We start from the raw sequence: 113,607 nt of genomic DNA, 5'->3' as shown, positions 1-113,607 counted from the left end.
CTGGACATCACGGCCGTCGGGACGGAGTTCGACGCCGCCGACCTCGTGACGCTGCCCCGGCCGACCCGCAGAGTGCAGGAGGGCACGGTCGACGGCGAGGTGCTGACCGTCGACCGGTTCGGGAACGTGCAACTCTCCGTGACCGCCGAGGACCTGCGCCGGATCGGCGCCGTCACGGGCGTTCCCCTGAGCTTCATCCTCGGGCGCCGGAGTATCACCGTGCCGTTCCGCGAGACGTTCGGCGCCGTGCCTCCCGGCGAACTGGTCGCCTTCGTCGACTCGGCCGGCTGCCTCGCGCTCGCCGTGAACGCCGGAAACGCGGCGCAACGCCTCGGCCTGCCACCGGGAGCGCACGTCCGCGTCGGGACGGCGCTCACCTCGACGCACTGAACCCCAAGGAAACGTCAAGTCCGCAGGTCCGGATGCGGCATGATCTCCCCATGGGTTTTTCGCGTTCCGACTGGCGCCTGATCGTCATCACCCTGGTGGCATCCGTGGCGGCCGGTGTCACGCACTACGGCAAGATCGGCGGCACCGTCGTTCCGTTCGTCGTCGCGGCGATCGCACTCGCCCTCCTGGCGAGCCTGGTCGGGCGCAGCGTCGAGAACCTCGCCGACCGGCTCGGCGCCGGGGCCACCGGCGTCGTCCAGAGCGCGCTGGGCAACCTCCCCGAGTTGTTCGTCGTACTCTTCGCGCTGCAGAAGAAGCTGTACGACGTGGCCACGGCCACCATCGTCGGCAGCATCCTCGCCAACGTCCTGCTCGTCCTCGGCCTGGCGTTCCTGCTCGGCGGCATCAAGCACGGGCCGCAGAAGTTCGGCGGTGACGCCGCCCGGACCCTGTCGGTGCTGCTGGTCCTGTCGGTCGCGGCGCTGCTGGTGCCCTCCCTCACCGCGGCGCTCGGCTCCCATGCGACGAAGGCGGCCCTGCACGAGCGCAATCTCTCGGTCGTGGTGTCGATCCTGCTGCTCTGCCTGTTCGCCGCGTCGCTGCCCAGCTCGATCAAACGGCAGCAGGCCGAGGGAGGACACGGCACGGCCGGGGAGCCGGCGAAGGCCGCCGCCCTGAGCTCCGGCGCGGAGGGCACCGTCGCCACGGACTCCGGCGAACGCCCCGCCGAGCCCACCGCGAAGACCGGAACGGACGCGGAGAAGGCCGGAGCGGGCGCGGCGAAGGGTGCGGAGTCCGCGCACGGGCCCCGTTGGCCGCTGGCCGTCGCCCTCGCCATGCTGGCGATCACCGGGGTCGGCGCGGCGCTGGTGTCGGACTGGTTCGTGGCCGCGCTCGAACCCGCGATGGACTCCCTGGGCATCTCCCAGGCGTTCGCCGGCCTCGTCATCGTGGCGATCGCCGGGAACGCCGTCGAGAACGTCGTCGGCATCCAGCTCGCTCTCAAGAACCAGTCCGACTTCGCGCTGTCGGTCATCCTGCAGAGCCCGCTGCAGATCGCCCTGGTCGTCGCGCCCGCCCTCGTCCTGCTCTCCCCGCTGGTCGGAGCGTCCTTCACCCTCGTCCTGTCACCGCTCCTCATCGCGGTGCTCATCATGGCCGTGGTGATCACCGTGCTCGTCGTTCTCGACGGCGAGTCGAACTGGCTCGAGGGCGCGACCCTGATCGTGCTGTACGGAATCATCGCCACGGCGTTCTGGTGGGGATGACCCCGCAGGATGCGGGTGATCGGGACAGGCTCAATTACTGTGACGATGTGGGTACCGAAATCGACCCGAGCGTCGCGGAGATCGAGCAGGCCGCATTCCAGCTCCGCAGGCTCTGGGCCAAGCCGCAGCTCCTACGGCGGCTGCGCGAGAACTGCGAACACGGACGGGGCATCCAGCTGTCCAACCTGATGGTCATCTACGCGGTCGCCAAGCAGGGCGACGACCGCGGTGACGTCACCGTCGGCGCCGTCGCCGAACGCCTCGAGATCGACCCATCGACCGCCAGCCGGCTCGTCGGCCACGCCATCGACGCCGGCTTCGTGTCCCGCCAGGCGTCACCGGTCGACGCCCGGCGCGCCCACCTGCAGCTGACCGACGCCGGGCGCCGCATCCAGGACAAGGCCGACGAGTTCCGCCGGCACTTCATCGGCCGGCTCGTCGCCGACTGGACCCCGGCCGAACGCGCCGAGTTCGCCCGCCTCCTCCGGCGGTTCAGCGAGGCGGCGGCCGGCGCGTCCATCGACGAGGCCGAGGCCGGCCGGCTCTTGGAGGCGGCGGCGCCGGCCACCGACCATGCCCGGGAGACCTCCCCGGAGGTCACCCGGCACTGCGAGAGCGGCCCGGAACTCGCCGGGCCCTGACCTAGGGGCCGACCGGCGGGCACCCCCTAGGCGCGCAGGACGGCCAGCCGCTCCCGGTAATCCTCCTCGTCGATCTCGCCGCGCGCGTACCGCTCGGCGAGCACGGACTCCGCGCTCGTCGGTGCCTTCGCGCTGCGGCGCCACAGCAGGTAGCCGCCTCCGCCGATGACGAGCAGCCAGAACAGACCGAACGCGAGAGGGATCACCGGCCACCAGCCGGGGCCGTCCGCGTGCTGCCACGGACCGTGGTGCCAGGGACCGGGCTGCCAGGGACCGTGCGTGGGGAGGTTCGTCGTTTCCATGCCCCGATCGTGCGCCCGGGCCACCCGCCGGGTCGTCATACGACGGGAGGCTTCGGGCGTACGCCCGGTGGCGCAGACGGAACCGGGCCGGAATCCCGGCTGGCCACCAGGGAAGGGCGCGCGGCGCACCACGCGCGGCCAGGAGAGCGCCGGCCCGGCACTCGTACCGCCCTGAAACCGTACCCGGAGCGATCAGCTCCCTCGTTCCCGGCCCTGGAGCGGTGAGCGCCCCGGTTCGAAGCGGGGAGCTCCCTCGTTCGCGGGCCCGAAGCGGTGAGCGCCCTCATTCGGAGCGGCGAGCGCCCTCATTCCCCGGCCGGACGGGTGGAACGCCTCCCTTCGCCGTGACTGTACGTGACGGCCTCGGCCCTCAGCGCTCCGAAGGTGGTCGCTCATGGGAGCGCTCCGCCAGCCCTCCGTGGCAGAATGTCGCCCGCCGCCGATACCGGGGAGGAAACCGGTGCCCGTGTCCGAGCCCCGCCGCGCCTTTCCTCGCCTCGTCTCCGCGCTCCTGGCCGGTGCCGCGGTCGCGGTGCTGTCCGTCCCGGCCGCCCAGTCCGCCGTGCCGAACCGGCCGCTCCGTCCACCCGCCCGCGCGGCGACCGCCGACCTGTACCGCGGCCAGCAGTGGACCCTGGGCGCCCTGCACCTCTCCCGCGCCTGGAGGTACTCCCGCGGCGACGGCGTGACGGTCGCCGTGCTCGACACCGGCGTCGACGGGCACCAGCCGGACCTCACCGGGCGCGTGGTCGACGGCCCCGACTTCACCGGCCACGCGCGCAGGCCGGGCAACCGGTACTGGGGGCGGCACGGCACCGAGATGGCCAGCCTGATCGCCGGCCACGGTCACGGCGCCAGCGGCAACGCGGGCATCATGGGAGTCGCGCCGGAGGCGAAGGTCCTGTCCATCAGGGTCACCTGGGAGCTGGGCGACCCGATGCGGAACGACCACGCGCAGGTGGCGCGCTCCCGTGACGCCATCGCCCGTGGCATCCGGTACGCCACCGACCACGGCGCGCAGGTCATCAACATGTCCCTCGGCGGCGGCAAGCTGTTCTATAACGGCAACCCCCTGGAGGAGTCGGCGATCAAGTACGCCCTGGACAAGGGCGTCGTCCTCGTCGCGTCCTCCGGCAACGACGGCGCCACCGGGAACCGCCGCAACTATCCGGCCGCATATCCCGGCGTGATCGCCGTGGGCGCGGTCGACCGCGCGTTCAGGCCGGCCAAGTTCACGAACCGCCACACGTACGTCTCGGTCGCGGCGCCGGGCGTCGAGATCGTCAGCGCCGACGTGGCGGGCCACGGCTACGTCCTGGGCACGGGCACCAGTTCGTCGGCCGCGCTCGTCGCCGGCGTCAGCGCCCTCGTCAAGGCCCGCTATCCGCGCCTCTCGGCGGCCGAGGTCAAGCAGGCGCTCGAACAGGGCACGACCCACCGCCCGCCCGACGGCCGGAGCACCGCGGTCGGCACCGGCGTGGCCGACGCCCTGGGCGCGCTGCGCGCGGCGGCGCGCATCAACAAGGCCGAACACGGCGGCGCGAGCGTCAAGCAGCCGCAGTCCTCCTCCACCGCGCCGGACGCCACCGGGTCCCGGCCGGGAGGCGGCCCCGACCTCATGCTCGTCGCCGTCCTCAGCGGCGGCGGAACACTCCTCGTGCTCAGCCTGATCCTGGGCTGGCGGCAACGCCGCCGGCGGCTCGCCCTGGCCGACGCGGATGACGAGGACCTCGCCGCGCCGGTCGCCGCCTCACCGGCGGCCGGCGACGATCCCCGGCGGCCGCGCCCGCCCCGGCGTACCCCCCGGCAGAGCGGACCGCCGGGCCCGTCCCCCTGGGAGCCCCGGCCCTCCGGGACACCGTCCCCCTTCGAGCCCAGGCCCTCCGGAACGCCCTCCCCTTTCGAACCGCGACCGTCCGGAACGCCCTCCCCCTTCGAACCCCGGCCGTCCGGAACGCCTTCCTCCTTCGAGCCCGGACCACCCGGGGCCGCGTCGTTCGGGGAGCCCCGCTCGCGCCGTCCGTCGTCGTCCTGGGCCCCCCGGACGGCCGAGACGCCGTCGTCCTGGGACCCCCGCTCGCGCGAACCGTCGTCATCCGAGGAGCCGCTGCCACCGGGCCTCGCGCCGGAACCGCCGTTCTCCGGTACGGGCGCCCCCGCGACGGGCACACCGGCGGCGCCCCCGCGCACCGAGCCCTTCTCCGCCACGGGCGTGCCCCCGGGGGCGGCCGGCGGTCCCCCCTCCGGCCCGTCGTCCTTCACGCCACCCGCTGAGCCGGGGCCACCCGCGCAGCCGGCACCCACCCGGCCATCGCCCGCGCAGCCGCCACCCGCGCAGCCGTACGGCGCCTCGGACGAGCCGTCCCCCGCCGCACCCGTACACCCGCCGTCCGGGCCGGAGCGGCAGCCGCTCTGGACACCGCCCGGAGAGCGCGGTGACGAGGTCGCGCCGGGCGGCCGGTCCCCGGAGGTGCCGGACGCCCTGAGCGCGGATCCGCTCGGCGACGCGCCGATCGACTCGTCCGCCGACGTCGGCACGCCGCTCGCGGACGAGAGCTGGGAGAGCATCCGCCGCGGTTTCGACCGGCTGAAGGAGGACACCCGCACCTCGGGGTCGTCCCTGTTCGGAGGCTGGTCGACCTCGTTGGGTCTGTCGGAGGACAGTGCGGACCCGCCGCCCGCCGAGCCCGGGGGCGGCTCCCCGACCTGACCCTGGGGCTGGCCCCACCACCGTGAGGCCTGCGAACCCCATGGGCGGCCATGGGCGTTCCGGATAGCGTGCTGGGCAGTCCGACGGGGAGGGAGTACGTTCGTGCGCAAAGTGGGTCTGGTCCTGCCCCTGCTCGCCCTTCTCGGCCTCTCCGGGTGCGGCTTCGGCGTGCACTTCGGCGACTACAAGAACGAACTCACCTCCGACACCACCGTGAACGGTCCGGTGAAGGTCGTGGACATCCACGCGGACGACGGCCGGTTGACCATCCGGCCGGGTGGCCCCGAGGTGCGGATCCACCGGGTCGTCCACTATCAGGACCGCACGCCGCATCCCGGTCAGCGGCTCGACTCCGCCGGGCGCCTGACGTTCACCCGGGACTGCTCCCGGTGCAGCGTCGACTACGAGCTCACGGTTCCCGCCTCCGTCACCGTCCGGGCCCGCGCCGACAGCGGCCGGATCGACGTCACCGGCGTCGCGGCCGCCGACGCGAGCAGTGACTCGGGTTCGGTCACGGTCCGCTCGGTCAAGGGCGCGGTTCAGGTCCACAGCGACTCGGGCCGTGTCACCGTGGACGGCGTCGGCGGCCCTCTCGTCCTCACGACCGACTCGGGGTCGATTCACGCCACCCGGCTGGCCGCGGCGGCCGTACGGGCGCGTTCGGACTCCGGGCGCGTCGAGCTGGCCTTCGCCGCCGCCCCCACCGAGGTGAACGCGACGACCGGCTCGTCCTCACTGCGCGTGATGGTCCCCGGCGGCCCGTACAACGTGGACGCCGACACCGACACCGGCGGTAAGCACGTCGCCGGGGTTCCGCACGACCCGAGGTCCCCGCGGAGGCTCTACCTGCGCACCGACTCGGGCCGCCTCACCGCCGAGCGCACGACTCCCTGAGCGCGACCGCCCGAGCGCGGCTCCCCGAGCGCGGCTCCCCGGGCGTGACTGCCCGAGCGCGCTCACGGCGTGCGGCTCAGGTGGGCACGTCCATCCGCTGGACGCCGATCACCTTGAGGAACTGCAGGTTCCGGTAGGACGGGGAACCCGGCTCGGCGGTGAAGATCACCAGCTGCTGGTCGGCGTCCGGGACGGTGAGGATGTCGAAGTCCAGCTCGATCGGGCCCACCTGGGGATGCTCGAAGACCTGCCGGGAATGGTGCTCGATGCGGAGCTCCTGGGAGTTCCAGAGGCGGGCGAACTCCGCGCTGCCGGCCAGGAGTTCGGCGATGAGCGACCGCAGCTCGGCGTTGTCCGGATAGTGGGTGGTGGCGACCCGCAGGTAACTGACGGCGGTGGTCACCAGGCGCCGGTGGTCGGTGATCCCGTAGGTGGCGCGGTCCCGGTCGGGGTGCAGGAAGAGGCGGCGCAGGATGTTGCGGTCGCCTCCCCGCAGCGCCGAGAAGTCCTCGAACAGGGCGGCGGCGAGCGGGTTCCACGCGAGCACCCGGCAGGTGTCGTCCACCACCAGCGCGGGTGCGTCGGTGAGGCGGTCCAGCAGGGTGGCGGTGGCGGGGGCGACCTCCCGCGACGGCAACCGGCCCGGTTGCTCCTCCCGTTCGCCGGCCAGCGAGAAGAGGTGGGCCCGCTCCTGGTCGGACAGCCGCAGCGCACGGGCGATGCCCCGGAGCACCTGGGCCGACGGATGCCGCCCCCGGGCCTGCTCCAGGCGGCTGTAGTGGTCCGTGGAGATGTGCGCGAGCTGCGCGACCTCCTCCCGCCGCAGCCCCGGCGTGCGGCGCCGCGGCCCACGCGGCAGCCCCACGTCCTCCGGCCGGATCTGCTCTCGCCTGCTCCGGAGGAAGGCCGCCAGCGCGTGCTTGTCCATGGCCCTACGGTACGGCCCTCGCCGCGGTCCGCTCGGTGTTCAGCCACGGACCGATGGTCCCTGGCTGCGCCGGCGCCGGCGGCCGACGCTGGTCGCCGTGGCCGCCGACCGGCGGCCGCCGTCTACCACGAGGGACATGACCATGCGGATCTTTCTGACGGGCGCGAGCGGTTATCTCGGCGGTGTGCTCACCGAGCACTTCATCGCGGTGGGCCATCACGTGAGCGCGCTGGCCCGGTCACAGGCGGCGCGGGACCGTGTGACGGGCCTGGGCGCCGAGGCGGTTTCGGGCGACCTCGCGGACACGGCGGCCCTCCGCCTCGCCGCCGAGCGGGCGGACGCCGTCGTCCACGCGGCGGCGGACCTCGCCGACTTCGCGGCCATGAGCGAGCTGGAGGGGCCCGCGCTGGCGGCGATGCTCGACGGGCTGCGGCCGGGGAGCCCGTTCATCTACACCAGCACCGGCATGGTCTATCGGGACACCCAGGGGGTGACGGTCGACGAGGACACCCCGGTGGACCCCGAAAGCGCCCCGCAGCCGTTCAAGGTGCTGGGCGAGCGGCAGGTACTGGCCGCCGAGGGGCCGGCGGTGACGGTGATCCGGGCCGGGCTGATCTACGGGCGGAACGGGTCCGGGCTGCTCCAGGGCCTGATCGCGGGCGGCCGGGCGCAGGGGGTCGTGACGTACATCGGCGACGGCGCCAACGAGTGGAGCTCGGTACACGTCGACGACCTCGCCCGGCTGTACGTCGCCGCCCTGGCCCAGGCCGAGCGGCGTCTGATCGTCAACGCCGCGGCCCGGGAGCGCACCCCGATGCGGCGGATCGTCGAGGCGGTGGCCGACGTCGCCGGCGCCCGCCCGGTGTCGATCACCCTCGAACAGGCGCAGCAGACCTTCGGGCCCTTCGCCGGACTGCTGACCCGGTCGTCGCCGATGGACCCGTCGCGCGCCGAACGAGTCCTCGGCTGGAAGCCGGTCGAACCCGGCATCCTCGACGAGCTGCGCACCGGGTCCTACGCGGCCGCCCGCTCCGCCTGAGCCCGGCCCGCCCCTTCCCGACATAGGTGCCACATGTGTCACAACCCTTCCGAAAACAGGGTCGGAGGGTGAACCATAGGTTTCCATGCGGGGAAGAAAGATTCCGGCGGCGTCCTACGCCGACCGCGCGATGGCGCAGGTGGCCTCATGGCCGGGCGTACGCCGAGGGCGCGCCGCCTGTGGCCTGGGCACGGCGCTGAAGGTCGACGGCCGCCAGCTCGCCCATGTACACGCCGACGGCTGTGCGGAGTTGCGGTTGACCTGGCCGGTCATCGGGCGTCTCCGCCGCCCCCTCCTGGAGTCGGGGCGTGTGCAGCTGGCCCCCGGCGGCGACTGGATCCGCGTACGGCTCGACAGCGACGGCGACGTCGACCTGTTCGCCTCCCTGGCCAGCGTGGCCATCAAGGCGAACACCTCCGGAGAACGGCGGAGGGACCGCGCGGCGGCCTGCATGACGCTGGCCCGCGCGGAGGTCGACGGCGCCGTGCTGGCCGGCCGCCCGGCCGCCGTCCCGGACGACCTCCGCGAGCCCCGCCTCCGCCGCGCGCGGTGACAGCTCGACTCCGGAGACCGCCCAGTCGATCACGCAGCTGATCCGCGCCGTCGTCCGCGACCAGGGCGTCACCGCCGTGGTCGCCACTCACGACCCCCTCCTGGTCCGCCACACCGATCGCGTCATCGAACTCCACGATGGCGCCGTACGCTGACCGCCCGCCGCGTCGACCCCTGAGCTTGACGTCGCCATCGACGGCACAGAGGGCGCGAACCGTACGGAGCGTCGCTGACGCGCATCGACAAGGGCGCGGGCGACTTCGCCACGGCCGCGGACGTCGAGGCGGAGAAGGCCATCCTCGACGTCATTCGCACCGCTCGGCCCGACGACGCCGTGCTGGGTGAGGAGATCCGACGCAACGGGTCCGGACGACGCGGCGCGCGTGTGGCTGGTCGATCCGCTGTGCGGCACGCTGAACTACGCCGCGCGGAACATGCTGGTCGCGGGGAACGTCGCGCTGTGCGTGGGCTCCGACGTCACGGCCGCGGCCGCCGCCGACCCGCTCGCCGGCGAGGTGTTCTGGACGGACGGCGCTCACGCGTTCGTCCGCCGCGACGACACCGACGAGCCGCTCCAGCCCTCGCCCGACTCGCGGCTGGTGGACGTCAACCTCGATCAGCCGTTCCCGAACGCACCGCACTTCCGCGCCGTCCGGCTGCTCGCCGAGGCGGGCTTCGCCGAGCGATTCCGCCCCCGCGTCGTCTCCACCACCCTGGCGGTGGCCTGGGTGGCCGCCGGGCGGCGGGCCGCCTATGTCACCGACGGCCATCTGCGGGACAGCGTGCATTTCGCCGCCGGAATCGCGTTGTGCCAGGCGGCCGGCTGCGTCGTGACCGGCATTCACGGTCAGCCACCGCACACCGGCCCGGGCGGACTCCTCGTGGCGGCCGACCAGAAGACCCACGCGACACTGCTGGACCTCATCCGGGAGCAGTTCCCACCCGATCGGTAGCCCGCGCCTCCCTCGGCTGCGGCAGCCGCCCTTTCGCGTCAGCCGATCTGCTCGGCCAGGGCGACGATGATGCCGGCGGGGCCGCGGAGGTAGCAGAGCCGGAAGATGTTCTCGTACTGTGCCACCTCGCCGAGGAGTTCGGCGCCGTGGGGGCGCAGGCGGGCGATGGTGTCGTCGATGTCGTCGACGGCGAACATGACGCGATGCAGGCCCAGCGTGTTGGGCGGCGGGTTCTCCGGCTCGGCGCCGATCGCGGCGGGAGCGTGGTATTTCGTCAGCTCCACTTTTCCGTGGCCGTCCGGAATCCGCATCATGGCGATCTCGCTCCGAATACCGTCGAGTCCGACGGTCTGGTCCGCCCAGATGCCCTCGATCTGCGCCTTGTTCTCCAGCTCCATGCCGAGCTCGGTGAAGAACGCGACGGCCGCGTCCAGGTCGTCGACGACGATGGCGACGTTGTCCATCCGCTGAATGGTCATGGTCCCGAGCATAGAGAGCGGTGCGCCGCCGGTCCGGTGTGGTGGAATGTCGGGCAGCCATTGAAGATCGTTCGGGGAGAGACGTTGGCGGGGGAGCTGAGCCTGGAGGCCGGGCTACTGCTGGCCCGGCGGTACCGGCTGGAGGCGCCCATCGGGGCGGGCGCCATGGGTCAGGTGTGGCGCGGGGTCGACCTCGGACTGAACCGGCCGATCGCGATCAAGATCCTCCCGCCGCAGGTGGCGCAGGACGAGAACGCGGTCGCGCGGTTCCGCCGGGAGGCCGAATCCGCCGCCGGTCTGCAGCACCCGGGCATCTGCGCGGTCTTCGACATCGACACCCACGGTGCCGTGACGTTCCTCGTGATGGAGTTCCTCCAGGGATCGGACCTCGCCGGAGTTCTCGCGGCACACCCCGGTGGGCTGCCGATCGACCAGGTGGTGGGACTGGCGGAGCAGATCACCGATGCGCTCGCGGTGGCGCACGCACGCGGTGTCGTCCACCGGGACATCAAACCGGCGAACCTGTTCCTGCAGCAGGACGGCCGGGTGAAGATCTGTGACTTCGGCATCGCCCGGCTGGCCGACCGTACGACGCTGACGGCCACGGGCGGGCTGCTCGGCACGCCTCGTTACATGGCCCCGGAGGAGTGGCGCGGCGTGCCGGCCGACCACCGCGCCGACCTCTATGCCCTCGGCGGAGTGCTGTACGAGTTGTTCACGGGGAGGCCCGCGTTCCACACGGACGACCCCGGACTCGCCTCGATCATGTACAAGCACCTCAACGAGGCGCCTCTGCCGTTGCGTTCCCACCGCCCGGACATCCCCGTTCACCTCGAACGCCTGGTCCTGGACCTGCTGGCCAAGTCGCCCGACCGGAGGCCGATCGGCGCCGCCGCCGTACGGGACTTCCTGCGCCGGTCCGGGAGGACCGCCGTTCCTCCCGCCGGCCCGCCGCCGTACCTGCGCGGGCGGCCCTCTCCCCCTGATGACGTCCTGGAAGCGACGACGGTCGCCCCGCACACCTCCATCACGGCGCCGAAGAGCCGGAAGCGCGTTGTGGCGGCCGTCGGTGGCGTGCTGGGAGCGGTACTGGCCGGAGCCGGGGTCGTCGCGGTGACGAACGGCTTCGGTGACGACGACGCGAAGGCGAAGACGCCGGCCACGGCGCATCCGTCCTCCACCGGACTTCGGACACTCCAGCCGGTCGACGGCACGGTGCCCGGTCAGGCGAGGCCCGGTGCGCAGTACCCGATCGGTCGGATGGCCACCGTGCCCGTCAGCCAGGGGACGCGTACGGATGCGGTGGGGGTGACCGTGACCTCGATCGTCAAGGGTTCCACGGCCGATCTGGCCGGCCTGGCGCTGTCGCGTTCGGAGAAGGGCAAGACCCCGTACTACGCCCATTTCACGCTGACCAACCTCGGGCCCGACGACCCCTACATGGACTTCGCCCCCGCTCAGAAGATGGTGGGGATCGACTCCGCGGGCAACTCCGTCAGCAGCACGCTCATGTCGGGGGATCCGCAGGCCTACCCCGGCCAGTGTCGCCCGGCCGCCATCAAGGACGGCGGGTTCCGCCATGGCGCCCGTTACGAGACCTGCACGGTCATCCTGAGTTCCGGATCCCGGGACATCACCGGAGTGCAGTGGTGGGAGAAACCCTACGACCTTGGCACCGACCAGGGCGTTTCCTGGAAGCGATGAAGGACGGATCGTGCGGAACACCGTGGGACAGCGACCCGGGCAGGTACTCTCCGGGCGGTACCGCCTCGACGCGGCGATCGGCGGCCTCGGCGCCGGAGCCGATGAGGCATGGCGCGGCTTCGACCTCCGGCTGAACCGGGTCGTCACCGTCAAGGTCTTCGCCGAACCCGCCGTCACCGACCAGGCAGGCGTCGCCGCGTTCCGTTCTCAGGCCGAGAAGGCGGCGGCGGTACGGCACCCCGCAGTCGAGGCGGTGCTGGACATCGGGACCGCCGAGACCCCGGTGTTCCTCGTGACCGAGCACCTCGACGGGCAGAACCTGAAGACCGTCCTGGCCGCGCAGGGCGGCGGACTGCCCATCGGCCAGGTCACCCGGGTGGCCGAGCAGGCCCTCGACGCCCTGACGGCCGCACACGCCCAGAGCGTCGTTCACGGTGCCCTCACCTCCGCCGATCTGGTCCTCCTTGACAGCGGGGACGTGAAGCTCTGCAACCTGGGCATCGGCGTGCCCCGGACGGACACCTCCGATGCCCGTACGGATCTGCACGCCCTCGGTCGTGTCCTCCACGAACTGCTGACGGGCGTACCACCGGCGGAGTCGTCACCCGTACCGCCGGCGTCCCGCCGCTCCGACGTACCGCCGTACCTCGACCGTCTGGTGCTGGATCTGCTGGCGGAGGACCCTGCCGCACGACCGCAGAGCGCGGCCGCCGCCCTCGCGGTCCTCCGCGAGTCGATGGAATCCGCCCTGCATCCCACGGCCCACTGGCGATCGGCGGATTCCGCCGGGCCGGACTCGACCGTCAACGACAGTGTGCCGACCGGCGCCGCGAAGAAGAGCGACCGTGGGCGTCTCCTGGCGGAGATCGCCGGAGCCGTCGTGCTGGTGGCGGCCGCGGCGGCCGGTGGGTACCTCGTGCACGGCGGCACGGCGGCCAAGACGCCGTCGCGCCCGGCGGCCGTCACGTCGACCCCGGGCACCGCGGCTCCGGCACCGCCCGGTGCCGGCCCGAAGTCGCCACCGCTCGTCCCCGGCTGGCAGGTCGTGGTCGCTCCCGACTTCGGCGTGGTGTACGACGTCCCGCCGGGCTGGAAGGTCGAGGATCCCGGCACCGGTGTGGGCCTCACCGACGCCAGCGGGAATGTCGCCGTCGGCTCGAACGGCGTCGCCGACATCAGCCGCGACGGCCCCCACTACACCAGCTGCACGATCGTCCAGTCGGGGCTGCTCGGTGGCGAGGGCATCACCTCGGCCGCGTCGGGTCAGCTGGAGTCCCTCCAGGTGACCGCCGCCCACAACGCGCTCCAGTGGGCGAACTTCGGTTACCAACTCCGCGGTGTGCTCCCCAGAACGGTGGCAGCGAGCCCGGAGCACCCCACGATCGGCGGCCTCCGGGCCGTACTGCAGAAGGTCGTCGTTACGACTAAGGGCGGCAGGGGAACGGCGTGCGAACCGAACGGGGGAACGCTGTACGCCGCCACATTCGCCTCCCGGCAGGGCGCCCCGGTCACCTTCTACGTCTTCTCCAACAGCACCGGCCCGGGGGCCGTGAACGACAAGACGCTGCGGCAGATCATCGACACGATTCGTCCGCTGGCATAAGAGGGCGCATCACGCGCGATCGAGAAGTTGATCGCGCGCCAGTACGGGTGGGCGCCACCTGCACCAAGGATGAGAACACCTGCCAGTCGCCCGTGCTCAAGCAGTCGACGCTGCGGGTCGTACGGTCCGACGCCCAGCGCTGCGCGGGCTTCGCCCAACCGGGCGGCACCGACTTCTGCCTGGAGAAGGTGTCCAGGATCCCGGCCGGCGGCGACTCCGGCGGCCCGGTGATGAGCGTCGGCGCCCACGGCAAGGAGACGCTGCTCGGCGTCTTCTACGGCTCCGACCGGGAGAAGATGGCCGGCGCGGCGGAGATCGCCCAGCAGCTCGCCTGGATCCACAAGGTCACGAAGTGGTAGGGCAGCGCACGACAGTGGGGCCTCACTCACGCGAGGCCCCCACGACGGGTCAGACGGTGAGGACGAGCTTGCCCTGGAGGTGACCGCCGTCGAGCAGCCGGTGCGCGTCGGCGACGCGCTCGAACGGGAACGTCTCCTGTATGTGTACCCGGAGCCTGCCCTGTTCGACGAGCTCGACGAGACCTCGCAGGGCGACCGGATCGGGGTCGACCGCGATGCCGCTGAAGCGCATGCCGGCCGCCTCGTACTTGGCGGCGAGTACCGGATCCGACTCGGCGACCGCCGTGACCAGGTGCCCGCCCGGGCGGAGCACGTCGAGTGACCGCTCGACCGTGTCGCCACCGATCGTGTCGAGCACGACGTCGACGTCGCGGACCGCCTCGGTGAAGTCGACCGCCGTATAGTCGATCACCTCGTCGGCGCCGAGCCCTTCGACGAACTCCCGCTTGCCTCCGCCGGCGGTCGCGATCACGTACGCGCCGAGCGCCTTCGCGATCTGGATCGCGACGTGACCGACCCCGCCACCACCGCCGTGGACCAGGACACGGTCGCCCTCGGTCACGCCCGCGAGGTCGACGAGGCCCTGCCACGCCGTCAGCCCGACGACCGGCAGCGCCGACGCCTCGACGTGTGAGAGCGACGCCGGCTTGCGCGTCAGGTGCAACGCCGGCGCCGCCACGACCTCGGCGTACGCGCTCGCCGCCCGCGGGAACAGCGGCATCCCGAACACCTTGTCACCAGGCCTGAACCGCCACGTCGCCGCCTCCTCGACCACGCCGCTGAGGTCCCAGCCGAGGATGAACGGCGGCCGGCCGATCATCGGGAACTCGCCGGCGCGCAGGCGCGCCTCCAGCGGGTTCAGCCCGATCGCCTTGACGCGGACCAGAACCTCGGTCGGGAGAGGCCGAGGCTCGGGGGCGTCCACGATGGTGAGCACCTCGGGACCGCCGGGCGACTGCTGGGTGATGACTCGCATGACTCTCCTACGCTGCGAACGGGTGGAGAGAACTCAGGCTAGGTATCCGATAGGAACCAGCAGGTACCTTTGGCGCCATGAGCGGCTTCGGTCCCGGTGATCCCTTTCTCGCCGACTGCCCGGCGCGTCTGACGGTCGAGCTCCTCGCCGACAAGTGGACGGTGGTCGTGCTCGCCGGACTCAGCAAGGGCCCGGTGCGCCATGGCGAGCTGATCGAGCTGATCGGCGGCATCTCCCGCAAAGTGCTCACCCAGACCCTCCGACGTCTTGAGGCGCACGGACTCATCCGCCGCCACGCCTACGCCGAGGCGCCGCCCCGCGTCGAGTACGAGCTCACCCCGCTCGGGGCCACGCTGACCGACCCGATCCGCGTGCTGACCGAGTGGGCGAGGGCGAACGGCGACGCGGTGCTCGACGCGCTCGACGCCGACTCCGAGCCGGTGGTAATCGCCCCGGCCCGGCCCCGCGACGCTTGAAATGACAGCGGACTCTGCCACGATGTGGCCTGCCCGAAGGAGCGCGGGGACGACGCGGAGGAACGGTTGCCTGGGCTGATGGAGCTGACCTATAGCACGGTCGGCGGCATCGTCGGGGCGACGGCGACCGGTTATCTGACCCGGCAGCATGAGCGGCGGCAGCTACGCGCCGGCGTCATGCAGCGGCTGCAGACGATCGCGGCGATAACCGCCGGGGTCCGTGACATCGAGATCGGGTGGGCTCCGGTCAGGCGGGCGGCCGGCGGACGATCGCACCTGACGAGCGGGCTCGGCCTGAGGGCGACTCTCGAGGGCGGCGCCGATGCCGAGGACGCGCTTCATGAGGCCTTCGCCGGGTACGAAGTGGCCGCGCTGGCAGCCGGCGTCCCGCGCCGGGTCATGGACTTCGCCGCCGGTTCCCACGAACGCGCCTTCGAATGTGAAGTGATCAGAATCATCGACCGCCGCGTCGGTGGCGTCCTGGGAGAGTCGGTCGACGTGCTGATGCGGGCCGCCGAGGAGTATCAGCGAGCGGCAACCGGACTCCTGCTCCACGCCCTGTGGCGGCCCTGGCGTGCACGGTTGCGCCTCCGCGCCCGAATCCGTGTGCTCCGCACCGAGGTGGCGGCACTCCACGACCTCCAGGAGGCGGCCAGGACACGCCTGGTCGAGACCGAGACCATCACGCTGCTCTTCGCTCGTCTCGACCCGGAGCAGCGCCGCTGGGAGACCTGGAAGATCCCTCCAGCGGCAGGGACTGCGGCGCCGTACGCCTCGGGCACGGAACCCTACGCCCAGGCACCACCCACCGCGGACGATTAGCCCGGGCTCCTCAGCGCCTTCGATCCTCTGAGCGTGTCAGCGGCAGGCTGATCAGCCACCTGCGGGGCGAGCGAAGCGAGCCTGCGGGTGACCTGCTACCGCGTCTGTTGCGGCGTTCGTCGGTGCGACCTCGTAGGCTCGCGGCCACGTTGTCGAAGGGATCGCCGTGGAAGACCCGACGGGTATCGCAGCGCTGACCAAGATCCTGCCTTCAGATCTCGGTGCGGACGAGGGAATCGATTGGTCGGCAGCAGAGGTGCGATGGGGCACACGGTTCCCACGTGACTACATGGCCTTCATGTCCATCTATGGCGCCGGCTCGTTCGAGGCCGCCGACGGGCGGGGCGGCGGCGTCATCCTCATGCCGTTGCCCAAGGAGAGCATCTACCTGGACGATGAGACCTTCGAGGAGGAGACGCAGAACGCCCGTGGCGCCTGGGCGATGCTGGGAGGTCAGGAAGGTCTCGACATCGACCCGGACCACATCCTCGCCTGGGGCGTCACCTCAGGCCCCGACATCCTGTGCTGGCTGACCACTGATCCCGACCCTGACCAGTGGCCGGTCCTGGTCTGGGGCCGACACACCGACGAAGACTTCACGCTCTTCCCCTGCGGCATGGTCGAATTCCTCCGCAGGCTGCTCCTCGATGAGTACGACCCCTACCCCCTCAGCATCGACCTCCGGGACGTTTCGCTGCGCTACCTGCACAGGCTTGAAAGACAGAAGCGGTGAGCCGCGTGGTGGGGATCAGCAAGCCTGAGCACTGCGCGCCGACCAGCGGGTGAGTTGAAGGGGGCTAAGTACACCCTCTGGGGTGGACTTGACCGGCTGGGTGACGGCTGCTCCGAACCATAGCCTCGTCCGCGTGAACGCACTCACGGGCGAGCGAAACGCCCAAGCCACGGCGGCGCGCACCGGCGCCTCCCCCGTGGCGGCGACATCCGCATGCCTGGGCGGCTCTCGGCCGTCCAGGCGCTTTCACGACCGCGGTGACCCGCGTTATCGGCTCGATGCCGCCGCACCGATCAGCCGAGTACGCACGCCATGCGCCCGACTTAAAGGCCTACCGACCGTAATAACGAAATAATCCGTCAACGCGCAGGATGTGAAGAATGCAGGAATTCGGCGTAAGCTCTCGGCCGCCCGCTGGGGCGACATCGGCACCGTCGCGAATATTTGATGTCGACGCCTTGCGGGGATTTGCCCTATTGGGAATCCTGGTCGTTAATATCACGTACTTCGCCTCAGGGTACCCGATACATGGCGCTCTGGATCCCGCTTACGCCTCGGGCGAAGACAAGGCCGTACGCTGGTTAATAACCTTCGCGTTCGAGATGAAGTTCTATCTGATCTTCTCTTTTCTCTTCGGATACAGCTTCACGCTCCAGATGGATTCGGCGGCCCGTCAGGGAGCGGCCTTCACGCCGCGCATCCTGCGGCGTCTGGCGGGACTCCTGACGCTGGGCTTCGTCCATGCCGTGCTGCTCTTCTACGGCGACATCCTCTCCTGCTACGCGGTGCTCGGGCTGATCCTGTTCGCCCTGCGGGGCATCAAGCCCCGAACCGCCCTGATCGTGGCCGGCACGCTCGTCGGGGTGGTGGCGATCGCACTCCTGCTCGCCGGCAGCGTGGCTGCGAGCGATCCCGTCGCCGCACTCGCGGAGGGCCATCGGACCACGACCGCCATGCGCGACAGCCCCGCGAGCTTCATCACCAGCAATATCCATATCCTGCCCCTCATGGCGGCGACGCTGGTGGTGCAGGGTCTCAGCTCCTTCGCCGCGTTCCTTGTCGGTTTCGCTGCGGGCAAGCGTCAAGTGCTGGCCCGCATCAAGGAACACGAGCGCAGTCTGCGGCGCATCCAGTGGGTGGGCTTTCCGATCGGACTGGCGGGAGCGTTCTACCTGGCCAGCGACGGCGGCGTTGTCAGCGATCTCGCCCCGGTCGCAGTGACGATGCTGACCGGCCCTTTCCTGGCAGCCGCGTACATGGCAACAGCGTTGCGCTTCTTCCGGACAGCGCCCGGCAGCCGCGTCATGGCCGCCCTAGCGCCTGCAGGGCGGATGGCACTCACCAACTACCTGAGCCAATCCCTGATCTGCGCCGTCCTGTTCACAGCGTACGGATTCCGCCTGGCCGGCCATGTCTCACCGCTGGGCACCCTCCTGTTGGCTGCGGCCATCTTCGGCGCACAATTGTGGCTGAGCAGGAGATGGCTCACCGGCCACATTTACGGTCCTGTCGAGTGGCTCCTACGTGCGGTCACCCTGGCAAGGCTCCCGGCCATGAGAGCCGGTTCCGAATCCGGGGACTCGGGTGACCGTACGACCCGACGCTGATGGCGCTCGCGACGCTCACCTACAGGAACGAGAGCCTCCGGCCGGGATCGAACCGGCGACCTGCCGCTTACAAGGAATACGGACGCCCTGCTCACGGGGCATTCGCTTAGGTCGACGGTGTCCAACGTGTGGTCGTGGGTGCCTGTGGTCGCTGTCATTGCTGTCAGCGTTGCTGTCATCGGTACCGGCTGGGATCGCTACAGCGGTTCGGTGAATCCGCGCTCGCTAGTCGCTACACAACGGTCGGGCTGCGGCGCTCGATGAGGACGACGTCACGCCACCGGCCGTGGTGTTGCCCGATGCGCTCGCGGGTGCCGATGACCCGGAAGCCGGCCTTGGCGTGCAGGGCGAGGCTCACGATGTTCTCGGGGAAGACCCCGGACTGTACGGTCCAGATCCCGGCGGCGTCGGTGGAGGCGAGTAGGGCGGCGAGCAGCGTCCGGCCGATTCCCCTGCCTTGGGCGTCGGGGTGGACGTAGACAGAGTGCTCGACGACTCCGGCGTAGGCGCAGCGGTCCGAGATCGGTACAACGGCGATCCAGCCCAAGACCCGGCCCTCGTCGTCGACGGCGACCAGGCGGTGTTCAGGCAGTCTGGTGGCGTCGAAGGCTTCCCAGGTTGGCGCGGTGGTCTCGAACGTGGCGTCTCCACTGTCGATGCCGCGCTGGTAGATCTCCAGGACTTCGGCCGCGTGCTCGGGCCGCATGGCCGTGATCCGGACCGGGGCGCTCACGCGGATACCTCGGTCGGCAGATCGGCCAGCAGACCGCGGATACGGCGTTCGATCTCATCCCGGATCAGACGCACGGCGTCGACCTCCTTGCCGGTGGGGTCATCAAGCTGCCGGTACCCGGTGTCTTAGCCGAGGACCGGCAGCTCTTGTTTCGACACATCTACGTTGACAGTCGTCTAAATCAGATGCCAACCCCGCTAGCTCCCGAGGCTGGGAATGTCGGACGCTTGCCCCGCCTGTCAGCAGCAGCCGGGCTTGGCGTCGGACGTCGCCGCCACGGTGACGCCGTCGGGCCCCTCCGGGACACCGCAGGCGCAGGCGGCGGCGTCGGGAAGACCGGTCTGGCTTTTGCCGAGGGTGTCGGCGTCGGCCTTGACCACGTAGACCTCCCAGGGCTCCTGGCCAGGGCCGTGGACCCAGACCTTGTCCTGGAGGGCATAACAGCAGGAGGTGTCGTTCTCCTCGAAGGTGGCCAGGCCGGCCTCTTTCAGCCGCTCGGTGGCGGCGGTGACCTGGGTGGTGTCTTCGACCTCGACGCCGAGGTGGTCCATGTGGGTCGGCTCGCCGGCCTCGCCTTCAATCAGGACGAGCTTGAGCGGGGGTTCGGTGATGGCGAAGTTGGCGTAGCCGGGGCGGCGCTTGGCCGGTTCGGCCCCGAAGAGCTTGGAGTAGAAGGCGATGGAGCCTTCCAGGTCGGCGACGCGCAGGGCGAGCTGGACGCGGGACATGGGTTCCTCCTTGGGTGTGGCCGGACTGGTCAGATGCGGTAGCCGAAGCTTGTGGCGATGGCGGTGGTGCGGGCGCGGTCCAAACGGGCGTCGCTGCGGCAGGCGGCGTCGCAGACCTGGCCGGTGCTCTCGGTGAAGGTCACTACCCCGCGTGGCGTACGGGTCCGCCTGGCGAGCCGGATGAGGGTGGGGCTTCGGCGGCGCATCTCAGCCTCCTGATTAGATGAGCATCTAAGCAAAGCGTTGGCGTCAGCTTGCATCCTTGCCTAGATAGATGTCAAATTAGAGGTATGTCGAAGCAAGAGTTGCCGCTGATCAACGCTGCTGCGGTGGACCCTGGGGCGTGCTGCGCGCCGCTGCTGTGTGAGCCGCTGGGCGCTGCGGAGGCCGGGGAACTGGCGCCGTTGTTCAAGGCGATCGGTGACCCTGTCCGGTTGCGGTTGTTGTCGCTGATCGCCTGTCATGAGGGCGGTGAGGCGTGCGTGTGCGACCTGACCTCGGCCTTCGATCTGAGCGCGCCGACGATCTCTCATCACCTAAAGGTGCTCAAGCAGGCCGGGCTGATCGACTCCGAACGCCGGGGCACCCGGGTCTACTACTGGATCAACCCCGGCGTGCTGGCTCGGCTGTCGGCGATCCTCGGTTCCCGCCAGGGCGCGGGAATGGTGTCGGCGTGACGGCGACCGAACAGCAGGCCGCGTCCGAGACCGAGACGGCGGTGGTCGGGCGGTTGTCGGTGCTGGACCGGTTCTTGCCGGTCTGGATCGGCGTGGCCATGGTCGTCGGACTGCTCGCCGGCCGTGCGATCCCTAGCCTGGGCAGCGGCCTGGACGCGGTGAAGGCCGACGGAATCTCACTGCCGATTGCGGCCGGCCTGCTCGTGATGATGTACCCGGTGCTGGCGAAGGTCCGTTATGACCGCTTGGACACCGTCACCCGTGATCGACGGCTGTTGATCCCCTCGCTGCTGGTGAACTGGGTGATCGGTCCTGCGCTGATGTTCGCACTGGCCTGGCTGTTCCTGCCGGACCTGCCCGCGTACCGGACCGGATTGATCATCGTAGGCCTGGCGCGCTGCATCGCGATGGTCATCATCTGGAACGACCTGGCCTGCGGGGACCGGGAAGCCGCCGCCGTCCTCGTCGCGCTCAACTCCGTCTTCCAGGTCATCGCGTTCGCCGCCCTGGGCTGGTTCTACTTGCACGTCCTGCCCGGCTGGCTCGGCCTGCATCAAACACACCTGAACGCCTCGACCTGGGACATCGCCCGCTCCGTGCTGGTGTTCCTCGGTATACCGCTGCTCGCCGGCTACGCAAGCCGCCGCCTGGGCGAACGAACCCGCGGCCGTACCTGGTACGAGACCCGCTTCCTGCCCAAGATCGGGCCGGTCGCCCTGTACGGGCTGCTGTTCACGATCGTGATCCTGTTCGCCCTCCAGGGCGACGCGATCACCTCCAAGCCACTCGACGTGGCCTGGATCGCGCTCCCGCTGCTGGCCTACTTCGCCCTCATGTGGGCCGGATCGTTCGCGCTGGGCCGCCTAGTCGGCCTGGGGTATGAGCGCACCGCTACCCTCGCCTTCACCGCAGCGGGCAACAACTTTGAACTCGCCATCGCGGTGGCCATCGCCACATTCGGCGTCACCTCCGGCCAGGCCCTCGCCGGCGTGGTCGGTCCGCTGATCGAGGTGCCGGTCTTGGTCGGCCTCGTCTACCTGTCCCTGGCGCTTCGCCGCCGCATATCCCAGCGATCGAGGAGCCGCGTTGCCTGAGACCCCCGAGGTGCTGTTCGTCTGTGTCCACAACGCCGGACGCTCGCAGATGGCCGCCGCCCTGCTCGACCACCACGCCGCCGGAAGGGTCCGTGTCCGCTCGGCCGGATCGGCCCCGGCCAGTGAGATCAACCCGGCCGTCGTCGCGGTGATGGACGAACTCGGTCTCGACCTGTCCAAAGAGTTTCCCAAGCCGCTGACCGGTGAAGCGGTCAAGGGCGCCGACGTGGTCATCACCATGGGCTGCGGGGACGTCTGCCCGGTCTTCCCCGGCAAGCGCTACCTGGACTGGGAACTGCCCGACCCCGCCGGCAAGCCTGTCGAGCAGGTCCGCCCCATTCGCGACGAGATCGACCGGCGGGTCCGCGAACTGTTCGCCGAGCTCGTCCCTGCCCACTGACACGCTGGCGCCGCCCGCCGGCCTGCTCGGTCAGGACGGCGGGCAGCAGGCCCGCAGATAGCCCTGCAACTCCTCCAGGACCGCGCCGATACCGGCCGCGTCCGCCTGGCAGGGATACCGACACCCCTGCCCGCACCGTATCCACCGAGGTAGACGGTGTCGCGCGTGCGGCCAGGGGTGCCGTTGGTTGCTGTCGTTCCTGCCAGCGCTGCTGTTACCCGCGCTGGCCGCCGGCGGATTTACAGAGGGTCGGCGATCTCGGCGCCTCTTTCCCGCTGACCTGGGCGAACGTCGCGCCGCCGAATCCGTTGATGCAAGACCATCCCGCACATATCCCGCGCGGCGGCTCGAACGCGTGACGTGCGAGCGGGGCGGCCCGCCAATCGCCGTAGGCGACCTGGAGGGCGAACGAAGTGAGTTGGCCGGCGGCCCTGCGCCTTCCCAGACTGTCCCGTATCTCTACCTGTGGCGGCGGTGGTCCATCCAGTCCGTGCCCGGTCCTCGGATGGCGCGTGAGAAGGCGCGGTATGCATGGATGTCGCGGCGGGTCTCACGGATCGGCCGCCATATGCGCCCTGCGCTCCTGGGTCTCCTCCCTCGGCGGCGGCCTCGCAGGTCCGAAACCGCGGCGACTACCAGAAGCAACACGACGATTCCCACAAGCGCTAACACGTACGGAAGCATGATCGCAGCCTCCTCCCCCGCCGCGTCGGTGTCCACGATGCGCGATGCGATGCGTGGCGCTAGTCCTGAGCCGCCCGATCGGCACGGCCGCAGGGACCGGTGTCCGCGCCGCCGCCCTGATCCATAAGAGCATCTGCGCCGTCTGATCCGTAGCAAGATCGATGGTGTCAAGGACGATCCATAGCCGTCTACTGACCTGCTGCCGAACTCGTTGTGTTGTCCAGCGCCGTCCACGGTTATCCGGGACCATCGTTAGCACTGCTGTTAGCAAGCTTCAGCTAGCAGCTGGGGGTCGCGAGACCCCGCTTCAGGCTCGCTCAGCCAGCTTGGCGGTCATCCGGTACCTCTCCGTCTGGAATCATCGACGGCTCCCTTGTCGATGCGGCACCTCATGTCGGAATGTTCGGTAGCGCACGTTATGACCGGTGCCGTACGGCAATTTAGCTGTTAAGGATTCGCCCCGGCGAGCGCCAACGATAGCTATTCACCCATCATAGACGAGCGAGGCTAAAGTGGCATCTAGCTCGGCATGTCCCGGTAGTTCGTGGGTTCTAGGGAACGGCGTTCTAGCGAAATGTTTCCCAATTCCTGGCAACGATGACTTCATTCGACTCAATATGAAGCGCGCCCAGCAGAGCCTGCCCTACTTCATCGCGCGAGAGATGGGAAGGCGGTTCTACGGAGGCGACCCTGAGCCGGTCAACCCCCTCTTTTCGTTCACCGGCAGCACGTAGCAATCCTTCAAGGACCAACGTGCCCTCGGCGTCCCGCCGCACATCGTCCGGGACATCGTCGGCCACAGCGACATCGAGGTGACCATGACGATCTACGCACACGCGGCGCTCAGTGAGAAGCGCAAGGCGCTCGGGCGGCTGAGGGATGCCCTCGGCTGAGGCCGTTGCCGTCAGCGTTGCCGTCAAAGAGACCCCGGGCGATCTTCGCTCGGGGTCTTTCGCTGGTCAGGGGTGGAGCCTCCGGCCGGGATCGAACCGGCGACCTGCCGCTTACAAGGGATACGGACGCCCCTGCTCGCACCGCATCCGCCGAGGTAGACGGAGTCCAGCGTACGGCTGTGGATGCCAGCGGTGGCTGTCGTTGCTGTCCCCACTGCTGTCACGAACGCCGGGCACCGGTGCCTCAAGCGACCTTCACGGAGTGCGGGCCGACGCTGATGGTGATGTCGACATGTCCGCCCAGGGCCGTGGCGTAGGCGCGGAGCGTCTCGAGTTCCATGGCTTCGATCTTGCCGTTCTCGATCTGCGAGATGCGGGACTGAGACACGCCGAGGGCCCGCGCCAACTCCACCTGAGTCTTGCCCACGGCCTTGCGCAGCTCCTTGAGATGGTGACCGGCCACATACGCGTCCAACTCGGCACGCGCCCTGGCCTGACGCTCGGGATCCGCCAGCTCAGGATGCCGTCGATGGGCCTCAGCCTTGACGTCCCGCCAGTTGCGTCCGGCGCTCATCGGCCGTCCTCCTCATCCTTATCTGCCCGATAATCGGCATATCTGGCCTCGGCGAGCGGAATCGCGTCCTCGTACCAGCGGGACCATCGGCCGGTCTTGTCACCCGCGACTAGGAAGATCGCTGCGCGATCCGGGTCGAAGACGAACAACATGCGTATCTCCGACCGACCACGAGAGCCCGGTCGCAGCTCCTTCAAGTTGCGCAGCTTGCTGTGCTCCAGCGTGTCGACGAGCGGCCGGCCAAGGGTCGGCCCGACAGCGGCAAGCCGGTCGATGGCCTGCTCGATCAACGCCGCCGAGTCCGGCTCAGACTCGCAGAGCTTCAGGAACCACGTCTCGACAGGCTCTAAGAGGATGACTTCCCATGTCACCCCACCAATATAACCTGAGCCTCATTTTTTCGGCTAGGGCAGGCCTGTCACGTCACACGACCGTCCGCTCGCAACTCTCATCGTTGCTGTCGGGGCAACCTTGGCCGATCAGCCTCTCAACGGCTCTCACCTGGGGGAACGAGAGCCTCCGGCCGGATTCGAACCGGCGACCTGCCGCTTACAAGGCGGACGCTCTGCCAGCTGAGCTACGGAGGCGCGCTGCTTTCGCAGCCTCACCACGATAGCGCGTATACGCCGCGAGTCAGACCCCGTTCCCGGCGCGTTCCGCCCGTCGCCGCCTCAGCCGTACGGCGCCGTAGTCCGAGTTAGTGAATCGTGGTTCAATAACGACGTGGCACGGCCGAGGAAGTTCACCGACGAGCGTCTGCTGACCGCCGCCGGGGTGGTGATCAGCCGGCTCGGGCCTGGGTTCACGCTGGCGGACGTCGCCCGCGAGGCGGGGGTCGCCGTCGGGACGGTGGCGCAGCGGTTCGGGTCCAAGCACGGGCTGCTGGCGGCGATGACCAGGGCGGCGGTGCGGAGCACCCGGGAGGGCATGCGCACGGCGGCGGAGGCCGACGGTGACCCGGTGGTCGCCGTGATCGAGCTGCTGGTCGGCGCGTTCGCGCCGCTGGACGATCCCGGCCGGGCGGCCAACAACCTGGCGCAACTGGCCGTCGACCTGGCCGACGAGGAGCTGCGCGGGCTGCTGGCGGAGCTGCACGCCGCCCTGGAGGACGGCCTGGTGCCCCTCCTGGAGCGGGCGGTGCGGGAGGGGCGGCTGCCCGGGGCGCCGGCGGCGAGGGTCGCCGCGCGAGTCCTGGCCGCGGTCGCGGACGGCACGGCGCTGCACTGGTCCGCGCGGCCGGCGGGCGGCCTGTGCGACCGGCTGCGCACCGACCTCGGCGCGGTGCTCACCGGCTGGAGCCACGGTTCCGACGTGACGATCGAGGGAAGCGAGGGCATGTGACCGGTCCGTTGAAGGAGCACGTCGCGCTGGTCACCGGGGGCACCCGGGGCGCCGGTCGCGGCATGGCGATCGAGCTGGGCGCGGCCGGGGCGACGGTGTACGTCACCGGCCGTACGACGCGGGAGTCCCGCAGCCCGCTGGGCCGTACCGAGACGATCGAGGAGACCGCCGAGCTGGTCACGGAGGCGGGCGGCCGGGGCGTTCCGGTGCGCTGCGACCACATGGTCCCCGCCGACGTACGGGCGCTGGTCCGGCGGATCGAGGAGGAGCAGGACGGCCGCCTGGATGTGCTCGTCGACGACACGTGGGGCGGCGATCAGTGGATCGAGTGGAAGCCGCTCTGGGAGCACGACCTGGACAACGGCCTGCGGGCGCTGCGCAACGGCCTGGAGACCCACCTGATCACGCTGCACACGGTCCTGCCCCTGCTCGTACGGCGGGGGCGCGGGCTGGTCGTCGAGGTCACCGACGGGGACGACATGTTCAACGACCGCTATCGGGGGTCGATGTTCTTCGACATGGTGAAGGTGGCGATCACGCGGCTCGGCAAGGTGCTGCACGACGAGCTGGCCCCGCACGGGGTGACGTCGGTGTCGCTGACGCCCGGGTTCCTGCGGTCGGAGGAGGTGCTGGAGCACTTCGGCGTCATCGAGGAGAACTGGCGGGACGGGATCGCCAAGGACAAGTGGTTCGCGATCTCGGAGACGCCGCGGTACATCGGGCGGGCGGTCGCCGCGCTGGCCGCCGATCCGGAGGTGGCCCGCTGGTCCGGTAGGGCACTGTCCGCGGGGGTGCTGGCGAAGCACTACGGGTTCACCGACCTCGACGGCTCACAGCCGGAGGCGAGCCGTTTCTTCGAGGAGGTCTACTTCGGCGACCGGAAGGACGCCCCGGTCGAGGATTACCGCTGACTTACGCCGAGGTTCTTCGTCGCCAGGGGCGCGAAGGACCTCGGCGCCCAGGTCAGGAGCGGCGGCGGGAGATCTCGTACATGGCGATGCCCGCGGCGACGCCGGCGTTCAGGGACTCGGCGTTCGGGCCCATGGGGATGTTGACCAGCAGGTCGCAGGTCTCGGCGACCAACCGCGACAGGCCCTTGCCCTCCGAGCCGACGACGAGCACGAGCGGGCCGCTCGCGGCCTCCAGGTCGCCGACGCCGACCGCGCCCCGCGCGTCGAGGCCCGCGACGAACAGGCCGGCGTTCTGGTACGACTTCAGCGTCCGTACGAGGTTGGTGGCGCGGGCGACCGGGACCGCGGCGAGGGTACCGGCGGAGGTCTTCCACGCCCCGGCGGTCACGCCCGCCGCGCGCCGCTCGGGGACGAGCACGCCGTTCGCGCCGAACGCGGCGGCCGACCGGACGATCGCCCCCAGGTTACGCGGGTCGGTCACGCCGTCGAGGGCGACGATGAGCTGCGGGGTGCCGCGCTGCAGCAGGTCGTCGGGGTGTGCGTAGCGGTACTCGGGGACCTGCAGGACGATGCCCTGGTGGACGGCGCGGTCGGTCATCCGGTCGAGCTCGGCCTTGCCGGCCTCGAGCAGCGGCACTCCGGCGTCCGTGGCGAGCTTGATGGACTCGCGGACACGGTCGTCGGACGCGCCGCTCATGACGTAGAGGGCGCTCGCCGGGATGCCCGCGCGCAGCGCCTCGACGACCGGGTTACGGCCGGTGACCAGCTCCGGTCCGTCGGGCGCGGATCGCCGGCCGGTGCGCTCGGCGGGTGCGGACGACGAGGGCGTACGGCGCGCGCCGACGGTGGCGGTGCCGGTCCGGGTGGCCGACTTGGCGGCGCGGGCGGCCTGCCGGTTGCCGTACCAGTGCCGGTCCTCGGCCTTCGGGGTGTGACTCGGCCCCTTCTTGCGACGCTTCGCCATGGTTGCCCTCCGCTGGTGCACAGGGCGCTGTCCCGCCCTCAAGAACGGGCGATCTTTCGCCCCCACCAGACTCTACGCGGAACCGGGACCCGGCCTGTCCCGCAGGAGCCGCTCGATGCGCTCCAGCCGGTGTTCGATGGCGCTGAGGCGCCGTTCGATCGCCGTCTCCGGCGGCCGCTCTGCCACAGGTCCCTCCCGCGCAGGGGGCTGCGCCTCCAATGGCGGCGTCTCCGGCGCGGGCTCCCCGGGACCGCGCAGGAAGGTCATGACGTCGCGGCGCAGGTCGGCGGTGTCGACGTCGCATCGCCGGAGGATCTGGGCGCCGGTGCCCTCGGTCTCCCTGATGAGGCCGAGGAGGACGTGCTCGCTGCGGATGTAGTCGTGCCCGGACTGCAGGGCCTCGCGCAGCGACAGTTCGAGCACCTTCTTGGCGCGGGCGGTGAACGGCTTGTCGCTGCCGGGCGGCGCCGTTCCCCGGCCGACGAACTCCTCGACGTCGCCGCGGGCGGTGTCGAGGGTGAGGCCGGCCGCGTCGAGGGCGCGTGCCGCGCCGTCGGTGTCGCCGCGCAGCAGGCCGAGGAGCAGATGCTCGGTGCCGATGTGCCCGTGTTCGAGGGCACGGGCCTCTTCCTGGGCGTGGACGACGACTCGTCGGGCGGTGTCGGCGAACCGCTCCAACACGTGCACCACCTCGGCAGGGGAGGTACGGCCCGGCCGGGGCGGCCGGTGGGTCCCGATCTCCCCGAACCGTACGTCCCCACCGGAAGGGCACGGTTAACCGGTCGGTCGTCGCCGGCGCCCGATTCGATGGTCCCGTCAGGAGCGCTTGAGCTCCCAGCGGGGACCGCGCGGGGTGTCCTCGATGAGGATGCCGGCGGCGGTCAGGCCGTCGCGGATGGCGTCCGCCGCGGCGTAGTCCTTGCGGGCGCGGGCCGCCTGGCGCTGCTCCAGGGCCACCGACACGAGAGCGTCGACGACGTCGCGGAGGTCGCCGGCCGCGCCCTCCCACTGCTCCGACAGCGGGTCGAGGCCGAGGACGCCCAGCATGGCGCGGACCTCGCCGAGGGTGCGGGTCACGGTGTCCTTGTCGCCCGTGGCGAGCGCGGTGTTGCCCTCGCGGACCGCCTCGTGCACGACGGCCAGCGCCTGCGGCACGCCGAGGTCGTCGTTCATCGCGTCGGCGAACGGGGCCGGCAGCGTGCCGGGCTCGACCCGCCCGGCCAGCTCGACGGCGCGCGTCACGAACCCCTCGACGCGCTGGTACGCCACCGCGGCCTCGCGCAGGGCCTCGTCGGAGTAGTCGATGATCGACCGGTAGTGCGCGGCGGCGAGGTAGTAGCGGACCTCGACCGGCCGGGCGCGGTCCAGCAGGTCGGTCAGCAGCACGACGTTGCCGACGGACTTGCTCATCTTCTCGCCGTTCACCGTGAGCAGGCCGTTGTGCAGCCAGTAGCGGGCGAACCCGTCACCGGCCGCGGCCGACTGGGCGAGCTCGTTCTCATGGTGGGGGAAGATCAGGTCGACGCCGCCGCCGTGGATGTCGAACGTCGGGCCGAGGTACTTGGTCGACATCGCCGAGCACTCCAGGTGCCAGCCGGGACGGCCGGAGCCCCAGGGCGTCTCCCAGCTCGGCTCGCCCGGCTTGGCGCCCTTCCACAGCGCGAAGTCGCGCGGGTCGCGCTTGGCCGCCTCGTTGGGCGTGTCCCCGGCCGGGCGCATGTTGTCGAGCCGCTGGTTGGACAGCGCGCCGTAGTGCTCGGCCCAGGACGCCACGTCGAAGTAGACGTCGCCCTCGACGGTGTACGCGTGGCCGGCCTCGATGAGGCGGCGCATCAGCACGATCATCTCGGGGACGTGTCCCGTCGCCCGGGGCTCGATCGTCGGGGGCAGGCAGCCGAGCGCGTCGTAGCCGCGGCCGAACACGCGCTGGTTGGCCTCGGCGACCGCGAACCACGGCACGCCGGTCTCCGCCGACACCCGGATGATCTTGTCGTCGATGTCGGTGATGTTCCGGACGAACGTCACGTCGTACCCGGAGGCGAGCAGCCAGCGGTACACAAGGTCGTAGATGACGCCGGAGCGCATGTGCCCGATGTGCGGAGCGGCCTGCGGGGTGGCACCACAGACGTAGATCCCCGCCCGGCCCGCCTGCAGCGGGACGAAGTCGCGGATGCCACGGGTACCGGTGTCGTAAAGGCGCAGGCTCACGGGTAAGAGGCTATTCGATGCCGGTCCGCCCGCGTGACTGAAACCGCGTCCCTCACCCATTGACCGACCCCACCGTTCGCCCGGTGGTCCCGTCCGTCCGCGCGCCGTCGTGCGCGGCGCGCAACCGCCGCGTCAGCTCGCCGAACGCCACGGCGTTCGGGACCTCGGCGGCGATCGCCGTCAGCCCGGCCGGCCGGTCGGCGCGGTCGACGTGGACCATGCCGCTCTCGATCTCGACCCGGTCGACGTTCTCCCAGGGAACGTACTCGCCGTCTTTGGCGATGCCCTGCCGGGTGACGCTGAACGGCCCGAGACGCACCTTGCCGCCGGTTCCGACCCGGGACAGGTACTCCGGCAGCACCCGCCCGGTCACCTCGCGGGAGACCGTCTCGACCAGTTCGCGGGCCCCGGGGACGCCCCCGTCGAGCAGGGCCTCCGCCTCGGCCCCCGCCCGGCCGGACAGGGTCAGGCGCCAGGTGACCGCGCCGGTCGCGGCCGCCCGTACGCCGGAGACGCGCAGTTCCGTGACGGCGTCCCAGGGGAACGGCGTCACCGCGCGCCAGGAGGACAGCACGACGCCGTTCTCGAACAGGTGGACGGTCGTGGCACCCTGCCCCGGCAGGACGTCCCGCACGAGGACGCGAGCGGCCGCACCGAGGTACGCGACGGTGAGCGACAGGGACAGCCCGGACGCCCAGCCGAGGCCGTCGAGCAGGAACGCGATGGTGAAGGGCAGCAGCACGAGGCCCGGCAGGCCCAGCAGCACGAGCCACGCGCGGGACCGCCGGTCGGCGGACCGGGGCCGGTGGACGGCCTGGAACGCGCCGAGCCGTTCGTCCTCGGCGGCCCGGCGGACACGAGACGGGAGATCGGCCGCGGTCACTTCTTCCATCACAAATACGGGGGAAACCGGCATACGACCGCCCGCATACCCACGAGCCGCCCCCTTGAAGCCGGGACGCCGGATCCGGCCACCGATCTTCCCCGCCCGCACGCGGCGCGCCCCCGGCCCGCGCGCCGAGCCGGGCGACACGCGGCGCGCGGTGAGAGCAGGAGCACGTTGATCCGGTCAAGATAAGGGAACCCCTCCGACACGATGGTTGGCATCCCTGCTATGAGTGACTCCCCCGCTCCGTACTCGACGGCGCAGCGGCGGCTGCTGACGGCCGCCGGCGGCCTCGGCGTCGCGGCGCTGGCCGGCGCGACGTTCGTGCTGTCCTACGACGACCTGCGCACGCTCGCCCTCCAGGGCGGCGCGGCCCGGCACCGAGCCTTCCTTTATCCCGGCATGGTCGACGGCCTGATCGTCGTGGTGATCCTTTCGATCCTGACCGCCCGCCGGTCCGCCTGGTGGGCGCGCGCCGTCCGCTGGCTGCTGCTCCTGGCGCTGATCGCCGGCGCCGGCGCGGCCGGGGTCGAACGCGCGCTCCACGGCTACGGCCGCCTCTCCCACGCGTGGCTGTCCGGAGGAGTCGCGGCGGCTCCCTGGGTGATCCTCGTCATCGCCGTCCGGCTGTGGCTATCCATGATCAAGCAGCTCGTACGGACCCGGCGGCGCGACGCCGCGGCACCGGCGGTCCCGGACTCCCCGGACTCCCCCGAGTCGCCGTCCGGCGCGCCGGACGGCGACCGGGCGTTCATCCCCGGTCTCGGCGACGAGGCGTACGCCGAGACCCGGCCGCTCCCGCGCCCGGCCCCGCCCCGCGCGCTCGCGCCCGCGACCGAGCCCGCGATCGAGCCCGTGATCGAGCCCGTGATCGAACCCGGGCCCGACGCCGTACGGGACCGGCCGCACGAGGACACCGCCATACCGGTACGAGACCGGCCGCACGAGGACGACACGTCCGTACGGGATCGGCCGCGCGAGGACGACGACGCGCCCGTCGGGGACGAGCCGGCGGGCGAGACCGCCCTGGACCGGACCCGTGAGGACCGGATCGCCCTCCCCGGCCCGGCCACTCCCCTCCTGGAGGATCCCGAACCGGCGCTCCCTCCCGAACTGGAGCGACAGGCGGATCGCGCGTGGCAGCCCGGCCCCGCCCTGCCCCCGGGCACGGAGCCCGAAGCCGGGCAGGACACTGGAGAGAGCTTCGAGCCCGCCGAACCCACGGAGCCGGACAGCGGCCCCGTACCGGAGACCGACGCGGAGGTGACGGCGCCCGTGCAGAACACGCCCGTGGATCCGGAAGAGGAGGAGCCCCCGCCCCGCTGGGTGGCCCGGCCCTCGCTGCCCACCGACGTACGGCTGGTCGGCCCGCCCCGGACCGGGCGGCTCGGCGACACGCAGCCGGACGGGATCAGTCTCCGCGACACCGATCCGGACGGCATTCCCATGCCCCGCGTGGCGGACGAGACGCCCGCCGGTGAGGATGACGTGACGTCGACGCCGCCGTCGAGCACGTTCCGCAGCTCACCCACCCCGCCCCGCGACTGAGCCGTCCCGGGACCGCGCCCGCGACCGCCCGCCCCTGCTCAGACGGGGCGGGATCTTGCGGGTTCTTCCGGACGCCCGGGCGGGCCTGGGAAGGTAGTGATTCATGGAAACGTGGGTCGACGTGCCCGAGGGCAGCGGATTCGGGGTGGAGAACCTGCCGTACGGCGTGTTCTCCCGGCGCGGCGGGCCGCCGCGGGTGGGGGTCGCCATCGGCGACCGGGTGCTGGACCTGGCCGGGCTCGCGGAGGCGGGCCTGCTCACCGACCGGGGGTGGTTCGCCGCCGGGACGCTGAACTCCTTCATGTCCGCCGGGCGCCCCGTTTGGCAGGCGACCCGGGAGCGCCTCACCGCGCTGCTGACCGGCCCGGAGCACCGCGGCCGGGTCGAACCGCACCTGGTCCCGCTGAGCGACGCCGACCTGCGCCTGCCGTTCGACGTCGCGGACTACGTCGACTTCTACTCCTCACGCGACCACGCGACCAACGTCGGCCGGATCTTCCGGCCGAACGCCGAACCCCTTCCCCCGAACTGGCTGCACCTGCCGATCGGGTACCACGGCCGGGCCGGGACCGTCGTGCCGTCCGGGACGCCGGTCGTACGGCCCTGCGGGCAGCGCCGGAGCGAGGACGGGCCGGTGTTCGGGCCGTCGCTGAAGCTGGACATCGAGGCGGAGGTCGGCTTCGTCGTGGGCGTTCCCTCGGCGCTCGGCCAGCCGGTGCCGACGGCCGGCTTCCGGGACCACGTGTTCGGCTTCGTGCTGGTGAACGACTGGAGCGCCCGGGACATCCAGGCGTGGGAGTACCAGCCGCTCGGGCCGTTCCTCGGCAAGTCGTTCGCGACGTCGATCTCCCCCTGGGTGGTGCCCCTGGCGGCCCTCGAGAGCGCTCGTACGGCCCCGCCGCCCCAGGACCCGGAGCCGTTGCCGTACCTGCGGTGCGACGAGCCCTGGGGGCTCGACCTGACGCTGCGGATCGAGCTGAACGGGCACGTGGTGAGCCACCCGCCGTTCGCGACGATGTACTGGACCGCGCCGCAGCAACTCGCGCACGCGACCGTGAACGGCGCGGCGCTGCGCACCGGCGACCTGATGGCCTCGGGGACGGTGTCCGGGCCGGAGCGGGACCAGCGCGGCTGCCTCATCGAGCTCACCCGGGACGGCCGGGAGCCGCTGGAGCTGCCGGACGGGCGGCGACGGGCGTACCTGGAGGACGGCGATACCGTACGGATCCAGGCGACCGCGAGCGGGCCCGGCGGCGCGCCGATCGGGTTCGGCGAGGTGACGGGGACGGTCCTGCCCGCCTCCCGCTGACCTGCCCCGGATGTCCGGCCGCCCAGCGGCCGGCGACGACCGCCGGGCGTTGGTGGTGATCGCGCTAGACGAGGACGAGGGCCGTGGCGATGGCGGCCAGGCCCTCTCCGCGGCCCGTGAGACCCAGCCCGTCCGTCGTGGTGCCGGCCACGCCGACCGGGACGCCGCCGAGCGCCTCGCTCAGCGTCTTCTCCGCCTCCGCGCGGCGCCTGCCGATCCGCGGGCGTACGCCGATGACCTGGATCGAGACGTTGCCGATCGCGAAGCCGGCCGCCGTGATGCGGCGCTCCACCTCCCGCAGGAGATCGACGCCGGAGGCACCCGCCCAGCGCGGGTCGGAGGTGCCGAAGACGGCGCCCAGATCGCCGAGACCGGCGGCCGACAGCAGCGCGTCGCACGCCGCGTGCGCCGCCACGTCGCCGTCGGAGTGTCCCGCGAGACCGTCGCCCTCACCGGGCCAGTCGAGGCCCGCCACCCGGAGCGGACGGCCGGACGCGAACGGGTGGACGTCGACTCCGACGCCCACCCGTGGAAACCGAGTCGCCAAGACGCTAGTTGGCCAGGACCTCGTCGAGGAGGGCCTCGGCCTTGTCCTCGTTGGTCTTCTCGGCCAGCGCCAGCTCGCTGACCAGTATCTGCCGCGCCTTGGCCAGCATCCGCTTCTCGCCGGCCGACAGCCCGCGCTCCTTGTCACGCCGCCACAGGTCCCGGACGACCTCGGCGACCTTGTTGACGTCGCCGGACGCGAGCTTCTCGAGGTTCGCCTTGTAACGCCTCGACCAGTTCGTGGGCTCTTCGGTGTAGGGTGCGCGGAGCACCTCGAACACCTTCTCGAGCCCCTCCTGGCCCACGACGTCACGAACACCGACCAGCTCGGCGTTCTCCGCGGGAACGCGAACGGTGAGATCGCCCTTATCGACCTTCAGGACCAGGTAGGTCTTGTCCTGACCTTTGATGGCACGAGTCTCGATGGCTTCGATCCGAGCAGCCCCATGGTGGGGGTAGACGACAGTGTCGCCGACCTTGAAAGTCATGTGACAAGTACCCCTTCCGCTATGGATAAGGGTAGCACGCTGCAGGGACCTGCTGAACCGACCATCTGGACATATACGCAGGTCAGCGCGGTAATTAGGGTATTGACAAAGCGCCAATTCGGTGCAACACCGGCCCATGACGATTGGTTTGGGCCACACCGCTCACACGGCGCCGGAAGCGGCTCATACTGGAGATGGACGAGCCGACACGGGCCCGTGATCCCGCTGTGGACGGGGCGCGGGACCGGGGTGGGGCCGGCAGCGGTCCGAGAAGGTAGGTGTGGCGTGGGGCTTCACGGCGACCCTGACGACTACGGGCTTCCCAAGGTCGACATCGTCGTCCCGGACGACGCGCGGGAACTCGACCGCGACGTGCTCGCGTACCGCCGCGAGCTGCGCCAGAAACGCCGCCGCGAGCGGTGGCGACGGCTCGCCCGTCCTTTCACCCGCTACGGCATCGCCGCGCCCTTCATCGCCAGCGCCGTTCTCGTCGCCCTCATCAGCGGAGTGCTGATGACCGTCGTCTCGCCGCGGCCCACCACCCGCGCCGTCCAGGTCCCGCCCACCGGCGTCGTACGCCACCGGCCGGGGGACCCCGGCGGCGCCCTGCCGACCGGAACCCTCATCGTGAACGGCCGGGGGATGCCCATCGACACGCTGGTCAACGTCGCCGGCGTCGTCCTGATCGTGCCGCGCGACTGCCGCTGCGACGCCACCGTCACGCACGTCGCCCAGCAGGCCGTCAGCCAGGGGGTCCAGACCTGGGTGATCGCGGACGGGCGCACGGGCAAGGACGCGGACGACGTCCGCCGGCTCGCCGACACGGTCCCGCGCGGCGACGCCATCCCCGCCGAGGATCCCGGCCGGGTGCTGTCGACCACCTTCCGCGCGGCGGGTCTCACGGCCGTGCTCGTCGGGCCGGATAAGATCGTCCGCGACATCGTCCGCGGCGTTCTGCCGGACCGGAACCTGACCCCGGCCCTGCAGGCGCTGCACACCCCGGGCTGAGCGTTCCGAGCCCGGCAGGACGTCCGCACGGCCCGCCGGGCGAGGTCGTTCGGAGAACACCGGCCCGGCCCCGCCTTCCCGGGGAAGCACGGAACCCGCCCCCCGTCAAGGGCGGTGCGGACACCCTCGCTACCCTTCAGACCGGGCGTTCCGTACGCCTCGGCAAGACCCAAGCCCTGCCCAAGGAGAGAACGACGCCGTGAGCCGCAACCGTCGCCGGGCCGCCGCCATGGCCATCGCCGGTGCCTTCGCCGTCGCGCCGCTGGTGTCCGCCTGCGGTGCCGGCCAGCATCCGCAGTCGGTGCTGCCGACCCGCCTGACCGAAGGCGTCAACGCCTCCGTGGGCCACATCGACGTACGCAACGCCTTCCTGCTCGGCCCCGATCCCGGCCAGCGACTTCCCAAGGGCGCGAACGCGCCGTTCTACGCCTCCATCGTCGAGAAGGGCTCCGCCCCGGACCGGCTCGTCGGCATCGAGGCGACGGGCCTGGCAGCTTCGGCGCAGATCGCGGGCGGCGGCATCGACCTGCCGCCGAACCAGCTGATCTCGCTCAACCCGCTGTCCGCCGGCCGGCCGACCGGCGTCCCGACGCCCGGCACCTCGCCGAGCGGCACGCCGGCCCCCGCCGCCTCGCCGAACGCGAGCGGCACCCCGAGCAAGGGCACCGCGAAGAAGGGCACGCCCGCCAAGTCGGGCAAGCCGGGAGCGCCCAGCGGCGCGGCCACCCCTCAGGGCACCCCGAGCGGCCCCGCGTCGAGCCCGGCCGGCACCACGGGGGCCGCGACCCCGCCGGTGTTCCTCAGCGGGCTCCAGACCCCGCTGAGCGGTGGCGAGAACGTCCGGCTGACCCTGCACTTCCAGCAGGCCGGCGCGCTGACCATCAGCGTCCCCGTCCTGCCGCGCGCCGACTACTACGGGACCTACCCGCCGGCGCCGAGCGGGACCACGGCGACCACGCCGAGCCCGGCCACCACCGGCTCGCCCGCGACCCCGGCCGCGAGCCCCACGCCGGGCGCGACCGGCAGCCCCAGCGCGGGCGCGGTGAAGCCCACCAAGCACCCCAAGGGCAAGAAGTCCTCCGCGAAGCCCGGCGCCTGAGCGTCACGGCATCCGGCCCCTGAGGGCCACGGAGCGCGCACGAGAGAGCCCGCCGACCTTCCGTATCGGGGTCGGCGGGCTCTGGCGTTCCCGGTGCCCCTCGCGGCGGGGCAGGCGTACCGCGGCCTCCTCGGTACCGCGGCTTACTCGCTACCGCGGCCTACCCGGTACCGCGGTCTCCTCGGTGCCGGGGCCTACTCGTCGGGCTCGAACTTGTAGCCGAGCCCGCGCACGGTGATGATGAAACGCGGCGTCGAGGGGGCCGGCTCGATCTTGGCCCGCAGGCGCTTGATGTGCACGTCGAGCGTCTTGGTGTCCCCGACGTAGTCGGCGCCCCACACGCGGTCGATCAGCTGCATCCGGGTCAGCACCCGCCCGGCGTTGCGCAACAGCACCTCGAGCAGCTCGAACTCCTTCAGCGGCAGCGGCACCTCGTTGCCGGAGACGGTCACGACGTGCCGCTCGACGTCCATGCGGACCGGTCCGGCCTCCAGGGTCGCGGGCGCGAGCTCCTCGCCGTCGCCGCGGCGCCGGAGCACCGCGCGGATGCGGGCGACGAGCTCCCGGGAGGAGAACGGCTTGGTGACGTAGTCGTCGGCGCCGAGTTCGAGGCCGACGACCTTGTCGACCTCGCTGTCCTTGGCCGTGAGCATGATCACCGGGACGTTCGACTTGGTGCGCAGCTCCCGGCACACCTCGGTGCCGGGCAGGCCGGGCAGCATGAGGTCGAGCAGGACGAGGTCGGCGCCGGAACGGTCGAAGGACTCCAGGGCGTCCGGCCCGGTCGCCGCGACGGCGACTTCGAAACCCTCTTTGCGCAACATGTACGACAGCGCGTCGCTGAACGACTCCTCGTCTTCCACGACGAGCACTCGGGTCACTGGGGGGCCTCCCGTACGGTGTCTTGCTCAGGTGTTTCCTTCGCGGATGCGGAGGTGGAAAGCAGCGGAAGGCGGATGGTGAAGGTCGAGCCGGATCCCTCCTTGCTCCAGACGTTCACATCGCCCCGGTGCCGGGTCGTGACGTGCTTGACGATCGCGAGCCCCAGACCGGTGCCGCCGGTCTGCCGGGACCGCGCGGGATCGACGCGGTAGAACCGCTCGAAGATGCGCTCGAGGTCGGCCTCGGGGATCCCGATGCCCTGGTCGGTCACGCTGACCTCGACGTGCTTCTCGTCGGCCAGCCGGGTGCAGACGACGACCCGCGTGCGTTCGGGACTGTAGGCGATGGCGTTGTCGATGAGGTTGCGGACGGCGGTGATCAGCAACTCCTCGTCGCCGTACACCCGCAGGTCGTCGCGGCCGCCGATGGCCAGGGTGATCTCCTTCGGCTCCGCCTTGAGGCGGCACCGGTCGACGGCCTCGTGGATGACGTCGTCGAGGGCCACCGTCCGGGGCCGCTCGACGACCTCACCGCCCTGGAGCCGGGTCAGCGTGATCAGGTCCTGGATGACGTTCGTCAGGCGCGCGGACTCGTGCTGCATGCGCCCGGCGAAGCGGCGTACGGCCTCGGGGTCGTCGGCGGCCTCCTCGACCGTCTCCGACAGCAGGGACAGCGCGCCGACGGGGGTCTTGAGCTCGTGGCTGACGTTCGCCACGAAGTCGCGGCGGACGGCCTCGACGCGGCGGAACTCGGTCAGGTCCTCGGCAAGGACGAGCACGAGACCGTGCGAGCCCATGGGCGCGACCCGGACCGAGAACCAGCGGCCCTCCCGGCGGCCGTGGACGACCTCGATCTCCTCTTCGCGGATCTCCCCGTCGCGGCGCACGAGCCGCGCCATCGCGATGAGCTCGTCGACGAGCAGCCGGTCACCGCTGACCAGGCCGAAGGCCCGGGCGGCCGAGCTGGCGCGCAGCACGCGGTCCTCACCGTCGATGACGACCGCCGAGGACGGGAGGACGCTCAGCACGGACGCCACGCCGCTGGGCAGCCCCGACACCGGCGACGGGGTATCGGCGGGGCGCTGGGCGCGCTCGCTGGCGCGTACGGCAAGCCCTGCCACCAGACCGGTGAGGAGCCCGACGCCACTCGCCAGGCCGGCGACAACCTCCACATTCACATCTTGGATCGTAGGCGGGAGTCCGCCTAGGTCCACGCGCGGACCCGGGCGGCCGCAAGGACGTTCGTCAAAAGTTAACCTGCAACTCCGCGACCGTTCATGCCGTCCGACGATGCTGCCGACTGGATATCCACGCCTCTTTTAAGGATCTTTATGCGAGACGCCTACCACGAGGAGCTCGACGGGCTCTCCGACAAGCTCGTGGAGATGACGCGACTGGTGCGGTCGGCCATGACCCGCGCCTCCACGGCTCTGCTGGACGCCGACCTGCGCCTCGCCGAAGAGGTCATCAGCTGCGACGAGCAGGTCAACAAGATCAACACGGAGATCGAGGAGACGGTCTTCGACCTGATGGCGCGGCAGCAGCCGGTCGCCCGCGACCTGCGGATGCTGATCGCCGCGCTCCGGATGAGCGGCGACATCGAGCGCATGGGCGACCTCGCCGTCCACCTTGCCAAGACCGCCCGTCGGCGGCACCCCGAGTCGGCGATCCCGCCGGAGCTGCAGGCGACGGTCCTGGAGATGGGCCAGATCGCCGAGCGCATGATCGCCAAGGCGGGCAGCGTCATCGCCTCGCACGACGTCGAGATGGGCCTTGAGCTCGACGGCGACGACGACCAGATGGACCGGCTGCACCGGAAGCTGTTCGACGCGCTGCTGTCGCCGAAGTGGCGGCACGGCGTCGAGCCGGCCGTGGACATCTCCCTGGCCGGCCGCTACTTCGAGCGGTTCGCCGACCACGCCGTGCACGTCGCGGAGAACGTCGTCTACCTGGTCACCGGCGAGCACGCCGCGGACATCGCCGAGTAATCCCCCGCCCACGACGAACGGATCCCGGCAGCGACCGCTGCCGGGATCTTCTGTCTGACGGGGAACGACTACTTCTTACCCTGGTTCGCGACGGCCGCGATGGACTTCTCGGCGGCCTCGGGGTCGAGGTACTCGCCGCCCTTCTTCAGCGGCTCGAAGTCCTCGTCCAGCTCGTAGCGGAGCGGGATGCCGGTGGGGATGTTGAGGCCCGCGATGTCCTCGTCGGAGATGCCGTCGAGGTGCTTGACCAGCGCGCGCAGGGAGTTGCCGTGCGCGGCGATCAGGACCGTGCGGCCGGCCGCGAGGTCGGGGACGATCGCGTCGTACCAGTACGGCAGAAGGCGGTCGACGACGTCGGCGAGGCACTCGGTGCGCGGGATGAGCTCCGAGGGCAGCAGGGCGTACCGCGGGTCGTTGATCTGGGAGAGCGGGTCGTCGTCGGCGATCGGCGGCGGCGGCGTGTCGTACGACCGGCGCCAGGTCATGAACTGCTCGTCGCCGTACTCCTCGCGCGTCTGCGCCTTGTTCTTGCCCTGGAGGGCGCCGTAGTGCCGCTCGTTGAGCCGCCAGGACCGGCGTACGGGGATCCAGAGCTGCTCGGCCGCGTCGAGCGCGATGTTGGCCGTGCGGATCGCCCGCTTGAGCACCGAGGTGTGCACGACGTCGAGCTTGAGGTCGGCGTCGAGGAGCAGCTCACCGCCGGTGACCGCCTCCTCTTCCCCCTTCTCGGAAAGATCGACGTCCACCCAGCCCGTGAACAGGCCCTCGGCGTTCCAGACGCTCTCGCCATGCCGGAGAAGTACCAATGTCGCCATGGCAGATGAGCCTAGTGCCTCCCCTGGACCTCAGGGTTTGCGGGCGACCCCTGCGAGGAAGTAGCTCTGCGGGTAACGCTCGGTGATCAGCTTGGACTCGACGTTGTCGGGGCGCCACGCCGAGACGTTGACCAGCCCGGGTTCGACCAGTTCCAGGTCGCCGAAGAGGCCGCGGATCCGCTCGGTGGAGCGGGTGATGATCGGGGTGGAGGAGCGCCGGTAGATCTCGGTGACGGGCTCGACGGCCTCCGGGAGCGCGTCCCCGCAGACGTGGCTCAGCACGAGGTACCCGCCGGACGGAAGGGCGTCCCGGAACCGCGCCACGACCTTCTCGGGGTCGTCGGCGTCCTGGAGGAAGTGCACGATCGCCACGAGCAGGATCGCGACGGGCCGGTCGAAGTCGAGGCGCTCGCGGACCTCGGGGTCATCGAGGATCTCCTCGGGGCGGCGCAGATCGGCCTGGACGATGTGGACGTTCTGGGAGCCGGCGAGGATCGCGCGGCCGTGGGCGAGCACGACCGGGTCGTTGTCGACGTAGACGACGGAGGCGTCGGGGGCGATCGTGTGCGCGACCTCGTGGACGTTGTTCTGGGTGGGCAGGCCGGTGCCGATGTCGAGGAACTGCCGGATGCCCGCCTCGGCGAGGTACCGCACGGCCCGGCCGAGGAAGGCGCGGTTCTGGCGGGCGGCGAGGCGGATCTGGGGGGCGATGCCGAGGACCATCTCGGCGGCGGCGCGGTCGGGCGCCAGGTTGTCCTTGCCGCCGAGGAAGTAGTCGTACATCCGAGCCGCGTTGGGCGTGCTCAGATCGACACTCTTAGGGGCCTCGTCCCGATCCGTCACTCCGCGCCCCCTCCGGGCTGGACTGCTGCGACCAGAGGTAGTTTAGCTACTTAAAGCCACCAATGATGCGCAATATGAATATCGCCGCTAAACCCGGTTTCGGGCGGAGTGCCGGGTCCGCCGGTCAGGACGGGCCGAGGGAGGAGCCGGAGGCGGTCTGACCCGCCGCGCCGCCCTCGGCGGCGTCGGGCAGGATCCGGGCGAACGGCCGGAGGTTCGCGACGCTCTCCCCGCGGCTCACGCGCCACTCCCATTCGCGCCTGATCGACGCGGCGAACCCGAGTTCCAACGCGCGGTCGAAATTGTCGTCAGAGTACGTGAGCACACAGCCGAGAATGCGGTCGATCTCCTCCGGCGTCACCGCCGAGAGCGGCAGCCGCCCGACGAGGTACACGTCCCCGATCGGGTCGAGGGTGAAGGCGACGCCGTACATGCCGCCGTTCTTGCGCAGCAGCCAGCGGTAGAACTCCTCGTGGTTCTCGTCCGGCTGCCGGCAGAAGAACGCCTCGACATGCAGGCTGTGGTCGCCGGCGATCAGCCAGGTCATCGTGGCCAGCTTGTGGCGTCCGGGCAGCTTGACGAGGTAAGCGCCGGGCCGCGGCCGGTCGTACTCCAGCCCCTGCTCGTCGAGGATCTCCTTCAGCGTCTCATCGGCGCTCATGTGCCCTCCGCCCTCTCGTTGGTCAGGCCGAGACGGCCATGGTGCGGGCCTCGACGGCCTCGGCGTACACCTCCAGGAGGCGGTCGGCCGTCTCGTCCCAGCCGAACGCCCTGGCGTGGCGTACGGCGGCGTCCGACATCGCGCGCAGCCGCCCCGGCGTGCCGAGCAGGCCGCGCAGGACGCGAGCGTAGTCGGAGGGATCGTGCCCGTCGATCAACACTCCGGACCGGCCGTCCCGTACGGCGATGCGCAGTCCGCCCACCGCCGCGGCGACCACCGGGGTGCCGCACGCCTGCGACTCGACGGCGACCAGGCCGAACGACTCACTGTGCGAGGGGACGACGGTGACGTCGGCGGCGCGGTACCAGTCGGCCAGCTCGTCCTGCGGGCAGGGCGGCTCGAAGCGGACGACGTCCGCGACGCCGAGCCGGTGCGCGAGGTGCCGCAGCTCCTCCGGCCGGGCGCGGCCGGACCCGCTCGGCCCGCCGACGATCGCAACGATCAGCCGGCCGCGGAGCGCCGGGTCGTCCTCGATCATGCGGGCGGCGGCGCGGACGAGGACGTCGGGAGCCTTGAGCGGCTGGATCCGGCCGACGAACAGCAGGACGGCCGCGTCCTCCGGGAGGCCGAGCCGGCGCCGCGCGCCGCCGCGCGGGGTGAACCGGGACAGGTCCGCGCCGGGTGGCACGGTGGCGACCTGGACGGGGTCCGCGTCGTACAGCGAGATCAGCTGCCGGGCCTCTTCGGCGGTGTTGGCGACGAGCCGGTCGGCCGAGTCGACGACCTGCTGCTCGCCGAGGACCCGGCCGAGCGGCTCGGGCGCGTCGTCGGTGGCCAGGGCGAGGTTCTTGACCTTGGCCAGGGTGTGCATCGAGTGGACGAGCGGGACGCCCCAGCGCTGCCGCGCGGCCCAGCCCGCCTGGCCGGAGAGCCAGTAGTGCGAGTGGATCAGGTCGTAGTGGCCGGGCTCGTGCGCGGCCTCCGTACGCAGCAGGTCGGAGGTGAACGCGCACAGGTGGCCGGGCAGTTCGGACTTGTCGAGCTCCTCCAGCGGCCCGGCGGCGACGTGCCGGACCGACACGCCCGGCGCGAGCTCGGTGACGGGCGGGAGCGTCCGCGAGGTCGCGCGGGTGAACACGTCGACCTCGACGCCGCGCTCGGCCATGCGCTTGGCGACCTCGACGATGTAGACGTTCATCCCGCCGGCGTCGCCGGTCCCCGGTTGCTCCAATGGCGATGTGTGAACACTGATCGTCGCTACCCGGGCGAGACCCGACACGGACACCACCTCCGATAGAGCAACTTACCGGCCACACCACCGCATTCCCCCGGCCTGGTCTCCCCTTGAAGGCGCAGGACATGCGCCTGAGAGGATTGCGATCGTGCGGAAGACAGCAGTGATCACGGGTGCAAGCAGTGGAATCGGCGCCGCGACCGCGCGGCGGCTCGCGGCGGAGGGGTTCGACGTGGTGCTCGCCGCGCGCCGCGTCGACCGCCTGGAGAAGCTGAAGGCGGAGATCGAGAGCGCCGACCCCGCCGGGCGGCGGAACGCCGTCGCGGTGGTCGCCCTCGACGTCACGTCCCAGGAGTCGGTCGACGCGCTCGCCGCGTCCCTGCGGCAGTGCCACGTCCTCGTCAACAACGCGGGCGGCGCGGCCGGCCTGGACCCGGTCGCGACCACGGACCCGGCCGACTGGCAGTGGATGTTCGAGACGAACGTCCTCGGGCTGATGCGCGTCACCAAGGCGCTGCTGCCCAAGCTCATCGAGAGCGGCGACGGCCACATCGTCAACGTCACCTCCCTGGCCGGGCACGCCGTGTACGAGGGCGGCGCCGGGTACACCGCGGCCAAGCACGGCGCCGCCGCGGTCAACGACACGCTCCGCCTCGAGCTGTACGACCGGCCGGTCCGCGTCACCGAGGTCGCGCCGGGCATGGTCAAGACGGAGGAGTTCTCCCTCGTCCGGTTCAAGGGCGACGAGGAGAAGGCCGCCAAGACCTACGACGGCGTGGCCGAGCCGCTGGTCGCCGAGGACGTCGCCGACTGCATCGCCTGGGCCGTCACCCGGCCGTCGCACGTGAACATCGACCGGATCGACGTCAAGCCGCGCGCCCAGGCCGCCGCCCACAAGGTCCACCGGGTCTGACGTCGCGGGCGGGTCGGCGCGTGGCCGGCTGCTCGGTGCCGGCCCCGTCCCCGGCGGTCCCTCGATGGCCGCACACTGGGTGCGTGTCCCGTCCCCTGCGGCCCGAAGGCGTCATCACCCGCGGCACGACCGCGCCGAACCGGCTGCGCCGCGCCGACCGCTGGATCGTCGCGGTGCACGGCCCGCTGCTCCGGCGGGCCGACCGGCCCCTCGTCGTCGACCTGGGTTTCGGGGCCTCACCGGTCACGACGGCCGAGCTGTTCGCGCGGCTGCGCGCGGTGCACCCCCGCGTCGAGGTGGTCGGCGTCGAGATCGATCCGGCGCGGGTCGCCGCCGCGAAACCGCGCGAGCGCGAGGGCCTGTCCTTCCGCCTCGGCGGTTTCGAACTGCCCGTCGACCGCCCTCCCACGCTGGTCCGGGCGTTCAACGTGCTGCGCCAGTACGGGGAGGGCGAGGCGTGGGCGGCGTGGGAGCGGCTGTGCGCGGGCCTGGCCCCCGGCGGCGTTCTCGTCGAGGGCACCTGCGCGGAGACCGGCCGCCGTGCCACGTGGGTGACACTCGGCACCCGGGATACGGGTGCCCGGGACGCGGGTGCCCGGGACGCGGGTGCCCGGGACGCGGGCACTCGGACCACGGGCAGCCGGGACGCGGGCGGCCGGGGACGCCGTGCGGTGCGGCCGGGCGGGGCCGATCCGCGCACGATCACGCTGGCGGCCCACCTACCGACGCTGGAGCGGCCTTCGGATCTGGCGGAGCGCCTGCCCAAGACGCTGATCCACCGCAACGTTCCCGGCGAGCGGGTGCACGGGCTGCTGGCCGCCTTCGACCGCGCGTGGGCGGCCGCCGCGCCGCGGTCGGTGTTCGGGCCACGCCAGCGCTGGGTCGCGGCGGTGGAGCTCCTGGCGCGGGACCACCCGGTGCTCACCGCGCCGCCGTACGGCGGCCGGGCCCGCTGGCGGCTGGGGGAGGTCACCCTCCCCTGGGCGGCCGTCGCCCCGGACGGGGACGCCGGGGCAGGCCCTGGATCCCCTTGATGCCGTCTTTGCGCTAATAACGACATATCGCCATAGAAACGGCTTTTCGGGCGAACGACCGTTGGAGTACCGGTCGACTTCACCGAGGAGATGATTTCCATGGGCGAACGCCACGAGATGCGATGGGGCGGGCTGGCCGGCATCGGCGCGGTCGTCTTCGCGGCCGCCGGCCGGATCGTGATGGGCCCCATGCCCCAGCTCACCAGCCCCGTCGGCACGGTCACCATGTACCTCGCGACCCACCGGACGCAGATCATGTGGGGCACCGTGCTCCTCGCGATCGGAGTCGCCCTGTTCCTGTGGTTCGGCGCGACGCTGTCCACGGCGTTCCGGCGCGCGGACGAGGCCGGCGACGCGCCCACCGTCGTCCTCGCCGGGTTCATCCTCGTCTCCACCCTCGCGTTCATGGCCGTCTCGGTGTTCGCCGGCGTGACGTACGCCATGACCGAGTACCGCGCGCTGCTCCTGTTCGCGCCGGCCCCGTACGCCGCGATGACGGTCGTGGGGACGGTCACGGGCGTCGCCATCGCCCTGACCTTCGCGGCCATCGCCGTGGCCATCGCCCGCACCCGCGTCCTCCCGAGATGGATGGCGCTGTTCGCCGGGACCGTCGCGGCGGTCCGGCTACTCGCCGCCTTCACCCTGGGGATCACCGGAGGCGTCCTGGTGCCCGGCGGATGGCTGGAGACGTACGCCCCGGGCATCCTCGCCGCGCTCTGGGTGCTGACCGCGAGCGGGCTCCTCGTCCGGAAGCGCCTGCCGGCCCTCCGGATGCGCGCGCCGCACATCATGGGGCCCCGCCGCGCCTGACCGTACGGAACAGGCCGTGTCTCTCTGGCCGAAGTCATGATCTGCCCGGTAATGTGAAGTCGCTTTTTTCCGGTGCGACATCCGTCATGCCACGTCGGCCATTACGAGGGGAACGCATGACGACGAGTGACAACGCCCTGAATTGGCAGGTGCACCACCAAAAGCTGTCCGCGGCCGCGGATGGGGCCTATGAGCTCGCCCGCGGCCTGCGCAGGACGATCTCCGAAACCGCGGCGGGGTGCCTGGCCGTCACGGCGGGCCACCAGGGTTTCGCGTGCATGGATACGCTCGCGCGGCTGCATGAGGCACATTCCGCGCACTTCGAGGGCCACGCGCTTGACGCCGACGAGCTGACCCGCCGTTTCCTGAACACCGGCACCTCCTACACGGGAGCCGAGCACGCCGCCTGGGAGGCGGTCGGCCAGGTCCGGCAGCTGGCCGAATCCGAGCGTGAGGTCTGATGTGGCGATCTCCTTCGAGCAGCTCAGGGACGCCAACCCGGCGATGTTCCAGCAGAGCGCGACGGCGTGGAAGGACTGGGCCGACGCCGCCCTGATCCACGCCGGATACGTCGACGACCGGGTCCACCCGCACATCCGGCCGGGGCACTGGGACGGCATGGTCGCCGAGATGGCCCGCGGGAAGGTGACCGACGCCAAGACGCGGCTGACCAACACCGCCGGGAACCTGAAGAGCATCGAGACCGTGCTCGTTCAGGCGGGTCAGGACTTCGAGCAGGCCCAGCAGGATCTTCGCAAGGGGATAGCACAGGCGAACGACAACCACCTGGCGATCAGTTCCACGGGCGAGGAGGTGACCGTCACGATCCCCGCCGACCTCCTCGATGAGAGCAAACACTCTCCCTCAGAGATCGACCGGGTCAAGACGGCCGCGTCCGAGGCGCAGACGACGATGCGGGCGGCGCTCTACCGGGCGAACCAGATCGACGGCGGGGTCGAGAAGGCCCTGAACGGCCTGTTCCCCCCGAAGAACGGCGGACCGGGCAACAACGGCGGCGGCCCGACCGGCGGCCACGGCCCGAGCGGCTGGAACGGCGACTACGGCCCCAGCGGGGCGCCGCCACTCCAGAAGCCCAGCGGGAACGTCGCGGAGTGGATCCGGCAGGCGATCGCCGTCCTGCAACAGCACGGCATCCACCTGGGCCCGAACGACGCGAGCTACATCGCGACCATCATCCAGTACGAGTCCGGCGGCAACCCGCACGCGATCAACCTCTGGGACTCCAACGCCGCCGCCGGTCACCCGTCGAAGGGCCTCATGCAGACCATCGACGGCACCTTCAACGCGTACGCGCTGCGCCAGGCGGGCGGTGCGGCGCCCAACGTCTGGAACCCGGTCGACAACATCGTCGCCGGCGTGAACTACGCGCTGCACCGGTACCACTCACTGGCCAACGTCCCCGGCATCCGGAACATCATCCACCACGCCGGCCCGTACGTCGGCTACTGACGGCGACTCACCGGTGCGCTCGGGCCGACGGGCTCGGGAGCTCAGGAAGCTCCAGCTTCATCCCGTTCTTTAGTTGAGACGGATCGCTGATATCGGGATTGGCGTGCCAGATGTCCACCCACTTGCTGCCGTCCCCGTACACATCGACGGCGATGTCCCACAGCGTCGGCGCGGAGGGGCCAACGGTGACGTGACCGCCGCCGACCGTCGGCGCCGAAGGGGTCGGGGACGGCGGGGCGGGGGACGGTGAGGTGCTGTCGGGCGGCCCACTCGGACTCGGCGAGGGAGACGGTGAGTGGGACGGCGGCGCCGGCGACGGAGACGTCGGAGACGGAGACGGATGGGATGGAGACGGGGACGGCTGGGCGGGCGCGGGCTGCGGAGTCGATGCCGCCGGCGGGGTGATGTTGAGCAGTTCCTTGATGTTGTTCTTGATGAAGCCGTTGACGAGTCCCTCGCCGCCGTTGTTGATGGCGCCGAGGAACATCTCCGCGCCGGAACGGACGGCCGCGGGGGCGTCCTGCGCGGAGTTCCGGTGCGCCGCCGGGAACATGCCGAGTCGCGGCAGCGGGACCGAATGCCCGCCCAGGCCCGGAATCTTCAACGGGATCGTCTTCCGGGTGTACATGAAGTCCCCGAAGGACCGGAACAGCACCCGCGGCTTCGGCGGGGCGAAGATGGCCGCCGAAGCGGGCGGATTCCAGCGGCCTGACCGCGCCTTCGCAGCCTCGGGGTCCCGGTGGGCGAGGCTCTTCGGGTCCACCGGCTTACCGTCCGAGCCGATGTGGGCGGGATCGGGATTATGGAGCGGTCCACCGGGGAGGCGTTCGGCGTTGCCGACCGCGCTGGTGTCACCCGAGATGACCTGGTGCCGCAGGTATTCACGGCTACCGAACGTAATACCGCCGACGACCGAATCGAGCGCGATCTCCTTCCAGCCCTTCTCCGGCATGCCCATCATGAGCCAGCTCGGCAGGCCGAGCTTGTGAATGGCGTTCGCGGACAGGTCGAAGGTGAGATTGATCATGGCCGAGTTGAACGTGCTCCGGATGAGCTCGTTGTAGACCGTCTCCCGGCGGCTCTGCACGGCGAACAACTTCTTCTCGACGTCCGCGGTCGAGTGCCACATCGAACTGACCGAGCGAGAGTGGGTGAACCGGCTCTTGGCCTCCTGATGCGCCTCCCGGCTCAGATCGGTCCTCTGACGGACCTCATCCTCCATCCTCCGCTCCTGCTCACGCGCCCGCGCGAGTGCCTCATCGGCCTGCTTGGCCTGAGTCTCGGTGACCTTGGCCTTCCCCGCCGCCTCCTCCACCTTGCGCTGCGCCGCCTGAGCCTGAGCCTGGGCGTGATTCTCGTCCTCGCTCAGCCGTTGCGCCCTCGCCCGGGCGCTGTGCGCCGCGTCTTCGGCACGAAGGTGCTCGGCCCGCGCGGCCTCCGCCTCACGCCTCGCCTTGTCGGCCTGCGACTCGGCGGCGGCCACGTCCTGCTCCGCGCGCTGGACCTCCCCTCGGAGGGCCCTGGCGTTCCCGCCGTTCTGCTCCGCCTGGCTGAGGCGCTCCCGAGCCTCGCGCAACGTCTGTCTCCTGCGCTCGGCCTCCGCCGCGAGGTCATCGGCATGCCGCGCCTTGACCGACGCGTCGACCGCCTTCTGGCTCGCGACCGCGGAGGCGTCGGCGGAGTCCCCGGCCGCCTGCTGGCGGCGAGCCGCCGTGTCCTGGAAGGTCCGCTCGGCCTGTGAGGCCGTCGCCTCGGCGTCCTTCAGCTGCCTGTCCGCCACGCGGTGGGCGGCGCGCTGATTCTGCGCCCGGCTCTCGGCGGCCTCCCTCTCCCTCGTCGCGTGCGTCAGCTCCTGCCGCGCGTGCGCCAGCTCCCGCTCGGCCTGTTCACTGGCCTCGGGGAACGCCTTGTTGACCTCTTTGCGCAGATCACGGACGTGATTGAGCTCGTCGTCCGCCTTGTTCTTCCACTCGGTGACCGTCTTGTGCTTGGCCACGACCTCCTCGTGCCGCTGCGCGGCGTCCCGGATGTCCTGGGCCTTTCGCACTTCCTCTTCGGCCTTGCGCTGTTCGGCCTGTGCCGCCTTCAGCGCCTCCTGCTTGGCCGCGGCCTCCTGCTGGGACGCGGCCTTGGCGTCCGCCTCCGCCTGCTTGGTCAGCGCGCGCCTGGCGTCGAGGTCGTGCTGCGCGCTCGTCAGCTTCTGCTCGGCCTCGGAGAGGGTCAGGTCCCCGGAACCGGCCTTCACCTTGAGGAGGCCCTCGGTCCGCTCGGGAATCACGTCACCGAGTTCCTCGAGCTCCTTCTTGTAGTTATGGATCGCTTCGGAGTAGTTCCGCTGATGCTCCTCGAGCTGGTCGCGGAGATACCGGGCGCGTTCGAGCCGCTCCTCCGCCGTGCCGCCGGTACCGCCGGCGGAGTGGGACGCCGCCGCGCCGCTCCCGGAGTGCGAGGCCGCGGCGCCGCCGGTGTTCCCACCCGCCGGATGCGCAACCGAGGCGCCGCCCGCCGTGGTGGTCGTGCCGGAACCGGCGGGAGGCGCGCCCGGATCCGGGTGACCCGCCGCTCCGGCAGGCCTCCCTCCACCAGCGGCCCCCGGGTCACCGGCCGGATGAGCACCGGTCGGCCTGCCGCCGCTGGCCGCCGGATCCGGATGAGCCGCCGTCGGCTTACCGCCACTCGTAACCGCCGGATCCGGGTGGGCCACGGCCGGCTTACCACCACTCGTAACCGCCGGATCCGGATGAGCCGCCGCCGGCTTGCCTGCGCCGGCCACCCGGGTCGATCCGCCGCCGGTTGAGCGCGCGGTGTTCGCACCGGCCGTCGTCGTGGGCGGTACGGCCGTCGTGCCTCCCGCCGCGGGATCTCCGCTCCCCGCGTGGGGCGGCCCGGTGCGGGACGCCGCCTGTGCGGGCTGCTGAGTCGTGTGGGACGCCAGGTTGGTCTCCGAGGCGGCCTTCGCCTCCCCGGTGGCGGCGCGGGTGGTGAGATCTTTCGGTTCGAGCTTGTAGAGGTACTTCGGATCGAGGATGTCCTCGATCTCCTTGCCGGTGATCTTGCTTTTGAACTTCGCGAGAGGGACGAACCGCGCGGCGGCCCGCTCCTCCAGGTCGCCCATCTTGAAACCCATCATGATGCCGAGGACGTTGCCCTCGAACATCCCCCACTGGGTCTGGCGGTTCCACGGGTCCTGGCCGCTCAGGAGCTTGGCGATATCGCCGCCGATCATGCCTTCCGCGACGTACCGGGCCATGGAGGGAGAACGCTCTATGTACCAGCCCGCGAGGCGGATCGGGTTGACGATCCCGGCGGTCGCCACCCGCATGGCCTGGATCGACTTGCCGAACTCCTCGACGGCCAGCTTCCCGGCGCGGATGACCTCGAAGACGCGCTGCAGGGTGACGCCCAGCCGGGCTTCGAAGATCGCGGTGCCCACGAGTCCCGTCGCCCACGAGAAGAGCATGCCGATCCTGATCATCTCGTAGAGCTCGAGCAGGAGCTGGAAGAGCTCTTTGATGAACTTCTCCCAGAACTCGGCGTGCTTGTCGAGCTTCTCGGCCGCCTGGTCCATCAGCTCCGCGCTGGCTATGAGCCGCGCATACGAATTGCCGGCCTTCTGCTGCTGGACATCATGGGCGGCACCCGACCACTTCTGGTTCTGCTGCGAGAGTGCGACCGAGACGCAGCCCTGCCGGAGCGACGCCGCGCAGCCGCGGAGGGAGGCCGCCTGCCGGCGCTGCGCCACCGGATCACCGAGCCCGGGAAGGTCGATGCCGACCGCATGCAGCAGCCCGAGCACGCCCGAGGTCAACGTCTCGGCTATGGGCTCGTTAATGTTCATGGAACGGCGTTTCCGCTCTCAGCTCTCGCACCGTGGGTCCGGGGATTACACCTCCGCGATCCCTGACGGGAGCCGTCCTCCGGCCGCCTCCGCACCCGCCTCCTCGGCGGCGCCGTAGATACCGGCCGAGACCCCCGCACGCTCGGCGATCAGCCGCAGATCTTCGAGCAGGACGTTCTTGATGAGCCCGTTGAAGTCATCCCGCAGGCCGGCGACCTGATCCGCGGCCCACACGCATTCCTCGTAGCCCCCATAGGCCTGGCTGATGTCCCCCGCCTGGACGGCCGAGGCCTGGTGCCCCTCCTCCAGTTGCCGGACGGCGTCCGCGTACATCTGCCGGAGCCTGCGCAACTCGGAGGTACTCATCGTGAGGTGGTTTGCAGAGTGATTCATTGTGGTCACCACTCCCTTCGCGCATTCTCACGCACAATTGGCCCGCCGCACGGATGAGGAATTCGCACACGCGATCCCGGACCAAGATCCACCTTGGTAACAGTGCCCGGTGATCTCCGGTTCATGCCGATGTAACGAACGGGAGGCGAGGCATGGAGAGGAAGGTCACCGATGGCGATCGGACTCGTCACGACTAGTGGTCGATCGCTCTGGGCGGGCCGGACGCCAGACGCGACCGCGGAAGCGGGCTGACCTGGTCGCATGCGACCAGCCCCCCGCTCTCCTCGATCGGGATAACGGACACCCACCGGCTACCGCCCCCGTAGTCTGTGCCGGACGAGGCAACGTTCACATGAATCTCATGTGAACATATGTTTCACGGAAGTAAACCACCCTTAATTAAAGGACGCAATAGTCGACGTGATCTTTATCGATTCAGCGGCGACTACCGACCGTCGCTTCACGTTATCGGTCGGTAGTCGCCCTCGGTCGACGTCCTGGTCACCCCAGCAGGTCACGCGCCGAGGCCGCCGCCAGCCGCAGCGCCTCGTCCAGGTGCCGGGTCCGCTGGCCGCCCGCGTTCGCGACGGTGCCCTTGCCGCCCGCTCCGCCGCCGATCGCGGCCGCCGCGGTGGTCAGGACCGTACGCGCCGGTGCACCGAGGTCCGGGCTCACCGTGGCCACCATCAGCGCCCGTCCGCCGACCTCCGCGCCGAGCACGACGACGTCGCCACGGCGCCGCCGCACCTCCGCCGCCAGCGGCCGCAGCTCGTCCGCGCCGACGCCGGAGACCCGCTGGACGACCAGCCAGCCCGTACCGACGCGCTTGGCGTGCCCGGCCAGGCGTACGGCCTCCGCGGTCAGCTGCTCCCGGCGCTGCGCCTCCAGCACCCGGCGCGCCTCCGCCAGCTCGGCCAGCCGCTGCCGGAGGCGTTGCGGCGCCTCGTCCGGGCGGACCCGCAGCAGGTCGGCGAGCTCGGTCAGCAGCGCCCGCTCGTGATCCTGGTGCCGTAGCGCGTCCGCGCCGGTCAGCGCCTCGATCCGGCGTACGCCCGAGCCGATCGAGGACTCGCCGAGCAGGTGGACCGGGCCCGCCTGCGAGCCGTGCCCCACATGAGTGCCCCCGCACAGTTCACGCGAGAAGTCGCCGATGTCGACGATCCGCACCCGCTCCCCGTACGTCTCGCCGAACAGCGCCATCGCCCCGGCCGCCTCCGCCCGCGCCCGGTCGGCGTGCCACACGCGGATCTCCGGGTCGGCGAGCAGGTGCTCGTTGACGAGGGCCTCCACCTCGCGCAGCCGCTCGGGCGGAAGCGGCTCGAAGTGCGCGAAGTCGAACCGCAGCCGTCCCGCGTCGACCAGCGAGCCGCGCTGTGACGCGTGCGGACCCAGGGCCCGGCGCAGCATCGCGTGCAGGACGTGCGTCGCGGTGTGGGAACGGGCGACCGCCGCCCGCCGCTGCGCGTCCACGACCGCCTCCGCCTCCTCTCCCGGCACGACCTCGCCGGTCTCGACGCGTACGACGTGGACGTGACCGGGTCGCGTGTCCGTGACGGTGAGGACCGCGCCGGACGCCGTGTGGATGACGCCGCGGTCGCCGACCTGGCCGCCCGCCTCCGCGTAGAACGGCGACCGGTCGAGGAGCACCTCGATCTCGTCCCCTTCGGCCGCCGCCGGAACCTCCGCGCCGTCGCGCAGGATCGCGCGCAGCCGCGCCCCCGCGCGGGTCGCGTCGTAGCCGACGAAAGCGGTGGTACCGGTTTCCGCGCGGCGTTCCCGGCCCGGTTCGGTACGGCCGGACCGGCTGCGCCGCCGGCGTTCCTCCAGGAGCGCGGCGAAGGCATCCTCGTCGACGGTGAGCCCCGCCGCCCGCGCCGCGTCGACCGTGAGATCGAACGGGAAGCCGTACGTGTCGTGCAGGTCGAACGCGACCTTCGGCGACAGGCGCCGTTCCCGGATCGCGGTGTCGAGGATGCGCGTTCCCTGCCGCAGCGTCCGCGCGAAACCCTCCTCCTCCGTGGTCACGACCTTCTCGATCAGCGGGCGCGCCGTCTCCAGCTCCGGCCAGGTCGTGCCGTGCAGATCCACCACCGCGCCGGTGAGCGCGGGCAGGACGGCGTCGCCGGCGCCGAGCAGGCGCGCGTGCCGGATCGCCCGGCGCAGGAGCCGCCGCAGCACGTACCCGCGTCCATCGCCCGACGGCAGGACGCCGTCCGCGATCAGGAACGCGGCCGTCCGCGCGTGGTCCGCGACGATCTTCAGTGCGGTCTCGTCGCCGCCACCCGCCAGCTCCCGTACGGTCTCCAGGACCGGGAGCAGCAGGTCGGTGTGGAAGACGTCGGGCACGTTCTGGAGCACCATCGCGAGGCGGTCGACGCCGAGACCGGTGTCGATGCTCCTGGCCGGGAGCTCCCCCACGATGCGGAAGTCCTCGTCGCGGACGTCCTGCATGAAGACGAGGTTCCACAGCTCCAGGTAGCGGTCCCCGCCGGTCGCGGGCCCGCCATCGGGACCGTACGCCGGGCCGCGGTCGTAGTGGATCTCCGAGCTCGGCCCGCACGGCCCCGCCATGCCCATCGACCAGTAGTTGTCCGCCGCGCCGAGGCGCTGAATCCGATCACCGGGCACGCCGATCCGCCGCCACAGGCGCTCGGTCTCGTCGTCGTCCTCGTACACGGTGACCCAGAGCCGGTCACGGGGCAGGCCGAACCCCTCGGTGACCAGCTCCCACGCCCACGCCGTCGTCTCCTCCTTGAAGTAGTCGCCGAAGGAGAAGTTGCCGAGCATCTCGAAGAACGTGACGTGCCGGGCGGTACGGCCGACGTTGTCCAGATCGCCGGTACGCACGCACTTCTGCAGCGTGGTGGCACGGCGGAAGTCGGGGGTGAGGTGGGCGAGGTAGTACGGCTTGAACTGGTTCATCCCCGCGTTGGTGAGCAGCAGCTCGGGATCGGGCGAGACCAGGGAACCGGAGGGCACCGGGCGATGCCCGCGCGCGGTGAAGAAGTCGAGGAAGACGGAACGGATCCGCGTGGAACGCATGGGGAAGCCTCACGAGGTCGGCGGGACGGTGGCACGCACACGCCGAGCCGGGCCGGGCCGGGACTACCCGTCCCCCGGCTCGGCGTGACTAGCTCGCCGCCCCACCTCGTGAAGATCCATGCCCGGGACCGTAACCGCGGGTCCGCGGACCCGGCAATCGGTTTTACGCCCTCCCGGCATCACACCCATCGCGGGGGTGGCCGCTCGCGGAGATGATCTCTACGTATCGTAGTACTACAGTCAGTAGTACTACCGGAGATAGGATGCATTCCGTGAAGGGTCTTGGAGAGCTTGAACGCACGGTCATGGAGGTCCTGTGGGACCGGGACAACGGCGCGACCGCCCGTGAGGTGGGCCGCGCTCTCGCGGACGACCGCGACCTCGCGCACACCACCGTCATGACCGTTTTGGACAGGCTCGCAAAGAAGGGTTTCCTGGTTCGCGAGAGGGAAGGCCGCGCCTGGCGCTACCGTCCGGTAGCGACGAAGGAGGCGTACGTCGCCGAACTCATGCTGGGGGCGCTGAACATGACGGGCGACCGCGACGCCGCGCTGGCGCACTTCGCGCGCTCCGTCTCCGGCGACGAGGCCGACCTGCTGCGCCGCGCACTCGACGAGGTTGAAGGGACATAACCGGGGATGACCGGCACGGCCCTACTCGCCCTGGTGGCAGCCGGCAGCGCGTTCGGCGCCCACCGGCTGACGCGCGCCCGCTGGACGTGGCGGACGCCGCGCACCGCGATCTTCCTCTGGCAGGCCCTCGGCCTCGCCTGGGGCCTGGCCTCCATCGGCACTCTGCTCGGGTTCGGCGTGGCCCCGTACGGCCAGGGCGTCATCGGCGGCGTCATCCGCTTCTTCACGGACCCGCACGCCCTGTCGCCGATCCGCGTCGCCTCGGTCGCCGCCGGTCTCACCTTCATGCTGATGCTGATCGCCATGCTGCTGGCCGCGATCGCCGGCGTCGTACGCGCGCGGCGGCGGCACCGCACCCTCCTGGCCCTCGTGGCCCACGGCGACCCGGAGATGCCCGGCACGCTCGTCCTCGACCACCCGGCGGCCGCCGCGTACTGCGTCCCCGGCGTCCGCTCGCCCAAGGTCGTCGTCAGCGCCGGAACCCTGAAGCTCCTCGGCCCGTACGAGCTGGCGGCCGTCCTCGACCACGAGCGCGCCCACGTCCGCGAACGCCATGACCTGGTGCTGCTGCCCTTCACCTCGCTGCGCCGGATCTTCCCGCAGGCCCGCATCATCACCCGCACCCTCGACGCCGTCGAGCTGCTCGTCGAGATGGCCGCCGACGACCGCGCCCGCCGCCACCGCCCGGCCAAGGAGCTGGCCACCGCCCTGCTGCGCTTCGCCGCCGCCCGTCCGGCCCCGACCCCGGCCGGCACCCTCGGTGTCGCCGGCGACGCCCTGGCCGCCGAGGCGAGCCCCATCCTCATCCGCGTCCGGCGACTGCTGGCCCCCGCGCCGCTGCCGCGCCCGCTCCGCGGCGCGATGCTCGCCGCCGCGACCCTCGTCGCCGTCCTCCCGCTGATTCTTTACGCCATTCCGGCCTGAAGCGGACGCCCTTTTCGTACGTCGGCTCTTTATGAAGGTTCGATGCCACCCCAAAACCAGCGAACCGTCAATGGGCGTACCGGAATGGACAGTCAAGCATTACCGCCGAGGATGGTTGCGGGTCCTTTTGAGTTAGTTTGTGGCGCTTTCCGGCGATGGCACGATGAGCCGAATCGCTGATCCGATCGATCGGCGCACTGCCACCCGGAGGCACCCCCATGACCGTTCAGGAACTACAGCTCGCCGAACGCACCGCCGAGCAGTGGCGGACCAGCGCGGGCCCCGACAACCCCGCCGGCCCCCTCTACGCCTCCGGGGCGTTCGCGGAGGCGGACCTCATCGAGGCCGAGACCAGCTACACGGGCGTCTGCAGCGCGTGCAGCGCCTCGCACACTCACCCCTGCTGCTGAACCTCCTGGACACGGGCCGTGAGCACCGGCACGGGTGCCGCCGTCGGTGACCTCACCCGGTCGCTGCGCTGCCTGGTCGAACCGACCCTGGACCAACTGTCGGAACGCCTCGCCTCCGTCCCGGGCCTCGCCGAATCCGAACGGACGGCGATCCGGAACGGCACGGCGACCGCGCTGTACGAGACGGCCCACCGGAAGGTCGCCCGCGTCCTCATCCTGGAATTGAACGCCGCGCGGATCACCGGCCGTCTGACGGCCGGTGATCCCGCCGCGCGCTGGGCCGAATTCGCGGAGCTGTCGTCGTCTCCGCGGTACTGGGAATCGCTGACCGCGCATTACCCTCCGCTGCTGTCCCGGCTGCGCACGATGCTGTCGGGGCGGAGTTCCGCGGCACTGACGCTGGCCCGCCGGCTCGCCGCGGACCGGGACGTGCCGGCGCGGCTGCTCGGCGCGGACCCCGGCCCGCTGTCCCGGGTCACCTTCGGCGCCGGGGACAGCCATCGATCCGGCCAGACCGTGGCCGTTCTGCAGTTCGGCGCCGGCACGGTCGTCTACAAGCCGCGATCGATGAGCGTGGACGCCGTGCTCGGCGCGACGCTGGCCGAGGTCTTCCGCGACGTCCCGGAGAACGTACGGATCCGGGTCCCCCGCGTTGTGCCGCGCGACGGATACGGCTGGGCCGAGTTCGTGACCCACCGGTACTGCGCGGACGCCGGGGAGCTGTCCGCCTTCTACCGCGGCATCGGGCACTGGCTGGGCGTCATGCGGCTGCTCGGCGGCAGCGACCTGCACGCCGAGAACGTCATCGCCTGCGGACCGGTGCCGGTCGTGGTGGACTGCGAGACGCTGTTCACCCCGGTGCACCCGATTTCCCCGTCCGGGCTCGGGCTCGCCCCCGACCGGGCCCGCGCCCTGGTGGGCGCGACCGTCCTGCGGACCGGAATGCTGCCCAACCGGGGCACCGCCCTCGGTTGGCGCGGCGTCGACGCCTCCGCGGCGGGGTCGCTGCCCGGCGAGCAGCCGTTCCCCGAGTTGCCGGTCATCGTCGACGCCGGCAGCGACCAGGCCCGCATCGGCACCCGGCCGGTCGAGCCGGCGATCGGCGCAAGTCACCCCAGCCCCGTCCCGGTCCTCGCCGACCACTGGGAACGCGTCCTCGACGGCTTCGCCGAGGCGACGGACGCCTTGCGGTCCCTGGACCGGACCGGCGGCCTGGAACCGCTCCTCTCCCGGTTCGCCGACTGCCCGATCCGCGTCGTCCTGCGTTCCACCGAGGCGTACACCGAGATCGCACGGATGCTGTGGCATCCAGTGTCCCTGCACGGCCCCGGCGCCGCCGTGGACCGCGCCGTGGACCTGCTGACCACGATGGCCGAGCACGTTCCCGGCGCACCGGGCGACCCGGAGGTCGTCGCGGCGGAGGTCGCCGACCTGCTCGACGGGGACGTCCCGTTCTTTTCCACCACACCCCGTCGCGGGCGGCTGGACGGCCCGCGCGGCACCGCGTACCTGCCCGAACAGGACCTCGTGGCGGCTGCACTGGACCGGTGGCGTACGGCGGACCTCCGCCTGGACACCCAGGTCATCCGGGCGACGCTGGTCAGCGCGTACCTCAACGACGGCTGGCTGCCGGGCGATCGGCGGATGAGGGCGGACCGGCCACGCCGCGACGACCTGGACCGCAGGCGGCGCCGGATCGCCGCAGCGCTGATCCGCGAGCTCCGCGACGCCGCGCTCCGCGCCGAGGACGGCACCGTCACGTGGATCGCACCGGTGCTCGGCCCGGCCGGCTGGGCCGTGCAACCGCTGGGACCGGACACCTACGGCGGCCTGTCCGGAGTGGCCGTCCTACTCGCCGCGTACCGTCGGGAGAGCGCGGCCGGCCGGGCGGACGACGTCGACGGCATGGCCGGGCTGCTCGAAGACGTGCTGCGCACCGTACGCGCGGCGGAGGACAAGGACGCCGCCGTACGCCGGGCGGAGGCCCGGTTGCGCCCACCGCCGCCCGGCGGGTACATCGGGCTCGGGTCGCAGATCTGGGCGTGGCTGACGTTGCACTCCTGGGAGGCGGCCGGTCCGGACGGCCTGGACCGCGCCCGCGCGCTCGCCGCGCTGCTGCCCGAGGCGGTCGCGGCCGACGACCGGTTCGACGTGCTGACCGGGATGGCCGGGGCGATCGTGCCGCTGCTCCGGCTCGCCGCCGTGACCGGCGAGGAGCGTTGGACACGCCAGGCCGCCGTCATCGGCGAGCGGCTCATCGCCGACGCCCGGCACAAGGCGGGGACCCTGTGCTGGCCCTCCCCGCAGTGGCCCGACGGCATCGGCGGCTTCGCCCACGGCGTCACCGGCATCGGGTGGGCCCTGGCGCGGCTCGCGTCGGCCACCGGTGACACGCGGTTCGCCGCCGCCGCGCGGGCGGCGTTCGCCTTCGAGGAGACCCTCTACGACCCGGCCGCCGGCGGCTGGGTCGACCTCCGCGACCCCGACGAGGACGTGTTCTCGGCCGCCTGGTGTCACGGCGCCGTCGGCATCGGAATCGCCGCCGCCGACCTGACGCGCCGAGGCTGGGACGCCGCGGCCGACCTGGTGGGGCGGGCGGCCGACCTCGCCGCCCGGCGCGGGTTCGATTGGAACCACACTCTGTGCCACGGTGACCTGGGCTGCTGGGAACTGTTCGACGACGCCCTGGCACTCGGCCGTGCCCCGGCCGGACTGGACCGGCTCGGGCTCGACGCGCGGATCATCACCAGCATCGAGGACAACGGGCCGGTCAGCGGACTGGCGCGGGACGCGTACTCCCCGGGCCTGCTCGCCGGCCTGGGCGGTATGGCCTACCAGTTGTTGCGGCTACACCCCGACAGCGACCTGCCATCGATTCTGAAGCCGGACTGAGGCGACAGAGCCGTCAAGCCGCGCGGTGACGGCCCGACATCGCGCAAGCCCGGCGTCGCGCCGGCCCACCCCGCCTTCCTCCCGGCCCGGCTCAGGGCCGTGCAGACGGTCCGCCGGGCGCGTGGAGCCAGGCGACGAGGTCCGGCGGTGCCAGTGCCGCCACGCGGGTGTGATAGCGGGCGATCTCCTCGCCGGTGAGGATCTCCTCGCCGGCACCGGGACTGCCACGGCGGAAGAACGACGTGTCGTTCTTGATGATCCCGTCGCCGGGGACGTACCGATCGGCGCCGGCCCGCATCCGCGTGAAGGTCGCCGCCCGCACCAGCCCCGGCCAGACGGGCTCGGGCACGGCCAGGCCGAGGCGCTCCGCGAGCCCGCGCATCCGACCTTCCAGGTCGCGGCACAGGTCGTCATAGCGGATCAGCACCACGTTGCCGGCACCGCGCCTGGCCCAGGCGTCACTCAGGTGCCGCATGACCCCGGGCAACGAGTCCGGGTTCGTACGCGGATCTGTGTCATGCCCGATCCAGGCGAGCAGCCAGTCCCGCAACGTCCTGCGTGCCGCCGACGCCTCGGTGGGCAACGCGTTGCCGGTCAGCTCCCGCATCCGGGCGATGTCGATGTTCGTGGTGTGGTGGTAGAGCGACACCGCCAGGTCGAGCGGGTGCCGAGCCGTCACGACGTACGTGACGCGGCGATCGATGGGCAGACCGTCCAGCGGTGTATGCGTCTTGATGAACCGGCGATGCCGTTGCCGCGCGAGCAGCGCGTACACCTCGCCACGCGGCATCGTCAGGTGATCGAGCCACGGTGACAGCCGGCTCAGCGGAGCGGGGAGCTCCGGCGTCTGGAAGATCAGCAGCGCGCAGATCATCTGCATCCAGGTGGTCCCGCTCCTGGGCCGCGTGCTGATCACGATGTCGCCGTCCCGGAACGGAAATCCGTCCCACCGGCCGCTGTCGGCGTCCAACGACCGATACCGGAACGGCACCGACGCCCCGCCCACGGCGCTTCAGCCGCGCCGGCCGGCGGCCCCGAGGAGAGCCGCCTCAACGCGGTCGGACTGAACGCTGGTGCCACCGCTGTGGCCGGACTTCCGCCAGGTGGTCATAGATCCGTCCCATCGCCGCTACGAGCAGGCGTCGCTGCTGCGATCGAACCACACTCGGGCGGATTCGTCTCGGTGCGGATTCGTCTCGGTGCGGCGCGGTCAAAGAGCGAGATCAGGCGACGCGAGGAACTCGTCGATCAACCGATTGGTCAGTTCTGGGTTCTCCAGGGCGGCGAGGTGGGCGACCCCGTCCAGGATCCGAAGGGTGGAGCCGGGGATCGCGTCGGCCATGACACGGGTCTCGGCGACGGGGAACGTCCCGTCCTCCTTCCCGGCGATGACCAGGACCGGAGTCCGGATGGAGCCGAGCAGGCCGAGCTGGTCCGGGCGGGCCGGTACGACGCTCTTGACGGCCCACGCCGCCGAGCGGATGTCGACCCGCTCCAGCGATCCACGCACCGTCGCCACGACGTCGGGCCGGGTCCGCAGCGTGGTGGGGCCGAGGAACGCCTTGACCGCCGGCCCGGTCACGGGCGGCCGGATGCCGCCCAGTGCCCTGGCCATGCGGAGCAGGAGGGCGAACTCCAGCTTCTGCCGCCGGCCCGCCGCCGAGCCGGTGCAGTTCATCAGGACGGCGTGACCGACCCGGTCCGGGCAGCGCGCCGCGAAGGTCCCGCCGATCATCCCGCCCCAGGAGTTACCGACGAAGTGGGTGGTGTCGATCTGGAGGTGGTCGAGGATCTGCGTGATGCAGCGGACGTTGTCCTCGAAGGTGAACATCGAGGTGAGCGCCTCACTACGGCCATGGCCCGGCGGGTCGACCAGGACGACCGTGTAACGGTCCGCGAAGTGAGCCGCCTGAGCCTGCCACATCTCGCCGGTCATGAGCAGGCTCGGCCAGAACAGCATCGCCGGCCCCTCACCCCCGACCCGTACCTGGATCCGGCCCAGCACGGTCGGCACCTCATGATCGATCAGCTGCAACGCCCACCTCACCCGAACAGCGGTTACCGAGGACCCATTAAACCGAATCCGATTCGCCACCGTCCGCCCCAGAACGCACGAACGCCGGTCCTGTACCGATCGGCCGGGCGTCACCGCCGAGGGTTCTCGTCGCTTCCGCGACCAGAATCCTCGGCAGAGTCGAGCCCGCGAGCCGACCTCAGAGCAGCCGGGTGCCATTGGGCACCGGGTGATCGAAGCCGGCGAGCACGACACGGCCCTGATCGTCGTACGCTCCGGTGACCAGCACTTCGGATTTGATCCCGGCGACGCGCTTGGGCTCGAAGTTGCACACGCACAGCACCTGACGGCCCACCAGCTCCTCCGGGGTGTAGTGGGCGGTGATCTGCGCGCTCGAGGTTCTGATGCCGACTTCCTCTCCGAGATCGACGGTCAGAACGTAGGCGGGATTGCGTGCGCGCGTGTTGGGCTCGGCCGTCACGACGGTACCCACCCGAAGCTCGACCTTCTCGAAGTCGGCCCACTCGATCTGTGTCACCGCGCCATTGTGACGAGCGGGGACCAACGCCGGCACGGCACCCCCGTCCTCACGCGAGGTGTCATTCGTCCCAGGCGGCGCCCAGAGCCAGCAGACGATCGCGGTACTCGATGTCGCGGACCCACTCCTCCGGCCACGCGTCCGCGCCGAGGTACGCGCCGGCGAAGGCCCCGGCCAGGGCGGCGATGGAGTCCGAGTCGCCAGAGGAGTACGCCGCCCGCCGCACCACCGCACGCGGCTCATCCGGCAGCATCAAGAAGCAGTACAGGCCGGTCGCGAACGCCTCCTCGGCGATCCATCCGGCGCCCGTGGCCAGGCACGGGTCGGCCTCGGCGTCCGCGACGGCGAGCGCCGCCTCCAGCCGGTCGAGCACGGACAGGCATTCGTCCCAGCCCCGGGCGATGAAGGACACCCGATCGGGATCGTGCGCGTACTCGGCCAGGTCCCCCAGCCAGTCGGCGCGGTAGACGGTCCGGGACCGGACCGCATGATCACGCAGAGCGGGCAGCAGTTCGGCGGTGCCGGTCCCGTGGGCCAGCAGCCGGATCGTGTATGCGGTCAGGTCGCTGGCCGCCAGCGCCGTCGGGTGGCCGTGCGTCAGAGCCGACTGCAACTGAGCGGCGCCCGACCGCTGGTCTTCGTCCAGGCCGGGGATCAGGCCGACGGGCGCGACCCGCATGTTCGCCCCGCAGCCCTTCGAAGCGACCTGGCTCGCCGCCTGCCAGGCACCGCCATGGCTCAGGGCCTCGCACGCCCGGAGGCAGGTCATTCCCGGCGCGCGGTTGTTCTCCGGCGACCGCGACCACTCGACGAACCGGGCCCGGACCGGCGACTCCAGCCGATCGGCCGTCAGTTCTCCGGCCGCCATGGCCTCGACCAGGCCCTCACCCAGCGCCAAGGTCATCTGCGTGTCGTCGGTGACGTACGCCCGCCCAGAGGCCACCGGCAGCGCCATCGTGCGCCAGGGACCGCACTTCGCGGAGATCTGCGCCAGGTCGTTGAACTCCGTCGGGAAGCCCATGGCATCCCCGATCGCCAACCCCAGCAAAGCCCCCGTCGCCGCCCGCTTCATGCTCTGTCTCATCCCGTCCGTGCCGGCGCACAACTCTCACGCACGGGACGAGACGAGTTCAACCGCGGCAGGACGGCCGCTTGAGATCAGCGCCGTGGATCCTGGTCGCTCGCACGACCAGGATCCACGGCGCAGGCCGACTGAAGGTGATCATCGGGGCTACCCTCAGGCCATGAGCGTCCCGCAGGAAGGGGAGACGCGGCGGGCCGGTCCGCAGGTGGACTTGAGTCGGCTCCTCCCATTAGCCGGCCTCCTGGCCGTGATCCTCGGGGTCGGCGTGGTCTATCTGCCGGCCCGGTGGGTCGTCCTGTGCGACGACGCTCCGGGGTTCCGTCACTTCGAGGCGTTGGATCGAACGATGTGGCGTGGCATCGAGGCGGCCTTTCTCGTCGCCGCGATCGCGTTGGTGACGTTGTTCAGCCGACGGCGGCGGACACCGGTAACCGTGCTGCGTTCCGTGCTCTTGGCGGTGGTGGTGACGCTGGTCGTCGTCCAGGCCTTCGTCGGTTCCGAGGCCACCCGCGTCGGCACCGGGATCTTTCACTCCCAGACCTGCGACGAGCCCGGCGCCTCCTTCGAGTTGCCCGACGGGCCGCTCCAGCCGTAGCGGGTCAGACGTGTTCGAGGGTGCGTTCTTCGGGACGGACCGGCGGTGCCGTCGGGCGGCGGCGGCCGGGGAACCACCAGTTGGCGTGACCCAGCAGGCTCATCAGGGCCGGGACAAGAACCAGGCGGACGATCGTGGCGTCCACGGCGACGGCGGCGGCCAGGCCGAGGCCCATCATCTTGACCGTCGTGTCCGGCTGCGGCAGGAAGCTGAGGAAGACGCAGATCATGATGAGCGCCGCCGAGGTGATGAGCCGGGCCGTGGACGCGATGCCGGTGACGACGCTGCCGTGGGGGTCGTCGGTGCGGAGGTACTCCTCGCGGATCCGGGACAGCAGGAACACCTCGTAGTCCATGCTCAGCCCGAACAACAGGGCGAACATGAACAACGGCACGAACGACACGATCGGCACCGCCCCGTCGAGGCCCAGCAGGTTGATGCCCCAGCCCCACTGGAAGACCGCGACCACCACGCCGTACGCCGCGCCGATCGACAGCAGGTTCATCACCGCGGCCTTGATCGGCACGATGATCGAGCGGAACGCGATGACGAGCAGGACGAGCGCGACCGTCACGACGGCGATGACGACGTACTTCATGCGCTGCTTCACGATGGTCGCCACGTCGATGATCGCCGGTGACTCGCCGCCGAGGTAGGCGCGGGCGCCGGGGTGCCGGGCGATGACGGGCGGGATCACCGACGCCCGCAGGTGCCGTACGAGGTCGGCGGTCGCGGCGACCTGCGGCGGCGAGGTGGGCACGATCTTGACGGTCGCGCTGTCGCCGACGACCAGGGGTGCTTCGGCGGAGGCGACGCCGGGGACCTTCTGGAAGCTGCGCCGCAGGTCGTCACCCAGGCGGCGGGCCTCCGGGTTGGGGGTGGGCCGGTCGTTCGGGCTGACCGCCAGCCGGCCGCCCGGCTCCCGCCGCAGGGCGGTCCATCCCTTGGCCTGCTTCGTGCTCTCCGCCGCCTGCGGCGTCTTCGCCGGGCTCGGCACGGTCGCGACGACCACGAAGGGGCTGTACCAGCCGGGGCCGAACTGCTTCGCCGTCACGTCGTACGCCCGGCGCGCGCTGTTGGAGTGCGGGAGTGTGCTGTCGGCCATGATGCCCAGGCGCAGGGTGAGCACCGGCAGCGCGAGGAAGACCAGGAGGAGCGTCGCCGCGATCGCGTACGGCCAGGCGTGCCGGTCGACGTGCCGGCCCCAGCGCTCCCAGCGGTACGTCGAGCGGTCCGGCCGGATCCGGGGCAGGCGGTAGCGGTCGATGTTCGTGCCGAGGGCGCCGAGCACGGCGGGCAGGAGGGTGAGCGCGGCGGCCACCATGAGGGCCACGGCGATGGCCGTCGCGAGCCCGATGATGCCGATGAACGTGATGCCGGAGAACCAGAGCCCGCAGATCGCGAACACGACCGTGCCGCCCGCGAACACGACCGCGTGTCCCGAGGTGGCGAGGGCCTTGCCGACCGACTCTTCGACGGCCATGCCCTCGGCGAGTTGCTGCCGGTGGCGGGTGACGACGAAGAGCGCGTAGTCGATCCCCGCGCCGAGGCCGAGCATGGCCGCGACCATGGGGGCCGTCGGGTGGACCTGCCAGATCGACGCGCCGAAGTGGATGAGCGAGTACGCGACGACCATCGCGCACAGGGACACGACGATCGGGACGCCGGCCGCGAGGAACGACCCGAAGGCGAACAGCAGCACCCCGAGGGCGAGCACGACGCCGACGCCCTCCTTGGGACCGGCCTTGGGCTGGTTGAGGATCGTCGTGACGATGCCGCCGAACTCGACGTCGACGCCGGCCTGCCGGGCCGGCTCGGTCGCCTCCTGCAGGGCGTGCAGGTCGTCGATGGACAGGTCGCGGGCGGTGCCCTTGAAGTGCGCCACCGCGACGACGGCGGTCGCGCCCTTCGCGCCGCCGGTGCCGCCGTAGGGGTTCTCCGCCATCGCGACGCGCGGGAGCGCGCCCACCTGCTGGATGGCCTTGCCGACCTGCACCGCGACGCGCCAGTCGGACAGGGCGACGCCCCGCTGCGGGTGGAACACGATCGTGGCCGTCGGCCCGGTCAGGTCGGGGAAGTTCTTGCGGAGCAGGTCGATGGAGCGCTGGGTCTCGGTGCCGGGAAGCCGGTCCTGCTGGACGAAGGTGCCGCCCCGGGCCACTCCGAGGACTCCGATGCCGATCGCGAGGGCGAGCCAGACGAGCGTCACCCACCGCGCCCGCCGGGCGCAGAATCGCCCAATCCTCTCCAGAATCCCCGACATACCAACAGAACAGCACGCGCTGCGCAAAATTGCAACGCATGCAACTTCGCACTGAGTGTATATTCTGGTGAGATGGATCACATGGGCCTGCGGGAGCGGAAGAAGCGCCAGACGCGCCGGGCGATCGCCGAGGCCGCCCTCCGCCTGTTCGCCGAGCGCGGCTACGAGGAGACGACGATCGCGGACATCGCCGGGGCCGCCGACGTGTCCCCCCGCACGTTCTTCAGCTACTTCCCGTCCAAGGAGGACGTGGTCTTCGCCGAGATCGACGAACGCCTGACCGAGGTACGCGAGGGCATCGACCGCCGCCCCGCCGACGAGACCCCCCTGGAGTCCATGCGCCGCATCGTGCTGGAGATGATCGAGGCCATCGCCGCGGAGCACGGCGAGTACGGCGCGATCCAGGTGCGGCTCGTCCTCGAACGCCCGTCGCTGCAGGCACGCGCCCTCAAACGGATGAACGACACCGAGCAGTACGTCGTCGAACGGCTCACCGAACTCTGCCCGGGCATCGACGAGATCGACGCCGTCGTGATCGCCGGCGCGCTGGTGGGCGGCATGAAGGCCGTCATCACCCACTGCCGCGCCCACGGATACGCCCCGGAGGCCACCCGCCGGGCGGTCGACCGCGCCCTGGCCATCGTCGAACACGGCCTCGGCTCCGTCCCCGCCCTCACCCACCGCGCGACCGAATAGGCGACCGCCCATACCGCAGGCCGTCATTTCTCGACCGGCGTTTCAGCCGTTAGAGCGTCGTCTAAAGCCTTGCTCCTCTTGAGCCGTTAAGGCACCGTCATCGCTGCACGTACAAGATCGATCCGGGTGCTCTGGTCAAATGACTTTTGCAGCGTCCCGATCGGCATTGCGCCACAGAAGGGGCGTTGATGAAGACGCAACGGCTACTGCTAACGACCATCGCGGCGGCGGGACTCGTCACCGCGTTCGCCCTTCCCGCCGACGCGGCCACGTCAGCGAGATCGGCTCCTCACGCCGTCAAGGCCGCTTCCGGGGGATGCTCGCTCGGCCACTTCGCCAAGTACCGGAAGTACCTCAAGACCGAGAAGAGATGGCCGAACGACGCAAAGCACCGCGTGTCGGGTTGGGGACCGCATGCCACGCTTCGGCTGGACAAGCAGGTCTCCGTGGCGAACAAGGTCAGTGGGACGTTCGGCGCCTCGTACGGATCAGTCAGCGCCACGGTCGGGTTCGACGTGACCAAGACCTGGACGACCACCATCTCCTACAGCGCCGAGTTGAAGAAGAAGGCGCACTACACGCTCCGGGCCGGTGAGGTCTACAAGGTCTACGCGTTCAACGTGTACGACCGCCGGGGCGAGCTTCACTCCACCGGGCCCGGCAATTTCTACTGCGCTCCGACGGGGAAGAGCACCTGGGTCGGCACCGGCAAGGCCAAGAAGTTCTGGACTTTCGACTTCAAGCTCACCAAGGCCTGACCGGTCTCGCGGTCGGCGTAGCGGCACTCGAAGCCCTCATCGACACCTCGGTGTCGATGAGGGCTTCGATCAGCACGAACGATATCGAACAGACTCGAACAGCCACGGTCTTGCCCACGCGGCCCGCCGCTCCTTGAATTTACGTCGGAGCGCCGACTGCCGACGAGGCCGAATCGACCGGAGGGCTGTAATGCTGCGGATGCATTTCGATTCCGAGGATCTCGCCCGCACCACCGTCGCTCCGTCGGCGGACGTGCTCTGGGAGATCCTCCTGGGTCTGCACGCGCTCCAGGAACGTAATGAGGAGGTCGCCCTCGACGGCTGGCGGCGACGCACTCGCCCGATCATCCCGGCGTCGCTCCGCCCGCTCCTGGAGATCGCGCCGCCGCGCGGTTATTCGGCCGACTTCCTCACCCCGACCCGCGGCACGGCCGATCTCGGCACGGCGGTCGACAGGCTCCTGTCCACCACGCGGAATGAACTCACGCGCGACTTCACCGAGTTCGCGCGCCAGGGCAGGACACCGTTCATCGCCCGGTCGCTCGACGCGCGCGAGGCCGTCCGCCGAGTGGCGCGTGACGTGGACGAGTTCTACAAGATCGCCCTGGCGCCCTACTGGAAGCAGATCTCCCGGGACATCGAGGTGGAGCGCTCGCAGCTCGTGCAGATACTCGCCGAGCACGGCGTCGAACGCCTCCTGGGGACGCTCCACCCGTACGCGCGCTGGGAGCATCCCGTCCTGCACGTCGATCACTACGTCGACCAGGACGTCCAACTCGGCGGGCGCGGCCTGGTGCTCGTGCCGTCGTTCTTCTGCCGGCACCATCCGATCACGCTACGGGCACCCGAACTGCCACCCTCGCTGGTCTTCCCCATCGCCCGGCGCACCTGGCTGGCGAAGCCGCAGACCGACGAGCCCGGCGGGAACCAACCGCTGGAAGGGCTGCTCGGCCGGACGCGTACGACGGTCCTCAAGACGGCCATGACCGGCTGCAGCACCACGGACATCGCCCGCGCCGCCGGTATCTCCCCGGCCTCGGTGAGCCACCACACCAAGGTTCTCCGCGAGGCCGGCCTCATCACCACCCGGCGCGACGGGTACTCCGTCTGCCACGAGATCACCGACCTGGGCCTCAGCCTGCTCACCTCGACGGTCAATACGCCGATCAGGCAACTGCACTCACCCGGTCCGAGACCGAAGGATCCGCAGGCGATCTAAGATCCGGCGGACGATGCACGAAGTGCGGCGATAGCCGCGAATCCCGGATGTTGCCAATTCCTGAGGGCACGGGACCAAAAGCCGGGTGGCCCGGAGACGATCTGTGCGACTCCGAGCCACCCGTTCGCCTGCGCTCTACTTACCGGGTCACCGCCACGTGCACGTGGTCCCGGTGGCATACCGTGACACCGGCCCTGGAGGTGCAGTTCTTGTCCTTGTGGCCACGCCAGTTTCCATTGGGCGAGTAGATGACGCCCTGCCAGATGACGTGGTCGATGGAGTACTTCTTGTGGTGCGCCACCAGCCACTTCACCATCTTCGTGCCGTCGGACTTGTTGTCGCCCGTCGCCTTTTTACCGATCTTTCCGTAGACGAGGTCGCAGGCACGTCCCTCGGGGTGATAGGGCAGTGGGTCCTTGCGGAGGCACCCCACGGAGTCCCAGTGGTAGCCGCCCTTGCTGGCCGCCGGACCGGCCTTCTTGTACAGGGTGCACATCTTCTTCGTGACCTTGCCCGCCTTGCCGCACTTCACGAGTTTGGAAGCCGTGGCGGCGTCAGCCATCGAGGCCGTGGCGATCATTCCCGTCGATGCGATCGAAATCGCACCGAGCAGTCCCACGATCTGCTTGCGCATTAACTTCTCCTCCGGATGCCGTCGGCGCAGGCGCCACCAAGACTCGATTCGGCCGGGATTCATCCCCGCCTCCCTGAAGACTTGGTCGCACCGTGACTCTGTGTGCCACAGACTCTGGCAAGCCACGGCAACCGCAGCAAGGGATTAGATCACCACTGAAAGGCCCTCACGGCGAGACGATTTCGCATCGAAAGCATGACGGATTGCGCGGGCTGAAAAGACCTGGGGCCGAGCGACGGATTCCGTACGCTTTGAATTCCGAAACGACTTTTTCGGAGACTTCCTGCGCCCGGCCCTCGACGGAACGCGGGATCGGCTCAGTCGGCGATTCTTATGCGGACGCGGCGGAAGCCGCGGCCCTTGTTCTCGATCTTGGCGACCTGAAGCCGGCCGATCTGGCGGGTGGAGGCCACGTGGGTGCCGCCGTCGGCCTGGGTGTCGAGCCCGACGATGTCGACGATACGGACCTCCTCCACCTCCGGCGGCACCAGGTTCGTCGCCGTCCGGATGATGTCGGGGATCGCGAACGCCTCCGTGCGGGGCAGGGTCCTGACGTCGATGCGCCGGTCCGCGTCGATCTCCGCGTTGCAGGCGGCCTCCACGGCCTCCTTGAAGCCGGGCGGGACCTCGGGGAGGTTGAAGTCCATCCGGGCGACGCCGGGCTCCATGTTGCCGCCCGTGACGAGGCAGCCGTAGTCGCGGAAGACGACGCCGCACAGGACGTGCAGGCCGGAGTGGGTCCGCATGAGGCTCGTACGCCGCTCGTCCTCGACGGCGCCGCGCACGGCCGTACCCACCGGTGGCAGCGGGTCGTTCTCATCCGGGATCAGGTAGAGCTCGTCGCCCTTGCGTGCGCCGACGATCCGCGTCTGCACGCCCTGCCACAACAGAACTCCGTGATCCGGCGGTTGTCCGCCTCCACCCGGATAAAATGCCGATCGGTCGAGGACGATCCCCCCGGGTTCCGAGTCGAGCACGATCGCTTCCCATTCGCGCAGCGTCTGGTCGGTCAGCTCAAGCCGCCGCGTCCGGTGTGTCGTCATACAGTGCAGCCTAGTTTTAGGAGCGGGATGAGACGACGCGCCCTTCGTTGCCTCGCGGCCGCCGTCGTCCTGCTCGCGTTGACGGGCTGTGGCAGTACGGAGCGCAGGGCACGGGCCGACAGCTCGGCCCGCACGCCGAAGCGGCAGGCGGCACACGCCCCGGTCGTCATGTTCCTCGGTGACAGCTACACGACGGGCAAGCTCGGGCAGGAGCCGGAGCAGACGTACGCCGCCGAGACCGCGCGGCTCCTGGGCTGGCAGGTCATCCTCGGCGGTTACCGGCGCACCGGCTTCATCGCCAAGGGGCAGGTCGGCAAGGACTTCGCGCGGTTGTTCGCCGACCAGCTCTCCTGGCGGCCCGCCCCCGACCTGGTCATCGTCTCGGGCGGCCACAACGACCGGCGGTATCCCGCCCAGGACGTCGGCGAGGCGGCCCGGCGGCTGCTGGACACCGTCCGGCAGCGCTGGGGCTCCACGCGGCTCCTGCTCATCGGGCCGATGTGGGGCGGAGGTGACCCGCCTGAGGAGGTCATGGCCATCCGCGACTCCATGGCGCAGGCCGCCGCGGAGATGAAGGTGCCGTTCATCGACCCGCTGCAGGAACAGTGGATCACCGGGGACCGCAAGAAGGGCACCGGCAACGCACCGGAGTACATCCTCTCCGACGGCACCCACCCGACGGCGGCGGGCGCCCGTCACATCGCCGAGCGCCTCGCCGCCGACCTGCGGAAGCTCAAGCTCACCAAGCCGTGACGGCCCGGCCCCCGGCGCTCACCAGGGGCCGTACGGTCCGGACGAGGAGGAGCCGCCCCGGCGGCCGTACGGGCGCACGGCGGGCCGGACGTCGGCGAGGTACACCGCCGCGGCGATGAAGCCGATCACCGGCAGCATCTGGATGATCGAGACGAAGCGCACCGCGCCGGCCAGGCCGAACAGCAGCGCGACACCGAGGATGATCAACCACAGCTGTTTGGTGAGCTTGCCGGCCGCCGCGTAGGCCCCCGCCGGCCGCATCACTGCGTCGGCGAACGCCCAGATCTCGACGATGAAAGCGGCGATGGCCACCACCCAGAACACGATTCCGACGAAACTCTGGGCTGGTTCGAGCACGATCGACCCCCTGGACCGGGGCGGCGTCGTACGAGCGCCGCGTCAGTTCTCATCACGTACGGCCTCAGCGTATGTGCTCGGCCCGGGTCCTGCCGATGCCGCGCACGGAAAGGGCGGAAGCCCGGGCGGATCGTCCGCCCGGGCTCCTCGGTGCGTCGCGGACGCGGCGCGACATCATCTGCCGCGCCCGCCACCGCGCCCGCCGGAGGTCGGTCAGTCGCCGACCTTCTTGGCGGTGTCGGTCGCGGCCTTGCCGGCCGTCTTCGCGGTCTCCCGCGCGGAGGCGGCGGTGTCCCTGGCGGTGCCGGTGGTCGAGCGGGCCCGGCGCGTGGTGGCCTTGGCGCGCTCCTCCAGCTCCTGCGTGGACTTCTGCCGCTCGACACGGCCGACGATCTTCTTGCCGCGCTCGGCCAGCTCGTCCATGACCTCGGCGGCGCGGCCGCCGACCTGGGTCACGTAGGACAGGGCGACGCCGCCCAGGTCCTTGTCGATCTTCTTCGGCATCTCGCGGAGCTTCTCGACCGCGAGGTCGCCGGCGCCGGCCGCGACGTAGAACGCCTTCGAGTCGCGCAGCTTCTCGGTGATGGTCGCCATGGTCAGATTCACCCTTCAGTCGGTGGGGTCGCTTCGGTGGCGGCTTCTCCGCCGGGCTCCCCTTCCCGGCGGAACGACTCGTAGATGTCGAGCAAGACCTGCTTCTGACGCTCCGACAGGGTCACGTCCGCCCGGATGGCGGCCTGGACGTCCGTGTCGGTCTCTCGCTCGTCGAGGATGCCTGCCTGTACGTACAGGGCTTCGGCGGAGATGCGCAGGCCCTTGGCGATCTGCTGCAGGATCTCCGCGCTCGGCTTGCGCAGCCCACGCTCGATCTGGCTGAGGTACGGGTTCGAAACGCCCGTGGCCTCGGCCAGCTGGCGCAGCGAGACCTTGGCCCGCTTGCGCTGCTCTCGGATGTACTCCCCAATGGAGCCGACTTTGGAAGTCGCCATGTCTCCACTGTGCGGTGCTCTGCTTGCTATTGCAAGCAGACTTGCAAGCACTTCGCGGTGAAACGAGTCACATCTCGATGCCGAACGTCCACGGCCGCCGGGCCCCGAGGGGCCCGGCGGCCGTGGACGTTCGGCGTGCGGGGAGCCTCAGTTCACCGACGAGGGCGAGGCCGCCCAGGTGTTGCAGGCCGACGTCGTGCCGTGGGTGTAACCGAGCTGTACCCAACCCCGGTAGTGCGCGTCCGTCCCGTGATCCCGCTGCGAGGCGGGACGCCCGTCGTCACCGCGCTCGTACGAGTCGCGGAGCGCGACCGCCCACTGCTCGGGCGTCACGGGGAAGGTCCCCTTCACCGAGCCCATGAACACGCCGGACAGGCACTGGGCCTGCAGCTCACTCCGCTTGGTCACGGCGTTGCGGGCCAGGATGCCCGTCGCCTCCGACCGCGCCCGCTGGCTGTACTCCAGGATCCCGGTCTGGTCCTGGATCGCGTGGCCGTACTCGTGGGCGACCTCCCGGGCGTACGCCACGTTGTAGCGCACGGGCATCCCACCGGCGGCCTTCTGCGCGTCGGTGACGCCGATGTAGATCGAGGCGTTGCTCGGGCAGTAGAACGCGGCGACGCCCGGTGACGGGTACGTCCCGCAGGGGCTCGACCCCGCCGTGGACCAGAAGACCCGGGTCGGTGCGGCGAACTTCAGGCCCGCCTGGGCGAAGCCCTGCCCCCACGCCTTGTCCAGGCAGTCGGTGGTCGCGTCGAGGAACGCCCGGAACGACGCGGGGTCGCCCTGGGTGATCTGCCGGCCCTGGCAGCCGTTCGACGGCAGCCGGCCGACCTTGTACAGCGGGCTGTCGGCGGCGGTCTGGGCCTGGGACGGGGCGGTCGGCGCGCTGATCGGCGGCCGGGGCGGCGTATACGCCGGCCTGCTGGTCAGCTTCAGTGCCATCGCGCCGCCGACGCCGACGATCGCGAGCAGGCCGAGTACGCCGATGGCGCGCACGCCTCCGCCGCCTCGCCGCCGGGGCGGCGGCGCGTACCCGTAGCCGGGCGCGGCGTACTGCGGCCGTCCGTACCCGGGACCGTACGGTGGCCGGGGCGGGCCGGGAGGCGGGCCCGGCGGGCCGTACCCGGAACCGTGGCCCGGCGGCCGCCCGTAACCCTGCGGGTTGCCGTAGCCCTGGGGACCTCCGTAGCCCTGGGGGTTGCCGTAGCCCTGCGGAGCGCCGTGGCCGTGCGGGGCGCCGTGGCCCTGGCCTGCTCCGTAGCCCTGGCCCGCGCCGTGGCCTTGGCCGTGACCCCGGGGCGGGGGTCCCCATGAGCCGGGTCCAGCCATCACTCTCCTCCTGTCACCAAACGTCCGAAGGGGCAGCCGTCCACGTGTTGCAAGCCGACAGGACGCGCTGCGTGTAGCCGCGGGCCACCCAGTCCGCGTAGTGCGTCCCGGAGCCGTGGTCGCGCTCGTCGGCGGGCTCGTCCTCGTCACCCCGCGCCCGCGCGTCGTCCAGGACCGCGTCGTACTGCTCGGAGGTCATCGGGATGCTGTCGCGCTGCGCCGACAGGAACGCGCCGGCGAGGCACTGCGCCTGCAGTTCGATCCGGCGGCTGACCTCGTGGCTCGCGGCGGCGGCCGCGGCGGCCGTCATCAACCCGTGGCCGTACTCGAGGATCCCGGCGTCCTCCTGGACGTGGTGGCCGTACTCGTGTGCGATGACCCGGGCGTACACGCCGTAGTGCGAGACCGGTTCGCCGCCCGCCGTCTCCACGATGTCGTCGAGGCCGACGTACAGCGTGTCGTTCGCCGGGCAGTAGAACGCCGCGGCGCCGGGGGCCGGGTAGGACCCGCAGGGGCTGCTGCCCGACACACTCCAGAACACCCGGTGCGGCGCGGTGAACGACGGCAGGGCCGCCTTGGCGAACTGCCGCCGCCACGCCTCGTCCAGGCAGTCCGCCAGCCGGTCGAGGAAGACCCGCATCGAGTCCTCGTCGTGCTCCCGGATCTTCGAGAGTTCACAGCCGACCGGGTCGAGCGCCCCGCTGCGGTACAGCGGTCCGGCGAAGGCGGCCTGCCGGCTCCCGGGGCGGGGGAATTCGCCGGGAGCGCCGGTTCCCGGCGCCGGCCGCTTCGGGCCGGCGAGCGAGTAGCCGACGATCGCGACCGCGCACAGACCGGCGACGCCGCCGAGCACGCCGACGACCGTGCCGGCCGCGCTGCGCCGCCGTGGCGGGCGGCGCGGTGGCAGGTACCCGAGGTCCCGTGCCGGCCGGCGCCACAACCGGGACGGCGGGCCCTGCGGCTCCGGGCCGTCCGGCGGGCGCCGCCGATAGGGACCTACCACTGCTGTCCGTTCCTCCCCCGTGAGACCGGCACGCCGGGCTCCGTGCGGGAGGGGCGACCGCGACGAGAATCATCCCATATCACCGAAAAGGTCGATCGTTTTCGCGGCAGCGGATTCCGGCCTTCCTCACAAGACCGTCAGTGCCGCAGGTCACGCAGACGCCGCCGCTTCACCGGTACGCTGTGCGGCCATGCAGGTTCGCACGCGGCCTCTGATCGCCCCCCTCGTCGCCGCCCCCCTCATCGCCGCCGGGCTCCTCAGCGGTGCGACCCCCGCGTGGGCGGCCTCCGGGCGGATCGACAAGGACACCGTCGCGATCACGGTCACGCCGGACGGGACGCTCCAGGTCAAGGAGACGGTCACCTACGAGGGGGCCGCGCCCGCGCGCACCCTCATCCGCCGCAAGCACCTCGACGACCGGCAGGACCGCCGGTACGACGTCGGCGACCTCAAGGGCGGCACCCTCAAGAACGAGGGCGACCACGTGGTCCTCCGCGTCTCCGGAAGCGGTGGCGCGGGCCGGCGGACCGCCCAGCTCTCCTACGCGGTCAAGGGCGCGATGACGACCTCGCGCACCGGCGAGCAACTGAACTGGGTGGCCGCGGGCGGATGGCACGTCCCGGTCGCGCAGACCCGGGTGACCGTCGACTCGAGCGCGGTCGTGCAGAACCTCAACTGCTTCGCCGGCGACCTGGCGAGCACGATCGGCTGCACCCAGTTCTTCACCAACCACACGCACACCCAGGCGGACTTCCGACAGGAGGACCTGCAGCCCGGCGAGTACGTCACGGTGATGGTCGGGTACCCGCCCGGCACCGCCAAAGGGAACCCGATCATCGAGCAGCGGCACACCGTGGCCACCGCCTTCACGGTCAACGGCCTCACCGGCGGCACGCTCCTCGGCCTGCTCGCCCTCCTGCTCGGCGGGGTCGGCCTCCTCTACGTCACCCGGGGCCGGGACGCGCGCATCGTCAACAAGAAGGCCGCCGAGGGAGACCACGCGCCTCTCGACTCGACCGGGTTCGCCCCGCCGGACGGCGTGCGGCCGGGCCAGATCGGCACGCTCATCGACGAGCAGGCCGACGTCGTCGACGTGACCGCGACCATCATCGACCTCGCGGTCCGCGGCTACATCCTGATCGAGGAGCTGCCCCGCGAGACGTACGGCCGCATCGACTGGCAGCTGCGCCGCCTGCGGCGCCCGGCGGACGACCTGCTGCCGTACGAGCGGCTCCTGTACGACGCCCTGTTCGACGGCCGCGACGTGGTGGCCCTGTCCGAACTCGGCGGGACGTTCGCCGACCAGCTCGCGGCGGTGCGGAAGGCCCTGTACGAGGACGTCGTCCGGCAGGGCTGGTTCGCCCGGCGACCGGACTCCGAGCGCACCCGCTGGACGACCATCGGCATGATCCTGGCCGGCCTCGGCGTGGTCGGCACGATCGCGCTGGCCGTCTACAGCAACCTCGCGCTGATCGGCCTGGCCGTGATCATCGCGGGCGCCGCGCTGGCCGTCGGCGGGCAGTACATGCCGGCCAAGACCACGCGCGGCGCGACCGTGCTGGCGCACACGCTCGGGTTCCGGGCGCACCTGTTCCGCGGCGAGGTCCCGGACGCGCCCGCGGGTCACCGGGTGGCCCTCTTCTCGCACTACCTGCCGTACGCGGTGGTGTTCGACGTCGTGCAGCGCTGGGCGCAGACGGTGGCCGACGTCGGCGCGGGCAACAGCGGGCCCTCCGACAACCTCTACTGGTACGAGGGCCCGGCCGAGTGGGACCTGTCGAACTTCGCCGAGTCGATCCGCAGTTTCACGCTCGCCACCTCCGGGGCGATCTCCGCCTCCCGGCAGTTCCGCAGCCTGGCCTGACCGCCGATCGTCGGGGGCTGTCGCAAAGCCCCCGCTCGGCGACGGACCCTAGATCCCGACGGCGCGAATCTCGCCGACGATCTCGTCGCCACCGTGCAGGGGGACGGTGGCGAGCTCGTCGGGGACCTCGACGCCGAGGGCGCGCAGCGTCGCCACGGTCACCGGCGTACGGGCCCGCATCGACCCATCGTCGATCTTGATGGCGCCGGCGCGACCGTCCGCGAGCGCGAACGCGTCGACGCCCTCGGCCCCGCACTTGACCAGCAGACCCGGCACGGCGGCCATGAGCCGGCACTCGTCGCGCCGCGTGCCCGACGTCCACTCCGGGTGGGCGCGCATCGCGTCCGCCAGACGCCGCTCCGGCGTGCCCGGCTCCGCGGTCACGATCGCGCGCAGCGCCCGCGCCACGCCCATCAGCGAGACGGCGAACAGCGGTGCCCCGCACCCGTCCACGCCGGTCGCCGCCACCCGCTCCCCAGTGAGCTCCTCGACCGTCCCCCGGATCATCAGCTGCAGCGGATGGTCGACGTGGAGGTACGACTCCGCCGGCCAGCCGTTGACGACGCAGGTGGCGAGCATGGCGGCGTGCTTGCCGGAGCAGTTCATCCGCAGCCGCGATCGCTCGGCCCGGACGGCGACCTCCGGGTCGAGCGGCCACTGCGGCGGGCACTGAAGGGCGTCCGGGGTGAGCCCCGCCCCGGCGAGGATCTCGCGGACGCCCGCGACGTGGAAGTCCTCCCCGGAGTGGCTGGCCGACGACAGCGCGAGCAACTCCCCTTCGAGGGCGAGGCCGCTGCGGGCCATCGCCACCGCCTGCATCGGCTTGTTGGCCGAGCGGGGGAAGATCGGGTCGTCCGGGGAACCGATGCGGACCACGGGCGAGCCGTCGACGGCGAGCGCGGCCACCGATCCCCGGTGCCGGGACTCCACGAAACCGGAACGTTCCACTTCGACGAGGACGGGATGCATGCTCTCTCTTCGGGGGGTCGGCGGTCTACTGGGGTTCGTTCCGCAGCGTACGCAGGCGTTATCCCGCAGCACCGTCCGGGGTCCCGGAGCACCCGACGGGGTCGCGGATGGGCCGAGCGGGATCCCGGACGGGGCGGACAGGGTCCCGGATGGGGCCGGCGAGGTCCGAGCTGATCGGCGGGGCTACGGCCGGCCAGGGCGTGGCCGTACGCCCAGGAACGACCGCGCCTCGTCGGCCGGCATCGGGTCGCGCTGGGCGATCCGCGCGAGGGTCGCCGCCCGCTCCACGAGCTCGGCGTTGGCCGTCACCGGCCGCCCCTTCGCGTACGTCAGCGTGTCCTCCATGCCCACACGCAGGTGGCCCCCAGCCGACAGCGCCGCGTACATCACCGGCAGGGTCGTCCGGCCGATGCCCGTCGCCGACCACGTGGCCCCTGCGGGCAGCGCTTCGACGGCCGCGACCAGGGTCCGGGCGTCCCCCGGCATCCCGCCCGGCACCCCCATCACCAGGTCACAGTGCACGTGCCCCCCGTACGGCGGGCCGTACTTGTCCAGCAGCCGGTGCAGCGCCGCGATGTGACCGAGGTCGAACAGCTCGAACTCCGGCACGACCTGACGCTCCTGCGTCCGCCGGTACAGCTCGACCATGAACGACCACGGGTTCATGAACACGTCGTCGCCGAAGTTCACGGTGCCGCAGGTCAGCGAGCAGGCGTCCGGCTCGGCGTCGAGGACTTGGAGCCGGTGCTCGTACGGGTCGGTGACCGCGCCGCCGGTGGACAGCTGAACGATGAGGTTCGTGCTCGCGCGCAGGGCGGCGACCGTATCCTTCAGCCGCCCGAGGTCGAGCGTGGGCCGGGCCTCGGCGTCGCGGATGTGCACGTGGATGACGGCGGCGCCCGCGGCCTCGCACTCCTTGGCGGTCTGCACGAGCTCGTCGAGCGTGACGGGCAGCGCCGGGGCGTCGGCCTTGTCAGTCTCGGCCCCGGTCGGCGCAACTGTTATCAGCGTTCTGGTCATGGACAGCATGATTTCAAGAGCAGAGCCTATTTGGCGAGAGAATCTTCAGCAAAGCCGCCTCGCGAGTGTCGGCCGGAGCACGTACGGCAGAATGCGGGGCGTGCGAGCGGTCGTTCAGCGGGTGAGCCGGGCCGACGTGACCGTCGAGGGTCGCGTCGTGGGCGCCATCGACGGGCCGGGCCTGCTGGCCCTCGTGGGCGTGACCCACGACGACACCCCCGAGCAGGCACGCAGGCTCGCGGCCAAACTGTGGGGCCTGCGGGTGTTCGACGGCGCCACGGAGGACGCGCCCGAGGCGTCCTGTTCCGACCTCGGCGCGCCACTGCTCGTGATCAGCCAGTTCACCCTCTACGGTGACACGCGCAAGGGCCGCCGGCCGTCCTGGATCGCCGCCGCCCCCGGCCCCGTGGCCGAGCCCCTCGTCGACGAGGTCGTCACCGAGCTACGCCGCCTCGGCGCCCACGTCGAGACCGGCGTCTTCGGCGCCGACATGAAGGTCTCCCTGGTGAACGACGGCCCCATCACCCTCATCCTCGAAGTCTGATGTTCCCTCGGCCTTTCAGCAGACGGGTGGCCGGCCCGCTCGGGTGAGCCGGACCACCGTTGACCAGCTCATCGGCGATCGGGCGCCGTGGCCTCCGCGTATGCCCTCTATGAGTCCGGCCAGGGAGACGCGTAGTGCCGAGAGGCGCCGGGTGCGCCAGAGCGTCAGGAGCGTCCAGACGGCGAGGTTGAAGGGGATCAGTGCGGCGGGCAGGTTGCGGCGGGCAAGCCAGACCCGGTTGCGGGCGTTGAGCCGGTAGAACAGCTCGTGCCGGGTCGGTTGGGTTGCCGGGTGGTAGACGATGATCTCGGGCGCGTAGTGGCCTGTGCAGCCGTGGTTCCAGAGGCGCCAGGCCAGGTCGATTCCCTCGTGGAAGAGGAAGAAGTGGCCGGGCCACCCACCGACGGCCTCGAACGCGTCGCGGCGAATCATGACGACGCCTTCGGCCATCACGGTCACAATGCCGCCTCGGTCCGGGTCGGAGGTACGAAGGCGGGGGACCCAGCGTCGCATGGTGACGCCGGTCTGGGGATCGGCGATGCGGGGCTGAACGTAGGCGCGGCGTGGGTCGCGGGCGAACTCGGCCGCGAGCCGGGCGAGGATATCGCGGCTCGGGAGTACGGCGTCGTTGTCGAAGAAGAAGATCAGGTCGCCTTTGACATTGGCGGCACCGACATTGCGGCCCTCAGGTATTCCGACGTTCGTGGGCAGTTCGACGGTGCGCACGCCGTCGGGCACCTGTGCTGGATCACAGCCGTTTCCGACAACGACAACGTCCAGGTCGATGTTCTCCTGAGACAGCAGAGAGTCCATGGCGGCCGGGAACTCATCGGGCCGGTCGTTCATGGTCAGGACCACTGCGCCGATCATGGGCCGTGGGGTGCCAGTGCTCACCGGGATGTGTTCCTTTGCTGCATCAGGCGCTGTTGGCGACGAGATGATGGATCTGTGAGATTCGTCTGCTGCTCACCGCGTCGTCATGCTGCTGGCGGTCTACCTTAATGGGCGGTCGCTAGGAGCGGGGCCGGATCGGGCCGCAGGTCGCTTCGAGCCTTGGAACCGGCTCCTGCCGCGGTCAGCACTTCCACAGAGAGCGCATAGCGGTGACGACCTGGACCACTTGGTCTTCGGTCATGGCGGGATAACAGGGCAGAGACAGTTGCTGGGCGCCTGCCTTCTCGGTGACCGGCAGGGAGCGGGTAGCAGTTCCGGAGTAGACCTGCAGGGTGTGGGCTGGACGGAAGTGCTGACTGGTGGCGATCTTGTACTCAGTGCGCAGGCGTTCGGCGGTCTGATCACGGGTGAGCGGGCTGCGATCAGGATCGATGAAGATCGAGTAGAGGAACCAGCCGTGATCGGTCCTGGGCAGGACGGTCGGCGTGGCCAAGCCGGGCAGATCGCCCAGCGCACGGGTGTATGTGACGGCGATCTCGGCTCGACGTGCTGTGAAGGCCGGCAGCTTGCGCCATTGCTGGAGTCCGACCGCGGCAACCAGATCCGACATCACGTACTTCAGGCCTGGCACAGTCACGTCGTAGTCGGCGGTGCGGCGGCTACCGTGGCGCTGCCATACCGAGGCGTCGATGCCGTGCCGACCCAGCAGCCGAGCTTTGTGGACCAGGTCATGGCGGCCGACCAGCATGCCGCCTTCCCCGGTGGTGATGACTTTGTTGGCGTAGAAGCTGAAGGCGGCCAGATCACCGACAGACCCGGCGCGGAGCCCGTCACGGTGGGCCTGCAGGGCGTGGGCCGCGTCCTCGATCAGCAGCAAGCCGTGCTGGTCGGCCAGGTCACGGAAGGCGCGTAGGTCGCAAGGGTGGCCGCCGTAATGCATAACGATGACGGCCTTGGTGTCGGCGGTGATCGCTGTCTCGGCCTCGCGCGGACAGATGTTGTAGGTGACGGGGTCGACGTCGACGAAGACCGGGCGTGCTCCCACTTGACGCAGTACGTTCGGGACGGAGCAGAAGGTCAGGCTCGGAGTGAGCACTTCGTCGCCGCTACCAACGCCGGCAGCCAACAGCCCCAGGTGAACGGCTGCGGTGCAGGAGGACACGGCGAAGGCGTCCTGTACGCCGAGCGCATCACGGACCGCGCCTTCGAAGGCGGTCGCTTTGGGGCCGTGGGTGAGCCAGCCCGAGCGCAAGGTGTCGACGACCTCGGCGACCTCCTCGTCCCCGATGGACGGCCGGTTCCACGGAATCTCCGGCAGGCTCTGGAGGTCAGTGTTCACCGGCGTTACGCCCCCGCATGCGCGGTGTACTCCTGGAACAGGGGGTCGCATTCGCTGGAGCGGAGTGGTTGGAGACGACCGGTGGCGCGGCAGGCCAACAGGCCGTGGAGGTTGTCGTACTCGGGGAGGTCAGGGTCGGTGATCTGTCGGTCGGTCATCGCCTCAGCGATCTGGCGGACGCCGTCGATCAACGGGGTCGGGCAGGCGCCGGGGAACACGTCGGCAAGGCGGCGGAAGCTGGTGCGGTAGTCGCGAGCATCCGCCTCGTCGCGTTCCGGGCCACGATCGATGCGCGCGCCGGGCACCGCCCGTGCGACGGTCGCGGCAATCTGGGCGATTGTGTAGTTCTCTCGGTCGGCGCCTACGTTAAAGACGCGGTACCCGTGAGGATGAGTGAGTACAGCGGACAGGACCTCGGCGACGTCGGTGACGTGAACCAGCGGGCGGCGCTGCGCGCCACCGTTAAGCGGGATGCAGCCGGTCGCGATCGCTTGGGCAGTCATGCGGTTGACGACCGAATCCAGGCGTTGACGCGGAGAACGGCCGTGGACGGTCGCCAGCCGGAGTACCGTCACGGTCGCGTGACCGGCCAGCGCTTGGCGCACGTACTGTTCGGCCAGCACCTTGGTACGGGCGTAGATGCCGAGCGGGTTGGGCTCGGTGTCCTCGTCGACGGTTCCCTCGTGCTGTCCGTAGACGCTGCAGGAGGAGAACAGCACATAGTGCGACACGCCGAGGTCGCGGGCTGCGGCCGCGGCCAGGGCGGGCGAGGCGAAGTTGAGCTCGGCGGCCAGGCGCTCGTCAACAGCACAGGCGGGCTCGCCGACCAGGCCCCCCATGTGCACGACCGCATCGGCGCCGGCGAGCGCACGGTGCAGCGCTGCGCTGTCCCGCAGATCGGCGTGAACGAAGGCGCTCACGGTGGGTAGCAGCCGTTGCGGATCGTCGTCGCGCTGGTAGATCAGGCCGTCGACCACGGTGACGTGGTGGCCCAGAGCGGTCAGATGACGGGTGGCGACGGTGCCGATGTACCCGGCGCCGCCGAGCAGCACAACACGCATGGAACAGGTCCTTTCAGCAGTTGTTCGGGGCGGAAGGAGGGATGGATGAAGGCGCGGCAGTGACAGCGAAGCGTGCCCGCCCCAGCGCGGTTTCGCGCAGATCTGCCAGCCGAGGCACGAAGGTGAGCGTGAGCTCGCCGGTCGGGTGGAGCAGTCCTTGCTGACACGCCTCGGCTACCCAAGCGCGTGCGCCCGTGGGCCACGCCAGGTTCAGGCCGATCTCCCCCTTGGGCGTCACGCCGTTGAACGGTGTCGGGATGCCGTGGGTGTTCCAGTAGGCGGACGCGGCGGTCGCCTTGGCCTGCTCGAAGATCGGGAACAGCTGCGGGTAGCGAAGGCTCGTGCGCAGTTGCCGGAAGACCATCTGCCCCAGCAGCCCGGGTGCGGTCTGCGCGAGAGCGTCGAAGGTGGCGTCGCGGAAGGAAACGGAGGCCGCGTCCTGGGATGGGGCCAGCGCTACGCAGGCGAACAGGTGCGACAGTCGCCGTCGGATGTAGTCGGCCGCACCCGCGACCAAGCCAGTTTCGATCTGCCAGATCAGGTCACGGAGACGGTCATGAGCGGGGCGGAACAGTGCCAGGTCGAACAGATGCCCCATGGTGTCCACAGCCGCGAACGCCAACTGCTTGTACAAACGGTTGTTCATCTCTCCGACCTGGGCATATGCCTTGGTCTGTGGGGAGATCGAGTGGAGCATCAGATACTCCGCCACCACTTCGAAGTACAAGTAGCCCAGAAACGGCACGATCGGTACAGCGGCAGCGAGCTGGTCGAGGAACTGCGCCTCCGGCGTGTAGGTTCCACAAGCACCTGCGAGCAGGACGTCGAGGAAGCCGGCCGCTCGCCGCACCCGTTCCACGGCCGCCCGGCAGAGCTGATCATCTTCAGCAGCGGTGAGGAAGGCGCGGTGGTCCATATAGGTGCGCAGGTGCACACCGCCCAGCCGTAGGTAGTCGATCCCCTTCGCAGGGACCGGGCGGCCGGGAGTGACTTCGAACACGATCGTGCGCGCGCGGGGCTTGGTTTCCAACAGCCAGGAGCCGAGGTTGTGCGGGCGCAAACCGGTGGGTTCGCGGGTGAGCGGCGCACAGTACAGGGCTCCGACCAGGCACCCGGCGGCTTGGTAAAGCTGGCCGCTGGCCCGGATGGCCTCTAGGTAGGTGGTGGTGTGCATCAGATAGATCGGCTGGCCGCTGACCAGCGTCTCCAGCAGGCAGCCCGCGTGGAGGAGCCATCCGTTAGGGGTCTCTTGTAGGTGGGAGCACCACTCGATGTCGCTGACGGCCAATCCACTGGGGGCGGCGCGCAGACGGCGGTGAGGGCCGTAGTCGGTGTGGGCGTCCTCCCACACCGAATCTGGGTCAGGGGCCAAGGCGCGTCTCCTTGTGCGGATGGAAGACGATCCCCCGGGCGTGAGTGAGGGCGTCAAGGTCTGAGGCGCCATCGAGGCGGGCTTGCTCGCTGTGCAACATCAGGTCGAACGCGACCCTGGACATCCAGTCCGGCACCTGCACGCGCAACAGCGATGTATCGGGCCACCACCTGGTTACCGGTAGTCGGTAGCGGTCCAAGCAATCAGCGGCCTTCAGCAGGTCCGTCAGACATGCAGCACGCCGGTAGGCGTCGCGCTGGGTGCGAGAGAAAGCCGGATAGGCAACATCGTGAAGGCTGATCGCCGTACTCGCCGCCGCGACCATCCTCGGACTCAGATTCAGGCCGAACGCGGCAGTGATGGCCTGGCGATGGTGCGACAGCCATACGGCGGCCCGCTGCCCGTGTCCAGGATCGGTCCGATCATTGCGACGGCGGCAGTCGTGGACGGCAGCCGCGAGCCGCAGAGCCAGGGTCTGGTCGGGATCCAGCTCGTGATGGGCGGCGAGCAGATCGGCTAGTAGGCAGACACGGGCGTTATGCCGTATCCCGTGGATCGAGTCGGCCTGCTGGGCTGCGAACCATGTGGCGTCGGGCACCAATATGACCGGCTGATCCGCGATGAAAGTTGTACCGGCCACGGCAGTGGGACGATGCTCGGCGATCCACGTTAAGGTCGGCTGATCCATGACCTGACGGAGCGGTAGGCAACGGGCACGGGCCAACTCCCAAAGCGGGATCGGCTGCGGCGGTTGCGAAGGCATTCGGGCTCCTCGAGAGCGAAGGGATGTTGTCAGGGGTGGATGGCGGCGGGCTGGCGCAGCCAGTCGGGAATGGCCGAGGGCGTCTCGTTCAGCCACGTCGCGTACCGGGCGATGCCCTCGACGATCGTGACGTCGGGCCGCCATCCCAAAACCTCCGCCATGTGCCGAGTCGAGGCGTAACCCCCGAGGGGGTCGCCGGGCGGCAGTGGTGCGTCCACCAAGGTGACGTTCGGGTAGTGGACACGGATCAGCTCGGCGACCTGCCGGATTGTCGTTCCGATCCCGGTGCCAATGTTGACGGTCTGGTTGTGCGCCCCGGGGGCGATTAGAGCTCGCAGCGTTCCGGCGGCGATGTCATCGACATGCACCAGGTCGCGTACCTGACTGCCGCCGCCGTTCAGGTACAGGGGCAGCCCGAGCGCAGCGCGCATGCAGAACCAGGCCACCACCCAGGAGTGGCTGTTCTCCTTGATGACTTGCGGTTCTCCGTAGACAGAGAAGTACCTAACGATCGCATAGGAGACCCCGGCTTCTCCCAGAATCGCTGCGGTTTGGAACTCCCCCCACGCCTTACTGCTGCCGTACACCGACACGGGGTGAAGCGGTGAGTCCTCGGCGAATGCGCCGGACTGGGCCGTCGTGTTGCCATAGACGCTGGCCGAGGAGACGAATACGACACGCCGCACGTGCGGAGCCGCTTTAGCGGCCTCCAGCACCCGTTGTGTGCCGACGATGTTCGCCTCGATGGCCTTCAACGGCCGGCGGGTGCAGGCCGCTACGTCGGCCAGGGCCGCGGCGTGGATGACGTAATCGCAGCCGTCGATCAGCGCAGGGATTAGATCAGGCTTAGCGATGTCTCCAACATGGAAGTCGAGGTCGTTGAGGCTGATGCCGAAGTGGTCGTGGTAGACCTGGCGAGGATAGGCGTCGATCTTGCAGACCGATACCGGCCGAGCGCCGATCCGCCGGAGGTGGGCCGTCAGACGGCTGCCGATCAGACCGCCGGCTCCGGTGACCAGCACCGTCGTACCTGCGAGCTGCTCTAGGTCGGTGACCCGCACTGTTTTCCTCCTGCTGGTCTGGCGCCCGACGAGCGCGCGTTCGCCTTCAGTAAGAAAGGCGGATGGAACAGGGCCGCCACTCCGCGGCCGGGGCCATCTGCCTGAGAGATGGGCGGACTACGGCGCGCACGCGGGTAGGCGAGCTCATTGAGGATGCCGACTCGTCGAACTCGATTAGTGGACGCCGAATTCTCGTCACCGCAGCTCACCGCACTGGCGAGGACGGCGAATATCGACGGTCGGCCAGGGACCGGCCGGGATGCGTCCAGTGGTGGCTGCTGCCATCGGGCGTTGGCGGCCCAGGGACATGGCGAGTGGGCAAAGACGGTGATCCTGGATCCGGTTCCAGCCGGGGTGGGCCCTGCTGGATGTTGGTCAGCGGGGTGAAGCCGGAGAGCTCGGCCGGGATGTCGAGCTCTGCCCAGACCACCTTGCCGCCGACTGCCGCGTCGGAGTCGTAGTAGTCCCATGCTTTGGCCAAGGCGGTGACCAGAACGAGTCCTCGCCCGTTCTCCTCCAGCTCCCCGCCATTGGCGAGGACAGGTGGGCAGGGGTTCGCGTCCCAGACCTCCACGAACAGGCTGCGGCGGATCAACCGCATCCGAAGAACGATCACGCCTGGCTTGACCGTCGATGACCTTTTGGCAGGCGCACGCGGCACGCCCGTGGCTTTGAGGCTGTTGGTGACGAGCTCGCTGGTGATCAGCTCGGCGGTGCCGGGCAGGTCGTATCCGGTCGGTTCGTTCAGCCGCCAGCGGTTCAGCTGGTCACGGACGAAGGCACGGGCGGCACCAACAGCGGTGGGCTGCGCGAGGAGCCGCAGGTCTTCGGAGACGCGTTCGGGCCGGGGTCGAAACGGTGAGTGCATGTTGGTAGGCGCTTCGGTTGGGAGCGCGGACATGGCTGCCCCTAAAGATTGGTCAGGCCGGGGTTAGGAACCGGCTCGGTGACAGCGGGATGGTGGAACGCCGTACCGTCGGCGACCTCGATGTCCGGCCGCGACGACACGACCGGCTGATCCACAGCGCGGGTGGCGTTGAGATGGCTTGAGATGCACCGCACTCCCTTCCAGATGAGCCGGGTGGAAAGCGGTTGGGTCTTGAGTTAACGCCGTCGAGTCAATGCTCGTCACCGTGGGCGACGACATCCTTCTTATGCATCCCGACAGGGCCCTGACCTGCGCATTCACATCGAATACGCGAAGTCTCATGTTGCAGCGACCGACGGTGTCCGGTTTGTGTGGTTGCCGAGGCGGGGCGCCGCGATGAATTCTGTCGTGCAGAGCCTCACGCCAAGGGAGGCCCTATATGGGCAAGTGGAGCAAACGGGACGTCAACCGTCTCCGCGCGCAGATGAAAGATCAGGGCCGCAGTATTGAAGAGACCGCCGAGGAGATCCGCCACTTGACGGGGTGTTCACGGCTGGCCGCCTTCCGGATGGCGCATGGGCTGAGTCAGCCGGAGGTGGTGGAGCGGTATGCCCAGGTCGCTCCTACGTCGGTGATGGATCAGCCCTTGTTGTCGCGCATGGAGATGTTCCCGGCCTCCGGCGCCCGAACGCCGCAGGCCACGCAGATCATCACGTTGGCGACGATCTATGACACGACCCCATTACGGCTACTGACCCCCGAGGCGTTGGACCGACTCGACCCGCACGAGCGGGCCGTGCTGCTCCGCTGCAATACCGCCTTCACCGCGTTGCCCCGCCCGACCACGGGCGATGAGGCCGGACTCATTCCTCTCACCGCAACACGGCCGCGAATCCTTCCTGAGGTCGATCGTCTGGAAAGGCAGGTTGAAATGGCTGCTCGTAAAGCACTGCGCTTCGCCGTTACCGTCGAGGGAACCAACGTAGGCGCTGAAACCCTCGATCAGCTCCGGGACGAGGTGGCCCGCCTGGCGCTCGCATATCCGCAACAACCCCTGCCGGTGCTGCTGACCGATCTGATCGACCTGCAGGACGTCGGGTTCCGGCTGCTCGAGGGCCGGCAGCGACCTGCCGAGACCCGGGATCTGTACCTACTCACCGGCGTGATCTGCGGCATGCTCGCCAAGGCCAGCCACGATCTGGGCGATCCGCACTCGGCGATGACCCAGGCCCGTACCGCATTCGTGTGCGCTGACAACGCCGGCCACGACGGGCTGCGAACCTGGACCCGTAGCCTCCAGTCAATGATCGGTTATTGGGCCGGATGGCCGAACGACGCCGTCCGCTATGCCGAAGCCGGCGCCGAGGCTGCCGGACGCACCACCGGGACCGCCTCGGTGTGGTTGCCTGCTCAAGAGGCACGCGCCTGGGCGATCCTTGGCGATGCCGAACGAGCCGAAGCCGCGATCGCTCGCGCTCACACCGCACGTGACCAGGCCCAAGCAGATGACCTGGACGGCTTTGGCGGGATCATGACCTTCACCCGGCCCCGCCAGCTCTACTACGCCGCCGACACACGCGTGTGGCTCCCCGGGGCGGACGAACAAGCCGAACATGTCGCCGCCGAGGCCCTCGACGCCTACGAGAGCGCCGATGCGGGCGAACGGTCCTTCAGCGACGAGGCCGGTGCCCGCGCCGATCAGGCACTGGCGCGAGTCAACCGAGGCGACCTGGACGGCGCGGCCGAATCGCTGCGTCCGGTCCTGGATCTGGCGCCGGACCAGCGGATCGGCGGCATCCTGGCGAGCGTCATGCGCGTGCATGAGGCATTGCGGACTACGGCATACCGGACCGCCCCTATTACCCGTGATTTGCAACTGCAGATCGAGTCCTACTGCCAGGTGCCCGCATCGGCAGCTCTGCCGCGCGGACGTTAGGCTCCCAACTCGTGTATCCGGTCACGGTGAAAGGCGACCGCGTCAGCCTGCGGGAGTTCACTCCCGAAGATGTCGACGCGGTTCTGGCGATCTATGGCGACCCGGTCGCCACCCGGCACCTTAGTTTCGAACCACGGACCCGCGAGCAGGTCCAGGCCACCATCACCGCCGTGACCAACGCCGCCCGCGCAGAACCGCGGACCGAGTACTCCCTCGCCGCGGCTCTGCCCTCCACCGATGAAGTGATCGGGTTCGCCCGCCTGGCCATCGACACCCAGCACAGCGGGCAGAACAGCGCCCAGATCGGCTTCGCACTCCGCCCAGATACCTGGGGCCAGGGATTGGGAACCCAGACCGTCGAGTTGTTGCTCACGCTCGGGTTCGATCACCTCGGCCTGCACCGGATCTGGGGTGCCCGCTCCCCCAACAACACGGCCTCCGACCATCTCATGCGCAAACTCGGCATGATCGTTGAAGGCCGTATCCGCCACCACCTTCTCATCCGCGGAGCATGGCGGGACTCCATCGTCCACTCGATCCTCGAAGACGAATGGCAGGCCACCGCTCAGTCCTGAGCGGCACCGCCGGATCGATCAGCCACTGTGACGCCGGTCGTGACGTGACAGGTCCGGCAAACCGGTCATCCATCCGTCACCGTCGACGGCAGTCAGACCACAACGGCGGCAACGTGACAACGGGAGCGACAAAGTCACCGTGGAGCCGGACGCGACCGGCTGGGCATCTCTCATGGCACAGGCAGGGCGGTCGGCCCCGCGGCCGGCAAGCCCTAAGCGCTCAGGCCGGCCACGGCGAGGACGAGGGCGACGATCGTGCCGACCGCGGCGAGGGCGAGGAGGTTACGGTCGTTCTCGGCCAGCTTGGCGCGGACGCTCGGGGAGTAGACGACGACGCCCGTGTCGCGGTTCGGGTCGGGAACGCTCTCCCGCTTAAAAGGGTTCGGCAGCCGGACCGTGGCCCACAGGGCGTCGTTCTTCACCTGCTGGTGCGCGGCGGAGCACGCGAACAGGCGCCCGCGGATCGGCTCGTGACAGGCGAACCCCTGCCGGGTCATCACCCGGCAGGCCGTCGGCACCAGCGAGAACTCATACAGGCACCAGCACAGCAGCGCGATGAGCGCCAGCCGCCACGACGTCAGCAGCACGGCGGCCACCAGCAGCACACCGATCCCTGCCCACCAGACGTAGCCGGGTTCGCGCACCCGCCGCCGCCGTCGCCCCATGTGCTCTTTCCTCGTCGAGGTCGAGGTCTCGTCCGACGGAGAAAACCCTGCCATGTGCGCCGCCCATCATGATCCGGTTCTCGGCGATTTACGGATTTATCGGCGTCGAAGATCGATCTTGGCGTTGGCTCCGGTGTCCGGCGGGACGACGACCTCCTGCGCGGCCGCGACCCCACCGGCCAGCAGCGGCTCGTCGACCGGGACGTTCCGCTTGATCAGGCCGAGGGCGATCGGCCCGAGCTCGTAGTGGCGGGCCGCGGAACCGACGAACCCGACCGTACGGCCACCGGCCTCGATCGGCTCACCGTGCGCCGGCAGCCGGTCGACGCTCCCGTCGAGATGCAGGAAGACCAGCCGCCGGGGCGGGCGGCCGAGGTTGTGCACCCGGGCGACCGTCTCCTGGCCGCGGTAGCAGCCCTTGTCCAGGTGGACCGCCACGCCGATCCAGCCGACCTCGTGCGGGATCGTCCGGTGGTCGGTGTCCAGCCCGAACCGGGGCCGGTGCGCGGCGATCCGGAGCGCTTCGTACGCCCACAGGCCCGCCGGGCGCGCCTGCCAGTCGCGCTCCAGCTCCTTGCGGGGCACGATCAGGCCGTCCGTCGTCACCAGGGCGCCGGCGGGCGGCTCCACGCCGGTCAGCGTCACGACGGCGTACGCGTCGGACTCGTCGGTGACCTCGACGCGCATCATGAACCGCATCTTGTCGAGGAAGCTCGCGAGCTCCGCCGCCGTGCCCGGCTCGACGTGCGCCCAGACGGCCTCGCCGTCATCGACCAGGACGAGATGGTGCTCCACGTGGCCGTGCGGGCTGAGCAGCAGGGCCTCGGTCGGCGTGTGCGGCGGCAGCGACTCCAGGTGCTGACTGGTGAGGCTGTGCAGGAAGCGCAGGCGGTCCGCGCCCGCGATCCGTACGACGCCGCGGTCGCTCCGGTCGACGATCGCCGCACCCGACTCCAGGGCGCGCTGCTCGGCGAACGGCTCGCCGTAGTGCGCGGCGACCCCCTCGTCCGGCGAATCGGCCGGTACGGCTCCGGGCGTGCTCAGCAGCGGGCTGTCCATGACCGCAAGACTACGTCGTCCGGCAGTCACGGCAACGGCCGTAGACCGTGAGGTGCTGGACGTCGGTCTCGAAGCCGTACTCCTGCTCCAGGACGTCGACCAGACCCTTCGCGACGGCCGGCGTGACGTCGTAGACCTCGCCGCAGCCCCGGCACACCAGGTGGACGTGGTCCGCCTCGGTCGCCAGGTGGTAGGTCGGCGGCTTGTGCCCCAGATGGGTGTGCTTGACCAGCCCGAGCTGTTCGAGCAGCTCCAGGGTCCGGTAGATCGTGGAGATGTTGACGCCGCGCGCGGTCCGCTGCACCTCGGTGCAGATCTCCTCGGGAGTGCCGTGCCGCAACGCGGTGACCGCCTCCAGCACGAGCTGGCGCTGCGGGGTCACGCGATAGCCCCGCGCCCTGAGCTCCTCGTGCCATGGTTCCGCCACGACGCCGAGTTTATGTCCCCGGCCGCCTTCCCGCCGGGCCTCGCGTGCGACAGGTGGGGCGAAAACCTCCGGAAAATCCACTTGCCTTCGGCTCGGCGGCGACCTAATCTGCGGGCTAAGCGGGAAAGGAGGTGGTCCGAAAGTATGCATAGTACGAGGACTCGTGAGGTGGCTGTCCGTTAGCCGCTGTCCCGCCTCAGCCCCGCCCCAAAGCGGGTGAGGCCACCGGCCGAGGACGCGGCCGGCGAGTACCAGACAGACACCCGACCCCCGGGCCGGTCGACCCAGTCCTGTCGACCCCTGCGCCAGCAGGAGCAGCCCGGGGGTTGTCCTTTTCTCCGGATGACCGCACCACTCTCCGGACGGCCGGGCGGACCGCCCGCGTCGGCCCGGCACGCGCCGGTGCTCAGGCGGTGCGGAGGGCGTCGGTGCCGTACTCCCACAGCCGGTCCGCCGCCTCCGGGTCGAGTGCGTGGGCGGCCACGCGACCGGGTTCACCCTCGTACTCCCAGGTGATCCGTGCCTCCTGGTTGTCCTCGAAGTAACGGCCGGTGACGCCCTCCAGCAGAGGCGAGGCGGCCAGCAGTACGGACGTGGCGGCACCTTGCTCGGGAGTCTTGTAGTACGGCAGCGGCTTCACGTCGCCCTCGTCGTCCATCACGCCGAACGCACGCATGGTGTCGTCGTCGAGGTGCCGCTGCAGGCCGGTCAGAATGTATCCCGGGTTGAGCGCGTTGGCCGTGATCCCGTCGGCCGCCCAGCGGCGGGCGCCCACTGCGAGCAGGATGTCTGCGGACTTGGACTGTCCGTAGGCCGCCCAGGGGTCGTACGGCCGCCGCTCGAAGTGAGGATCCTCGAAGTCGAAGGGTGCGCCCTGGTGGGCGCCGGAACTGACGACCACGACGCGGGCCGAGCCGGCGTCCCGCAGCGCCGTGTGGAGGCCGGTGACCAGCGCGAAGTGACCGAGGTAGTTGGTGGCGAGCTGCATCTCCCAGCCGAACGGGGTGAGGGTGCGGGTGGGAAGGGCCATGATCCCGGCGTTCGCGACGAGGATGTCGAGAGGCCCGCGCCAGGCCCGCACGAAGGCGGCGACCGAGGTCAGATCGGATAGGTCGAGGGCCTCTGCGTGGACCGTGCCCGCTCCGCCGACGGCGGCCGGCTTCCGGACGAGCGGTTCGGCGACATCCGGGCGGCGGGTGGCGATCGTGACCTCCGCCCCGGCGGCGGCCAGGGCCCGGACGGTCTCGGCGCCGAGGCCCGAGGCACCGCCGGTGACCACGGCACGTCGACCGATGAGATCCACGCCGGCGATGACCTCGTCCGCGCGAGCACGGGAGGAGAAGGGAGTGGTCAGGAGGGCGGGGTCGGTCCGCGAATGCCCGTCGGCCTGGGAGTTTGTTGTCATAGGTCCACGCTACGGCGAGCCGGCTGGATGGAATATCATCCAGGATCCCTGGTTCTTTAGCGATCGTCCAGACCGAGGTGGTCATGGATCCTCTTGAGGATGTGCTGACCCTGTTGGAGACCCGCAGCTACCTGTCCGTGAGCCTGGCGGCGGGAGGTCACTGGGCCCTGCGGTTCGATCCCCCGCCGGCGGTGAAGTTCAACGCCGTCCGGCGCGGCTCCTGCCTGCTGGAGGTCGATGGGGTCGACGAGCCGATCGAACTGGCGGAGGGGGACTGCTACCTCCTCACCCGCCGGCGACCCTTCACGCTGCGCAGCGATCCGGAGGCCGTCCCCGTGGAAGCCGCCCCCGTGTTCGCCGGGGCGGACGGCGGCATCGCCAGGGTGGGTCAGGGCGACGATGTGTTCCTCATCGGCGGCGGTTTCTTCTTCGGGAGCCGCGCCCAGGAACTGCTGCTCGACCGGCTGCCCCCCGTCGTCCACCTGCCGGCCGGCACCCGGCACGCGGAAACGGTGCAGTGGGCGCTGACCTCGATCGACCGGGAGCTGACGCACCCGTCGATGGCCTCCACCCTGGTGGCGGAACATCTCGCCGTCGTCATGCTCGTCCACGTACTGCGTCTGCATCTCGAACGGGAACCGCACGCGGTGTCCGGGTGGTTGGCGGGCCTCGGAGATCGCGTGGTCGCGACGGCGCTGAGCGCCCTGCACCGCGATCCGGCACGCTCGTGGACCGTGGCCGAACTGGCGAGCACCGCCGCGGTATCCCGGTCCACCCTGGCCGCCCGCTTCAAGGCCACGGTCGGCCAGGGTCCTCTGGAGTACCTCACGCGGTGGCGCATCGAACTCGCGGCCCGGCAGTTGCGGGAAGGCAGTGGGACACTCGCCTCCATCGCCCATTCCGTGGGGTACGGATCGGAGAGCGCCCTCAGCGTCGCCTTCAAGAGGGTCCTGGGAGTGCCTCCCGGCGACTACCGCAAGCACCAGACGACGTCGTGACGCCGTCGGAGGAGGAGCCCCCGGCTCCCGTGACGCTCAGGACACGCGCTTGAGCTGGGCCGACAGGTGCGACTGCAGGCCCTGTCCCTCCGCCGCCATGTCGTACGCGTAGCCGAGGTCCTCACCGATCAGCCCGTACAGCCGCTTGCCCGCGGTGTAGTCCTTCGCGGTCTCGGTACGCGCCACCACGTCGGTGATCAGCTCGACCCGGTTGAACGCCGCCTGGCCCACGTAGATCTCGGCGATGCCCGTCGGATGCGCCAGGACCAGCTCGACCTTCCCGCCTGGATGCGCGCGCCAGTAACCGGTCTCGCGGGCGAGGGGATCCGCGAGGTTGCCTTCCTCGTCCAACCGCCAGGTACGGCTCGTGTAGATCAGGTACGGCTTGCCGATGTGGCTGAAGGAGATCTCCTGTCCGAAGCGGAAGCTCTCGATCGTCGGATAGCCGCCGACCCCGGCGCCCTCCCAGTCGCCGAGGAGGAACGCCAACGGTTCGAGGTCGGGATGCAGCTCAGGTTCCATGTTCGGCCAGCGTAGTGGCCCCGGCCCGACCGGCGACACCGCGCCGGCGGCACGACGACGCCCCGACCGGCCCCCGGAGGTACCCGCGTGATCATTTCGTTGATGTTCCTCGTCATCGGCCTGCCGCCCGTCGTACGGGCGTACCTCCGGCAGCGGAGGCACCGGGCGATGCGCGCGACGCCGACGCGTACCTGCGCCGACATCGCCGAGTACGACGAACCCGTCACCTGCGAGGTCAAGGGAACGGCCGTGCCCGGTCCCGGCGGGCCGGCCCGGGCCCCGTTCTCCGGACGGCCGTGCGTGTGGCATCGGACCAAGGTGACGGTCCGGTACGAGCACACCGAATACCGCGACGGCAAGAGCGAGACGACGACGCGCGAGCGGACGGTGCACGACGAGGTCCACGCGACGCCCTTCGCCGTCCGCGACCACACCGGTGAGATCACCATCGTCCACGACGGGGAGCCGGTCGACGAGCCCTCGCGCTCCCTGTCCCACTTCGAGCGTGCCGGCCGGGACGTCAACCTCTTCGGCCTGCGGTTCCGCGTCAACTTCAGCGACATCCAGGGGCACCGCTACGAAGAGTGGATCATTCCGGTGGATCAGCCGCTGTACGTCCTCGGCGCGGCGGCCGCCGGGGACACGGGACCGGTGATGCGGCGGCCGGAGAAGGGCCCGTTCATCATCTCGACCCGGTCGGAGGAGGAACTGTCGTCGTCCCTGCGGTTCGGCTCGTACCTCGGTTACATCGGGGGCGGCCTGTCCCTCGCCGCGAGCCTGGTCTGGCTGGTGCTCGAACTCGTCCACGTTGAACCGACCGCGCACCTGCTGCGTCTGATCGGCCCGGAGTGAAGGAGGACGGGTGTACGCCCTGATGACACTGATCTCGGCCGGAGTCGAGGCGGGCGCCGGCGCGATGGCCAGGACGATCGGCAGGGCGCGCCGCCGGCGGGCCCTGGGCGCCGCCGAGCCCCTCACCGGCAACACGCCTGGGTCGCCCCGCGAGGTCACCGGGCAGGCGGTGGCCGGCCCGGCCGGGCTCGTCACGGCGCCGCTGACGGGGCGGCCCTGCGTCTGGTACTCCGTGACCGTCGTCGAGCGGTACCGGGCATGGCGGCCTGGCCCCTTCGGCCCGACCAGGGTCGTCCGCGAGCTGACGGCGGCGGAGCGGACGAGCGGGCCGCTGTACGTCACCGGGGACACCGCCGCCGTACGCGTCGACCCGCGCGGCGCCGAACTGGAGCTCGGCGAGCCGTCGTTCACCGAGTTCGAGGACTCGCCGTACGGGCCGCTGGCCGCGCGGCTCGCGACGCTCCTGGGCGCCCCTCCGCGCCCCCGCCACCGGGATCGGACGATCGGCTTCCTCGTGGAGGAACGCGTGGTCGCGGCCGGTGAGCCGCTCCGGATCGTGGGGGCCGCTCGTACCGAATTGGGGGACCTGGTCCTCGGCAAGAGCACACTGCTGCCGCTGATCATCTCGCGCCACGTGCCGGTTTCCAGCCCGGGCGACTAGTGTGCCGGATATGGCACGATCACTCGTCATCAAGGTGACGGCGGGCGCCGACGCGCCCGAGCGCTGCAACCAGGCGTTCACGGTGGCCGCGGCCGCCGTCGCCAGCGGTGTTCCCGTCTCCCTCTGGCTGACCGGCGAATCATCCTGGTTCGCGCTGCCGGGCCGGGCCAAGGAGTTCGAGCTGCCACACGCGACCCCACTGGACGACCTGCTCGCGATCGTCCTGTCCGCCGGCCGGGTCACGGTCTGCACGCAGTGCGCGGCGCGCCGGGACATCACCGACGACGAGGTGCTGCCCGGAATCCGCATCGCGGGCGCGCCGACCTTCGTCGAAGAGGTCACGGCCGACGGCGCCCAGGCCCTCGTCTACTGAGCGCGGCAGCGGGTTCGCGGCGAGCGCGGGCTCACTGCCGCGCCGTGCGCCGGATCGGCGTCCCGTACCGTTCGGCGACGGGCGACCCGGGCGTGCGCGCGTCAGCGGGCCGCGCGCAGGCCGGACAGGTCGCGGGCGGTCACGCTGTTGCGGTCCGCGACCGACGGGCCGAACGAGAACTGCGGCCACAGCCCGCTGATCTCCTGCCGGCTGCGCTCGCTCCACTCCCTGGCCAGGTCGTCCCGGGTCTTGTAGAAGTTCAGCGCGTAGCCGCCGCTGTGCACGCGGAGGAGGTTGAACCCGCCGGGATACTCCTTCGTCGCCCCGACCTCCTGCTGGGTCACGTGCCGGCTGCCGGGCAGCACCGTGCGCTTGTTCCGGTGCGTGTGCCCCGCGTGGTGCAGGAACACTCCTGGCGTCCGTTCGTACGCCGCCATGATCGCGACCGTCTGCCCGGGGTTCAGCGAGGTGCCGCCGGCCGCCGCGAGCGGGTCGTCGAGGGACAGCAGAGGATGGTGGCCGAACACGATCGTGGGCTGGTCCCGATGCGCCTTCAGCTCGGCCTCGAACCAGGCGAACTGCTCCGCGGACAGCCCACCCGCGTCTCCTCCGTTGCCCGGCTTGTCGTAGGTGTCCAGCCCGATGACGTGCAGGCCGCCCAGGTCGTGGCCGAAGTACGTCGGCCCGTCGGAGAACACGTCGCGGAAGCAGTCACGGCCCTGCCATCGGCCGACCCGGCAGGCGGCGTACGCGTCGCCGTCGTGCGCGCGGTCGTGGTTGCCGCGCGCGACGAGGTAGTCGCGGCGGTAGGTGCCGAAGCCGTCGAGGATCCGCTTGGCCTCGTCCAGGTCGCCGGGCACCGCCTCGGAGGACACGTCCCCGGCCGCGAGGAGGTAGGTCGCGCCGCGTCGCCGCGCGTCCCGCACCATCGCCTCCGCCATGATCTTCGGGTACGGCGGCCGTCCCGGAGCCTGCGAGATGCCCTTGAACGGCAGCCCGCCGATCAGCCCAGCGACGGTCTCGCCCAGGTGCAGGTCGTTGCAGAGCGCGATGGAGAACAGGAAGCGCCCGGGCGGTGGCTGCGGCGTCGTGAACGAGAAGGCGCCGTCGCCCAGGGGGGTGCCGGCGGCGCCCGCCACCGAGGTCTGCGACGCCGCCCGCCCGTGCGAGCGCGCCTGGTAGTAGTACGTCCGGCCGGGCTCCAGCCCCGTCACCTCGACGTAGTGGTACGGCGTGCGGGCGGTCTCGCCGACGACGCGGGTCAGCCGCCCCGGCCGGGTGCCGATCACGATCTGGCCGTCGGCCGCGGCGGGCCGCATCCGCCCGAGCCCGTCGTCCGTCCCGGCGACACCGGTGTACCACGTGAAGACCGCGGTGGTCTCGGTGAGCGTGACGAGTTCGAGGTTGACCGGCCGTACGTCGGACGCCTGCGCCCGCGCCTCCCCGATCTCCGGCATGAGGGAGAACCCGGAGAGGAGCGCGCTCAGGCGCAGCAGGTCCCGGCGGCCGGGCCGACAGCAGAACATGGGCCGGACGCTAGGCCGCCGCCGATCTCAGGTCCATAGCGGCACAGGGACAACACCACCGTCAGACCACACTTGGCCATCACGGTCGTACCGTCGTGGCCCTGGGGCCCGCGAGCGATCATCTCTCGTGGGACCCCAGGGTTTTCCACACGCTGTGGACGATGAACGCCGAATCTGGCCCTACCGGGCTGGGTCCTCCCCGCTCGGAGTGACCCACTCGACGAGCTGCACGATCACCCCGTTCGGATCGGTGACCTGGAACAGCCGCTCTCCCCACGGCTCTTCGCGCAGGGGCATCGTGATCGTGACCCCCTCCGCGCGCAGGCGGGCCTCTTCGGCGGCGAGGTCGGTGACCACGAGCGCGATGATGAGGCCGGCCACATGCTGGTCCCGGAAACCCTCGGGAAGCACCTCGATCCCCCGCCGCAGGAAGACCACGTCCAGCGCGTCGTCGTCGCGGTGCAGCGAGACGAACCCCTCGGCGGACATCACCTCCTCGTATCCGAAGTGAGTGGTCAGAAAGGCGGCGGACGCCGCGACGTCCTCGACGGTCAGCGAGACGGCTGACGCGGTGACCTGCAATGGACTCCCTTTCACCATTACTCCGTACATCATACGACGTACAGCGTACTGGATTGAGTCGCCCGATCACCGCGATCCATGACAGGCACCCCAGAGGCCGACGCGGGTACGGCGTGCCGCCGCCTGCGCCGCACGCAGCACCGGGGCGTAGCGGGTGTTGGGCGGAATGACCAGCGTGCGGGAGAATCCGGTTCGCACCAGGTCCGCGGCGACGAGACGGCCGTCGCCCGTCCACAGGTGGAGGAGGCGGCGGCCGAACCGGTCGTAGGGCTCCCGATCGGCCGCGACACGCACCTCGGCGCCGGCCGGGGTCAGCCGGCGGAGGGCGCGGGCCGCCTCGGCGCCGAAGCACTCGTGGCGACTCCAGGTCTCCGGCGCGTCCACGCCGATGAGCCGGACGCGCAGGCCCCGGCCACCGACCCGCAGGATCAGCGTGTCCCCGTCGACGACGCGCACCACGCGCGCGGTCCACGCCCCGGGCGGCGGCCCCGGCCCGGCTCCGCCGTTCACCCGCCCGCCGTTCGCCCGCCCGCCGCCCTCGCGCCCGATTCCCTCAGGCTCGATGCGCTTGCGCCCGGCCCCCTCGCCTACGCCCTCTCCGGAGGCGGCCTCCGGCGGCCGCCGCAGGCCGCCCCGATGCGCCCCCGGCCCACCGACCGGGCCGACGGCGCAGACCGCCGCGAGCAGCCCCGCTCCGACGAGAGCCCATCTCCACATGACCGAAAGTATCCGAGGACGCACCGACAGTCGCCGGCCGACTTCGTGATCGAGGTGTGTCCTATGGCCGCCCATAAGTAACCGCCAGTAGGCACAATCTCGTACGGGAAGGGGAGAAGTGGATGAAGTGTCCGGCCTGCGATAGCCACACGCCTTCAGGGCGTTCGACGTGTACCCGCTGCGGGGCGTCCCTCCCCGCGGTCGATCCGTATCGGGAACCGGAGGCCCCACCGCACGGCCGGGCCCCGTCGCCGGGCCGGGAGACTCCGCCGCCCGAGCGGGGTCCCTTCCAGCCGAAGGACGGTGCGACCGCCGAGTCCGCTCCGGTCGAGGCCACACCGACCGGCACCGGGCCGGCCGAGGTCAGGGCCGCCGAGGCCGCACCTGCCGAGACCGCACCTGCCGAGACCGCACCTGCCGAGACCGGGGCGGCCGGGAACAGGCCGGCCGAGGAGGGGGAGGCCGAGACCCGGCGGATCGAGGAGGAGCGGGCCGAGACCCGGCGGATCGAGGCGCCGCTCGACGCATTAACGGCGCCGATCGAGGGCGGTCTCGCCGGGGAGCGTACGGCGTCACCGCCGGACCTGCCCGCCGAGGAGGGCGACGGGCCGGGCTCTCCCCTGGGCACCTCCTGGGTCGACGAGCACGGCCTCCGGCATTGGGGGGCTCCGCCGACCGCGTGGGACGCGGCCGCCCAGCGGGCGCGGCACGGGCATCGCAAGGCCCCGGACGGCAGGCGGAGACGGTGGGCGGCTCTCGCGGTGACCGCCGGGCTCGTCGCCGTCACCTCCTTCGGTGTGGTGCTCGCGCTCGGCCTGTCCGAAGGCTCGCATCCGGCGGCAGGGCACCGTACGGGTTCGGAGTCCAGCGCGGCGCCGCCGACCGAGGAGCCGAGCGGCACGCCGGAGGCCGGTGAGTCACCCTCGGACACCACGGGTCAGGCCACCGCGGTCAACGCGATCCTGAGCGCGGGCAGGGACACCCACGGCAAGCTTTCCGTCAGCCTCGAGACCTGTAACGACCTCGTCGCGGCGATCCCAACGTTCCAAGAGGTCGTCCAGGACCGGCAGGGCGAGCTCGAGCAGGCCCGGCAGGTGTCGACGGACCGCCTGCCCGGGGGTGCCGACCTCAAGCAGGCGATGATCGACGCCTACTCGGCATCCCTGGACGCCGACCAGGCGTACCTCGCCTGGGCCCAGGAGGCGGAGGCCCAAGGATGCGACGGGGACGCTCTCCCGCAGTCCGCGAACCAGGACGCGGTCACGGCCGCGAACGACAGGGCGGGACCCGCCAAGCGCCGGGTCGTCGCGCTGTGGAACCCGATCGCGCAGAGCCAGGGGCTGCCGGCCTACCAGTGGAAGGAGCTGTAGGCCGTCGTCAGGGCAGGTGCACGCCGAGCTTGGCGGCGACCTCCTTCACGGCGGCGGCCAGCGCGCCGATCGCCGCGACGCGTTCGGACAGCCGCGTGAGGGTGTCGGTGAGGCGGCGCTTGTCGGGCTTGTCCTTGCCGGCCTGGTCGCGTACGTCCTCGAGGTCGGCGCGGGCCTCCTCGCCCTCCTCCAGCCGCGGCGCGTGCTCGTCGAGCAGCCGTTCCAGGCGCGTCAGGGCGTCTTCGGCGGCGGTGGATCCGACGGCGCCGATGGTCATGTTGCGGTTGTCCTGCGTACCGGAGCCTGTGTTGATCGGCCCCTGGTTGCCGCCGCTGATGTTGAGATCGCCCATGCTCTCCTCTTCTAGGTGATCGTCATGCCCCGGTTGTCCTGTCTGCCGGAGCCGGTGTTGATCGGGCCGTAGTTGCCGCCGTTGATCATCACGCTCTGCTCGATGATCTGGTTGGCCTGCATGCGGTACGCCGACACGTCGATGTCGTGGCTCTGCAGATGGTCGAGCACGGCCTCGTGCAGGCGCCGCTCGATGAGCCGGGAGTACTTGTGCGCGTCCAGGACCTGGAGGTAGGTCGGCAGCGTCTCCTCGGCGCCCAGTTCCCGTACGCTCAGCCGGGCGCCGTAGTCGTACGCCGTGAAACGCTGGGGCTGCTGGTCGGCCCGGAGCCTGGCGATCGCCATCTGGGCGAGTGTGCGGATCGCCCGGAACGGCGCGAAGACGCCGTCGCTCAGCGCGGCGAGCCAGCGGTGCCGTACCGCCAGCCCGATGAGCGCCGCGTCGGTGCACGAGGCCAGGTGGTCGACCAGGTGATACTCGCTGCGGATGGGCGGCAGCACGTCGGCCACGAACTGCGCGTAGAGCATGTGCCCCTCCACCGCGAGGTAGATGAACACCGAGACGACGATGTCCTGGTCCTCGGCGGGCGCGATGACCCGGCCGGCGGCGTCGCGGACCGTCTGGCCCTCCGCCCCGACGGTGACGCGCTGGTAACAGCGGACGCCGCCTTGCGGGTGCCGGATGATCGCTTCCTGTGCCGCCTCGGTGGTCTTGGAGAACGGCACGCCCGCCGTCACGTCGATCAGGGGGTGACCGGCGTAGTCCGGCCGGTCGCCGCCCGGCTCGGAGGGCCGCGGGTACTGCGTGCAGTCGCCGCGTGCCACGACGTGGTAGTCGATGTTGAGCCCGGCGATCCGTTCGTTGGCCGGGAGCCGCAGGCGCGGGTCGGACCGGTCCGGCCGGTCGTCCTCGGCGGTCGGCCATTCCTCGCTCATCGCCATGAGCCGGCGGCGTACGTGCTCGTGCAGCGCCACCGGGTCGATGGTCTGCGGCGTCCCGTCCGGCGTGGCGGGACGGTCGAGTTCCACCACGATCGACCAGGCCCTGGCCCATGGGGAGTCGGGCGCCCCGGAGCCGAGGAAGGGGTTGCCGCCGGAGTACAGGGTGACGTTACCGACCTGGGCGTCGACCAGCCGCTGGGCGTGGTGCCGTACGCGCTCGGTGAGGACGTCCAGCGGCGGCGTCGGAGTCCCCGGGGCGAGGTCCGTGCGCATCATCCGGAAGACCAGCACCTGCCAGCCGAAGGGGATGACGAGCATCGCGAACCCGAGCAGGAAGGTGCACGTGGCCCACAGCCCCAGGTTCCCCCAGAACGCGGTGGGGGTGGGCGGCGACTCCCCCGGCGACCCGATTCCGGAGAACAGCCACGTGATCCCGCGCGCCCAGATGAACACCACTAACCCGCTGACCAGTGAGAACAGGAGGTAGAGCACCGCCAGAGCCCAGGCGATCTTGAAGCGCCGGCCCCACCCGAAGCGCCGCCAGGGTACGAGCCGGGCCAGGGCGAACGGCACCGCCAGCGAGTAGTAGGTCGACACCGAGCCGGGGCTGATCGACAGGCAGCCGAGCAGGAGCGCCCAGATCGTGACGTCGCGGATGAGCTGCAGCCGGCGGGCGCGAAGGGAGTGCGAGATCACCGGTCCGACGTCGAAGCCGTACGACGGGACGACGGCGCGGTGCTCGGCGTCGACGAGTTCGTCGATGACCTTCCGGCAGAAGCGCTCGTCGAGGTAGGCGGCGGCGCAGAGGTACCGGGTCGCGTCGCTCATGCGACGCGGGATCCCGCCCCGCCGCGCGTGCTGGAAATGACCCTCGATCCGCACTGACTCCGCCACCATGCGGGGATGGTAAGCACCCCACGACGCGGGATCCCGGGCGAAGCGCACAGATGATCCCCGATCGTGACATCGGGGGTCAGCCGGAGAAAGGCGGGGGGCCGTCCGCGTCGGCGAGGCCCGCGATGAGGCGGTCCGGCCACGACAGGACGTGGGGCAGCCAGGCGGCCCGCAGCGTCTCCGCGACGTGCCGGAGGCGCTCGTCGGCGTCCACGCCGATCGCGACGACCGCGAGGTCGCGGTCGAACTCCGCGTGGTCGTCGCCGCCGAGGATCGCCGTCCGGGCGATCGGCCGGTTCGCGTCCAGCCCCATCGACAGGGGGTGCCGGCGCAGTGCGCGGACCCGGTGGCCGAACAGCGGCTCCGCGGGCTCCCGCAGTCCCGGCAGTTCGTACTCCAGCGGCGGCGCGGGCGCGTACTTGTCCGGCACGCCCTGGCCGGCCGGGAACAGCCGGTCCATCTCGTGCAGCCAGCGCAACTGCGGGATCATCCACTCGGCGCCGGGCCGGACGCCCGCCAGGCCCGCCTCGCCGCCGAGCAGCCGGTCCGCGACGCCCGCGACGGTGGCGGTGAGCCGCTCCGGGGCGTACGCGGTGCGCAGCGCCTCCGAGCGGCGGCCGACGGCGCGGTCGAGGACCGTCGCGAGCGTGCACTCGCGCAGGCGCACGGGCCGCGCCGCCCATTCGACGCGGAGGTCGGCCGGGACGGCCGGTGCCGGGCGGTCGGCGACGTGCGCCAGGACGAGCGTGTCCGCCCAGACCCGCAGCCACCCCCACGCGGTGGCCGAGGCGAGCAGGTCGGCCTCCCGCAACTCGTACAGCGAACACGCCCGGCCGTCGCGGCACACGCTGCCGCAGGCGGCGGACCGGCGGCTCGCGACCGGCGGGACGGGGCCGGGCAGCACGCGCTCCCGGTCCTGCCCGAGCGGCACGCGGATCCGTACGGGACGGTCCATGCCGTCCGCGAACGCGGCGGCCACGCCCGGCGGCAGCGACACGACCTCGCGGGACTGGTGCTCGTCGAGGTTCATGGCGGCGCCGACGAGACGGCGGTCGTCGTGGGCGGGCAGCCGGTGGACGACCTTCAGCGCGGTGTTCTTCACGACGTCGGGGACGAGCTTGGTGGGGATCTGCTCGGCCACGACGATGCCCTCGCCGTACGCGCGGATCTCGGCGAGCATCCCGGCGAACAGCTCGACGGCGTGCGCTCCGGCGCTGTTCTCGCCGCGGTTGCGCAGCAGGCGGTGCGCCTCCTCGATGACGATGACGTGGCCGAGGCCGCTCGGGGTGCGCCCGTCGCGGGCGCGCAGCCGCAGGTGCTCGACGATCCGGATGATCAGCGTGCCCATGAGGAACGCCTTGTCCTCGTCGTTCGCGACGTCCTCGATGGCGAGGACGACGTTGCGGCCCAGCAGCCCCGCGATGTCGGCGGGGTGGCCGCCCTGGAAGAACCGGCCCGCCGAGCCGATGCGCAGGGACCGCAGCCGTACGTCGACGAAACCCCGCACGTCGGCCATCAGCTCCTTGCCGTAGCCGACGTCGCCGATCACGTCGAGGGCGGCGTTCTGCAGCTGCTCCAGGGTCGGGACGGCGGGTTCGATCGGGGAGCCGGGGCGGCCCCGGCCGGTGACGACGTCCCAGCCGTTCGCCTCGTACACGCGCTGCAGCGCCTGCGACATGATCTGCGGGAACGGCTCCTCCGCGTCGAACGCCGCCTGGAACAGCGCCCGGACCATGTCGATGTGCGCCTGGACGGGGTACCCGGGCTCGGGCGCGAGCGGGTTCACCGAGAGGGGCACCGAGGCCGGGTCGGACGGGTTGATGACGGTGACCGGCGCGCCGACGCGGCCGGACATCGCGGCGTACTCGGACTTGGCCGGTTCGATGGCCAGCCAGGGGATGCCGGTGCGGGTGAGCTGTTCGAGCAGGTGCCGGACGGTCTGCGACTTGCCGGACCCGGTCGACCCGGTGACGAAGACGTGGCGGTTGAGGGTCTGCAGCGGCACCGTGAAGGTCCCGACCCGGCGGTCCTGGCCGTCGAGGATCGCGCCGAGACCGACCCCGGGCCCGTCGGCGGCCGTCTCCGCGCCGACCTCGGAGGTCACGTCGAAGTAGCCGGCGTCGAGGACCCGCAGGCCCGGCACCTCGCGGCGGGGCAGGCCGGCCAGCGCGGCCAGGGCGCCCGCGGTCGCGACGAACGGCGACCGCAGGTCCTGGTCCTGGGTGTCGACGTGCATCGCCTCGTGGAAGCGCACGGGCCGGCCGCCGGAGCGGAGGCGGTACGGGTGGTGGCTCATCTCCACCGAGCCGACGAGCACCGGGGCGATCTGGTCGAGCGCCTGCGCCGACGCGGCGCCCGCGAGGACCCGGACGTTCCACAGGCCGGCCTCCTGGAAGGCGTCCAGCTCGGCCAGGCGGCGTTCGAGGCGTTCGACGGCGAGCTCGTCGTCGCCCCGGCGGCGCATCTGCAGTTCGTACTGCAGGTCGGTGACCGCGTCGCGCAGCACCTGCTCACCGCACTGCTCGGCGATGACGAGCCACCCGAACGGCCGGTCCATGAGCGTCACGAGCGTCGACTCGAACAGGCTCGGGCCGGTGCCCGGGCGCGACGACGCCAGTGGCGGCGCCAGCCGCGCGGGGCAGCGGCTCCACGTCATCGCGGCGGCGTCGTCGAGCCACTCGTCACCGATCGGGACGCCGCGGGCGCCGTGGGGGAACAGCAGGCCCTGCTGCCGGTCGTGCGTGAGGTGCAGCGGCCCGGCGTTGGTGATCAGTTGCAGCGGCGCGCCGCCGCCCCGCGACATCCAGCCCACGACGAACGGCCGCCCGCCCTGCGCCGCGGACAGCACGGCCGGCAGCACGCTCACGAAGTCCCACTCCGCCGACGCGCCGTGCGCCGGCGACAGGATCGCCTGTATGCGATACCACGGCCCCTGCAGTCCCCCGGTCACACCTGCCACACCGGAAGGATTACAGGGCCGCGCCCGCCATGCCAGCCGTCGTGAAGTACCGCCGTGGATTGTCGGCGAGCATCTGGTCGAGCTGCGCCTCGGAGACGCCGCACTCGCGCAGCGCGGGCAGCACGTCGTCGGGGATGTGGTTGTAGTTCCAGTTCGGCATCGCCGTGGTCATCACCTGGTCGTGGGCGCCGCCGAAGTAGTCGATGAAGCAGCTCGCGTCGTGGCTGAGCACCATGCGGTCGGCGTAGCCGCGCTCGCAGAGGGTGGCGATCGTACGGACCCGTTCCGACGTCGGGTTGTAGACGTCGAGGCCGAAACGGTCCATGCCGAGGATCGCGCCGGTGTCGGCCAGCTCCATCAGGTAGTCGAGGTCGTTGCTGTCACCGGCGTGCCCGATGACCACCTTGGACAGGTCCACGCCCTCCTGGCGGAACAGGTCGACGGCGAGGCGCCCGGCCTGGATCGCGCTGGAGGTGTGCACGGTGATCGGCGCGCCCGTCTCACGGTGGGTACGCGCGACGGCGCGGGCGATGCGCTCGACGCCCGGGGTCAGGCCCTTCGCCTCGATCACGCACTTGAGGAACGCCGCCTTGACGTTCGTGCCCGCGATGCCCTCGACGATGTCCCGCGTGAAGTCCTCGACCATCGGCTCGGGCATGTCCATGAGCAGGCCCGGTCCGCGGTGCTCGTACTGGTGGGGCACGTCGTCGAAGGAGTACAGGCCGGTGGCGACGATGATGTTCAGCTCGGGCACCTGCTCGGCGACCCGCTGGACGCGCGGGATGTAGCGGCCGAGCCCCCACACCGTCGGGTCGACGATGGTGGTGATGCCCTTCGCCGCCAGGGTCCGGAGCTTGGCGACGGCGTCCTGGACGCGCTCCTCTTCGTTCCACCATGCGCCCGCGCCGTAGTTGTCGACGTGCTCGGTCGACAGGACGAAGACATGTTCGTGCATCAGCGTCCGGCCGAGCTCGGAGACGTCGACAGGACCGCGAACGGTCTGCACAGCGGGCATGAATGGGCCTCCCTTGGCACATACCGACCAGTCGGTATCGATCAACGTAACCGGGTGTCCGAATCCACGTCAAAGCGATCGGGAGGCGGCGCCTGGGTCGTCGGGCGCGAGGGCGGGGACCGGGCGCCGCGGAGGGCGGCCGTGGCGGGCGGGCCGCAGCCCGGAGGAGACCGGCCATGCCTCCGCCGGAATGGTTCAGACGTTCACCATGCCGGAACGGTTCCATGCACTCACCTCTCACTTATGACACAGCCGCGACACCCTTAAAGGGCGCATTCCTCAAGTGAGGTTTTCGCAGGTCAGATGGCCTTAGCGCGAACACCCGAGGCAGGTAACGCTTACATAACGATCAATGCCCGCTGCGACGGGTACTTGACTTTTCCAAATCACCTGGACATCGAGTGCCGGCCAGTCGTATTCTGGTGATCGTTTGTAGGACGGGGTGTGCTCCGACGACCTTCGCCACCACAGGCAGGACGAGGAGTTGGTGACGGGGCGACTACACACCGTAAGTCGAGCTCGCGGAGGTAACGAGTCGATGGCCGCTGCAGCGGGAAGCGCAAGCGTTGGTCGCGAACACATGGCCACAGCACGGGCGAAGGTCGATGAGACGGTGCGAGAGTTCCGTGCCATCATGAGCGCCTTCGCCAGCTCCAGCAACGAGCTGATGGCGCACTGGAAGGGCCCGTCCGCGGACGTCTTCGCCAGGGCGTGCAAGGTGTACGAGGACGAGTTCCTCACCATGTTCCAGGCTCTGGACACTGTGGGCGAGCGGCTCGGCATCTCCAAGAACAAGTACGACGCCTTCGAGGAGAGCCAGTCCGACCAGGCCAACAAGATCATGTCGCTCCTCAACAACCGCAAGTAAGACAGCACTCGGCTCGGAAGGAGACGCACATGAGCAACGAGGCAGCAGACCTCACCTACGTCAATTTCGGTGGCCTGGCGGCCGGCGAGGAGAACCTTCAGAAGCTCCACGACCGCCTCGTCGCGTCGCTACGGGACCTCGAGACGACGCTGCACCGCGAGTTGGCGGAGTGGTCCGGCGGCGCCGAGGCGGCCTACGGCGACCAGAAGCGCATCTGGGACAAGTCGGCTGCGGACATGCAGAACATCCTGAACGCCCTGCGGCAGGGCGTCGGGACGGCCAACGAGGCGTTCCAGCAGGCCGAGCGGGACAACGTCAGGCTCTGGTCCAACCACGGCTGACGACCCCGGTACCGGCACCACCAGGTGGACGGTGATGCGCGGCGACGGGGCTCGCCGTAACTCATGATGACCTCGGCCGCGCACGCGCCGAGGTCATCGTCTTTTCACGTCAAGGAACCGAGCCGGTCACCAGGGCGTCTCATCGCCAGGCCATGCCATGATCCGGTCGACCATCTGATACTTGCTGAGGGTGCACAATGGGCGACGACAAGCAAATCACTCAATTCGGCGGTAAGGCCCTGCCGACCTACGACTACAAGGGCCGGAAGCTCATCTGGTATCAGGACGATAACCAGACGACCCGGGCGCCCGTCCCCGATCCAACCCATGATCCCAGCAAGCCCGGCACGTCGGCCGGCTCATCGACCTCGAACGATGAGCATGCCTATCTGTACTACGTCTACGCCGATCCCAAGACCGACGACGAACGAAAGTACAACGCCACTCAGTGGAAGTCCTTCCAGGAGGAGGACGCCGCCGACCATAGCGATGCCACTGCGGCCGACGATAAGTCGATCAAGAATGCGTACTATCCGACGCCGCCTCCCATCGACAAGAACTGGCCTGGGATAGGCCGGAAAAAGGGCATCAAGCACGACAGCCACGCGATCCAGAGCATCCAGGACACCCTCGGTAAGGATTTCAAGACCTACGAGGCCGACTGGAAGCAGGGCGATGGAAGCATCGACGACATCGAATACGGGGCCGCCCTCCAGCACAAGGAGATCGGGGACTGGGATGTCGCGAAGCAGTTCCATACGACGATCGAGCAATTGCGGGGCACCATCAAGAACTTCTACGGTGGCTTCCTGTCCCAGCAGGGCGCCGCGATAGCCGCTCTGGGCACCACCCGGGCGAACGTCGCCGGCGCCAACGCCAAAGCCGCCGCGGCGACGCCGAAGATAACCCAGCAGCAGCCCACCCAGCAGAACACTGGGGAGTACTGACGGCCATGACCAGTGGATTCCAAGCGGTAACGATCAAGGACAAGCCGCTCGACGAGGGTAAGGACGCCTACGGCGACACCAGTCTGGAGAAGGTCGACGCCTGGCTGGACGAGACGAATCCCACCCGGATCGCGCAGGCGGCCAACACCTACCTCGCAGCCGCGAAACGTGTCGCCGCGACCAGGGACCTGATCAAGAAAAAGGCGCAGGATCTCGCCGACGCGTGGGACGACGAGGGCGCCGAAGAGGCCCAGAAGGCGCTCTACAAGCTCTGGTACTCGGCCGACCAGGTGGCCACGTCGTGCCAGACCGCCGGTGACTCCCTGAAACTCCTCGCCGAGCAGCTCAGCTGGTACAAGGCGAAGGACAACCGGCCCGGCTACGGAGCACACACGTGGGATGAGGCCTTCAAGTCGAAGGACGCGCACTGGCACGCGCGGAACTACCTGCAGCGGCTCAATAAGCGGATCATGGAAGCCCACGCGAAGATCCCCGCAGTCGTCACCCAGGATCTGCCCGGCCTGACCCCCGGCGACAACATCGACGGTAGGGATCCGTTCAAAACGAACAGTGCTTACGACCCCAGATTCCCCGGTGGCGTGGACCCCAGCGCCTACAACAGCAAGAACCCGTACGGGAACGACCCCAAGGACCCGTTCGGCAACGGGAAGAACCCGTACGGGGATGGCCAGGACCCGTACGGCAACGGCACGGACCCCTACGGCAACGGCACGGACCCCTACGGCAACGGCACGGACCCCTACGGCAACGGCACGGACCCCTACGGCAACGGCACGGACCCCTACGGGAACGGGGGAACCGATCCGTACGGCAACGGCAGCTCCATTCCCAAGACCGACCTCGCCGGTTACGACCCCAACGGCGGCAAACTGTCCGACTTCGGGTCGGGGCCGTCGACCAACCTGGGCAACGGTCACTTCCCTTCCGGTTCCGGCGTCGGACCGGGCGCGGGGACGGGGCCGGGGGCGGGCGGGTTGCCCCCCGGACGCCTGGCGAACGCGCCTGGTGGCCCCGGGGCCGCAGGAGTGAACGCGGCCGAGGCCGCCGCGATGCGCAACGGCATGCCGTACATGCCGATGATGCCTGGTCACGGCCAACCGAACCAGAACCAGGAACAGCAGAGTTCGACCTTCCTGGTCGACGACAGCGACGCCTTCGTCGACGATCACCCGGTCTCCCCCGCTCTGCTCGGGCACACGCCCCCGCCGCCGAAGGACGGCCGGCGCTACCGACAGACCTGACGAGAACGAGGAAAGGCGGTTATACGTGACGGGATGGGCCCGCCGCGTGTCCGCGCTGTGCGCGGCTCTCGCGATCGTCGGAACGACGGCCGCACCCGCGGGGGCCCTCCCGCGACCGCGCGATGAGGAGTGGTGGTTCTCCGCCTGGGCCATCACCGGCAAGGTCTGGTCACTGAGCCAGGGCGACGGTGTGACCGTCGCCCTCCTGGACACCGGGGTCAACGCCGGCCTCCCGGAACTCGACGGCGCCGTCGTACCGGGGACGGACACGACCGGCCGGGGCGGTGACGGCCGTACGGACATCGACGTCGAGTCGCAGGGTCACGGCACGTCCATGGCGGCGCTCATCGCCGGCCAGGGCGGCCGGACCGGCATGGTCGGCGTGGCCCCGCACGCGCGGATCCTTCCGGTCGTCGTCACCAACGGCCGGGAAGGCGACCTGGCGAACTCGCTGCCGCCCGCCATCCGGTACGCCGCGGACCACGGCGCCAAGGTCATCAACATGTCCCAGGCGAACCCGGCCTCCATGTATCCCGGCCACTGCCCCTCCGGGCTCCGAGAGGCGATCGCCTACGCGCTGCGCCGGGACGTCGTGGTGGTGGCCGGCGCGGGCAACACCGGAAGTGCCGACAACGCGCCGCAACTGCCCGCCGCCTGCCCCGGTGTCCTGGCCGTCGGCGCGCTGGACAACGCGAAAGGGGTCTGGGACAAGACGCAGCGGCAGGACTACGTGTCGGTCGCCGCACCCGGTGTTCACGTCGGGGTCCTCCTGGCGAACGGCACGTTCGACCCCGAGTACAGCGGGACCAGCCAGGCCGCGGCGCTGACCTCCGGCGCGGTCGCCCTGCTGCGCTCCCGGTATCCGGACATGCGGGCGCCCGAGGTCGTCCGGCAGATCGTGGGCACGGCGAAGGACGTCGGCGCGCCCGGCCCCGACACGGCCAGCGGCTACGGCGTCGTCATCCCCGGCGCGGCGCTCCAGCGCCAGGCACCGGCCGGCGCCGGCTACCCGGTGGTCCGGCAGATGGAACAGCTCGCGTCGTCCGGCGCGCCCGCGGACTCGGCCGGACCGTCGTCGCCGAAGGCTCCGGCGGGCCGACACAACGACGGCGGCGGCGGACTCCCCCCGCTGGTGCTCTTCGGAGTCGGCCTCTGCGCCCTGATCATCGTCGTCGCGGTCGTCGCCGCCGCCCGCCGGCGATCCGGCGGGACGCCGCCTCCGGACGATGCGCCGCCCGCACCAGGCTCACCGAGCCGGTTCGTCGCACCGCCGCACGCGGGCGCGGAGCCGGACCGTACGCCGCCACCGGACGTCGCCCCACCGGGTGGCACTCCGACGTTCCTGCCGCCCGTGGATCCACCCGGAGAAGGGCGCCACTGAGCCTGTCCCCCCCAGCCCCGCCGACCCATCACGCCAGGAACTCCGAGACCGGCTCAGCGCTTCTTGCGGAAGTCCAGCCGCTCCGGAGGCGGCCCGAGATTCGGCGGGGGCCGGGAGGGGTCCCGGGGCAGCGCCTCGGGCCGCGCGTGCCGGGCCCGCAGCGGGTCGATCGCCTCCTCGTACTCCTGGATGTTCGCGGTGGGCAGGGTCATGATCCCGGGATTGGCGTCGATGAGGAGGACCCGCCTGCCGGACCTCTCGGTCGCCGTGAAGATCATCGCTGTGGGCGGCAGCTGCTGCAGTTCGTACGGCTTGACGGCGAGTTCGCGCGCGCCCTTGCCCGCGTCGGCGGCCTCGGCGGCGCTGCGGCCCCAGGAGGTCGCCCGGCCGATGCCCTCGGGCAAGGTGACGTCCGAAGGACCCGTCCCCTCGAAGACCCGCACCGGCGCGTACGACCCGACCGTACTCGCGTAGGAGCCGTCCTTCGGGTCGCTCACCGCCGACGCGGCCTTGTCCGTGAGCCCCGCGACCTTCAGCGTGTGCTCCTCGCCGATCTGCTGCGCCGCGATCCGCGCGTCCTCGGCGTTGCCCAGGCGCATGAAACCGACGACGGCGTGCCCCCGCCCCAGCCGCTCCTCGACGTGCGGCGCGATCGAGCGGTACATCAGGACCAGACCGGTCGACGTCGCCTCACAGGAGTCGATGAGACGGTCCAGGACATCACCACGGAGCTTCTCGGCGCCGCAGACGATCAAAGTGTGCTCCCATGCCGCCCCGAGCCGCGACGACCGCAGGACGTGCGTCAGAGCGGCCGTGACGTACGTGCCGAGGACCCGGTTGGTGAGCACACCGGCCCGCCGGTCGGTGGCGAGGACGCGCAGCCGGCTCGGCGGCGGGAGCGACGGGCTGGAGCCGAGGTCCTCCAGCTTGCGCAGCTGGGACTCCAGCGCCCAGGCGCGCTCGATGACGACCCGGTCGGCGGCGCCCCGGCCGAACATCGTGGTGATCTGCGCGAGCTCGTCATCGCTGATGAGACCGCGCCGCAGGTCATCGCGCGGATCACCGATCTGGGCCAGCGCCCGCAACGCCGCCGCGAGCTGAGGGATGGACGCGTGCCCGCCGAACACGCCCAGGACGCGTTCGAGGATGGCGTTGTCCACCGACAGGTCGCGGCTGCCGTTGTGTTCGTCGCTCACGCTGACCACGAGGGACAGCACGTCGGCGATCTCCTCCGGGCCGAGCCCGTGGGTGAGGTCGAGGTGCGGCAGGTCACCGGGCAGGACCCACACCGACGGGCGCTCGCCCTGGTCGCCCGCGACCTCGACGAGGTCCCCGGCGACCGCCCCCTCCGACAGGTCCAGGACGGTGACCCGGGACCCGGAGGCGAGGCGCGCGGCGCCGATCATGGTGACCATGGCCGACCAGCCCACGAGCGTGCCGCCGACGACGTCGACACGGTCCGTGCCGGGCGGGAGCGTGACGGCGTACCACTCGTGCTGTGATTCGAAGGCGTCCCGGCGCCGCCGCCACTCCTGGTAGGCGCGGGCGTGTTCGGCGTGGGCGGCCTCCAGCCGGCGGCGGCGGTCCTCCTGGAGCCGCTCGAAGCGGTCCCTCTCCTTGTCCATCCGGACCCGCAGCGCCTTCTCGTCCTGCCAGATGGAGCGGCCCGTGATGAGCGCCACGAAACCGCACGCCACCAGACCCGCGATGGCGAAGGCCCACGGCAGAGTGCCGGTGATGCCCGCGGAGACGAACAACACCACCCCGACCACGGTCGCGCCCGCGACTATCCTGAGCGGCCGGTTATAGAACCTCGCCTCTTTGCGCTTCCGCTCGATCCACTCCGGGTCGAGCTGCTCGGCCTCCGGCGGCGTAGGGCGCTTGGGCGGTGGCCCAGGATCAGGGTGGCTCTGGACATATCGCCAACCGACGTAGACACGGCCGGGCTGGAGAAGCCGCGCTTCGCGGGCTGTCACATCGACCACGTCCCGTACATGTCAGATCCTCGTCATGGCACAGCGTAGAAAGCTTCGCCCGCATACCGGTGCCGTTTCAACCTGGTGGCGGGTCGCGACCGGCCCCGGCCAGACGAACCGACGGAGAACACGCGTCCAGCACCACCGCGACGCCCCGCCATCACCCCGGCGCCGACGAGGCGCCCGCCTGCCCGGGGATGCCGGTGGTCTTCTGCCCGGCGTCGCCGCCGGACTGTTGCCCGGGGTTGCTCACCGGCTTCGTGGCCTGGGCGGGGTCCAGCGTCGGGCCCTGCGGAATGAGGTGGAGCAGATTGCCGGGGATCGGGGCGACCAGCTTGGTGTCGAGCCCGAGCTTGCTCGCCACGTCCGCCGACGGTACGGGGAACCGCAGGCCCTGGTCGGTGAGGAGCGCGTACCCGGTCACCGGCTGGTTCGCGGCCGGCAACAGCCCCAGGAGCGCGCCATGCCCCGGCGGGATGACCACCTGGTCGACGACGTTCGCCTGCGCGGCGGCACCGTTCGCCGCTCCGCTCGCCGCTCCGTTGGCCGCGTCGGTCACCGCCGGGATGCTGCCGCCCACCGCCACCCGAGCGTCCAGCGACCCCTTCTCCGTGTCGCTGTACACGACGCACAGCAGTGTCGTGCCGTCCCGGGTGATGATCT

The 113,607-nt window shown here is 70.7% G+C and carries 112 protein-coding genes and 1 tRNA gene (2 of these 113 cut by a window edge); 53 read left to right on the top strand and 60 right to left on the bottom strand.

Annotation, left to right across the window (positions count from 1 at the left end):
• The 3 genes in view from NE235_RS03665 to NE235_RS03655 are tightly spaced (at most 50 nt apart) and all read left to right on the top strand, a layout consistent with a single transcriptional unit that may run on beyond the window.
• Window positions 1-390 carry the final stretch of an SAM hydrolase/SAM-dependent halogenase family protein gene (locus NE235_RS03665; protein ID WP_252799323.1) on the top strand. The gene continues 429 nt to the left of window position 1, outside the view, so the window shows 390 of its 819 coding nt (coding positions 430-819); the start codon falls outside the window, past its left edge; the stop codon is at window positions 388-390.
• A gap of 50 nt (window positions 391-440) precedes the next feature.
• Window positions 441-1,658, top strand: coding sequence for a hypothetical protein (locus NE235_RS03660; protein ID WP_252799321.1), 1,218 nt, complete (start codon window positions 441-443; stop codon window positions 1,656-1,658).
• A 47-nt stretch (window positions 1,659-1,705) separates the two neighbouring features.
• Window positions 1,706-2,299, top strand: coding sequence for a MarR family winged helix-turn-helix transcriptional regulator (locus NE235_RS03655; protein WP_252799319.1), 594 nt, complete (start codon window positions 1,706-1,708; stop codon window positions 2,297-2,299).
• A gap of 26 nt (window positions 2,300-2,325) precedes the next feature.
• Here the strand turns inward: NE235_RS03655 and NE235_RS03650 are convergent, their stop codons facing one another.
• Window positions 2,326-2,601, bottom strand: coding sequence for an SHOCT domain-containing protein (locus NE235_RS03650; RefSeq protein WP_252799317.1), 276 nt, complete (start codon window positions 2,599-2,601; stop codon window positions 2,326-2,328).
• A 466-nt stretch (window positions 2,602-3,067) separates the two neighbouring features.
• Here NE235_RS03650 and mycP point away from each other — a divergent pair, with 466 nt between their 5' ends.
• Window positions 3,068-5,311, top strand: coding sequence for a type VII secretion-associated serine protease mycosin (mycP, locus tag NE235_RS03645; RefSeq protein WP_252799315.1), 2,244 nt, complete (start codon window positions 3,068-3,070; stop codon window positions 5,309-5,311).
• Between the two features lie 102 nt (window positions 5,312-5,413).
• A complete protein-coding gene (locus NE235_RS03640) occupies window positions 5,414-6,205 on the top strand; it encodes a DUF4097 family beta strand repeat-containing protein (protein ID WP_252799313.1) in 792 nt (263 codons plus the stop codon).
• Window positions 6,206-6,281: 76 nt separating this feature from the next.
• Here the strand turns inward: NE235_RS03640 and NE235_RS03635 are convergent, their stop codons facing one another.
• The gene (locus NE235_RS03635) at window positions 6,282-7,133 is read right to left on the bottom strand and encodes a helix-turn-helix transcriptional regulator (RefSeq protein ID WP_252799311.1); all 852 of its coding nucleotides are present in this window, start codon (window positions 7,131-7,133) and stop codon (window positions 6,282-6,284) included.
• 142 nt (window positions 7,134-7,275) lie between these two features.
• On the opposite strand from NE235_RS03635, the gene NE235_RS03630 reads away from it, so the two are divergent.
• The 3 genes from NE235_RS03630 to NE235_RS03620 all read left to right on the top strand — a co-directional run bounded on the left by NE235_RS03630 (window position 7,276) and on the right by NE235_RS03620 (window position 9,677).
• Window positions 7,276-8,172, top strand: a complete 897-nt coding sequence (locus NE235_RS03630; protein WP_252799310.1) for an NAD-dependent epimerase/dehydratase family protein — start codon at window positions 7,276-7,278, stop codon at window positions 8,170-8,172.
• A gap of 85 nt (window positions 8,173-8,257) precedes the next feature.
• Window positions 8,258-8,725, top strand: coding sequence for a luciferase domain-containing protein (locus NE235_RS03625; RefSeq protein WP_252799308.1), 468 nt, complete (start codon window positions 8,258-8,260; stop codon window positions 8,723-8,725).
• Between the two features lie 340 nt (window positions 8,726-9,065).
• Entirely contained in the window at window positions 9,066-9,677 is a 612-nt protein-coding gene (locus NE235_RS03620) for an inositol monophosphatase family protein (RefSeq protein WP_252799306.1), read from the top strand.
• 38 nt (window positions 9,678-9,715) lie between these two features.
• Here the strand turns inward: NE235_RS03620 and NE235_RS03615 are convergent, their stop codons facing one another.
• Window positions 9,716-10,141 carry a VOC family protein gene (locus NE235_RS03615; RefSeq protein ID WP_252799510.1) on the bottom strand — a complete coding sequence of 142 codons (426 nt, stop codon included), beginning with the start codon at window positions 10,139-10,141 and terminating at the stop codon, window positions 9,716-9,718.
• Window positions 10,142-10,240: 99 nt separating this feature from the next.
• Here NE235_RS03615 and NE235_RS03610 point away from each other — a divergent pair, with 99 nt between their 5' ends.
• From NE235_RS03610 to NE235_RS03600, 3 genes are read left to right on the top strand one after another with little or no spacing between them, the layout of a single operon-like run.
• On the top strand, window positions 10,241-11,860 hold the full coding sequence (locus tag NE235_RS03610) for a serine/threonine-protein kinase (protein WP_252799305.1): 1,620 nt from the start codon (window positions 10,241-10,243) through the stop codon (window positions 11,858-11,860).
• Between the two features lie 10 nt (window positions 11,861-11,870).
• On the top strand, window positions 11,871-13,463 hold the full coding sequence (locus NE235_RS03605) for a protein kinase domain-containing protein (RefSeq protein WP_252799304.1): 1,593 nt from the start codon (window positions 11,871-11,873) through the stop codon (window positions 13,461-13,463).
• A gap of 47 nt (window positions 13,464-13,510) precedes the next feature.
• A complete protein-coding gene (locus NE235_RS03600; RefSeq protein ID WP_252799302.1) occupies window positions 13,511-13,822 on the top strand; it encodes a serine protease family protein in 312 nt (103 codons plus the stop codon).
• Window positions 13,823-13,871: 49 nt separating this feature from the next.
• On the opposite strand, the gene NE235_RS03595 is transcribed toward NE235_RS03600, so the two are convergent.
• Window positions 13,872-14,798 carry an NADP-dependent oxidoreductase gene (locus NE235_RS03595; RefSeq protein ID WP_252799301.1) on the bottom strand — a complete coding sequence of 309 codons (927 nt, stop codon included), beginning with the start codon at window positions 14,796-14,798 and terminating at the stop codon, window positions 13,872-13,874.
• 77 nt (window positions 14,799-14,875) lie between these two features.
• Between NE235_RS03595 and NE235_RS03590 the strand changes: the two genes are divergently transcribed.
• The 4 genes from NE235_RS03590 to NE235_RS03575 all read left to right on the top strand — a co-directional run bounded on the left by NE235_RS03590 (window position 14,876) and on the right by NE235_RS03575 (window position 18,436).
• Window positions 14,876-15,274 (top strand): winged helix-turn-helix transcriptional regulator, encoded by a 399-nt coding sequence (locus tag NE235_RS03590; RefSeq protein ID WP_252799299.1) that lies wholly within the window; start codon window positions 14,876-14,878, stop codon window positions 15,272-15,274.
• A 78-nt stretch (window positions 15,275-15,352) separates the two neighbouring features.
• A complete protein-coding gene (locus NE235_RS03585; protein WP_252799297.1) occupies window positions 15,353-16,096 on the top strand; it encodes a hypothetical protein in 744 nt (247 codons plus the stop codon).
• A 166-nt stretch (window positions 16,097-16,262) separates the two neighbouring features.
• The gene (locus NE235_RS03580; protein ID WP_308206015.1) at window positions 16,263-16,829 is read left to right on the top strand and encodes an SMI1/KNR4 family protein; all 567 of its coding nucleotides are present in this window, start codon (window positions 16,263-16,265) and stop codon (window positions 16,827-16,829) included.
• 380 nt (window positions 16,830-17,209) lie between these two features.
• Window positions 17,210-18,436: a DUF418 domain-containing protein gene (locus tag NE235_RS03575; RefSeq protein WP_252799295.1), complete on the top strand. Its 1,227-nt coding sequence runs from the start codon at window positions 17,210-17,212 to the stop codon at window positions 18,434-18,436.
• A gap of 232 nt (window positions 18,437-18,668) precedes the next feature.
• Here NE235_RS03575 and NE235_RS03570 read toward each other — a convergent pair whose 3' ends face one another.
• The 3 genes from NE235_RS03570 to NE235_RS03560 all read right to left on the bottom strand — a co-directional run bounded on the left by NE235_RS03570 (window position 18,669) and on the right by NE235_RS03560 (window position 20,103).
• Window positions 18,669-19,169, bottom strand: a complete 501-nt coding sequence (locus NE235_RS03570; protein WP_252799293.1) for a GNAT family N-acetyltransferase — start codon at window positions 19,167-19,169, stop codon at window positions 18,669-18,671.
• 239 nt (window positions 19,170-19,408) lie between these two features.
• A complete protein-coding gene (locus NE235_RS03565; protein WP_252799291.1) occupies window positions 19,409-19,897 on the bottom strand; it encodes an ArsI/CadI family heavy metal resistance metalloenzyme in 489 nt (162 codons plus the stop codon).
• A gap of 29 nt (window positions 19,898-19,926) precedes the next feature.
• Window positions 19,927-20,103, bottom strand: a complete 177-nt coding sequence (locus NE235_RS03560; protein WP_252799289.1) for a hypothetical protein — start codon at window positions 20,101-20,103, stop codon at window positions 19,927-19,929.
• 84 nt (window positions 20,104-20,187) lie between these two features.
• Here NE235_RS03560 and NE235_RS03555 point away from each other — a divergent pair, with 84 nt between their 5' ends.
• The 3 genes from NE235_RS03555 to NE235_RS03545 are packed head-to-tail and all read left to right on the top strand — an operon-like array spanning window position 20,188 to window position 22,068.
• A complete protein-coding gene (locus tag NE235_RS03555) occupies window positions 20,188-20,574 on the top strand; it encodes an ArsR/SmtB family transcription factor (RefSeq protein ID WP_252799287.1) in 387 nt (128 codons plus the stop codon).
• Window positions 20,571-21,668 (top strand): ACR3 family arsenite efflux transporter, encoded by a 1,098-nt coding sequence (gene arsB / locus NE235_RS03550; RefSeq protein ID WP_308206014.1) that lies wholly within the window; start codon window positions 20,571-20,573, stop codon window positions 21,666-21,668. The genes NE235_RS03555 and arsB overlap by 4 nt, the downstream gene beginning before the upstream one ends.
• Window positions 21,661-22,068, top strand: a complete 408-nt coding sequence (locus NE235_RS03545; protein ID WP_289848099.1) for an arsenate reductase ArsC — start codon at window positions 21,661-21,663, stop codon at window positions 22,066-22,068. Before arsB ends, NE235_RS03545 begins: the two co-directional genes overlap by 8 nt.
• 1,821 nt (window positions 22,069-23,889) lie before the next feature.
• Here NE235_RS03545 and NE235_RS03540 read toward each other — a convergent pair.
• The 3 genes from NE235_RS03540 to NE235_RS03530 form a co-directional block, all read right to left on the bottom strand.
• Complete coding sequence (locus tag NE235_RS03540) at window positions 23,890-24,219, bottom strand: helix-turn-helix domain-containing protein (protein WP_252799284.1); 330 nt, start codon at window positions 24,217-24,219, stop codon at window positions 23,890-23,892.
• Window positions 24,216-24,590, bottom strand: coding sequence for a type II toxin-antitoxin system RelE/ParE family toxin (locus tag NE235_RS03535; protein WP_252799282.1), 375 nt, complete (start codon window positions 24,588-24,590; stop codon window positions 24,216-24,218). Before NE235_RS03535 ends, NE235_RS03540 begins: the two co-directional genes overlap by 4 nt.
• A 143-nt stretch (window positions 24,591-24,733) precedes the next feature.
• Window positions 24,734-24,806, bottom strand: a tRNA-Thr gene (locus NE235_RS03530).
• 136 nt (window positions 24,807-24,942) lie between these two features.
• Here NE235_RS03530 and NE235_RS03525 point away from each other — a divergent pair.
• Window positions 24,943-25,560, top strand: a complete 618-nt coding sequence (locus NE235_RS03525) for a TetR/AcrR family transcriptional regulator (protein WP_252799281.1) — start codon at window positions 24,943-24,945, stop codon at window positions 25,558-25,560.
• A complete protein-coding gene (locus NE235_RS03520) occupies window positions 25,557-26,471 on the top strand; it encodes an SDR family oxidoreductase (RefSeq protein ID WP_252799280.1) in 915 nt (304 codons plus the stop codon). The genes NE235_RS03525 and NE235_RS03520 overlap by 4 nt, the downstream gene beginning before the upstream one ends.
• A 52-nt stretch (window positions 26,472-26,523) precedes the next feature.
• On the opposite strand, the gene rlmB is transcribed toward NE235_RS03520, so the two are convergent.
• The 4 genes from rlmB to NE235_RS03500 form a co-directional block, all read right to left on the bottom strand.
• Window positions 26,524-27,435: a 23S rRNA (guanosine(2251)-2'-O)-methyltransferase RlmB gene (rlmB, locus tag NE235_RS03515; protein WP_252799278.1), complete on the bottom strand. Its 912-nt coding sequence runs from the start codon at window positions 27,433-27,435 to the stop codon at window positions 26,524-26,526.
• Window positions 27,436-27,507: 72 nt separating this feature from the next.
• Complete coding sequence (locus tag NE235_RS37125; RefSeq protein WP_406567530.1) at window positions 27,508-28,125, bottom strand: Clp protease N-terminal domain-containing protein; 618 nt, start codon at window positions 28,123-28,125, stop codon at window positions 27,508-27,510.
• 126 nt (window positions 28,126-28,251) lie between these two features.
• On the bottom strand, window positions 28,252-29,643 hold the full coding sequence (gene cysS, locus NE235_RS03505; protein ID WP_252799276.1) for a cysteine--tRNA ligase: 1,392 nt from the start codon (window positions 29,641-29,643) through the stop codon (window positions 28,252-28,254).
• A gap of 52 nt (window positions 29,644-29,695) precedes the next feature.
• Window positions 29,696-30,535, bottom strand: coding sequence for a DUF6585 family protein (locus NE235_RS03500; protein WP_252799274.1), 840 nt, complete (start codon window positions 30,533-30,535; stop codon window positions 29,696-29,698).
• A gap of 222 nt (window positions 30,536-30,757) precedes the next feature.
• Between NE235_RS03500 and NE235_RS03495 the strand changes: the two genes are divergently transcribed.
• Together NE235_RS03495 and fahA are read left to right on the top strand one after the other, a co-directional pair.
• The gene (locus NE235_RS03495; protein WP_252799273.1) at window positions 30,758-32,077 is read left to right on the top strand and encodes a DUF2637 domain-containing protein; all 1,320 of its coding nucleotides are present in this window, start codon (window positions 30,758-30,760) and stop codon (window positions 32,075-32,077) included.
• Window positions 32,078-32,180: 103 nt separating this feature from the next.
• Window positions 32,181-33,386 carry a fumarylacetoacetase gene (gene fahA / locus NE235_RS03490; protein ID WP_252799271.1) on the top strand — a complete coding sequence of 402 codons (1,206 nt, stop codon included), beginning with the start codon at window positions 32,181-32,183 and terminating at the stop codon, window positions 33,384-33,386.
• Window positions 33,387-33,450: 64 nt separating this feature from the next.
• Here the strand turns inward: fahA and ispF are convergent, their stop codons facing one another.
• Complete coding sequence (ispF, locus tag NE235_RS03485) at window positions 33,451-33,912, bottom strand: 2-C-methyl-D-erythritol 2,4-cyclodiphosphate synthase (RefSeq protein WP_252799269.1); 462 nt, start codon at window positions 33,910-33,912, stop codon at window positions 33,451-33,453.
• Between the two features lie 25 nt (window positions 33,913-33,937).
• Window positions 33,938-34,420 carry a CarD family transcriptional regulator gene (locus NE235_RS03480; RefSeq protein WP_252778128.1) on the bottom strand — a complete coding sequence of 161 codons (483 nt, stop codon included), beginning with the start codon at window positions 34,418-34,420 and terminating at the stop codon, window positions 33,938-33,940.
• A gap of 285 nt (window positions 34,421-34,705) precedes the next feature.
• Here NE235_RS03480 and NE235_RS03475 point away from each other — a divergent pair, with 285 nt between their 5' ends.
• Window positions 34,706-35,428 (top strand): hypothetical protein, encoded by a 723-nt coding sequence (locus NE235_RS03475; RefSeq protein WP_252799267.1) that lies wholly within the window; start codon window positions 34,706-34,708, stop codon window positions 35,426-35,428.
• 199 nt (window positions 35,429-35,627) lie between these two features.
• The gene (locus NE235_RS03470; RefSeq protein WP_252799265.1) at window positions 35,628-36,527 is read left to right on the top strand and encodes a hypothetical protein; all 900 of its coding nucleotides are present in this window, start codon (window positions 35,628-35,630) and stop codon (window positions 36,525-36,527) included.
• A 194-nt stretch (window positions 36,528-36,721) separates the two neighbouring features.
• On the opposite strand, the gene NE235_RS03465 is transcribed toward NE235_RS03470, so the two are convergent.
• Both NE235_RS03465 and NE235_RS03460 read right to left on the bottom strand, forming a co-directional pair.
• The gene (locus tag NE235_RS03465) at window positions 36,722-37,408 is read right to left on the bottom strand and encodes a response regulator (RefSeq protein ID WP_252778131.1); all 687 of its coding nucleotides are present in this window, start codon (window positions 37,406-37,408) and stop codon (window positions 36,722-36,724) included.
• A complete protein-coding gene (locus NE235_RS03460) occupies window positions 37,405-38,586 on the bottom strand; it encodes a sensor histidine kinase (RefSeq protein WP_252799264.1) in 1,182 nt (393 codons plus the stop codon). Before NE235_RS03460 ends, NE235_RS03465 begins: the two co-directional genes overlap by 4 nt.
• Before the next feature lie 153 nt (window positions 38,587-38,739).
• Between NE235_RS03460 and phoU the strand changes: the two genes are divergently transcribed.
• On the top strand, window positions 38,740-39,396 hold the full coding sequence (phoU, locus tag NE235_RS03455; RefSeq protein ID WP_252799262.1) for a phosphate signaling complex protein PhoU: 657 nt from the start codon (window positions 38,740-38,742) through the stop codon (window positions 39,394-39,396).
• 68 nt (window positions 39,397-39,464) lie between these two features.
• Here the strand turns inward: phoU and NE235_RS03450 are convergent, their stop codons facing one another.
• The 4 genes from NE235_RS03450 to mshA form a co-directional block, all read right to left on the bottom strand.
• Complete coding sequence (locus tag NE235_RS03450; protein WP_252799261.1) at window positions 39,465-40,211, bottom strand: phosphoglyceromutase; 747 nt, start codon at window positions 40,209-40,211, stop codon at window positions 39,465-39,467.
• Window positions 40,212-40,241: 30 nt separating this feature from the next.
• Window positions 40,242-41,054 carry an SAM-dependent methyltransferase gene (locus NE235_RS03445; RefSeq protein ID WP_252799259.1) on the bottom strand — a complete coding sequence of 271 codons (813 nt, stop codon included), beginning with the start codon at window positions 41,052-41,054 and terminating at the stop codon, window positions 40,242-40,244.
• A 124-nt stretch (window positions 41,055-41,178) separates the two neighbouring features.
• On the bottom strand, window positions 41,179-41,715 hold the full coding sequence (locus tag NE235_RS03440) for a type III secretion system chaperone family protein (RefSeq protein WP_252799257.1): 537 nt from the start codon (window positions 41,713-41,715) through the stop codon (window positions 41,179-41,181).
• 22 nt (window positions 41,716-41,737) lie between these two features.
• Window positions 41,738-42,994 carry a D-inositol-3-phosphate glycosyltransferase gene (mshA, locus tag NE235_RS03435; RefSeq protein ID WP_406567529.1) on the bottom strand — a complete coding sequence of 419 codons (1,257 nt, stop codon included), beginning with the start codon at window positions 42,992-42,994 and terminating at the stop codon, window positions 41,738-41,740.
• 103 nt (window positions 42,995-43,097) lie between these two features.
• Here mshA and NE235_RS03430 point away from each other — a divergent pair, with 103 nt between their 5' ends.
• The 5 genes from NE235_RS03430 (at window position 43,098) to NE235_RS38060 (ending at window position 47,176) form a co-directional block, all read left to right on the top strand.
• On the top strand, window positions 43,098-43,862 hold the full coding sequence (locus NE235_RS03430) for an SDR family NAD(P)-dependent oxidoreductase (RefSeq protein WP_252799253.1): 765 nt from the start codon (window positions 43,098-43,100) through the stop codon (window positions 43,860-43,862).
• 83 nt (window positions 43,863-43,945) lie between these two features.
• Window positions 43,946-44,896 carry a class I SAM-dependent methyltransferase gene (locus NE235_RS03425; RefSeq protein ID WP_252799251.1) on the top strand — a complete coding sequence of 317 codons (951 nt, stop codon included), beginning with the start codon at window positions 43,946-43,948 and terminating at the stop codon, window positions 44,894-44,896.
• Between the two features lie 99 nt (window positions 44,897-44,995).
• A complete protein-coding gene (locus tag NE235_RS03420) occupies window positions 44,996-45,706 on the top strand; it encodes a hypothetical protein (protein WP_252799249.1) in 711 nt (236 codons plus the stop codon).
• A gap of 116 nt (window positions 45,707-45,822) precedes the next feature.
• On the top strand, window positions 45,823-46,167 hold the full coding sequence (locus NE235_RS03415) for a hypothetical protein (RefSeq protein WP_252799248.1): 345 nt from the start codon (window positions 45,823-45,825) through the stop codon (window positions 46,165-46,167).
• Entirely contained in the window at window positions 46,157-47,176 is a 1,020-nt protein-coding gene (locus NE235_RS38060; protein WP_252799246.1) for a transglycosylase SLT domain-containing protein, read from the top strand. Before NE235_RS03415 ends, NE235_RS38060 begins: the two co-directional genes overlap by 11 nt.
• 7 nt (window positions 47,177-47,183) lie before the next feature.
• Here the strand turns inward: NE235_RS38060 and NE235_RS03405 are convergent, their stop codons facing one another.
• From NE235_RS03405 to alaS, 3 genes are all read right to left on the bottom strand, one after another.
• Complete coding sequence (locus tag NE235_RS03405) at window positions 47,184-51,014, bottom strand: hypothetical protein (protein ID WP_252799244.1); 3,831 nt, start codon at window positions 51,012-51,014, stop codon at window positions 47,184-47,186.
• Between the two features lie 45 nt (window positions 51,015-51,059).
• Window positions 51,060-51,380, bottom strand: a complete 321-nt coding sequence (locus NE235_RS03400; RefSeq protein WP_252799243.1) for a hypothetical protein — start codon at window positions 51,378-51,380, stop codon at window positions 51,060-51,062.
• A gap of 528 nt (window positions 51,381-51,908) precedes the next feature.
• Complete coding sequence (alaS, locus tag NE235_RS03395) at window positions 51,909-54,449, bottom strand: alanine--tRNA ligase (RefSeq protein ID WP_252799242.1); 2,541 nt, start codon at window positions 54,447-54,449, stop codon at window positions 51,909-51,911.
• Between the two features lie 272 nt (window positions 54,450-54,721).
• Between alaS and NE235_RS03390 the strand changes: the two genes are divergently transcribed.
• The 4 genes from NE235_RS03390 (at window position 54,722) to NE235_RS03375 (ending at window position 59,307) form a co-directional block, all read left to right on the top strand.
• The gene (locus NE235_RS03390) at window positions 54,722-55,081 is read left to right on the top strand and encodes a BlaI/MecI/CopY family transcriptional regulator (RefSeq protein WP_308206013.1); all 360 of its coding nucleotides are present in this window, start codon (window positions 54,722-54,724) and stop codon (window positions 55,079-55,081) included.
• Window positions 55,082-55,087: 6 nt separating this feature from the next.
• Window positions 55,088-56,005 (top strand): M56 family metallopeptidase, encoded by a 918-nt coding sequence (locus NE235_RS03385; RefSeq protein WP_252799240.1) that lies wholly within the window; start codon window positions 55,088-55,090, stop codon window positions 56,003-56,005.
• 218 nt (window positions 56,006-56,223) lie between these two features.
• The gene (locus NE235_RS03380; protein ID WP_252799239.1) at window positions 56,224-56,415 is read left to right on the top strand and encodes a DUF6229 family protein; all 192 of its coding nucleotides are present in this window, start codon (window positions 56,224-56,226) and stop codon (window positions 56,413-56,415) included.
• A gap of 18 nt (window positions 56,416-56,433) precedes the next feature.
• On the top strand, window positions 56,434-59,307 hold the full coding sequence (locus tag NE235_RS03375; protein ID WP_252799238.1) for a type 2 lanthipeptide synthetase LanM family protein: 2,874 nt from the start codon (window positions 56,434-56,436) through the stop codon (window positions 59,305-59,307).
• A 91-nt stretch (window positions 59,308-59,398) separates the two neighbouring features.
• On the opposite strand, the gene NE235_RS03370 is transcribed toward NE235_RS03375, so the two are convergent.
• From NE235_RS03370 to NE235_RS03355, 4 genes are all read right to left on the bottom strand, one after another.
• On the bottom strand, window positions 59,399-60,277 hold the full coding sequence (locus NE235_RS03370; RefSeq protein ID WP_252799237.1) for a sulfotransferase domain-containing protein: 879 nt from the start codon (window positions 60,275-60,277) through the stop codon (window positions 59,399-59,401).
• A gap of 240 nt (window positions 60,278-60,517) precedes the next feature.
• Complete coding sequence (locus tag NE235_RS03365; RefSeq protein WP_252799235.1) at window positions 60,518-61,342, bottom strand: alpha/beta fold hydrolase; 825 nt, start codon at window positions 61,340-61,342, stop codon at window positions 60,518-60,520.
• A 178-nt stretch (window positions 61,343-61,520) separates the two neighbouring features.
• Window positions 61,521-61,859 carry a tRNA-binding protein gene (locus NE235_RS03360; protein ID WP_252799233.1) on the bottom strand — a complete coding sequence of 113 codons (339 nt, stop codon included), beginning with the start codon at window positions 61,857-61,859 and terminating at the stop codon, window positions 61,521-61,523.
• Between the two features lie 61 nt (window positions 61,860-61,920).
• Window positions 61,921-62,931: an ADP-ribosylglycohydrolase family protein gene (locus tag NE235_RS03355; protein WP_289848096.1), complete on the bottom strand. Its 1,011-nt coding sequence runs from the start codon at window positions 62,929-62,931 to the stop codon at window positions 61,921-61,923.
• A gap of 172 nt (window positions 62,932-63,103) precedes the next feature.
• Between NE235_RS03355 and NE235_RS03350 the strand changes: the two genes are divergently transcribed.
• Entirely contained in the window at window positions 63,104-63,538 is a 435-nt protein-coding gene (locus NE235_RS03350; RefSeq protein WP_252799229.1) for a hypothetical protein, read from the top strand.
• 4 nt (window positions 63,539-63,542) lie between these two features.
• On the opposite strand, the gene NE235_RS03345 is transcribed toward NE235_RS03350, so the two are convergent.
• Entirely contained in the window at window positions 63,543-65,747 is a 2,205-nt protein-coding gene (locus tag NE235_RS03345; RefSeq protein WP_252799228.1) for an MMPL family transporter, read from the bottom strand.
• A 126-nt stretch (window positions 65,748-65,873) separates the two neighbouring features.
• Here NE235_RS03345 and NE235_RS03340 point away from each other — a divergent pair, with 126 nt between their 5' ends.
• From NE235_RS03340 to NE235_RS03330, 3 genes are all read left to right on the top strand, one after another.
• Window positions 65,874-66,497 carry a TetR family transcriptional regulator gene (locus NE235_RS03340; protein WP_252799226.1) on the top strand — a complete coding sequence of 208 codons (624 nt, stop codon included), beginning with the start codon at window positions 65,874-65,876 and terminating at the stop codon, window positions 66,495-66,497.
• A 188-nt stretch (window positions 66,498-66,685) separates the two neighbouring features.
• On the top strand, window positions 66,686-67,255 hold the full coding sequence (locus NE235_RS03335) for a hypothetical protein (RefSeq protein ID WP_252799225.1): 570 nt from the start codon (window positions 66,686-66,688) through the stop codon (window positions 67,253-67,255).
• Between the two features lie 199 nt (window positions 67,256-67,454).
• On the top strand, window positions 67,455-68,474 hold the full coding sequence (locus NE235_RS03330; protein WP_252799223.1) for an ArsR/SmtB family transcription factor: 1,020 nt from the start codon (window positions 67,455-67,457) through the stop codon (window positions 68,472-68,474).
• Window positions 68,475-68,613: 139 nt separating this feature from the next.
• Here NE235_RS03330 and NE235_RS03325 read toward each other — a convergent pair whose 3' ends face one another.
• Window positions 68,614-69,108 carry a hypothetical protein gene (locus NE235_RS03325; RefSeq protein WP_252799221.1) on the bottom strand — a complete coding sequence of 165 codons (495 nt, stop codon included), beginning with the start codon at window positions 69,106-69,108 and terminating at the stop codon, window positions 68,614-68,616.
• Window positions 69,109-69,425: 317 nt separating this feature from the next.
• Entirely contained in the window at window positions 69,426-70,151 is a 726-nt protein-coding gene (locus NE235_RS03320; RefSeq protein ID WP_252799220.1) for an alanyl-tRNA editing protein, read from the bottom strand.
• Between the two features lie 27 nt (window positions 70,152-70,178).
• Between NE235_RS03320 and NE235_RS03315 the strand changes: the two genes are divergently transcribed.
• Entirely contained in the window at window positions 70,179-70,904 is a 726-nt protein-coding gene (locus NE235_RS03315) for an SGNH/GDSL hydrolase family protein (RefSeq protein WP_252799218.1), read from the top strand.
• Window positions 70,905-70,922: 18 nt separating this feature from the next.
• Here the strand turns inward: NE235_RS03315 and NE235_RS03310 are convergent, their stop codons facing one another.
• The 5 genes from NE235_RS03310 to NE235_RS03285 form a co-directional block, all read right to left on the bottom strand.
• Entirely contained in the window at window positions 70,923-71,261 is a 339-nt protein-coding gene (locus NE235_RS03310) for a DUF2516 family protein (protein WP_252799217.1), read from the bottom strand.
• Window positions 71,262-71,474: 213 nt separating this feature from the next.
• Window positions 71,475-71,855, bottom strand: coding sequence for a hypothetical protein (locus NE235_RS03305; protein WP_252799216.1), 381 nt, complete (start codon window positions 71,853-71,855; stop codon window positions 71,475-71,477).
• 8 nt (window positions 71,856-71,863) lie between these two features.
• Window positions 71,864-72,250, bottom strand: a complete 387-nt coding sequence (locus NE235_RS03300; protein WP_252799214.1) for a helix-turn-helix domain-containing protein — start codon at window positions 72,248-72,250, stop codon at window positions 71,864-71,866.
• A 147-nt stretch (window positions 72,251-72,397) separates the two neighbouring features.
• Entirely contained in the window at window positions 72,398-73,582 is a 1,185-nt protein-coding gene (locus tag NE235_RS03295) for a neutral zinc metallopeptidase (RefSeq protein WP_289848094.1), read from the bottom strand.
• 13 nt (window positions 73,583-73,595) lie between these two features.
• Window positions 73,596-74,585, bottom strand: a complete 990-nt coding sequence (locus NE235_RS03285) for a neutral zinc metallopeptidase (protein ID WP_252799212.1) — start codon at window positions 74,583-74,585, stop codon at window positions 73,596-73,598.
• 190 nt (window positions 74,586-74,775) lie between these two features.
• Here NE235_RS03285 and NE235_RS03280 point away from each other — a divergent pair, with 190 nt between their 5' ends.
• The gene (locus tag NE235_RS03280; protein WP_252799210.1) at window positions 74,776-76,449 is read left to right on the top strand and encodes a DUF2207 domain-containing protein; all 1,674 of its coding nucleotides are present in this window, start codon (window positions 74,776-74,778) and stop codon (window positions 76,447-76,449) included.
• A 48-nt stretch (window positions 76,450-76,497) separates the two neighbouring features.
• Here NE235_RS03280 and NE235_RS03275 read toward each other — a convergent pair whose 3' ends face one another.
• Together NE235_RS03275 and NE235_RS03270 are read right to left on the bottom strand one after the other, a co-directional pair.
• Window positions 76,498-77,418 carry an asparaginase gene (locus NE235_RS03275; protein WP_252799208.1) on the bottom strand — a complete coding sequence of 307 codons (921 nt, stop codon included), beginning with the start codon at window positions 77,416-77,418 and terminating at the stop codon, window positions 76,498-76,500.
• A 183-nt stretch (window positions 77,419-77,601) separates the two neighbouring features.
• Window positions 77,602-78,438 (bottom strand): BKACE family enzyme, encoded by an 837-nt coding sequence (locus NE235_RS03270; protein ID WP_252799206.1) that lies wholly within the window; start codon window positions 78,436-78,438, stop codon window positions 77,602-77,604.
• 100 nt (window positions 78,439-78,538) lie between these two features.
• Here NE235_RS03270 and dtd point away from each other — a divergent pair, with 100 nt between their 5' ends.
• A complete protein-coding gene (dtd, locus tag NE235_RS03265; protein WP_252799205.1) occupies window positions 78,539-78,982 on the top strand; it encodes a D-aminoacyl-tRNA deacylase in 444 nt (147 codons plus the stop codon).
• A 15-nt stretch (window positions 78,983-78,997) separates the two neighbouring features.
• Here the strand turns inward: dtd and NE235_RS03260 are convergent, their stop codons facing one another.
• The 7 genes from NE235_RS03260 to NE235_RS03230 all read right to left on the bottom strand — a co-directional run bounded on the left by NE235_RS03260 (window position 78,998) and on the right by NE235_RS03230 (window position 86,373).
• On the bottom strand, window positions 78,998-79,876 hold the full coding sequence (locus NE235_RS03260; protein WP_252799204.1) for a glycosyltransferase family 2 protein: 879 nt from the start codon (window positions 79,874-79,876) through the stop codon (window positions 78,998-79,000).
• Window positions 79,877-80,057: 181 nt separating this feature from the next.
• Window positions 80,058-81,215 carry a DegT/DnrJ/EryC1/StrS family aminotransferase gene (locus NE235_RS03255; protein ID WP_252799203.1) on the bottom strand — a complete coding sequence of 386 codons (1,158 nt, stop codon included), beginning with the start codon at window positions 81,213-81,215 and terminating at the stop codon, window positions 80,058-80,060.
• 5 nt (window positions 81,216-81,220) lie between these two features.
• The gene (locus NE235_RS03250) at window positions 81,221-82,276 is read right to left on the bottom strand and encodes an NAD-dependent epimerase/dehydratase family protein (protein WP_252799202.1); all 1,056 of its coding nucleotides are present in this window, start codon (window positions 82,274-82,276) and stop codon (window positions 81,221-81,223) included.
• A gap of 13 nt (window positions 82,277-82,289) precedes the next feature.
• Window positions 82,290-83,648, bottom strand: a complete 1,359-nt coding sequence (locus tag NE235_RS03245; protein WP_252799200.1) for a hypothetical protein — start codon at window positions 83,646-83,648, stop codon at window positions 82,290-82,292.
• Window positions 83,638-84,336, bottom strand: coding sequence for a hypothetical protein (locus tag NE235_RS03240; RefSeq protein WP_252799198.1), 699 nt, complete (start codon window positions 84,334-84,336; stop codon window positions 83,638-83,640). Before NE235_RS03240 ends, NE235_RS03245 begins: the two co-directional genes overlap by 11 nt.
• A gap of 104 nt (window positions 84,337-84,440) precedes the next feature.
• Window positions 84,441-85,472: an NAD-dependent epimerase/dehydratase family protein gene (locus NE235_RS03235; RefSeq protein ID WP_252799196.1), complete on the bottom strand. Its 1,032-nt coding sequence runs from the start codon at window positions 85,470-85,472 to the stop codon at window positions 84,441-84,443.
• 205 nt (window positions 85,473-85,677) lie between these two features.
• Window positions 85,678-86,373, bottom strand: a complete 696-nt coding sequence (locus NE235_RS03230) for an ATP-binding protein (protein ID WP_252799194.1) — start codon at window positions 86,371-86,373, stop codon at window positions 85,678-85,680.
• Between the two features lie 406 nt (window positions 86,374-86,779).
• On the opposite strand from NE235_RS03230, the gene NE235_RS03225 reads away from it, so the two are divergent.
• Window positions 86,780-88,276 (top strand): hypothetical protein, encoded by a 1,497-nt coding sequence (locus NE235_RS03225; protein ID WP_252799192.1) that lies wholly within the window; start codon window positions 86,780-86,782, stop codon window positions 88,274-88,276.
• A gap of 11 nt (window positions 88,277-88,287) precedes the next feature.
• Complete coding sequence (locus tag NE235_RS03220) at window positions 88,288-88,851, top strand: GNAT family N-acetyltransferase (protein ID WP_252799191.1); 564 nt, start codon at window positions 88,288-88,290, stop codon at window positions 88,849-88,851.
• A 212-nt stretch (window positions 88,852-89,063) separates the two neighbouring features.
• Here NE235_RS03220 and NE235_RS03215 read toward each other — a convergent pair whose 3' ends face one another.
• The 4 genes from NE235_RS03215 to NE235_RS03200 form a co-directional block, all read right to left on the bottom strand.
• A complete protein-coding gene (locus NE235_RS03215) occupies window positions 89,064-89,516 on the bottom strand; it encodes a hypothetical protein (RefSeq protein WP_252799189.1) in 453 nt (150 codons plus the stop codon).
• A 96-nt stretch (window positions 89,517-89,612) separates the two neighbouring features.
• A complete protein-coding gene (gene ygfZ / locus NE235_RS03210; protein ID WP_252799187.1) occupies window positions 89,613-90,575 on the bottom strand; it encodes a CAF17-like 4Fe-4S cluster assembly/insertion protein YgfZ in 963 nt (320 codons plus the stop codon).
• Window positions 90,576-90,585: 10 nt separating this feature from the next.
• A complete protein-coding gene (locus NE235_RS03205) occupies window positions 90,586-91,002 on the bottom strand; it encodes a Fur family transcriptional regulator (RefSeq protein WP_252799186.1) in 417 nt (138 codons plus the stop codon).
• Between the two features lie 406 nt (window positions 91,003-91,408).
• Window positions 91,409-92,407 carry an SDR family NAD(P)-dependent oxidoreductase gene (locus NE235_RS03200; protein ID WP_252799184.1) on the bottom strand — a complete coding sequence of 333 codons (999 nt, stop codon included), beginning with the start codon at window positions 92,405-92,407 and terminating at the stop codon, window positions 91,409-91,411.
• Window positions 92,408-92,490: 83 nt separating this feature from the next.
• On the opposite strand from NE235_RS03200, the gene NE235_RS03195 reads away from it, so the two are divergent.
• Window positions 92,491-93,405, top strand: coding sequence for an AraC family transcriptional regulator (locus tag NE235_RS03195; RefSeq protein WP_252799183.1), 915 nt, complete (start codon window positions 92,491-92,493; stop codon window positions 93,403-93,405).
• Between the two features lie 36 nt (window positions 93,406-93,441).
• Here NE235_RS03195 and NE235_RS03190 read toward each other — a convergent pair whose 3' ends face one another.
• Window positions 93,442-93,927: an FABP family protein gene (locus tag NE235_RS03190; RefSeq protein WP_252799181.1), complete on the bottom strand. Its 486-nt coding sequence runs from the start codon at window positions 93,925-93,927 to the stop codon at window positions 93,442-93,444.
• An 87-nt stretch (window positions 93,928-94,014) separates the two neighbouring features.
• Between NE235_RS03190 and NE235_RS03185 the strand changes: the two genes are divergently transcribed.
• The 3 genes from NE235_RS03185 to NE235_RS03175 are packed head-to-tail and all read left to right on the top strand — an operon-like array spanning window position 94,015 to window position 95,813.
• Window positions 94,015-94,779, top strand: coding sequence for an E3 ubiquitin ligase family protein (locus tag NE235_RS03185; RefSeq protein WP_252799179.1), 765 nt, complete (start codon window positions 94,015-94,017; stop codon window positions 94,777-94,779).
• Window positions 94,780-94,789: 10 nt separating this feature from the next.
• Window positions 94,790-95,440, top strand: coding sequence for an E3 ubiquitin ligase family protein (locus tag NE235_RS03180; protein WP_252799178.1), 651 nt, complete (start codon window positions 94,790-94,792; stop codon window positions 95,438-95,440).
• A 10-nt stretch (window positions 95,441-95,450) separates the two neighbouring features.
• Window positions 95,451-95,813, top strand: a complete 363-nt coding sequence (locus NE235_RS03175; protein WP_252799176.1) for a DsrE family protein — start codon at window positions 95,451-95,453, stop codon at window positions 95,811-95,813.
• 101 nt (window positions 95,814-95,914) lie between these two features.
• On the opposite strand, the gene NE235_RS03170 is transcribed toward NE235_RS03175, so the two are convergent.
• The 3 genes from NE235_RS03170 to NE235_RS03160 form a co-directional block, all read right to left on the bottom strand.
• Window positions 95,915-97,339: a purple acid phosphatase family protein gene (locus NE235_RS03170; RefSeq protein WP_252799175.1), complete on the bottom strand. Its 1,425-nt coding sequence runs from the start codon at window positions 97,337-97,339 to the stop codon at window positions 95,915-95,917.
• 180 nt (window positions 97,340-97,519) lie between these two features.
• Window positions 97,520-97,921: a VOC family protein gene (locus NE235_RS03165; RefSeq protein ID WP_252799174.1), complete on the bottom strand. Its 402-nt coding sequence runs from the start codon at window positions 97,919-97,921 to the stop codon at window positions 97,520-97,522.
• Window positions 97,922-97,987: 66 nt separating this feature from the next.
• Window positions 97,988-98,638, bottom strand: coding sequence for a thermonuclease family protein (locus NE235_RS03160; RefSeq protein ID WP_252799172.1), 651 nt, complete (start codon window positions 98,636-98,638; stop codon window positions 97,988-97,990).
• A gap of 122 nt (window positions 98,639-98,760) precedes the next feature.
• Here NE235_RS03160 and NE235_RS03155 point away from each other — a divergent pair, with 122 nt between their 5' ends.
• Window positions 98,761-100,008, top strand: coding sequence for a hypothetical protein (locus NE235_RS03155; protein WP_252799170.1), 1,248 nt, complete (start codon window positions 98,761-98,763; stop codon window positions 100,006-100,008).
• A gap of 7 nt (window positions 100,009-100,015) precedes the next feature.
• On the opposite strand, the gene NE235_RS03150 is transcribed toward NE235_RS03155, so the two are convergent.
• The 4 genes from NE235_RS03150 to NE235_RS03135 all read right to left on the bottom strand — a co-directional run bounded on the left by NE235_RS03150 (window position 100,016) and on the right by NE235_RS03135 (window position 106,169).
• The gene (locus NE235_RS03150; RefSeq protein WP_252799168.1) at window positions 100,016-100,360 is read right to left on the bottom strand and encodes a DUF5955 family protein; all 345 of its coding nucleotides are present in this window, start codon (window positions 100,358-100,360) and stop codon (window positions 100,016-100,018) included.
• A gap of 11 nt (window positions 100,361-100,371) precedes the next feature.
• Window positions 100,372-102,198 (bottom strand): G protein-coupled receptor family protein, encoded by a 1,827-nt coding sequence (locus NE235_RS03145; RefSeq protein ID WP_252799166.1) that lies wholly within the window; start codon window positions 102,196-102,198, stop codon window positions 100,372-100,374.
• A 76-nt stretch (window positions 102,199-102,274) separates the two neighbouring features.
• Window positions 102,275-105,154 (bottom strand): ATP-binding protein, encoded by a 2,880-nt coding sequence (locus tag NE235_RS03140; protein WP_252799164.1) that lies wholly within the window; start codon window positions 105,152-105,154, stop codon window positions 102,275-102,277.
• A 10-nt stretch (window positions 105,155-105,164) separates the two neighbouring features.
• Entirely contained in the window at window positions 105,165-106,169 is a 1,005-nt protein-coding gene (locus NE235_RS03135) for a phosphotriesterase family protein (protein WP_252799162.1), read from the bottom strand.
• Window positions 106,170-106,749: 580 nt separating this feature from the next.
• Here NE235_RS03135 and NE235_RS03130 point away from each other — a divergent pair.
• The 5 genes from NE235_RS03130 (at window position 106,750) to NE235_RS03110 (ending at window position 110,968) form a co-directional block, all read left to right on the top strand.
• On the top strand, window positions 106,750-107,037 hold the full coding sequence (locus NE235_RS03130; protein ID WP_252799157.1) for a WXG100 family type VII secretion target: 288 nt from the start codon (window positions 106,750-106,752) through the stop codon (window positions 107,035-107,037).
• A 29-nt stretch (window positions 107,038-107,066) separates the two neighbouring features.
• On the top strand, window positions 107,067-107,378 hold the full coding sequence (locus NE235_RS03125; RefSeq protein ID WP_252799155.1) for a WXG100 family type VII secretion target: 312 nt from the start codon (window positions 107,067-107,069) through the stop codon (window positions 107,376-107,378).
• Window positions 107,379-107,575: 197 nt separating this feature from the next.
• The gene (locus NE235_RS03120) at window positions 107,576-108,325 is read left to right on the top strand and encodes a hypothetical protein (protein WP_252799154.1); all 750 of its coding nucleotides are present in this window, start codon (window positions 107,576-107,578) and stop codon (window positions 108,323-108,325) included.
• Window positions 108,326-108,330: 5 nt separating this feature from the next.
• Window positions 108,331-109,587, top strand: coding sequence for a WXG100 family type VII secretion target (locus NE235_RS03115; RefSeq protein ID WP_252799153.1), 1,257 nt, complete (start codon window positions 108,331-108,333; stop codon window positions 109,585-109,587).
• Window positions 109,588-109,612: 25 nt separating this feature from the next.
• Window positions 109,613-110,968 (top strand): S8 family serine peptidase, encoded by a 1,356-nt coding sequence (locus tag NE235_RS03110; RefSeq protein WP_252799151.1) that lies wholly within the window; start codon window positions 109,613-109,615, stop codon window positions 110,966-110,968.
• Between the two features lie 53 nt (window positions 110,969-111,021).
• Here NE235_RS03110 and NE235_RS03105 read toward each other — a convergent pair whose 3' ends face one another.
• Complete coding sequence (locus NE235_RS03105) at window positions 111,022-112,944, bottom strand: hypothetical protein (RefSeq protein ID WP_252799150.1); 1,923 nt, start codon at window positions 112,942-112,944, stop codon at window positions 111,022-111,024.
• A gap of 160 nt (window positions 112,945-113,104) precedes the next feature.
• A protein-coding gene (eccB, locus tag NE235_RS03100) for a type VII secretion protein EccB (protein ID WP_252799147.1) crosses the window boundary here: on the bottom strand, window positions 113,105-113,607 show its 3' end. Its footprint extends 1,018 nt past the window's final position; 503 of the gene's 1,521 nt are visible here — the last part of the coding sequence; its start codon lies off the right edge, out of view — the gene reads right to left on this strand; its stop codon occupies window positions 113,105-113,107.

Origin of the sequence: Actinoallomurus spadix (genome assembly GCF_024055725.1) — a bacterium.
GTDB classification, from domain to species: Bacteria; Actinomycetota; Actinomycetes; order Streptosporangiales; family Streptosporangiaceae; genus Actinoallomurus; species Actinoallomurus spadix.
This window is presented reverse-complemented; position numbering and strand designations above follow the sequence as displayed.

Bases quoted from the DNA above. Each gene is read 5' to 3' on its own strand.
- NE235_RS03540 (WP_252799284.1), bottom strand. From the start codon at position 24,219: ATGAGCGCCGGACGCAACTGGCGGGACGTCAAGGCTGAGGCCCATCGA.
- NE235_RS03400 (WP_252799243.1), bottom strand. From the start codon at position 51,380: ATGAGTACCTCCGAGTTGCGCAGGCTCCGGCAGATGTACGCGGACGCC.
- NE235_RS03450 (WP_252799261.1), bottom strand. From the start codon at position 40,211: ATGGCGACATTGGTACTTCTCCGGCATGGCGAGAGCGTCTGGAACGCC.
- NE235_RS03215 (WP_252799189.1), bottom strand. From the start codon at position 89,516: ATGGGGCGACGGCGGCGGCGGGTGCGCGAACCCGGCTACGTCTGGTGG.
- NE235_RS03150 (WP_252799168.1), bottom strand. From the start codon at position 100,360: ATGGGCGATCTCAACATCAGCGGCGGCAACCAGGGGCCGATCAACACA.
- NE235_RS03160 (WP_252799172.1), bottom strand. From the start codon at position 98,638: ATGTGGAGATGGGCTCTCGTCGGAGCGGGGCTGCTCGCGGCGGTCTGC.
- NE235_RS03325 (WP_252799221.1), bottom strand. From the start codon at position 69,108: ATGCGCAAGCAGATCGTGGGACTGCTCGGTGCGATTTCGATCGCATCG.
- NE235_RS03155 (WP_252799170.1), top strand. From the start codon at position 98,761: ATGAAGTGTCCGGCCTGCGATAGCCACACGCCTTCAGGGCGTTCGACG.
- NE235_RS03340 (WP_252799226.1), top strand. From the start codon at position 65,874: ATGGATCACATGGGCCTGCGGGAGCGGAAGAAGCGCCAGACGCGCCGG.
- NE235_RS03130 (WP_252799157.1), top strand. From the start codon at position 106,750: ATGGCCACAGCACGGGCGAAGGTCGATGAGACGGTGCGAGAGTTCCGT.
- NE235_RS03480 (WP_252778128.1), bottom strand. From the start codon at position 34,420: ATGACTTTCAAGGTCGGCGACACTGTCGTCTACCCCCACCATGGGGCT.
- NE235_RS03305 (WP_252799216.1), bottom strand. From the start codon at position 71,855: ATGGCGACCATCACCGAGAAGCTGCGCGACTCGAAGGCGTTCTACGTC.
- NE235_RS03330 (WP_252799223.1), top strand. From the start codon at position 67,455: ATGCATTTCGATTCCGAGGATCTCGCCCGCACCACCGTCGCTCCGTCG.
- NE235_RS03575 (WP_252799295.1), top strand. From the start codon at position 17,210: ATGCAGGAATTCGGCGTAAGCTCTCGGCCGCCCGCTGGGGCGACATCG.
- NE235_RS03170 (WP_252799175.1), bottom strand. From the start codon at position 97,339: ATGTTCTGCTGTCGGCCCGGCCGCCGGGACCTGCTGCGCCTGAGCGCG.
- NE235_RS03335 (WP_252799225.1), top strand. From the start codon at position 66,686: ATGAAGACGCAACGGCTACTGCTAACGACCATCGCGGCGGCGGGACTC.
- NE235_RS03420 (WP_252799249.1), top strand. From the start codon at position 44,996: ATGGGCGAACGCCACGAGATGCGATGGGGCGGGCTGGCCGGCATCGGC.
- fahA (WP_252799271.1), top strand. From the start codon at position 32,181: ATGGAAACGTGGGTCGACGTGCCCGAGGGCAGCGGATTCGGGGTGGAG.
- NE235_RS03250 (WP_252799202.1), bottom strand. From the start codon at position 82,276: ATGCGTGTTGTGCTGCTCGGCGGCGCCGGGTACATCGGCACCGTCGCC.
- NE235_RS03125 (WP_252799155.1), top strand. From the start codon at position 107,067: ATGAGCAACGAGGCAGCAGACCTCACCTACGTCAATTTCGGTGGCCTG.
- NE235_RS03240 (WP_252799198.1), bottom strand. From the start codon at position 84,336: ATGGATCAGCCGACCTTAACGTGGATCGCCGAGCATCGTCCCACTGCC.
- NE235_RS03135 (WP_252799162.1), bottom strand. From the start codon at position 106,169: ATGCCCGCTGTGCAGACCGTTCGCGGTCCTGTCGACGTCTCCGAGCTC.
- NE235_RS03280 (WP_252799210.1), top strand. From the start codon at position 74,776: ATGCAGGTTCGCACGCGGCCTCTGATCGCCCCCCTCGTCGCCGCCCCC.
- NE235_RS03440 (WP_252799257.1), bottom strand. From the start codon at position 41,715: ATGAGCGCCGATGAGACGCTGAAGGAGATCCTCGACGAGCAGGGGCTG.
- NE235_RS03120 (WP_252799154.1), top strand. From the start codon at position 107,576: ATGGGCGACGACAAGCAAATCACTCAATTCGGCGGTAAGGCCCTGCCG.
- NE235_RS03355 (WP_289848096.1), bottom strand. From the start codon at position 62,931: ATGAAGCGGGCGGCGACGGGGGCTTTGCTGGGGTTGGCGATCGGGGAT.
- NE235_RS03650 (WP_252799317.1), bottom strand. From the start codon at position 2,601: ATGGAAACGACGAACCTCCCCACGCACGGTCCCTGGCAGCCCGGTCCC.
- NE235_RS03230 (WP_252799194.1), bottom strand. From the start codon at position 86,373: ATGTCCGCGCTCCCAACCGAAGCGCCTACCAACATGCACTCACCGTTT.
- NE235_RS03145 (WP_252799166.1), bottom strand. From the start codon at position 102,198: ATGGTGGCGGAGTCAGTGCGGATCGAGGGTCATTTCCAGCACGCGCGG.
- NE235_RS03195 (WP_252799183.1), top strand. From the start codon at position 92,491: ATGGATCCTCTTGAGGATGTGCTGACCCTGTTGGAGACCCGCAGCTAC.
- NE235_RS03500 (WP_252799274.1), bottom strand. From the start codon at position 30,535: ATGGAAGAAGTGACCGCGGCCGATCTCCCGTCTCGTGTCCGCCGGGCC.
- NE235_RS03585 (WP_252799297.1), top strand. From the start codon at position 15,353: ATGGAGCTGACCTATAGCACGGTCGGCGGCATCGTCGGGGCGACGGCG.
- NE235_RS03320 (WP_252799220.1), bottom strand. From the start codon at position 70,151: ATGACGACACACCGGACGCGGCGGCTTGAGCTGACCGACCAGACGCTG.
- NE235_RS03635 (WP_252799311.1), bottom strand. From the start codon at position 7,133: ATGGACAAGCACGCGCTGGCGGCCTTCCTCCGGAGCAGGCGAGAGCAG.
- NE235_RS03590 (WP_252799299.1), top strand. From the start codon at position 14,876: ATGAGCGGCTTCGGTCCCGGTGATCCCTTTCTCGCCGACTGCCCGGCG.
- NE235_RS03275 (WP_252799208.1), bottom strand. From the start codon at position 77,418: ATGCATCCCGTCCTCGTCGAAGTGGAACGTTCCGGTTTCGTGGAGTCC.
- NE235_RS03625 (WP_252799308.1), top strand. From the start codon at position 8,258: ATGCGGGGAAGAAAGATTCCGGCGGCGTCCTACGCCGACCGCGCGATG.
- phoU (WP_252799262.1), top strand. From the start codon at position 38,740: ATGCGAGACGCCTACCACGAGGAGCTCGACGGGCTCTCCGACAAGCTC.
- NE235_RS03190 (WP_252799181.1), bottom strand. From the start codon at position 93,927: ATGGAACCTGAGCTGCATCCCGACCTCGAACCGTTGGCGTTCCTCCTC.
- NE235_RS03565 (WP_252799291.1), bottom strand. From the start codon at position 19,897: ATGTCCCGCGTCCAGCTCGCCCTGCGCGTCGCCGACCTGGAAGGCTCC.
- ygfZ (WP_252799187.1), bottom strand. From the start codon at position 90,575: ATGGACAGCCCGCTGCTGAGCACGCCCGGAGCCGTACCGGCCGATTCG.
- NE235_RS03175 (WP_252799176.1), top strand. From the start codon at position 95,451: ATGGCACGATCACTCGTCATCAAGGTGACGGCGGGCGCCGACGCGCCC.
- NE235_RS03295 (WP_289848094.1), bottom strand. From the start codon at position 73,582: ATGGCTGGACCCGGCTCATGGGGACCCCCGCCCCGGGGTCACGGCCAA.
- rlmB (WP_252799278.1), bottom strand. From the start codon at position 27,435: ATGGCGAAGCGTCGCAAGAAGGGGCCGAGTCACACCCCGAAGGCCGAG.
- NE235_RS03595 (WP_252799301.1), bottom strand. From the start codon at position 14,798: ATGCGAGTCATCACCCAGCAGTCGCCCGGCGGTCCCGAGGTGCTCACC.
- NE235_RS03405 (WP_252799244.1), bottom strand. From the start codon at position 51,014: ATGAACATTAACGAGCCCATAGCCGAGACGTTGACCTCGGGCGTGCTC.
- NE235_RS03300 (WP_252799214.1), bottom strand. From the start codon at position 72,250: ATGGCGACTTCCAAAGTCGGCTCCATTGGGGAGTACATCCGAGAGCAG.
- NE235_RS03225 (WP_252799192.1), top strand. From the start codon at position 86,780: ATGGGCAAGTGGAGCAAACGGGACGTCAACCGTCTCCGCGCGCAGATG.
- NE235_RS03495 (WP_252799273.1), top strand. From the start codon at position 30,758: ATGAGTGACTCCCCCGCTCCGTACTCGACGGCGCAGCGGCGGCTGCTG.
- NE235_RS03415 (WP_252799248.1), top strand. From the start codon at position 45,823: ATGACGACGAGTGACAACGCCCTGAATTGGCAGGTGCACCACCAAAAG.
- alaS (WP_252799242.1), bottom strand. From the start codon at position 54,449: ATGCGTTCCACGCGGATCCGTTCCGTCTTCCTCGACTTCTTCACCGCG.
- NE235_RS03615 (WP_252799510.1), bottom strand. From the start codon at position 10,141: ATGGACAACGTCGCCATCGTCGTCGACGACCTGGACGCGGCCGTCGCG.
- NE235_RS03560 (WP_252799289.1), bottom strand. From the start codon at position 20,103: ATGCGCCGCCGAAGCCCCACCCTCATCCGGCTCGCCAGGCGGACCCGT.
- NE235_RS03660 (WP_252799321.1), top strand. From the start codon at position 441: ATGGGTTTTTCGCGTTCCGACTGGCGCCTGATCGTCATCACCCTGGTG.
- NE235_RS03315 (WP_252799218.1), top strand. From the start codon at position 70,179: ATGAGACGACGCGCCCTTCGTTGCCTCGCGGCCGCCGTCGTCCTGCTC.
- NE235_RS03200 (WP_252799184.1), bottom strand. From the start codon at position 92,407: ATGACAACAAACTCCCAGGCCGACGGGCATTCGCGGACCGACCCCGCC.
- NE235_RS03630 (WP_252799310.1), top strand. From the start codon at position 7,276: ATGCGGATCTTTCTGACGGGCGCGAGCGGTTATCTCGGCGGTGTGCTC.
- NE235_RS03380 (WP_252799239.1), top strand. From the start codon at position 56,224: ATGACCGTTCAGGAACTACAGCTCGCCGAACGCACCGCCGAGCAGTGG.
- NE235_RS03115 (WP_252799153.1), top strand. From the start codon at position 108,331: ATGACCAGTGGATTCCAAGCGGTAACGATCAAGGACAAGCCGCTCGAC.
- NE235_RS03385 (WP_252799240.1), top strand. From the start codon at position 55,088: ATGACCGGCACGGCCCTACTCGCCCTGGTGGCAGCCGGCAGCGCGTTC.
- NE235_RS03350 (WP_252799229.1), top strand. From the start codon at position 63,104: ATGAGCGTCCCGCAGGAAGGGGAGACGCGGCGGGCCGGTCCGCAGGTG.
- NE235_RS03555 (WP_252799287.1), top strand. From the start codon at position 20,188: ATGTCGAAGCAAGAGTTGCCGCTGATCAACGCTGCTGCGGTGGACCCT.
- NE235_RS03270 (WP_252799206.1), bottom strand. From the start codon at position 78,438: ATGACCAGAACGCTGATAACAGTTGCGCCGACCGGGGCCGAGACTGAC.